This window comes from Actinomycetospora chibensis, assembly GCF_028737215.1.
Classification (GTDB): domain Bacteria; phylum Actinomycetota; class Actinomycetes; order Mycobacteriales; family Pseudonocardiaceae; genus Actinomycetospora; species Actinomycetospora chibensis.
The window spans coordinates 1-111594 of the sequence record NZ_JAQZAM010000016.1 but is presented as its reverse complement, the minus strand read 5'-3'; the positions used below and the strand labels follow the sequence as shown (position 1 = coordinate 111594).

General features: G+C 73.9%; 117 protein-coding genes and 1 pseudogene (1 of these 118 only partly in view). 62 read left to right on the top strand and 56 right to left on the bottom strand.

Going from position 1 to position 111594, the window contains the following annotated elements:
* Positions 1-1631 carry the 5' portion of an FAD-dependent monooxygenase gene (locus PH189_RS23225; RefSeq protein WP_274191210.1) on the bottom strand. Its footprint begins 49 nt before the window's first position, so the window shows 1631 of its 1680 coding nt (coding positions 1-1631); the start codon lies at positions 1629-1631; its stop codon lies beyond the left edge, outside the window.
* Positions 1632-1860: 229 nt separating this feature from the next.
* On the opposite strand from PH189_RS23225, the gene PH189_RS23220 reads away from it, so the two are divergent.
* The 4 genes and pseudogenes from PH189_RS23220 (at position 1861) to PH189_RS30555 (ending at position 5100) form a co-directional block, all read left to right on the top strand.
* Positions 1861-2952 carry an LLM class flavin-dependent oxidoreductase gene (locus tag PH189_RS23220; RefSeq protein ID WP_274191209.1) on the top strand — a complete coding sequence of 364 codons (1092 nt, stop codon included), beginning with the start codon at positions 1861-1863 and terminating at the stop codon, positions 2950-2952.
* On the top strand, positions 2952-3563 hold the full coding sequence (locus PH189_RS23215) for a CE1759 family FMN reductase (protein WP_274191208.1): 612 nt from the start codon (positions 2952-2954) through the stop codon (positions 3561-3563). The genes PH189_RS23220 and PH189_RS23215 overlap by 1 nt, the downstream gene beginning before the upstream one ends.
* 26 nt (positions 3564-3589) lie before the next feature.
* A complete protein-coding gene (locus tag PH189_RS23210) occupies positions 3590-4075 on the top strand; it encodes a VOC family protein (RefSeq protein ID WP_274191207.1) in 486 nt (161 codons plus the stop codon).
* A gap of 46 nt (positions 4076-4121) precedes the next feature.
* A pseudogene (locus tag PH189_RS30555) lies at positions 4122-5100 on the top strand (IS5 family transposase).
* 123 nt (positions 5101-5223) lie between these two features.
* Here PH189_RS30555 and PH189_RS23195 read toward each other — a convergent pair.
* Both PH189_RS23195 and PH189_RS23190 read right to left on the bottom strand, forming a co-directional pair.
* Positions 5224-5997, bottom strand: coding sequence for an alpha/beta fold hydrolase (locus tag PH189_RS23195; RefSeq protein WP_274191204.1), 774 nt, complete (start codon positions 5995-5997; stop codon positions 5224-5226).
* On the bottom strand, positions 5994-6368 hold the full coding sequence (locus PH189_RS23190; RefSeq protein WP_274191203.1) for a DUF1330 domain-containing protein: 375 nt from the start codon (positions 6366-6368) through the stop codon (positions 5994-5996). Before PH189_RS23190 ends, PH189_RS23195 begins: the two co-directional genes overlap by 4 nt.
* A gap of 73 nt (positions 6369-6441) precedes the next feature.
* Between PH189_RS23190 and PH189_RS23185 the strand changes: the two genes are divergently transcribed.
* The 4 genes from PH189_RS23185 (at position 6442) to PH189_RS23170 (ending at position 8041) form a co-directional block, all read left to right on the top strand.
* Positions 6442-7032: a TetR/AcrR family transcriptional regulator gene (locus PH189_RS23185; RefSeq protein WP_274191202.1), complete on the top strand. Its 591-nt coding sequence runs from the start codon at positions 6442-6444 to the stop codon at positions 7030-7032.
* Complete coding sequence (locus PH189_RS23180; RefSeq protein ID WP_274191201.1) at positions 7005-7289, top strand: hypothetical protein; 285 nt, start codon at positions 7005-7007, stop codon at positions 7287-7289. The genes PH189_RS23185 and PH189_RS23180 overlap by 28 nt, the downstream gene beginning before the upstream one ends.
* A gap of 193 nt (positions 7290-7482) precedes the next feature.
* A complete protein-coding gene (locus PH189_RS23175) occupies positions 7483-7701 on the top strand; it encodes a hypothetical protein (protein ID WP_274191200.1) in 219 nt (72 codons plus the stop codon).
* Positions 7691-8041, top strand: a complete 351-nt coding sequence (locus PH189_RS23170; RefSeq protein WP_274191199.1) for a hypothetical protein — start codon at positions 7691-7693, stop codon at positions 8039-8041. Before PH189_RS23175 ends, PH189_RS23170 begins: the two co-directional genes overlap by 11 nt.
* Positions 8042-8063: 22 nt before the next feature.
* Here PH189_RS23170 and PH189_RS23165 read toward each other — a convergent pair whose 3' ends face one another.
* Positions 8064-10199 (bottom strand): molybdopterin-containing oxidoreductase family protein, encoded by a 2136-nt coding sequence (locus tag PH189_RS23165; protein WP_274191198.1) that lies wholly within the window; start codon positions 10197-10199, stop codon positions 8064-8066.
* Positions 10200-10406: 207 nt separating this feature from the next.
* Here PH189_RS23165 and PH189_RS23160 point away from each other — a divergent pair, with 207 nt between their 5' ends.
* Positions 10407-11432: an AraC-like ligand-binding domain-containing protein gene (locus tag PH189_RS23160; RefSeq protein ID WP_274191197.1), complete on the top strand. Its 1026-nt coding sequence runs from the start codon at positions 10407-10409 to the stop codon at positions 11430-11432.
* Between the two features lie 117 nt (positions 11433-11549).
* Complete coding sequence (locus PH189_RS23155; RefSeq protein ID WP_274188525.1) at positions 11550-11873, top strand: hypothetical protein; 324 nt, start codon at positions 11550-11552, stop codon at positions 11871-11873.
* 25 nt (positions 11874-11898) lie between these two features.
* Here the strand turns inward: PH189_RS23155 and PH189_RS23150 are convergent, their stop codons facing one another.
* The 9 genes from PH189_RS23150 to PH189_RS23110 are packed head-to-tail and all read right to left on the bottom strand — an operon-like array spanning position 11899 to position 22396.
* Entirely contained in the window at positions 11899-13536 is a 1638-nt protein-coding gene (locus PH189_RS23150; protein ID WP_274191196.1) for a flavin-containing monooxygenase, read from the bottom strand.
* 31 nt (positions 13537-13567) lie between these two features.
* Positions 13568-14482, bottom strand: coding sequence for an alpha/beta hydrolase (locus PH189_RS23145; RefSeq protein WP_274191195.1), 915 nt, complete (start codon positions 14480-14482; stop codon positions 13568-13570).
* Between the two features lie 34 nt (positions 14483-14516).
* On the bottom strand, positions 14517-15365 hold the full coding sequence (locus PH189_RS23140; RefSeq protein ID WP_274191194.1) for a MaoC family dehydratase: 849 nt from the start codon (positions 15363-15365) through the stop codon (positions 14517-14519).
* The gene (locus PH189_RS23135) at positions 15362-16960 is read right to left on the bottom strand and encodes a class I adenylate-forming enzyme family protein (RefSeq protein WP_274191193.1); all 1599 of its coding nucleotides are present in this window, start codon (positions 16958-16960) and stop codon (positions 15362-15364) included. The genes PH189_RS23140 and PH189_RS23135 overlap by 4 nt, the downstream gene beginning before the upstream one ends.
* Positions 16957-18225: a cytochrome P450 gene (locus PH189_RS23130; RefSeq protein WP_274191192.1), complete on the bottom strand. Its 1269-nt coding sequence runs from the start codon at positions 18223-18225 to the stop codon at positions 16957-16959. The genes PH189_RS23135 and PH189_RS23130 overlap by 4 nt, the downstream gene beginning before the upstream one ends.
* Positions 18222-19190, bottom strand: a complete 969-nt coding sequence (locus PH189_RS23125) for an LLM class flavin-dependent oxidoreductase (protein WP_274191191.1) — start codon at positions 19188-19190, stop codon at positions 18222-18224. The genes PH189_RS23130 and PH189_RS23125 overlap by 4 nt, the downstream gene beginning before the upstream one ends.
* Positions 19187-19975 carry a nuclear transport factor 2 family protein gene (locus PH189_RS23120; RefSeq protein WP_274191190.1) on the bottom strand — a complete coding sequence of 263 codons (789 nt, stop codon included), beginning with the start codon at positions 19973-19975 and terminating at the stop codon, positions 19187-19189. The genes PH189_RS23125 and PH189_RS23120 overlap by 4 nt, the downstream gene beginning before the upstream one ends.
* 7 nt (positions 19976-19982) lie before the next feature.
* The gene (locus PH189_RS23115; protein ID WP_274191189.1) at positions 19983-20759 is read right to left on the bottom strand and encodes an enoyl-CoA hydratase/isomerase family protein; all 777 of its coding nucleotides are present in this window, start codon (positions 20757-20759) and stop codon (positions 19983-19985) included.
* Positions 20756-22396 carry an acyl-CoA carboxylase subunit beta gene (locus PH189_RS23110; protein ID WP_274191188.1) on the bottom strand — a complete coding sequence of 547 codons (1641 nt, stop codon included), beginning with the start codon at positions 22394-22396 and terminating at the stop codon, positions 20756-20758. The genes PH189_RS23115 and PH189_RS23110 overlap by 4 nt, the downstream gene beginning before the upstream one ends.
* Before the next feature lie 88 nt (positions 22397-22484).
* On the opposite strand from PH189_RS23110, the gene PH189_RS23105 reads away from it, so the two are divergent.
* Positions 22485-24248 (top strand): acetyl/propionyl/methylcrotonyl-CoA carboxylase subunit alpha, encoded by a 1764-nt coding sequence (locus PH189_RS23105; protein ID WP_274191187.1) that lies wholly within the window; start codon positions 22485-22487, stop codon positions 24246-24248.
* 156 nt (positions 24249-24404) lie between these two features.
* Here the strand turns inward: PH189_RS23105 and PH189_RS23100 are convergent, their stop codons facing one another.
* From PH189_RS23100 to PH189_RS23055, 10 genes are all read right to left on the bottom strand, one after another.
* Positions 24405-25076: a TetR/AcrR family transcriptional regulator gene (locus PH189_RS23100; RefSeq protein ID WP_274191186.1), complete on the bottom strand. Its 672-nt coding sequence runs from the start codon at positions 25074-25076 to the stop codon at positions 24405-24407.
* Positions 25077-25175: 99 nt separating this feature from the next.
* Positions 25176-26723, bottom strand: a complete 1548-nt coding sequence (locus tag PH189_RS23095; protein WP_274191185.1) for a class I adenylate-forming enzyme family protein — start codon at positions 26721-26723, stop codon at positions 25176-25178.
* A complete protein-coding gene (locus tag PH189_RS23090; RefSeq protein ID WP_274191184.1) occupies positions 26720-27145 on the bottom strand; it encodes a nuclear transport factor 2 family protein in 426 nt (141 codons plus the stop codon). The genes PH189_RS23095 and PH189_RS23090 overlap by 4 nt, the downstream gene beginning before the upstream one ends.
* An 11-nt stretch (positions 27146-27156) precedes the next feature.
* A complete protein-coding gene (locus PH189_RS23085; RefSeq protein WP_274191183.1) occupies positions 27157-28275 on the bottom strand; it encodes an NDMA-dependent alcohol dehydrogenase in 1119 nt (372 codons plus the stop codon).
* Between the two features lie 13 nt (positions 28276-28288).
* On the bottom strand, positions 28289-29128 hold the full coding sequence (locus PH189_RS23080; protein WP_274191182.1) for a mycofactocin-coupled SDR family oxidoreductase: 840 nt from the start codon (positions 29126-29128) through the stop codon (positions 28289-28291).
* Positions 29129-29142: 14 nt separating this feature from the next.
* Positions 29143-30714: an AMP-binding protein gene (locus tag PH189_RS23075; RefSeq protein WP_274191181.1), complete on the bottom strand. Its 1572-nt coding sequence runs from the start codon at positions 30712-30714 to the stop codon at positions 29143-29145.
* Between the two features lie 2 nt (positions 30715-30716).
* Complete coding sequence (locus tag PH189_RS23070; protein ID WP_274191180.1) at positions 30717-31127, bottom strand: nuclear transport factor 2 family protein; 411 nt, start codon at positions 31125-31127, stop codon at positions 30717-30719.
* Positions 31124-32362, bottom strand: coding sequence for a cytochrome P450 (locus tag PH189_RS23065; protein WP_274191179.1), 1239 nt, complete (start codon positions 32360-32362; stop codon positions 31124-31126). The genes PH189_RS23070 and PH189_RS23065 overlap by 4 nt, the downstream gene beginning before the upstream one ends.
* A 200-nt stretch (positions 32363-32562) precedes the next feature.
* Positions 32563-33444: an endonuclease domain-containing protein gene (locus tag PH189_RS23060; RefSeq protein WP_274191178.1), complete on the bottom strand. Its 882-nt coding sequence runs from the start codon at positions 33442-33444 to the stop codon at positions 32563-32565.
* 142 nt (positions 33445-33586) lie between these two features.
* Positions 33587-34465, bottom strand: coding sequence for an LLM class flavin-dependent oxidoreductase (locus PH189_RS23055; RefSeq protein WP_274191177.1), 879 nt, complete (start codon positions 34463-34465; stop codon positions 33587-33589).
* An 80-nt stretch (positions 34466-34545) separates the two neighbouring features.
* On the opposite strand from PH189_RS23055, the gene PH189_RS23050 reads away from it, so the two are divergent.
* From PH189_RS23050 to PH189_RS23030, 5 genes are read left to right on the top strand one after another with little or no spacing between them, the layout of a single operon-like run.
* Positions 34546-35937, top strand: a complete 1392-nt coding sequence (locus PH189_RS23050) for a phytoene desaturase family protein (protein ID WP_274191176.1) — start codon at positions 34546-34548, stop codon at positions 35935-35937.
* Complete coding sequence (locus tag PH189_RS23045) at positions 35937-37049, top strand: LLM class flavin-dependent oxidoreductase (protein WP_274191175.1); 1113 nt, start codon at positions 35937-35939, stop codon at positions 37047-37049. The genes PH189_RS23050 and PH189_RS23045 overlap by 1 nt, the downstream gene beginning before the upstream one ends.
* Positions 37046-37417 carry a nuclear transport factor 2 family protein gene (locus tag PH189_RS23040; RefSeq protein WP_274191174.1) on the top strand — a complete coding sequence of 124 codons (372 nt, stop codon included), beginning with the start codon at positions 37046-37048 and terminating at the stop codon, positions 37415-37417. The genes PH189_RS23045 and PH189_RS23040 overlap by 4 nt, the downstream gene beginning before the upstream one ends.
* A complete protein-coding gene (locus PH189_RS23035) occupies positions 37414-38424 on the top strand; it encodes an LLM class flavin-dependent oxidoreductase (RefSeq protein ID WP_274191173.1) in 1011 nt (336 codons plus the stop codon). The genes PH189_RS23040 and PH189_RS23035 overlap by 4 nt, the downstream gene beginning before the upstream one ends.
* Complete coding sequence (locus tag PH189_RS23030; RefSeq protein ID WP_274191172.1) at positions 38421-38969, top strand: VOC family protein; 549 nt, start codon at positions 38421-38423, stop codon at positions 38967-38969. The genes PH189_RS23035 and PH189_RS23030 overlap by 4 nt, the downstream gene beginning before the upstream one ends.
* Before the next feature lies 1 nt (position 38970).
* Here the strand turns inward: PH189_RS23030 and PH189_RS23025 are convergent, their stop codons facing one another.
* A complete protein-coding gene (locus PH189_RS23025) occupies positions 38971-39171 on the bottom strand; it encodes an Lsr2 family DNA-binding protein (RefSeq protein WP_274191171.1) in 201 nt (66 codons plus the stop codon).
* Between the two features lie 258 nt (positions 39172-39429).
* Between PH189_RS23025 and PH189_RS23020 the strand changes: the two genes are divergently transcribed.
* Positions 39430-40737, top strand: coding sequence for a hemolysin family protein (locus tag PH189_RS23020; RefSeq protein WP_274191170.1), 1308 nt, complete (start codon positions 39430-39432; stop codon positions 40735-40737).
* 101 nt (positions 40738-40838) lie between these two features.
* On the top strand, positions 40839-41942 hold the full coding sequence (locus PH189_RS23015) for an IS110 family RNA-guided transposase (protein WP_274191169.1): 1104 nt from the start codon (positions 40839-40841) through the stop codon (positions 41940-41942).
* Between the two features lie 315 nt (positions 41943-42257).
* Here PH189_RS23015 and PH189_RS23010 read toward each other — a convergent pair whose 3' ends face one another.
* Together PH189_RS23010 and PH189_RS23005 are read right to left on the bottom strand one after the other, a co-directional pair.
* Positions 42258-42968, bottom strand: coding sequence for an SDR family oxidoreductase (locus PH189_RS23010; RefSeq protein WP_274191168.1), 711 nt, complete (start codon positions 42966-42968; stop codon positions 42258-42260).
* Positions 42965-44176 (bottom strand): thiolase family protein, encoded by a 1212-nt coding sequence (locus PH189_RS23005; RefSeq protein WP_274191167.1) that lies wholly within the window; start codon positions 44174-44176, stop codon positions 42965-42967. Before PH189_RS23005 ends, PH189_RS23010 begins: the two co-directional genes overlap by 4 nt.
* A 187-nt stretch (positions 44177-44363) precedes the next feature.
* Between PH189_RS23005 and PH189_RS23000 the strand changes: the two genes are divergently transcribed.
* A complete protein-coding gene (locus PH189_RS23000; RefSeq protein WP_337994183.1) occupies positions 44364-44720 on the top strand; it encodes a GNAT family N-acetyltransferase in 357 nt (118 codons plus the stop codon).
* On the top strand, positions 44717-45073 hold the full coding sequence (locus tag PH189_RS22995; RefSeq protein WP_274191166.1) for a UBP-type zinc finger domain-containing protein: 357 nt from the start codon (positions 44717-44719) through the stop codon (positions 45071-45073). Before PH189_RS23000 ends, PH189_RS22995 begins: the two co-directional genes overlap by 4 nt.
* Before the next feature lie 9 nt (positions 45074-45082).
* Here PH189_RS22995 and PH189_RS22990 read toward each other — a convergent pair whose 3' ends face one another.
* Together PH189_RS22990 and PH189_RS22985 are read right to left on the bottom strand one after the other, a co-directional pair.
* A complete protein-coding gene (locus PH189_RS22990; RefSeq protein ID WP_274191165.1) occupies positions 45083-45841 on the bottom strand; it encodes an FAD-binding oxidoreductase in 759 nt (252 codons plus the stop codon).
* A complete protein-coding gene (locus PH189_RS22985) occupies positions 45816-46427 on the bottom strand; it encodes a sulfite oxidase-like oxidoreductase (protein WP_274191164.1) in 612 nt (203 codons plus the stop codon). Before PH189_RS22985 ends, PH189_RS22990 begins: the two co-directional genes overlap by 26 nt.
* 231 nt (positions 46428-46658) lie before the next feature.
* Between PH189_RS22985 and PH189_RS22980 the strand changes: the two genes are divergently transcribed.
* The 3 genes from PH189_RS22980 to PH189_RS22970 are packed head-to-tail and all read left to right on the top strand — an operon-like array spanning position 46659 to position 49879.
* Complete coding sequence (locus PH189_RS22980; protein WP_274191163.1) at positions 46659-47069, top strand: GlcG/HbpS family heme-binding protein; 411 nt, start codon at positions 46659-46661, stop codon at positions 47067-47069.
* A 59-nt stretch (positions 47070-47128) separates the two neighbouring features.
* The gene (locus tag PH189_RS22975) at positions 47129-48175 is read left to right on the top strand and encodes an LLM class flavin-dependent oxidoreductase (protein ID WP_274191162.1); all 1047 of its coding nucleotides are present in this window, start codon (positions 47129-47131) and stop codon (positions 48173-48175) included.
* Positions 48176-49879 carry a class I adenylate-forming enzyme family protein gene (locus PH189_RS22970; protein ID WP_274191161.1) on the top strand — a complete coding sequence of 568 codons (1704 nt, stop codon included), beginning with the start codon at positions 48176-48178 and terminating at the stop codon, positions 49877-49879. It abuts the gene before it with no gap.
* Here PH189_RS22970 and PH189_RS22965 read toward each other — a convergent pair.
* From PH189_RS22965 to PH189_RS22955, 3 genes are all read right to left on the bottom strand, one after another.
* On the bottom strand, positions 49867-51003 hold the full coding sequence (locus tag PH189_RS22965; protein WP_274191160.1) for an acyl-CoA dehydrogenase family protein: 1137 nt from the start codon (positions 51001-51003) through the stop codon (positions 49867-49869). The two genes, PH189_RS22970 and PH189_RS22965, sit on opposite strands and share 13 nt — an antisense overlap.
* Positions 51004-51031: 28 nt before the next feature.
* Positions 51032-51706, bottom strand: a complete 675-nt coding sequence (locus tag PH189_RS22960) for a GntR family transcriptional regulator (protein WP_274191159.1) — start codon at positions 51704-51706, stop codon at positions 51032-51034.
* Positions 51707-51845: 139 nt separating this feature from the next.
* Positions 51846-53060, bottom strand: coding sequence for a PucR family transcriptional regulator (locus PH189_RS22955; protein ID WP_274191158.1), 1215 nt, complete (start codon positions 53058-53060; stop codon positions 51846-51848).
* 157 nt (positions 53061-53217) lie between these two features.
* On the opposite strand from PH189_RS22955, the gene PH189_RS22950 reads away from it, so the two are divergent.
* On the top strand, positions 53218-55188 hold the full coding sequence (locus PH189_RS22950) for an acyl-CoA thioesterase/bile acid-CoA:amino acid N-acyltransferase family protein (protein WP_274191157.1): 1971 nt from the start codon (positions 53218-53220) through the stop codon (positions 55186-55188).
* 2 nt (positions 55189-55190) lie between these two features.
* Here PH189_RS22950 and PH189_RS22945 read toward each other — a convergent pair whose 3' ends face one another.
* From PH189_RS22945 to PH189_RS22915, 7 genes are all read right to left on the bottom strand, one after another.
* Complete coding sequence (locus tag PH189_RS22945) at positions 55191-55805, bottom strand: hypothetical protein (protein ID WP_274191156.1); 615 nt, start codon at positions 55803-55805, stop codon at positions 55191-55193.
* A 1-nt stretch (position 55806) separates the two neighbouring features.
* Positions 55807-56313: a hypothetical protein gene (locus PH189_RS22940; RefSeq protein ID WP_274191155.1), complete on the bottom strand. Its 507-nt coding sequence runs from the start codon at positions 56311-56313 to the stop codon at positions 55807-55809.
* A 98-nt stretch (positions 56314-56411) separates the two neighbouring features.
* A complete protein-coding gene (locus PH189_RS22935; RefSeq protein WP_274191154.1) occupies positions 56412-57446 on the bottom strand; it encodes a 5-methyltetrahydropteroyltriglutamate--homocysteine methyltransferase in 1035 nt (344 codons plus the stop codon).
* Between the two features lie 22 nt (positions 57447-57468).
* Complete coding sequence (locus PH189_RS22930; RefSeq protein WP_274191153.1) at positions 57469-58347, bottom strand: dioxygenase family protein; 879 nt, start codon at positions 58345-58347, stop codon at positions 57469-57471.
* A 17-nt stretch (positions 58348-58364) separates the two neighbouring features.
* The gene (locus PH189_RS22925; protein ID WP_274191152.1) at positions 58365-59177 is read right to left on the bottom strand and encodes a citryl-CoA lyase; all 813 of its coding nucleotides are present in this window, start codon (positions 59175-59177) and stop codon (positions 58365-58367) included.
* Positions 59174-60355, bottom strand: a complete 1182-nt coding sequence (locus tag PH189_RS22920) for a CaiB/BaiF CoA transferase family protein (protein ID WP_274191151.1) — start codon at positions 60353-60355, stop codon at positions 59174-59176. The genes PH189_RS22925 and PH189_RS22920 overlap by 4 nt, the downstream gene beginning before the upstream one ends.
* 71 nt (positions 60356-60426) lie before the next feature.
* Positions 60427-60708 carry a prolyl oligopeptidase family serine peptidase gene (locus PH189_RS22915; RefSeq protein ID WP_274191150.1) on the bottom strand — a complete coding sequence of 94 codons (282 nt, stop codon included), beginning with the start codon at positions 60706-60708 and terminating at the stop codon, positions 60427-60429.
* On the opposite strand from PH189_RS22915, the gene PH189_RS22910 reads away from it, so the two are divergent.
* Complete coding sequence (locus PH189_RS22910) at positions 60671-61618, top strand: acyl-CoA dehydrogenase family protein (RefSeq protein WP_274191149.1); 948 nt, start codon at positions 60671-60673, stop codon at positions 61616-61618. The two genes, PH189_RS22915 and PH189_RS22910, sit on opposite strands and share 38 nt — an antisense overlap.
* 9 nt (positions 61619-61627) lie before the next feature.
* On the opposite strand, the gene PH189_RS22905 is transcribed toward PH189_RS22910, so the two are convergent.
* Positions 61628-62434 carry an IclR family transcriptional regulator domain-containing protein gene (locus tag PH189_RS22905; RefSeq protein ID WP_274191148.1) on the bottom strand — a complete coding sequence of 269 codons (807 nt, stop codon included), beginning with the start codon at positions 62432-62434 and terminating at the stop codon, positions 61628-61630.
* Positions 62435-62626: 192 nt separating this feature from the next.
* Here PH189_RS22905 and PH189_RS22900 point away from each other — a divergent pair, with 192 nt between their 5' ends.
* A complete protein-coding gene (locus PH189_RS22900) occupies positions 62627-64057 on the top strand; it encodes an amidohydrolase family protein (RefSeq protein WP_274191147.1) in 1431 nt (476 codons plus the stop codon).
* Positions 64058-64133: 76 nt separating this feature from the next.
* Here PH189_RS22900 and PH189_RS22895 read toward each other — a convergent pair whose 3' ends face one another.
* Positions 64134-65306, bottom strand: a complete 1173-nt coding sequence (locus PH189_RS22895) for an FAD-dependent monooxygenase (protein WP_274191146.1) — start codon at positions 65304-65306, stop codon at positions 64134-64136.
* 99 nt (positions 65307-65405) lie between these two features.
* Here PH189_RS22895 and PH189_RS22890 point away from each other — a divergent pair, with 99 nt between their 5' ends.
* Positions 65406-66299: an isocitrate lyase/phosphoenolpyruvate mutase family protein gene (locus PH189_RS22890; protein WP_274191145.1), complete on the top strand. Its 894-nt coding sequence runs from the start codon at positions 65406-65408 to the stop codon at positions 66297-66299.
* A gap of 12 nt (positions 66300-66311) precedes the next feature.
* On the opposite strand, the gene PH189_RS22885 is transcribed toward PH189_RS22890, so the two are convergent.
* Together PH189_RS22885 and PH189_RS30550 are read right to left on the bottom strand one after the other, a co-directional pair.
* A complete protein-coding gene (locus PH189_RS22885; protein ID WP_274191144.1) occupies positions 66312-66908 on the bottom strand; it encodes an HNH endonuclease signature motif containing protein in 597 nt (198 codons plus the stop codon).
* A complete protein-coding gene (locus PH189_RS30550; RefSeq protein ID WP_378015055.1) occupies positions 66905-68044 on the bottom strand; it encodes a DUF222 domain-containing protein in 1140 nt (379 codons plus the stop codon). The genes PH189_RS22885 and PH189_RS30550 overlap by 4 nt, the downstream gene beginning before the upstream one ends.
* Positions 68045-68543: 499 nt before the next feature.
* Here PH189_RS30550 and PH189_RS22880 point away from each other — a divergent pair, with 499 nt between their 5' ends.
* A complete protein-coding gene (locus PH189_RS22880) occupies positions 68544-69899 on the top strand; it encodes an MSMEG_0569 family flavin-dependent oxidoreductase (protein ID WP_274191143.1) in 1356 nt (451 codons plus the stop codon).
* Position 69900: 1 nt separating this feature from the next.
* Here the strand turns inward: PH189_RS22880 and PH189_RS22875 are convergent, their stop codons facing one another.
* Together PH189_RS22875 and PH189_RS22870 are read right to left on the bottom strand one after the other, a co-directional pair.
* Positions 69901-71127, bottom strand: a complete 1227-nt coding sequence (locus PH189_RS22875) for a fatty acid desaturase family protein (protein WP_274191142.1) — start codon at positions 71125-71127, stop codon at positions 69901-69903.
* Between the two features lie 53 nt (positions 71128-71180).
* Complete coding sequence (locus PH189_RS22870; protein ID WP_274191141.1) at positions 71181-72302, bottom strand: ferredoxin reductase; 1122 nt, start codon at positions 72300-72302, stop codon at positions 71181-71183.
* A 169-nt stretch (positions 72303-72471) separates the two neighbouring features.
* Between PH189_RS22870 and PH189_RS22865 the strand changes: the two genes are divergently transcribed.
* Genes PH189_RS22865 through PH189_RS22855 form a run of 3 tightly spaced genes read left to right on the top strand, consistent with a single transcriptional unit; the run spans position 72472 to position 75133 of the window.
* On the top strand, positions 72472-73269 hold the full coding sequence (locus tag PH189_RS22865; protein ID WP_274191140.1) for a MerR family transcriptional regulator: 798 nt from the start codon (positions 72472-72474) through the stop codon (positions 73267-73269).
* Complete coding sequence (locus PH189_RS22860; protein WP_274191139.1) at positions 73266-74300, top strand: sigma-70 family RNA polymerase sigma factor; 1035 nt, start codon at positions 73266-73268, stop codon at positions 74298-74300. The genes PH189_RS22865 and PH189_RS22860 overlap by 4 nt, the downstream gene beginning before the upstream one ends.
* Entirely contained in the window at positions 74297-75133 is an 837-nt protein-coding gene (locus PH189_RS22855) for a class I SAM-dependent methyltransferase (protein ID WP_274191138.1), read from the top strand. The genes PH189_RS22860 and PH189_RS22855 overlap by 4 nt, the downstream gene beginning before the upstream one ends.
* A gap of 142 nt (positions 75134-75275) precedes the next feature.
* Here PH189_RS22855 and PH189_RS22850 read toward each other — a convergent pair whose 3' ends face one another.
* Positions 75276-75467 carry a hypothetical protein gene (locus PH189_RS22850; RefSeq protein ID WP_274191137.1) on the bottom strand — a complete coding sequence of 64 codons (192 nt, stop codon included), beginning with the start codon at positions 75465-75467 and terminating at the stop codon, positions 75276-75278.
* Between the two features lie 102 nt (positions 75468-75569).
* Positions 75570-76397 carry an SDR family NAD(P)-dependent oxidoreductase gene (locus PH189_RS22845; protein ID WP_274191136.1) on the bottom strand — a complete coding sequence of 276 codons (828 nt, stop codon included), beginning with the start codon at positions 76395-76397 and terminating at the stop codon, positions 75570-75572.
* Between the two features lie 141 nt (positions 76398-76538).
* Here PH189_RS22845 and PH189_RS22840 point away from each other — a divergent pair, with 141 nt between their 5' ends.
* The 5 genes from PH189_RS22840 to PH189_RS22820 are packed head-to-tail and all read left to right on the top strand — an operon-like array spanning position 76539 to position 79808.
* Positions 76539-77462 (top strand): VOC family protein, encoded by a 924-nt coding sequence (locus PH189_RS22840; protein ID WP_274191135.1) that lies wholly within the window; start codon positions 76539-76541, stop codon positions 77460-77462.
* Positions 77459-77923 carry an SRPBCC family protein gene (locus PH189_RS22835; protein WP_274191134.1) on the top strand — a complete coding sequence of 155 codons (465 nt, stop codon included), beginning with the start codon at positions 77459-77461 and terminating at the stop codon, positions 77921-77923. Before PH189_RS22840 ends, PH189_RS22835 begins: the two co-directional genes overlap by 4 nt.
* Before the next feature lie 24 nt (positions 77924-77947).
* Positions 77948-78349, top strand: coding sequence for a nuclear transport factor 2 family protein (locus PH189_RS22830; RefSeq protein WP_274191133.1), 402 nt, complete (start codon positions 77948-77950; stop codon positions 78347-78349).
* On the top strand, positions 78346-78996 hold the full coding sequence (locus PH189_RS22825) for a class II aldolase/adducin family protein (protein WP_274191132.1): 651 nt from the start codon (positions 78346-78348) through the stop codon (positions 78994-78996). Before PH189_RS22830 ends, PH189_RS22825 begins: the two co-directional genes overlap by 4 nt.
* A gap of 23 nt (positions 78997-79019) precedes the next feature.
* The gene (locus PH189_RS22820; protein WP_274191131.1) at positions 79020-79808 is read left to right on the top strand and encodes a GntR family transcriptional regulator; all 789 of its coding nucleotides are present in this window, start codon (positions 79020-79022) and stop codon (positions 79806-79808) included.
* On the opposite strand, the gene PH189_RS22815 is transcribed toward PH189_RS22820, so the two are convergent.
* The 4 genes from PH189_RS22815 to PH189_RS22800 form a co-directional block, all read right to left on the bottom strand.
* Entirely contained in the window at positions 79765-80655 is an 891-nt protein-coding gene (locus PH189_RS22815; RefSeq protein ID WP_274191130.1) for a VOC family protein, read from the bottom strand. The two genes, PH189_RS22820 and PH189_RS22815, sit on opposite strands and share 44 nt — an antisense overlap.
* Positions 80643-81569 carry a fumarylacetoacetate hydrolase family protein gene (locus PH189_RS22810; RefSeq protein ID WP_274191129.1) on the bottom strand — a complete coding sequence of 309 codons (927 nt, stop codon included), beginning with the start codon at positions 81567-81569 and terminating at the stop codon, positions 80643-80645. Before PH189_RS22810 ends, PH189_RS22815 begins: the two co-directional genes overlap by 13 nt.
* 41 nt (positions 81570-81610) lie before the next feature.
* Complete coding sequence (locus tag PH189_RS22805; protein ID WP_274191128.1) at positions 81611-82717, bottom strand: quinone oxidoreductase family protein; 1107 nt, start codon at positions 82715-82717, stop codon at positions 81611-81613.
* Between the two features lie 80 nt (positions 82718-82797).
* Positions 82798-83388 (bottom strand): dihydrofolate reductase family protein, encoded by a 591-nt coding sequence (locus PH189_RS22800; protein WP_274191127.1) that lies wholly within the window; start codon positions 83386-83388, stop codon positions 82798-82800.
* Positions 83389-83502: 114 nt separating this feature from the next.
* Between PH189_RS22800 and PH189_RS22795 the strand changes: the two genes are divergently transcribed.
* From PH189_RS22795 to PH189_RS22760, 8 genes are all read left to right on the top strand, one after another.
* Positions 83503-84714, top strand: a complete 1212-nt coding sequence (locus PH189_RS22795; RefSeq protein ID WP_274191126.1) for a pyridoxal phosphate-dependent aminotransferase — start codon at positions 83503-83505, stop codon at positions 84712-84714.
* Positions 84715-84788: 74 nt separating this feature from the next.
* Positions 84789-84968 (top strand): hypothetical protein, encoded by a 180-nt coding sequence (locus PH189_RS22790; protein WP_274191125.1) that lies wholly within the window; start codon positions 84789-84791, stop codon positions 84966-84968.
* A 133-nt stretch (positions 84969-85101) separates the two neighbouring features.
* Positions 85102-85767: an HAD family hydrolase gene (locus PH189_RS22785; protein ID WP_274191124.1), complete on the top strand. Its 666-nt coding sequence runs from the start codon at positions 85102-85104 to the stop codon at positions 85765-85767.
* A 110-nt stretch (positions 85768-85877) separates the two neighbouring features.
* Entirely contained in the window at positions 85878-87077 is a 1200-nt protein-coding gene (locus PH189_RS22780) for a sedoheptulose 7-phosphate cyclase (protein ID WP_274191123.1), read from the top strand.
* Entirely contained in the window at positions 87074-87898 is an 825-nt protein-coding gene (locus PH189_RS22775; protein ID WP_274191122.1) for an O-methyltransferase, read from the top strand. Before PH189_RS22780 ends, PH189_RS22775 begins: the two co-directional genes overlap by 4 nt.
* Positions 87899-87906: 8 nt before the next feature.
* Positions 87907-88461: a TauD/TfdA dioxygenase family protein gene (locus tag PH189_RS22770; protein ID WP_274191121.1), complete on the top strand. Its 555-nt coding sequence runs from the start codon at positions 87907-87909 to the stop codon at positions 88459-88461.
* On the top strand, positions 88458-89792 hold the full coding sequence (locus PH189_RS22765; protein ID WP_274191120.1) for an ATP-grasp domain-containing protein: 1335 nt from the start codon (positions 88458-88460) through the stop codon (positions 89790-89792). The genes PH189_RS22770 and PH189_RS22765 overlap by 4 nt, the downstream gene beginning before the upstream one ends.
* Positions 89793-89886: 94 nt before the next feature.
* Positions 89887-90900, top strand: coding sequence for a D-alanine--D-alanine ligase family protein (locus PH189_RS22760; RefSeq protein ID WP_274191119.1), 1014 nt, complete (start codon positions 89887-89889; stop codon positions 90898-90900).
* Here the strand turns inward: PH189_RS22760 and PH189_RS22755 are convergent.
* Positions 90860-91471, bottom strand: coding sequence for a TetR/AcrR family transcriptional regulator (locus PH189_RS22755; RefSeq protein ID WP_274191118.1), 612 nt, complete (start codon positions 91469-91471; stop codon positions 90860-90862). The genes PH189_RS22760 and PH189_RS22755 overlap by 41 nt on opposite strands.
* Before the next feature lie 50 nt (positions 91472-91521).
* On the opposite strand from PH189_RS22755, the gene PH189_RS22750 reads away from it, so the two are divergent.
* Entirely contained in the window at positions 91522-91911 is a 390-nt protein-coding gene (locus tag PH189_RS22750) for a VOC family protein (protein ID WP_274191117.1), read from the top strand.
* Between the two features lie 130 nt (positions 91912-92041).
* Here PH189_RS22750 and PH189_RS22745 read toward each other — a convergent pair whose 3' ends face one another.
* Positions 92042-93067 carry an acyl-CoA dehydrogenase family protein gene (locus tag PH189_RS22745; RefSeq protein WP_274191116.1) on the bottom strand — a complete coding sequence of 342 codons (1026 nt, stop codon included), beginning with the start codon at positions 93065-93067 and terminating at the stop codon, positions 92042-92044.
* Positions 93068-93177: 110 nt separating this feature from the next.
* Here PH189_RS22745 and PH189_RS22740 point away from each other — a divergent pair, with 110 nt between their 5' ends.
* The 4 genes from PH189_RS22740 to PH189_RS22725 all read left to right on the top strand — a co-directional run bounded on the left by PH189_RS22740 (position 93178) and on the right by PH189_RS22725 (position 96484).
* Positions 93178-93903 (top strand): metal-dependent transcriptional regulator, encoded by a 726-nt coding sequence (locus PH189_RS22740; protein WP_274191115.1) that lies wholly within the window; start codon positions 93178-93180, stop codon positions 93901-93903.
* A gap of 66 nt (positions 93904-93969) precedes the next feature.
* Positions 93970-94200 (top strand): FeoA family protein, encoded by a 231-nt coding sequence (locus PH189_RS22735; protein ID WP_274191114.1) that lies wholly within the window; start codon positions 93970-93972, stop codon positions 94198-94200.
* 2 nt (positions 94201-94202) lie between these two features.
* The gene (locus tag PH189_RS22730) at positions 94203-95078 is read left to right on the top strand and encodes a FeoB small GTPase domain-containing protein (RefSeq protein ID WP_274191113.1); all 876 of its coding nucleotides are present in this window, start codon (positions 94203-94205) and stop codon (positions 95076-95078) included.
* The gene (locus tag PH189_RS22725) at positions 95075-96484 is read left to right on the top strand and encodes a nucleoside recognition domain-containing protein (protein WP_274191112.1); all 1410 of its coding nucleotides are present in this window, start codon (positions 95075-95077) and stop codon (positions 96482-96484) included. The genes PH189_RS22730 and PH189_RS22725 overlap by 4 nt, the downstream gene beginning before the upstream one ends.
* Here PH189_RS22725 and PH189_RS22720 read toward each other — a convergent pair.
* Both PH189_RS22720 and PH189_RS22715 read right to left on the bottom strand, forming a co-directional pair.
* Complete coding sequence (locus PH189_RS22720) at positions 96481-97335, bottom strand: CbtA family protein (RefSeq protein WP_274191111.1); 855 nt, start codon at positions 97333-97335, stop codon at positions 96481-96483. The two genes, PH189_RS22725 and PH189_RS22720, sit on opposite strands and share 4 nt — an antisense overlap.
* A gap of 46 nt (positions 97336-97381) precedes the next feature.
* Positions 97382-97594: a CbtB domain-containing protein gene (locus tag PH189_RS22715; RefSeq protein WP_274191110.1), complete on the bottom strand. Its 213-nt coding sequence runs from the start codon at positions 97592-97594 to the stop codon at positions 97382-97384.
* A 262-nt stretch (positions 97595-97856) separates the two neighbouring features.
* Between PH189_RS22715 and PH189_RS22710 the strand changes: the two genes are divergently transcribed.
* Genes PH189_RS22710 through PH189_RS22680 form a run of 7 tightly spaced genes read left to right on the top strand, consistent with a single transcriptional unit; the run spans position 97857 to position 104864 of the window.
* Complete coding sequence (locus tag PH189_RS22710; RefSeq protein ID WP_274191109.1) at positions 97857-98645, top strand: ATP-binding cassette domain-containing protein; 789 nt, start codon at positions 97857-97859, stop codon at positions 98643-98645.
* Positions 98642-99421 (top strand): ABC transporter ATP-binding protein, encoded by a 780-nt coding sequence (locus PH189_RS22705; protein ID WP_274191108.1) that lies wholly within the window; start codon positions 98642-98644, stop codon positions 99419-99421. Before PH189_RS22710 ends, PH189_RS22705 begins: the two co-directional genes overlap by 4 nt.
* Positions 99418-100689: an MFS transporter gene (locus PH189_RS22700; protein WP_274191107.1), complete on the top strand. Its 1272-nt coding sequence runs from the start codon at positions 99418-99420 to the stop codon at positions 100687-100689. The genes PH189_RS22705 and PH189_RS22700 overlap by 4 nt, the downstream gene beginning before the upstream one ends.
* The gene (locus tag PH189_RS22695) at positions 100686-102182 is read left to right on the top strand and encodes an ABC transporter substrate-binding protein (protein ID WP_274191106.1); all 1497 of its coding nucleotides are present in this window, start codon (positions 100686-100688) and stop codon (positions 102180-102182) included. The genes PH189_RS22700 and PH189_RS22695 overlap by 4 nt, the downstream gene beginning before the upstream one ends.
* The gene (locus PH189_RS22690; protein ID WP_274191105.1) at positions 102179-103909 is read left to right on the top strand and encodes an ABC transporter permease subunit; all 1731 of its coding nucleotides are present in this window, start codon (positions 102179-102181) and stop codon (positions 103907-103909) included. Before PH189_RS22695 ends, PH189_RS22690 begins: the two co-directional genes overlap by 4 nt.
* Positions 103910-103919: 10 nt before the next feature.
* Positions 103920-104528, top strand: coding sequence for a histidine phosphatase family protein (locus PH189_RS22685; protein ID WP_274191104.1), 609 nt, complete (start codon positions 103920-103922; stop codon positions 104526-104528).
* A gap of 6 nt (positions 104529-104534) precedes the next feature.
* Positions 104535-104864, top strand: coding sequence for an ankyrin repeat domain-containing protein (locus PH189_RS22680; RefSeq protein WP_274191103.1), 330 nt, complete (start codon positions 104535-104537; stop codon positions 104862-104864).
* On the opposite strand, the gene cobF is transcribed toward PH189_RS22680, so the two are convergent.
* Complete coding sequence (gene cobF / locus PH189_RS22675) at positions 104843-105598, bottom strand: precorrin-6A synthase (deacetylating) (protein WP_274191102.1); 756 nt, start codon at positions 105596-105598, stop codon at positions 104843-104845. The two genes, PH189_RS22680 and cobF, sit on opposite strands and share 22 nt — an antisense overlap.
* A gap of 60 nt (positions 105599-105658) precedes the next feature.
* On the opposite strand from cobF, the gene PH189_RS22670 reads away from it, so the two are divergent.
* Positions 105659-106135, top strand: a complete 477-nt coding sequence (locus tag PH189_RS22670; protein ID WP_274191101.1) for an SRPBCC family protein — start codon at positions 105659-105661, stop codon at positions 106133-106135.
* Here PH189_RS22670 and PH189_RS22665 read toward each other — a convergent pair whose 3' ends face one another.
* Positions 106136-107599 (bottom strand): hypothetical protein, encoded by a 1464-nt coding sequence (locus tag PH189_RS22665; RefSeq protein ID WP_274191100.1) that lies wholly within the window; start codon positions 107597-107599, stop codon positions 106136-106138.
* 214 nt (positions 107600-107813) lie between these two features.
* Between PH189_RS22665 and PH189_RS22660 the strand changes: the two genes are divergently transcribed.
* The 5 genes from PH189_RS22660 (at position 107814) to PH189_RS22640 (ending at position 111539) form a co-directional block, all read left to right on the top strand.
* A complete protein-coding gene (locus PH189_RS22660; RefSeq protein ID WP_274191099.1) occupies positions 107814-108317 on the top strand; it encodes a hypothetical protein in 504 nt (167 codons plus the stop codon).
* Positions 108314-109444 (top strand): HTTM domain-containing protein, encoded by a 1131-nt coding sequence (locus tag PH189_RS22655; RefSeq protein ID WP_274191098.1) that lies wholly within the window; start codon positions 108314-108316, stop codon positions 109442-109444. The genes PH189_RS22660 and PH189_RS22655 overlap by 4 nt, the downstream gene beginning before the upstream one ends.
* A gap of 128 nt (positions 109445-109572) precedes the next feature.
* Positions 109573-110421: a hypothetical protein gene (locus PH189_RS22650; protein WP_274191097.1), complete on the top strand. Its 849-nt coding sequence runs from the start codon at positions 109573-109575 to the stop codon at positions 110419-110421.
* 8 nt (positions 110422-110429) lie between these two features.
* A complete protein-coding gene (locus PH189_RS22645) occupies positions 110430-111044 on the top strand; it encodes a class F sortase (RefSeq protein WP_274191096.1) in 615 nt (204 codons plus the stop codon).
* Between the two features lie 102 nt (positions 111045-111146).
* Complete coding sequence (locus PH189_RS22640; protein ID WP_274191095.1) at positions 111147-111539, top strand: ACT domain-containing protein; 393 nt, start codon at positions 111147-111149, stop codon at positions 111537-111539.
* Positions 111540-111594 lie beyond the last annotated feature (55 nt).

Genomic DNA, 111594 nt, shown 5'->3' with positions numbered 1-111594 from the left:
GGGGCCCGGGTGAGGGTGGCGAGGTGGAGGGCCAGCGCCTCGGCCGTGAGCGGGCGCGCGGTCCAGCCGATGTAGCCGTCGGGGCGGACGAGCACCGCGTCGCCGCCCCGCACGCCGTAGGCGGCCGCGAGGTCCCCGGCGCCGTCGAGCAGGTGGGGCTCGCCGGCGGCGTCCAGCGCCGGTCCGAGGTCCGGGGCGCCCACGGCGTGCACGCGCATCGGCAGGGCGCTCGCCGCCGCGACCGCCCGCGCGGCGCCGACCTCCGCGAGCTGGTCGAGGTCGTCGACGTAGGCGAGCAGCGCGAACTCGGTCGCCGCGAGCACGGCGTGCAGGCGCAGCGGGTCGGTGACCGTGGGCCGGCGCAGGCCGCGGGCGTCGGGCGCCCGCTCGCCGGGGAGCACCCCGAGGGCGGCGCCCGTGGCCCCGACGATCGGGCTGACCGGATAGCTCACCAGCAGCTGCGCCTCGCGCCGCATCATCGTCGCCGGGTCGTCGGCGTCGAAGCCCTGCCGCGCCTGGCGCACCGTGCGCCCGACGACCTCCTCGCCCACCGGGTGCCGCTCGAGGTGGTAGCTCTCGAGCAGCGCGGGCTCCGCCACGCCGTCGACGACGAGCGCGAGCTTCCACGCGAGGTTGAGGGCGTCCTGGATCCCGGTGTTCATGCCCTGCCCGCCGGTGGGCGGGTGGATGTGCGCGGCGTCGCCCGCGATGAACACGCGCCCGACGCCGTAGCGGTCGGCGAGCCGGTGGCTGATGCGGAACACCGACGACCAGCGCAGGTCGGAGACGGTCGTGGGCTCGGGAGCGAGGCGATCGACGACGGCCTGGAGGTGGTGCAGCTCCGGGGCGTGGCCGGACTCCAGGCCGTGGACGACGTCGTCGACGCGAGCGGTACCGGCCCGCGCTGCGGCCGGGTGGGTGCTGAGCTCGGGCGGGGCGAGCATGGAGATGCGGTAGCGCCCGTGCTCCGGGAGCGGGATGGCGACGAGGATGTCGTCCGGGCCGTCGGGGACCGTGCGTGTCACCCGGACGCCGAAGCCGGGCGGCTGCGACCAGTCGAGCACGACGTCGCCGAGCATGTACTCCTCGGCGAACGCGTCGCCCTCGAAGGCGAGCCCGAGTCCCTTGCGCACCACGCTGTGGGCGCCATCGGCCCCGACGAGGTAGGACACCCGAACGGTCTCCTCCCCCGCGGAGGTGCGGATCCGGGCGGTCACCCCGGCGGCGTCCTGGGAGAAGTCGACGAGCTCGGACCCGCGCTCGACGGTGCCGCCGTGGCGGCGCAGCTCCTCGGCGAGCAGGCGCTCGGTCGTGTACTGGGGCAGGGACGTGAAGCCGTAGGGCACGTCCGGTGGCAGGTGGAGCTCCATCCGTGCGACCTCGACGCCGTCGACGTGCACGATCTGCCCGCGCATCGTCTGCACCTCGTCGAGCGCCGCGGTCAGCATGCCGGTGCGCTCCCAGTGCTCCAGGGTCCGCGGCTGGAGCCCGACGGCCTTGGCGTAGTGCCGCGGCTGCTCGAGCGTGTCGATCACCCGGACCGCCACCCCGCGCCGTGCCAGCTCCACCGCCGCGGTCAGGCCGACCGGGCCGGCCCCCGCCACCAGGACGTCCTGCACCTCGTCCGCCATGCTCACTCCGTTCGTCACCATCCGTCACCGACAGCGGTCACCGAGTCCGGCCCACGCGGTCGAGGACTGCTCTGTACGTGGAAAAGTGAGATCCACCCGTCACATGGAGTACAACCGAGCCCCGTCCGGTCGTCAACGACCCCGACGCGACGTCCACCCGGAATAGCCGAGCCGCCCCCGCGGTTCTGCCGGGTACAAGTTGAATCGTCAACTAAAGGAGCACAGAGCCATGCAGTTCGGTGTCTTCTCGGTCAGCGACATCACCCCCGACCCGACGACGGGCTTCGCCCCCACCGAGGCCGAGCGTCTCCAGGCTGTCCTGCGCATCGCGGAGAAGACCGAGGAGGTCGGCCTCGACGTGTTCGCCCTCGGCGAGCACCACAACCCGCCGTTCTTCTCGTCGTCGCCCACGACGACGCTCGGCTACCTGGCCGGGCGCACGGAGCGCCTGCAGCTCTCCACGGCGACGACGCTGATCACCACGAACGACCCGGTGAAGATCGCCGAGGACTACGCGATGCTGCAGCACGTCTCCGGCGGCCGCGTCGACCTCACACTCGGGCGCGGCAACACCGGCCCCGTCTACCCCTGGTTCGGCCAGGACATCCGCCAGGGCATCCCGCTGGCGGTGGAGAACTACGCGCTGCTGCGCCGCCTCTGGGACGAGGATGTCGTCGACTGGGAGGGGAGGTTCCGCACGCCGCTGCAGGGCTTCACCTCGACCCCGCGCCCGCTCGACGGCGTCGCGCCGTTCGTGTGGCACGGCTCGATCCGCAGCCCCGAGATCGCGGAGCAGGCCGCCTTCTACGGCGACGGCTTCTTCGGAAATCACATCTTCTGGCCGGCCGACCACACCCGGCGCATGGTCGACTTCTACCGCCGGCGCTTCGAGCACCACGGGCACGGCGACGCCGACCGGGCGATCGTCGGCCTCGGCGGACAGGTGTTCATGCGGAAGAACTCGCAGGACGCGGTGCGGGAGTTCCGGCCGTACTTCGACAACGCGCCGGTCTACGGTCACGGACCCTCGCTGGAGGACTTCACCCGCGAGACGCCGCTGACCGTGGGCAGCCCGCAGGAGGTCATCGACCGAACGCTGGGCTTCCGCGAGTACGTCGGCGACTACCAGCGCCAGCTGTTCCTCATCGACCACGCGGGGCTGCCACTGAAGACCGTGCTCGAGCAGCTGGACATCCTCGGCGAGGAGGTCGTGCCGGTGCTGCGCAAGGAGTTCGCGGCCCGCAAGCCCGTGCACGTGCCCGACGCCCCCACCCACGAGTCGCTCGTGGCGGCTCGCCTCGCGCAGGAGGTGACGGTCTGATGACCACCCGCACCCTGGCCGTCGTCAGCGCCGGGCTCTCGTCGCCGTCGTCGACGCGCCTGCTGGCCGACCGGCTCGCGGACGCGACGACCGCGGCCCTGCACGACCGTGGGGTCGAGGTCCGCGTCGAGGTCGTCGAGCTGCGCGAGCACGCCCGCGACCTCGCCGACCACCTCGTCACCGGCTTCCCGAACGCCGCGCTGCGCCCGGTGCTCGACACCGTCGCCGGCGCCGACGGCCTGATCGCCGTGACGCCGATCTTCTCGGCGTCCTACAGCGGCCTGTTCAAGACGTTCGTCGACGTGCTGGACCGTGACGCCCTCGATGGCACCCCGGTGCTGCTCGGGGCCACGGCGGGCACCGCCCGCCACCAGCTGGCGCTCGACCACGCGATGCGCCCGCTGTTCTCCTACCTGCACGCCGCCGTCGCGCCCACCGCGGTGTTCGCCGCCGCGGAGGACTGGGGCGCCGGCGGTGTCGCCGGCGAGCTGGGCGCGCGCATCGACCGGGCGGCCGGGGAGCTGGCCGACCTGGTGGCCGCCCGCGCGCCGGCGGGTCCCGTGGACCCCTTCGCCGACGTCCCCGACTTCGCCGCCCTGCTGTCGCGCTGACCCACGATCCCCCGGAGAGATACGCCATGAGCACCGACATCGAGACCCGCCGCGCCGCCCTCCGCGAGCGCTACCTGCGACCCACCGGCGAGCGGCCGGCGTCCACCGCCCGGGGCCTGCACCACACGGCGCTGGTGTCGAGCGACGTCGAGCGGACCGTGGCGTTCTACCAGGACGTCCTCGGCTTCCCGCTCACCGAGCTGATCGACAACCGCGACTACCCCGGCTCGTCGCACTTCTTCCACGACATCGGCAACGGCAACCTGCTCGCGTTCTTCGACTTCCCCGGCCTCGACCTCGGGCCGTACGCCGAGGTCCTCGGCGGGCTGCACCACGTCGCCATCAGCGTCGACCCGGCCCGCTGGGACGAGCTCGTCGCGCGCCTGACCGATGCCGGGGTCGAGCACGAGGTCCACAGCGGCGTCTCGGTGTACTTCCGCGACCCCGACGGCGCGCGCATCGAGCTGATCTCCGACCCGCTCGGGGAGATGTACGGGCACCAGGTGCTCTAGGGCGTGTCTGATGAATCGTCGGGTAGGGCTCTGACAAGATCTTGGTGTGCGTACGCCGGTGATCTCTGACGAGTCGTGGGTGTGGCTCGAGCCGCTGCTGCCGGATCGGACGCCGCGTCGGGGCGGGCAGTGGCGCGACCATCGTGAAGTGCTCGAGGCGATCGCCTGGCGGTATCGCACGGGGTCGCCGTGGCGGGACCTGCCGGCGGAGTTCGGGCCCTGGCAGAGCGTCTATGACCGGCATGTGCGCTGGTCACGCGACGGGACCTATGACCGCATCTTCGCTGCGGTGCACACCGCTGCCGACGCGGCCGGGGACCTGGACTGGCTGGTCGCGGCGGACTCGAGCCTGATGCGGGTCCACCAGCACGGCGCGACCGCGCGGCGGCTGGGCGGCAACGCCGCGACCGTGTCCTCCGGACACGGTGCGGGGCAGTCGGAGGGCCCCGAGACCGTGGAGGCCCAGGTCGGCGACCCTGCGCATGACACAGGGGGCCCCGTCGGGATCTATTGACGATCCCTGCTGGGTCGAGCCCGACCACCACGCGATCGGACGTTCTCGGGGTGGGTTGACCACCAAGCTGCACATGCTCACCGACGGCCGGGGCCGGCCGTTGGTGCTGCTGCTGACCCCGGGCAACGTCAACGACTGCCCCACGTTCCCGCAGCTCATCGAGGGTCTGCGGGTCGCGAAGCCTGGCCCGGGGCGACCGCGGACCCGCCCGTACTACGTGCTGGGCGACAAGGGCTACAGCTCTCGGGCCAACCGGGAGCTGCTGCGCCGGCGCGGCATCCCGCACACCATCCCCGAACCTCGCGACCAGCAGGCCAACCGCGCCCGCCGCGGGAGCCGCGGCGGGCGACCGGTCGGGTTCGACAAGCAGCGCTACCAGCGTCGCAACGTCGTCGAACGCGGCTTCAACCAGCTCAAACAGTGGCGGGGCATCGCCAGCCGCACCGACAAGCACGCGATCAACTACCGGGGCGCGGTCACCTTCCGCGCCACCCTGGCCTGGCTCTCATGAACCACCAGACACGCGCTAGCGGGCCGGCACCGGCAACCGGTCGCCGAGCTCGACGTCTCCTGGTGAGGGGTGCGGGAGACACTTCGGTTTCCGAAGCATCCTCCGCGGGTCGGGGCCGTCCCCTCAGACCGACGACCAGAAGTCCACCAGCACGCGGGCGGCCTGGTCCGGGTCCTGCGCCAACCACCAGTGCCCCAGGCCGTCGAGCACCGCGACGCGCGCACCCGCGCGCTCGGCCATGGCGCGGCGCTGAGCCTCCGTGCCCACCACCTGGTCGCCGGTGGCGATCACGACGAGTCCGGGACGCCGTGCGGCCGCTGCCAGCCCCGCGCCGTCGGAGGCCATCCGCGGCGGCACGAGCGAGCGGTAGTGCGCGAGGATCGCGCGCCCCATCGCCTCGTCCTGCCCCCCGACCACGTCCGTCGCCACCGCCTCGGGCATCCCGCGACCGACGAGCAGCGCCACCACGGCCTCCACGTCGCGGTCGGGCCCGAAGCGCTCGGCCACGTCGGACTCGCCGACGCCGGGCGTCTGCCAGCGCCGGGCGAGCTCGTGCCAGACGTAGTCGGGCGCGAAGCTCCCGATGACGTCGCTGGCCCAGCTGCGCAGCAGGTCGGGCCGGGTCATGGCCACCCGCAGGGTGTGGGCGCCGCCGAGGTCGTGGCCGACGAGGTCGACCGGGCCGTGCTCCGCGACGATCGCCTCCAGCTCGCCGACGAGCCAGTCGCGGTAGGCCTCCGGCGTGGCCGCGAAGCCCTCGGACAGCGGCGCACCGAACCCGGGCGGCGACAGCCGCACCACCTGCTCGCGCGGGACGCCGCGCCCCTCCAGCGCCCGCAGCAGCGGTTCCCAGACCGCCGCGGTCTCGGGGTTGCCGTGCACCAGCACCGTCGTCACGCCGCCCCCGTCACCGGCACGGTCGGCTGGAGGACCGCCTCCACGAGCGCCTCGGCGCGCAGGTGCTCGATCCGCTGGTAGGCGGGGTCGCGGATCATCGCGACGAAATGCTCACGGCTCGGGTAGCGCACCAGGAGCACCATGTCCCAGGCCTGTCCCTCCTCGGCCGCCAGGGCGCGTCCGCCCTCCCCGAGGTAGGTGATCTGCACGCCGTGCCGCGCGCTCACCGCACCCACCGCGTCGACGTAGCGCTGATAGCTCTCCCGGCCACCGTCGGGCCGGAAGCGCAACAGGTTCAGCATCACCACCGGCCCGCCGGGGTCCTCCGCCAGCAGGGTGTCCAGGGCGCCGTCCTCGAACTCGATCACCATGACTCCTCTCGTCGAGAGCCACTCTCACATACTTGTCAGTCGACACGCAAGTTAGTGCGCTACGCTCCCCGCCATGCCCACCCAGCAGGAACGTCGGGAGCGCACCGAGGCCGCGCTCGTGGCCGCGGCCGCCGAGCTGGTCGTCGAGTCCGGGGTCCGTGCGCTCACGCTCGCGAAGGTCGGCGAGCGGGCCGGGTACAGCCGCGGGATCGTCACCCACCAGTTCGGCTCCAAGCAGGGCCTCGTCGACGCCCTCGCGCGGGCGATCCAGGGCGGCTTCGTCCCGGGCCTCACCGAGATGCCGCCGGGCCTCGAGCGGCTGCTCGCGCTCGTCGACGGGTACCTGCACGCGCTCACCGGCCTCGGGACCGCCAACCGCGCCTTCCTGCTGCTCTGGGCCGAGGCCGCCACGGCCTCCGAGCTCGCGGCGACCTTCCGCGAGCGCGACCGGGGCTTCCGCGCCGACCTCCGCCAGGACGTCGAGGCCGGCGTCGCCGCGGGCGAGGTCCGCGCCGACGCGGACCCGGACGCCGTCGCCGTCGCCGTCGTCGGCCAGCTGCGCGGCATCGGCATGCAGCGCCTGCTCGACCCCGAGGGCGTGGACACCGAGCGCCTGCGTGCGCAGGTGACCGCGCAGTGGCGCCGGGCCCTGCAGCCCGGCTGAGCCCCGGGACCTTCAGCTCCGCCCCAGGTGCGCACGGCGACGCCCAGATCGTCACCCTGTTCGAGCAGTACACCGGCCTGACCTACGGCGCCGACGCCGACTTCGTCGAGGCCTCGGCCACCCTCGGCGCGCAGTCGGCCATGTCGGTGTTCGTCTCGAGCACCGCGATCGTGCTCATCCTGCTGCTCGAACCCCAGCACCGGATCTTCACGGCGTGGGCGCCCGTGAGCACCCCGGAGGGTCCGGCCGCTCCCTGACCGGTCCAGCGCTGCCCCGATCCGGTGCTTTCTCGGTACAGGCCGCCCTCGCGTGGCGACATGGGCGTGATCTGGACCACCATCGCGGGTGCCGTGTTCAGTCCGTGAGCGACGGCCGTCCCTCCGTACTCGTCCGGTACACCCCGAGTGGTCCCGGGTACGGCCCCGGTGGTGGATCAGGAGGTCCCCGCCCATGTGGCACCTGCACTGGCGTGCTGACGCGCGCCACCCCCACGGCGTCGACACCGTCGACGGTGGGAGCACGACCGGCACCGACGGCCGGCCCGGTCGTCGTCGGCGCGCGAGCGGCTCGACGCCGGCGCGCGGCACGTTCCAGCACGTCCGGAGCGACACCCCCGACGCGGCCAAGGCCGCCGACGTCCCCGAGTCGGTGCGTGTCCGTGGCCGCTGACCTCGACGCCGAGACCGTCGCCTTCCCCCTCCCCGACCCCGGCGCCGAGACCTGCCGGGACGTCGCGCGCGCCCTCGCGCCCTACACGCGTCCCGACCGCGGGCTGGTCCTGTCCGGCTCGGCGGCCGCGGCGCTCGCCGAGGTCTTCCGGCGGCTCGCCCGCGACGGGGGCGAGGTGCCCGACGTCGCGGTCCGGGCCGCCCGGCGGCTCCTCACCGACCTCGCGGCGGCCGACTGCGCCGCGGCCGAGTGCGCGGACCGGGCCGGGACATCGACGCGCACGGCCCCCACCCCGCGGTCACCGAGCGACCGGGACCCGGAGGTCCTGGCCGCCCGGTGACGGGGCACTCACGCCGGGCCACTCACACCGGGGTGACCTCGACCCGCGTGTCCGAGAACGTCGGCGCGTTGCCGAGGTCGGCGAAGACGAACGGGTTCACCGCGTTCACCGTGCTGCCGTCCTTGGCGTTCTTCGCCCACGAGCCCATCGGGCACACGACGACGCCGAGGGAGACCTCGTCGGAGACGTCGGCGAGCGCGACGAACTTGCCGCGGTCGTTGGACACCTCGACGTAGCGTCCGTCGGTGATACCGCGCGCCTCGGCGTCGGCGGGGTGGATGGTCACCTTCTGCTCGCCCTGCACGCGCTTCTGCATCGCCTGGTCGCCCGCGCTGGAGTTGATGTAGGCGTGCGACTTCGGCGAGAGCAGGTTCAGCGGGTAGACCTCGCCGGTCTCGCGGGGCGCGATGTAGTGCGGCAGCGGGTCGACGGTGCCGCCGGGCTGGAACTCCTCGTAGAGCTGCCGGAACAGCGGGACGACGAAGTTGCCGGCCGCCTCGAGCGCCGACGACCGGAACTCGGTCTTGCCCGACGGCGTCGGGAAGTTCCCCTCGGCGTGCGGGGCGTACGCGTCGGGGCCCGGCAGGTTCAGCCGCGCCCACCCCGTCTCGCGCAGCGACTCGAGGGTGATGCCCTCCATCGCCGGCGCCGACCAGTCGTAGGCCTGGGCGAGCAGCTCCTCGTCGGTCAGGCGGAAGTACTCGTCGTCGAAGCCCATCCGCGCCGCGAGCCGCCGGAAGAGCTCGGTGTTGGGGATCGACTCCCCCTCCGGCTCGACGGCGGGAACGTTGAGGGTGACGTAGAAGTGGCCCCAGCTGAACATGAGGTCGTGCTGCTCGAGCTGGGTCGTCGCGGGCAGGACGATGTCGGCGTAGCGCGCGGTGTCGGTGAGGAAGTGGTCGCTGACCACCGTGAACAGGTCATCGCGGGCCAGCCCCCGCGCGATCTTCTCCTGCTCGGGGGCCACGACCATCGGGTTCGAGTTGTAGACCATGAGCGCGGTGATCGGCGGGTCGAGCGGGAGGTCCCCCGTCAGCGCCCGACCCAGCAGGAACTGGTTGACCACCCGGGTGCCCGGGGTGGCGAGCTCGGGGTGGATGAACGCCGGCCAGTTGACCGGGTGGGCCCAGAGCGGCAGCTGCAGCAGCCCGCCCCCGACGTGACGCCAGGCGCCGACGAGCGCGGGCAGGCAGGCGAGCGCCCGCACGGTCTGGCCGCCGCCGGCGTGACGCTCGATCGCGACGCCGATGCGGATGACGGCCGGGTCGGTGGTGGCGTACTCGCGGGCGAGCGTGCGGATGTCCTCGGCGGGGATGCCGGTCTCCTCGGAGGCCCACTCCGGGGTGGCCGTGGCCACGCGCTCGGCGAGCTCGTCGAACCCGACGGTGTGGTCGCGGACGTACGCCTCGTCGTGCAGCCCCTCGCTGATGATCACGTTCATCATCGCCAGGGCGAGGGCGCCGTCGGTGCCGGGCCGCAGCGGGATGTGCCAGTCGGCGCGCTGCGCGGTGCGGTGGCGCACGGGGTCGATGCAGACGACCTTCGCCCCGCGCTTCTGGGCCTCGGCGATCACCGGCCAGAGGTGCAGGTTGGTCGAGATGGTGTTCGACGCCCAGATGATGATGTAGCGCGCGTGGACGAGGCTCTCGGGGTCGACGCCCGCGGTCGCCCCGATGGTGGCCACGTGGGCGGTGCAGGAGCCCGAGTCGCAGTACGTGCGCTCGGTGATCGTCGCGCCGAGCTTGTGGAAGAAGGCGTCGCCGACCGACAGGCCGTTGAGGATGCCCTGGGTGCCGAGGTAGCTGACCGGCATGACGGTCTCGGGACCGTGCTCGGCGATCCTCGCCCGGAAGGTGTCGGCGATGGTGTCCAGCGCCTCGTCCCAGGAGATCTCCTCGAACCGGCCGCTGCCCTTGGCCCCGGTGCGTTGCAGGGGGTGCAGCACGCGGTCGGGGCTGTAGGTCTTCTCCTGGTAGTTGTTGACCTTCACGCACAGCCCGCCGCGGGTGAGCGGGTGCTCCGGGTCGCCCGCGACCTTGGTCGCGCGGCCGTCCTCGACGGTGACGAGCATGGCGCAGGTGTCGGGGCAGTCGTGCGGACACGCGGCACGCACGGTGGTCGTGGTGGGCGTGATCGGCAGGTCGTCCAGTGCGGTCACGGGCGCTCCCGGGGTCGGCGCGAGTGGTGGGGGCCTCGCAGTGGTGGTGGGTCCGGGCGGTCGGCGACGACCGTCACACCGGAGCCTGGCCGCGCCCGGGGGTCGGGCGCTTGTCGCTGCGCGACGGATCGGCCACGGAAGGTTTGACCACGACGTGGCGGGCTTCTAGCGTCGGACGACCCCGTCGATCTCCCCTGCGAGCCGCCCGTGGCGACCACCACACGCCCCGTGGGCCCGTTCCCGCGGCCCCGCGCGGTGGCGCACGTCCCGCACACCACCGACGTGAACGGGGACGTGCCCGGGGCCGTGCACGGGGCGACCGACCGCCTCGACGGCTGGCGCGACCTGATCCGCGAGCACTTCGTCGCCCTCGACGTGAACGCCCAGCGGGACACGCCGTTCGACGGCGCCGTCCGCAGCAGCCTCGTCGGCCACCTCGCGGTGGCGACGGTCGACTCGACCGACCAGGAGTGCGTCCGCACACCCGGGCTCGCGCGGCACGATCCTGACGACTACCTGCAGGTCGGCCTCATCGCCCGCGGTCACGCCGTGGTGCGCCAGGACGGCCGGGAGGCCCCGCTGGGCCCCGGGGCCTGGTCGGTCTACGAGACGGGACGGCCGTTCGCCTGGAGGTTCCACGGACCGTGGCGGATGCTGGTGTTCACCTGGCCCCGCGACCTGCTCGGCATCTCCCCCGACACCTCCCGCGCCGCCACGGCCCGGGCGCTCGGCGGTGAACGCCTCGGCGGGATCGTCGGCCGGACGCTCGCGGACGTCGTCGCCGCGCCACCGGAGCTCTCCCCCACCGCGGCCGAGCGCCTGGCGACCGAGCTCGGCGACCTCGTCGGCACCGTGGTGGGCGAGGCGCTGCGCCGCGACGAGGTCACCGGGCCCCGCGGGGCTGCCGACCTGCGCGCCCGCGTCGAGGCGTTCGTCGCCGAGCACCTCGAGGATCCCGACCTGAGCCCGGAGACGATCGCCCGCGCGCACTTCGTCTCGACCCGCCAGCTGCACCGCGCCTTCGCCGACGCCTCGACGACGGTGAGCCGCCTCGTACGCCGGCGCCGCCTCGAGCACGGGCGCCGCGAGCTCGCCGACCCCCGCCTGCGCGGCGTCTCGGTCACCGACGTCGCCCTGCGCTGCGGCTTCGGCGATCTCGCCTCGTTCAGCCGCGCGTTCAAGGAGACGTTCCACGAGCCGCCGAGCACCTTCCGGCGTCGTCACGGCGCGTGACCGCGTCCTCGCGGAGAAGATTGTCGCTCCGCCCGGAACATCCCCAGCTCCTCGGGTCGTCACAGTGCCGAGAGCCCACCAGCCGGGCACCGCGAACGAACCGAGAGCGAGCACACCATGAGCGCCGAGACCTACTCCTTCAGCAACGGCACCGTCTACCACGCCGACGGCACCGTGGCCGGCACCTACACCACCGACGCCGCCGGCAACATCGACTCCGTCTCCACCGACGAGGACGGCAACGGCGCCGTCGACACCGTCATCGCCGACACCGACCACAACGGCTCCTTCGAGTCCGCCGTCGTCGACACCAACGCCGACGGCTACGGCGAGGTCGTCCTGATCGACACCGACAACGACGGCGACTTCGACACCTCCGCGGTCGACACCAACGCCGACGGCACCTTCGAGACCACCGCCTACGACCCCAACGGCTTCTGACCCACGTGCGGCCGGGCCCGGATGCTCAGGGCGCCGAGAACGCGAACCCGGGATAGCCGTCGGCGGCCAGCTGGTCGCAGTGCTGCCGGTAGGCCCCCACGCCGCCGATGTACGCCATGAACACTCGCGGCTTGCCGGGCACGTTGGCGCCCATGTACCAGGAGTCCGCCTGCGGGTAGAGCGTGTAGTCGCCGACCTCGCGGACATGGTCGGTCCAGGCCCGCTCGGCCTCCTCGGTGGACTCGACGACGGTGTCCCCGCGCTGATGGGCGTGATGGACGGCGTCGGCGACGAAGTCCACGTGCTGCTCGATCGACACCATCATGTTCGAGAGCACCGACGGGCTGCCGGGCCCGGTGATCGTGTAGAGGTTCGGGAACCCGGCGACCTGCAGCCCGAGGTGGGAGACGGGGCCGCCGGCCCACTTGTCGGTCAGCGCCCGGCCCGCCCGCCCGCGGATGTCGATCGCGGCCAGCGACCCGGTCATGGCGTCGAACCCGGTGGCGAACACGAGGTCGTCGACCTCGTACTCCCGCTCGGTGGTGCGCACGCCGCGCTCGGTGACCTCGGTGAGCGGGGTCTTCTTCAGGTCGACGAGGTGCACGTGCCCGCGGTTGAACGTGGCGTAGTACCCGGAGTCGAGGCAGGGCCGCTTGGTGCCGAAGGGGTGGTCGCGGGGACACAGCGTCTCGGCGGTCTCCGGGTCGTCGACGATCTCGCGGATCTTGTCGCGGACGAAGTCGGCGGCGGTCTCGTTGGCAGCGGCGTCGACGATGCTGTCGGTGTACGAGGTGAGCAGCCCGACCAGGTTGCGTCCCCAGGTCGACTCGTACTGCGCGCGTCGCTCCTCCGGGTCGACCTCCAGCGCCGACCGCGTGGCCTCCGGAACGGGGACACCGAAGCCCGACTCCCGCGCCGCCCGGCGGTGCTCCCGGTAGTTCTGCTTGCGCTGCGCCTGGGCCTCGTCGGAGAGCGGGGCGTTGTTCGCCGGCATGCTGAAGTTCGCCGTGCGCTGGAAGACCGTGAGGTCGGCGGCCTCGTCGGCGATCAGCGGGATGGCCTGGATACCCGACGAGCCGGTGCCGATGACGGCGACGCGGCGGCCGGTGAAGTCGACGCCCTCGTGCGGCCAGTGCGCGGTGTGCAGGGTCCGTCCCCCGAAGCGGTCGATGCCCGGGATCTCCGGCAGCTTCGAGGTCGACAGGCAGCCGGTCGCCATCACCAGCTGCTCGGTGTCCCACCGCTCGCCCGACTCCGTCGTCACCGTCCAGCGGCCCTCGGCGTCGCGGAAGTGCGCCGACGCGACGCGGGTGTCGAGCCGGACGCCGTCGCGCAGGCCGAAGCGGTCGGCCACGTGGTGGACGTAGCGCAGGATCTCGGGCTGCGTCGGGTACTTCTCCGACCAGTCCCACTCCTGCTCGAGCTCGGGGGAGAACGAGTAGGAGTACTCCATGCTCTCGACGTCGCAGCGCGCGCCCGGGTAGCGGTTCCAGAACCAGGTGCCCCCGATGTCGCTGCCGGCCTCGAGCACGACGGCGTCGAGCCCGAGACCGCGGAAGCGGTGCAGCATGTAGAGACCGGACAGACCGGCGCCGACGACGAGGGCGTCGACGCGCCGGACGGCGGTGTCGGGACGGGTGGACTGCACGAGGGTGTCGGTCACTGCGGTCACCTCCGGGGCGAGCGGGGCCTGCTCAGGACGCCAGGTGCTTCGCGATCTGCTCCACGACGAAGTCCATCCCCACGGCGGCGCCGGGCAGGGTCAGCAGGGTGAAGAAGCCGTGCATCTGGCCGGGGACGAGCAGCGTCACGACGCTGTTCCCGGCCTCGGAGAGCCGGTCGGCGTAGGCCTGGCCCTCGTCGCGCAGCGGGTCGTGCTCGGCGAGCAGGACGCCCGCGGGAGGCAGCCCGCCGAGGTCCTCGGCGCGCAGCGGCGACGCGTCGGGCTCGCCCCGCTGCGCCGGGTCCGGGGCGTAGTGCCCCCAGAACCAGATCATGGCGGCGCGGCTGACGAGCAGCTGGTTGGCGGGATCGACGTACGACGGCCGGTCGACGTTCGCGTCCGTGACGGGGTAGACGAGCACCTGCCCGGCGAGAGAGGGACCGCCGGCGTCGCGGGCGCGGCGGGCCACGATGGCGGCGAGGTTCCCGCCCGCCGAGTCGCCGGCGACGACCACCGGGACGCGCGCGCCGGCCAGCGTCTCGACGTGCTCGTCGACCCAGCGCAGCGCCGACCACGCGTCGTCCACCGCGGTCGGGTACCGGTACTCGGGCGCGAGCCGGTAGTCCACGAGCACCACGACGCAACCGGTGCGCACGGCGAGGGTGCGCCCGAGCGTCTCGAACTCGTCGAGCGCCCCGATCACCCACCCGCCGCCGTGGTAGTAGACGACGACGCCGCGCGGCGTGCCCCCGGGCACGATCACCCGCACCGGGACCGGCGCATCGGCCAGCTCCACGACGTGCTCGACGTCCGGGCCCGGCCCGTAGAGCTCGGCCAGCGCCGGGCCGAGGTTGCGGGCCTGCTCCGGGGTCATGTCGCTGATCGGGGGGAGGCCGCTCTCCCCCAGCTCCGTCATCAGCGCCGTGCTCGCCTCGTCGAGAGCCATGCACCCATCCCTTCGCTACCAAACGGCCGTTAGTCTATTTCGGCGTGGTCCCGCTCACAACGGGTCGGCCCCACTGGGCGTGCGCGGTCACCGCCGCGCGACCGTCGGCGTGCCGCAGGGCGAAGGACCCGTCGTCGTACGCGACGGGCGTGACGACGTCGCCCGCGACCACCGTCGCGCGGAAGCGGGCGTCGAACCCGAGCAGCGCCGCGTCCGGGTGGCGGGCGGTGAGGAAGCCCAGCGCGTAGGCGAGGTTCGCCGGGCCCTGGTTGACGCACGCCCGCCCGAACCCGAGCGCGGCCGCGGCGTCGGGCTCGAGGTGGATGGGGTTGGGGTCGCGTAGCAGCAGGGCCATCAGCTTCATCTCGTCGGCGCGGACGGTGAGCGGCTCGCCGGTGTGCTCAGGACCGCCCGGCGCCGGCGCCGGCGCTTCCGTTCGCGGGCCCTCCGGGGGCGCCGGCACGTCGCGACGCGGCAGCACGAAGCCGTAGGTCGCGGTGAGCACCGGGGCACCGTCGCCCCGGACGAGGTCGAGCACCACCTCGATCTCGTCGACGACGCCGAGCAGGCGGGAGCGGCGCCGCCGGACCGTGGTGACGCCGCCCCGCACCTCGTGGTCGACGTCGAGCGCCAGTAGGCCCACGCACCGGGCGCCGAACGTGCTCAGCAGCGGCCCGGTGTCCAGCGGGCAGCCGAGGGTCTCGAACAGCGCCGCGAGGGTCAGGCCCAGACCCCGCTGCGGGGCGAGGAACGCCCAGATCGGGTGCGGCCGCGGCGATCGGGGCGACCGCACGGCGTCGTGCAGGAGCAGGCTCTCGTAGCCCTCGACCCGGCAGGTGCCCCCGGGAAGCCGGAGGCCGGCGAGATCCTCGGGCGCCGTCACACGCGGCTCCCCGGGCGCGGCGCCTCGGTGATCCCGGCCGCGGCCAGCTCCTCGGCGATCCGCGCCCGGAGCGCCACCTTGCGAATCTTCGTGCCGGACATCGGCCACTCCGCCACGAAGCGCACGTAGCGCGGCACGCGGAAGCTCGCGATGCGCCCGACGCAGTGCGCGATCAGCTCCTCGGCGGTGGCGGACGCCCCGGAGGCGAGCTGCACGAACGCCGCCGGCACCTCCACGTAGCGCGCGTCCGGGGCGGCGACCACGGCCACCACCCCGACCGCGGGGTGGGTGAGCAGGTGGTTCTCGATCTCGGCGGCCGACACGTTCTCGCCGCCGACCTTGAGCATGTCCTTGAGCCGGGTGCGGAACGTGACCCGCCCGTCGGCGTCGACGGTGACGACGTCGCCGGTGTGCACCCAGCCCTGCGCGTCGATCGTCGCGGCCGTCGCCTCGGGGTCGCGGAAGTAGCCGTCGAACGCCGTCGGGCCACGGAAGAGCAGCTCACCGAGGGTGTCGGGCGGCAGGTCGGCGCCGCTGTCCGGATCGACGACGCGCACGCTCATGCCCGGCATCGGGTGTCCGCCGGTGGTCAGGCGCGCTTCGAGCGGGTCGTCGAGGCGGCCGAGGGCGAGGAACGCGGACGACTCGGTCATCGCCACGCAGGAGACGTGCACGGCCTGCGGCACCCGCGCCGCCATCGAGCGCAGCCGCTCGGGGACACCGACGGCCATGACGAGCCGGATGCGGTGCAGGTCCCGCTCGGGCCAGTCCGGCCGGTCGAGCACCGGCAGCCAGATCGTCTCGAAGGCCGCGAGCGCCACCGTGATCCGCTCGGCCTCGAGCAGGGCGGGAGTGGACGCGGGGTCGAAGTGCCCGGGGTGGACGAACGCGGCGCGCGCGGTGAGCGCGGCGACCGCGAACGTGATGCCGCCGCCGTGGAAGAGCGGGATGGCGGTCCAGATCCGGTCCGCCGGGGTGAGCGCCATCCGCTCCGCGATGCCGGCCGCGAGCCGGACCAGCGCCTCGTGCGAGAGCAGTGCGCCCTTCGGCGCGGCGGTGGTGCCCGAGGTGTAGACGAGCACGGCGGGATCGCGGACGCAGGTGCCGGCCTCGGCCCTCCCGACATCGGCCACGTCCCCACCGACGAGGTCGGCGAGCGTCACCAGGGCGCGCAGCTCCGGCGTCGGGCCGCTCTCGACCGCACGGCGGGCGAGGTCGGCGAGGTCGGGGGCGCCCGGCGCCGGCCCGCCCCGGACAGGCGCAGCCGTCACCAGGAGCGCGGCGCCGGAGTGCACGACGACGTGGCGGACCTCGTCGGGCCGGTAGCGGGCGTTGACCGGCACGGCGATCGCCCCGACGCGCGTCACGGCGAGCAGCAGGGCGACGAGGTCGGCCGACGCAGGCAGCAGCAGGGCCACCCGGTCGCCCGCCGTCACGCCCAGCCCGAGCAGCGCGGCGGCGTGGCGCACCGAGCGCTCCGCGAGCGCGCCCGTGGTCAGTCGCTCGCCGTCGGCGAACACCAGCGCCTCGGCGTCCGGGTCGGCCGCCGCGGACTCGTCGACCAGCTCGAAGAGCGTGGTGACCCGCGGTCTCACGGACGGCTCGCCGGAACGCCGTCGTGCACCACCGGCAGCGACGTCTGTGCCCGCGAGGCGATCGTCGGCAGGTACTCCGGCTCGCCCTCGACGCGCAGGCCCGGCAGGCGGCGCAGCAGCGTGCCGACGGCGATCCGGGTCTCGATGCGGGCCAGCTGCGCGCCGATGCAGGCGTGGACGCCACGTCCGAAGGCGATGTGGGTGGCCCGGGAGCGCGCGAGGTCGACGGTGTCGGGGTCGGCGAACCGCTCGGGGTCCCGGTTGGCCCCGCAGAGCACGAGGTAGACGCGTTCGCCCGCCTGGATGGTGCGCCCGCGCAGCTCGTGGTCCTCGATCACCCAGCGGACCAGCACCTTGATCGGCCCCACGAGCCGCAGGGCCTCCTCGACCGCCGGGGCGACGAGGGCCGGGTCGTCGCGCACGCGGTCGCGCAGCTCCGGGTCGGCGGTGAGCAGGCGGACGGCGTTGGCGATGGCGTTGGTGGTGGTCTCGTGCCCGGCGAACAGCAGCAGCGCGCACATGCCGACGAGCTCGTCGTCGGAGAGACCCGAGCCGTCGGACGGATCGTCCCCCGAGATCATCGCCGAGAGCATGTCGCCGCCGGGCTCGCGGCGGCGGTGCGCGACGAGGGCGCGGAAGTACTCGGCCATCTCCTCCAGCCCGCGCAGCGCCCGCTCGTGACGGTCCGGGCGCGCGTCGCCGCCGGCGCCGAACGCGACGAGAGCGAGCTCGTCGGACCAGGAGCGGAAGCGGTCGCGGTCCTCGGGCGGCGCGCCGAGCATCTCGGCGATGACGATCGCCGGCAGCGGGTAGGCGACGCCCGCGACGAGATCCGTCGGGCGGGCGGGACTGCTGCTGGCGAGGAAGGTGTCGACGAGATCGTCGACCAGCGTCTGGATGCGCTCCTCCATCGCCGCGATCTGCTGCTGCTTGAACGCCGCCCCGGCCAGGCGCCGCAGCCGGGTGTGGGCGGGCGGGTCGGTGACGACCATCCACTCGCTGATCAGCCCGAGCATCTTCTGCGACGCGTCGCCCGACGGCTTGTCGCGCGCCGACATCAGCGGGCGGACCCGGTCCGACGACAGCGCCGGGTTCTTGAACGCCGCGACGACGTCGTCGAAGCGCGTGACGAGCCAGGCCCGGTGGGTCGGGCTCCAGTGGACGGGGTCGTGGGCGCGCAGGACCGCGGCGGCCCCGTCGGGATCGGCCACGGCCTCGGGGGTCAGCAGGTCGTCGGGGAGCTCGGCCGGCTCGAGACGGCTCACGGGGTACCTCCCACCGGGACGGGCGCCGCGGCACCGACATCGGCGAGGCCCGGGCGCAGCACGTCGGTCACCAGCTCGAGGTGGCGGTCGACGATCTCGGGGGGCAGCCCGCCGAGGTCGGCGAAGCAGAAGACGTCGGTGACCGGGAAGCCCTCGAGCGCGGCGAGCTGCTCGCGGACCGCGGCGACGGCGTCCTCGCCGGTGCGGACCCGCAGCTTCGGGAACGTGGTGTCGCCGGGCTCCGGGGCCGCGTCGTCGTTGCCCTCGTACGACTCCCGGTTGCGCCGGGCGGCGGCGCGGACCTCGGCCTTCGCGGCCTCCGGGTCGTCGGCGAGCAGGACGTTCACCAGGCCGCCGAGCCGGCCCTGCTCCCGCGGCCACCCGCCCGCGGCGAGCCCCTCGGCGTACGGGGCGACCAGGGCCGGGTCGAGCCAGAGCAGCCCGGCGCCGACCCGTCCGGCCAGTCGGGCCCCGCGGGGCCCTCGCGCGCCGACCCACGTCGGCAGCGGGCGCTGCACCGGCGCCGGCGTCACGGTCCCGTCGGCCCACAGCCCGGGCAGGCGGCGCAGATGGTCCTCGAGCGTCGCGTAGCGGGCGCGGTGGTCGGCGCCGACCCGCGCGAACTCCTCGGCCCGCCAGCCCGCCCCGACGCCGAGCTCGAGCCGGCCGCCGGAGACGAGGTCGACCACGGCCGCCTGCTCGGCGAGGGTCTCGACGGGGAGCATCGGCGCGATCACGACGCCGGTGCCGATCCGCAGGGTGTGCGTGCGCGCGGCGATCGCGGCGGCGGCGGTCAGCGGCGCGGGGAGGTAGCCGTCGGCGAACCCGTGGTGCTCGGTGACCCATGCGGCCTCGAGCCCGCGGCGCTCGGCGTCGGCGACGCGGTCGAGCGTGCGGCGGTAGACGTCGGCGCCCGTCGCACCCGCCGGGATGCGCAGGTCGAGGTAGAGCCCGAGGCGCGTCACCGCGTGGCCCCGGCGGGGGTGAGGGCGCGCAGGAGCCCGAGGCGGTCGCGGACGACGTGTCCTGCGACGACCCGTCCGTCGGCGACGGCGACCACGGCCGCGGCGTGGAGCGTGGCGGGCGCGCCGAGGTGCTCGTCGGCCCCGTCGAGGCCGCCGCGGAACGCCCCCGAGATCGTCACGTGGACCGCGGCCCGGTCGCCGGCGCTGAACAGGTCGTCGATCACCACGACGTCGGGCTCCACGAGCGTCGCGGGGTGCCTGCCGTCGTCCACGACGACGTCGCCGAGCGTCGGCATCCCCTGCTCCGCCCAGGCCCGCGCGGCGCGTTCGGTGCCGGCGTCGGGCTCACGGGCCACGGTGTCCCAGGGCGCCGGGGTGGGCGGGGGCACCGCGTCGGGCACGCCGTCGGCGAGCTGGCGGCGGCGGGCGAGGTAGTCCTGCTCGACACGGTTGGCGGTCAGCCGCCGCCCGTTCCAGGCGTACAGCCCGATCCCGCCCCACACCGCGACGGCCCCGCCGTGGCGCACCGAGGCGCCGTGCTCGGAGAAGCGCAGGGCGAGGCGCTCGCCGTTGCTCACGACCTCGTGGACCGTGAGCCCGAGCCCGGGGAACTGCTCGAGCTGCTTGCGCGTCGCCGGCTTGTAGGCCTCGTCGCGGCCGGCGACGATGTGCGGGCCCATGCGCAGGACGTAGTCCGGCTCCATGATGTTGTCGCAGACGGCGAGGTCGTGGGAGTTCGTGTAGTCGACGACGTAGCGGCGCATGAGGGCCACGAAGGGATCCATCGCCGGGTCACCGTCCCTCGAACCGCGGCGGGCGCTTCTCGGTGAACGCGGCGATGCCCTCGGCGGTGTCGGCGGTCTCCTGCAGCATCGTCACCGCCTCGAGCGAGTAGCCCGTCTCCCCGCGGTCGACCCCCCGGTTGATCATCTGTTTGCCGACGCGCACGGCCAGCGGTGCGTTCCGCGCGATGCGCTCGCCGAGCGCCACGGCCTCGTCGAGCAGGGTGTCGTGGGGCACCACCCGCTGTACCAGCCCGATGCGCTCGGCCTGCGCGGCGTCGACGCGCTCGCCGGCGAGCACCATCCACTTCGTCCAGTGCCGGCCCATCACCGCGGGCCCGCGCAGCACCCCGAAGCCGGGCACGAGCCCGATCGCGCTCTCGGGCATCGCGAAGCTCGCGCGGTCGGAGGCGAGCACGAGGTCGCAGGCCAGCGCGAGCTCGCAACCGCCGCCGAACGCGTAGCCGTTGACGGCGGCGACGACGGGCAGCGCGCACTCCTCGATGGCCGCGAAGGTCCGCAGGCAGTCGGCCTGGAACCCGCGCTTCGCCGCCGCCCCGTCGAGGTCGCCGAAGCCGGCGATGTCCCCGCCGGCGGAGAAGGCCTTGTCGCCGGCCCCGGTGAGCACCACCGCACGCGTCGTGCCGTCCGCCTCGAGGCGGGCGAGGGCCTCGCGCATCTGGGGCCAGAACGCCTCGGTGAGCGCGTTGTGCTTCTCCGGCCGGTCGAGGTGGATCACCGCGACCGGGCCGTCGGTCTTGACGGTGATCTCGGTGTCGCTGTTCATGACGCACCTCCCCGGTGGCCCACCCGGTGCGGCCGCTCCCCCCAGGCGATCTCGATGCTGGTGGCGATCACGTGCCGCGTCGCGGCCGGCGCGATCACGTCGTCCAGCGACAGGTGCGCCGCGGCCTCCCATGGCTCGGACTCGGCGACCCACTCGGCGGTGAGCTCGGCGGCCCGCGCGTCGCGGGCGTCCGGGCCCTCGTCGACGAGGAGCCGGTCGAGGGCGCGGCGGTGCACGGTGCGGATGCCGGTCTCGGGAGCCATGAAGCCCATCTCCGCCGTGGGCCAGGCGTAGAGGAAGTCGGGCCCGGTCGGGCGCCCGCCCATGGCGAAGTGCCCGCCGCCGTAGGCCTTGCGCAGCACGACGCCGACCCGCGGGACCGTGGCCCGCGCGATGCGCGAGACGGTGCGCTCGTAGGCGTGCAGGATCCCGGAGCGCTCGGCGTGGCTGCCGATCATCAGCCCCGGGACGTCGTGCAGGAACACCAGCGGCAGCCCGAACGTGTCGCACAGGTCGACGAAGTCGTGCTCCTTCGCCAGCGAGTCGGGGTCGAGCGCACCCGCGCGCACGAGCGGCTGGTTGGCGACGATCCCCACCGGCCGGCCCTCGATGCGGGCCAGCGCGCACAGCAGGCTCGGCCCCCACCCGTCGGCCCAGGGCAGCACGGACTCCGCGTCGGCCACGGCGGCGAGCACCTCGCGCATGTCGTAGCCCGCGCGGGCGCCGGTGGGGACGACGTCGGCGAGCTCGGCGGGATCGCGCGCCGGCGCCACGGGCTCCGACGCCGGCGCCGGGAGCGCGGCGTTCGAGGGCAGGTAGGACAGGAACGCGCCGAGGGCGTCGAGCGCGTCGGCCTCGGTGTCGACCACGAGGTGGGCGTTGCCGGCGGCCGTCGCGGCCTCGGGCCCGCCGAGCTCGTCGTCGGTGACGCGCTCGCCGATCGCGGGCTCGACCACCGACGGACCGGACAGTGCGACCGACGACCCGCGGGTCATGACGACGTAGTGGGCGGTGGCGGCGTGCAGCGCCGAGTCGCCGTAGGACGGGCCGAGGACCGCCGCCGCCCGCGGCACCGCGGGGCTGCCGTCGGTGGCGCCGAGGAAGCTGGTGAAGTCGAGCGGGAGACCGGAGAACCGCCAGCCCATGACGTCGGGCATCCGTCCGCCGTCGGCATCGCAGAGCAGCACGAGCGGGAAGCCGCCGTGCTGGGCGTGCTCGATGAGCCGGCCCTGCTTGCGCATACTGATCGGCGCCGTGGTGCCGGCGACGGCGGTGGCGTCGATCCCGATGACGCCGACCCGGCGGCCGTCGAGCGTGCCGAACCCGGTGACCACCGCGTCGCCGGGCACCGGCTTCTCGCGGCGGATCTCCGGCTCGGCGAGCGCGCCGATCTCGAACCAGGTGCCGGGGTCGACGAGCGCGGCGACCCGCTCGCGCACCGGCATCCGCCCCGAGGCCCGGTGCCGAGCGAGCGCCTGCTCGCCGCCCATCGCCTCGGCGGCCTCGCGTCGGCGGGCCAGCTCGTCCAGCGCCTCGGTCATGCCGGACCGTGCCGTCCCGGGTGCCATGGCGTCGGGGGCCTCGTGCGCGGGAGTCTGCCCGTGCGGCACCGGCCCCTGGCCGTTGGCGACTGGCACCGTTCCTCCCCGCATGGACGTGGCTCTCCCGGCGACCGTAATCTACCATCCGGTCGTTTGGTAGATGGCGAACGAGAGGAGGCCGCCGATGGAGCGTGCCCGGCCTGGCCCGGTCCTCGTCGCCAACCGTGGCGAGGTCGCCGTGCGCATCGTGCGGGCCTGCCGCGAGCTGGGCCTGCGCTCGATCGTGGTGCACACCGACGTCGACGCGGGCGCGCTGCCCACCCGGGTCGCGGACACCACCGTGTGCGTCCCGTCCTACCTCGATGTCGACGCCGTGGTCGGCGCGGCGCTCGCCCACGGGGCGCGGGCCGTGCATCCGGGCTACGGCCTGCTCGCCGAGGACGCGGGCTTCGCACGGGCGGTCACCGACGCCGGCCTGGTGTTCGTCGGCCCGCCCGCCGAGGTGGTGGCGGCGATGGGCGACAAGGTCCGCGCGCGGGCGCTCGCCCGGGAGAGCGCGGTGCCGGTGCTCGACGGCACGGAGGAGGCCGTCGACGCCGCCCCGGCCGGGGACGCCGCCGCGCGGATCGGCTTCCCGTTGCTGGTCAAGGCCGCGCACGGCGGCGGGGGCCGCGGGATGCGGGTCGTCGCAAGCGCGGACGAGCTGCCCGGCGCCCTCGCCGCCGCGGGGCGCGAGGCGGCCGCCGCCTTCGGGCGGGGCGAGGTGTTCCTCGAGCGTCACATCGCCCGCGCGCGCCACGTCGAGGTGCAGATCCTCGCCGACCACCACGGCGCCGTCGCCGTCCTCGGTGACCGCGACTGCACCGTGCAGCGCCGCCACCAGAAGCTGCTCGAGGAGGCGCCCGCCCCCGACCTGCCCGACGCCGTGCGCACCGAGCTGCACGAGGCGTCCCGGCGGCTCGCGACGGCCGTCGGCTACCGCGGCGCGGGCACCGTGGAGTTCCTCCTCGACCGCGACACCGGCGGCCCCGCCTTCCTCGAGATGAACACCCGGCTGCAGGTCGAGCACGGGGTCACCGAGATGGTCACGGGCGTCGACCTCGTCGTCGCCCAGCTCCGGATCGCGGCGGGGGAGCCGCTCGGCGAGGTCCTCGGGGGCTCGATACTCGATGGCCGGGTCGTGGTGCGGGGCCACGCGGTGCAGGCGCGGATCGCCGCCGAGGACCCGTGGGAGGGCTTCCGCCCGGCGCCGGGGCAGGTCACCGCGCTGACGCTGCCGTCCGGGCCCTGGGTGCGCTGCGACCTGGGCGTCGAGGCCGGGGACGCGGTGCCCGGCGCGTACGACTCGCTGCTCGGCAAGGTGCACGCCTGGGGCCCGGACCGCGCCACCGCGTGCGCACGCCTGTCCGCCGCGCTCGACGACCTCGTCCTCACCGGCGTGCCCACCACCGCGCCCTACCTGCGCGCGGTGCTCGACCGCCCCGACCACGCCGCGATGGAGCACGACACCGGCAGCGTCGAGCGGGACTGGGCGCCCGACGCCACGGCCCGGCCGACGCCGACCCGTCGGGAACCGGCCACCACCCGCGCCGTCCACCTCGCCACCGACCGCGGCCCGCTGGCGCTGCGCGTCCCCCGCCACCGCGCGGGCGCGACGGGGGCCGCCGCCGAGGCGCCCCGCCCGGAACGCCGCGGGCCGGCGACGGGGTCGACGCCCACGGGCGACCCGGTGGCGCCGATGGACGCGACGGTCGTCGAGGTCGTCGTCGCGCCGGGCGACGACGTCGACGCCGGCGCGGTGCTCGTCGTGCTCGAGGCGATGAAGATGGAGCTCCCGGTCCGGGCGTCCCGGGCGACCCGCGTCGACGCCGTGCACGTCGCGCCGGGCGACCGGGTCACGGCCGGCAGCGCGCTGGTCGCGGTGACCGCAGCGGTGCCCGAGCCGTGAGTGCCGACGTCCCGACGACCTCGTCCGAGATCGCGGGCACCTGATCCACGTCCGAGCTTCCGCACACGTGGACGACGCGCCCCTGATCTCCCACGGTGCGCCGCCCGGCCATGATCAACGGAAGAACCGCCCGTCCGCTGCGTCCGACGGCGCGCGTCAGGCCCCGACGGCGGCATCGCGCGCCACGAGGGCGGCGGCGGTGGCGACGCCGTGCACCGCCATGGCCGCGAGCTGGGCGGCGATCTCCTCGGGCGTCGAGGGCCCGTCCGCGCGGAACCAGCGGTAGACCCAGTTCGTCGAGCCGAGGATGGACAGCCCGGCGACCCGCGGGTCGACGTCCGGCCGGGCCAGGCCCTCGCTCTGCGCCTCGGCGACGAGATCGCGGAAGACGCCCTGGTAGGCGTGGCCACTGCCGAGGATCTCCTCGCGGCGCGCGGTCGGGAGCGCCTCGAGCTCGTGCAGGAACACCGCGGTCGGCACGAGGTTGCGGCAGGCGTGCTCGACGTGGGCGCGGATCGTGCGCTCGAGGCGGTCCAGGGGGTCGCCCTCGGAGGCGGCCGCGGTGCGCACCACGGCGTAGCCCTCCCGATGCACCTCGCTGATCACCTCGAAGAGCAGGTCCTCCTTGGACTGGATGTAGTAGTACAGGCTGCCCTTGAGCATGCCGAGGCGGTCGGCGATGTCCTGCAGCGAGGCGCCGTCGTAGCCCTTCTCGTAGAACACCTGGGTGGCCACCTCGAGCAGCTGGGCCCACCGTTGTTCGCGGGGCTTGCGCTCCCCGGCGGCGCGGCGCTCGCTGCGCCCGGCCGGGCGGCGGTCCTGTGCCATGGTCTGCTCCCTGGTCGAGACGCTCACGACGGCGCCCCGGTGCGCCCGACCACCATACGGTCGGTAGGTTGCCCGGAGCAGCTCACCCCGCCGTGCGGCTCACCCCGCCGTGAGGTGGCGACGCGACAGGCGCGGCGCCTCGGTGATCCCCCGGTCGGTCAGCTCGGCCGCGATCCTCTCGCGCAGCGCCCCCTTCTGAATCTTCGTGCCGGACATGGGCCAGGTCTCGACGAACTCGACGTAGCGCGGCGCCTTGTACGTCGCGAGCGCCTCCAGGCAGTGGTCGACGAGCTCGCGGGCGAGCACCTCACTGTCGGCGCCCCGGAACGCCGGCGCCAGCTCGACGAACGCGGCCGCGACCTCGCCCAGACGGGCGTCCGGGGCGGCGACCACGGCCACGACCCCGACCGCGGGGTGCTCCGCGAGGCGGCCCTCCACCTCGGCCGCCGCGACGTTCTCGCCGCCGACCTTGAGCATGTCCTTGAGCCGGCTGACGAACGTGAACCGGCCAACGGCGTCGCGGCGCACGAGGTCGCCGGTGTGGAACCAGCCCTCGGCGTCGATGCGCTCGGCCGTCGTCTCCGGATCCCCGTGGTAGTACGCCATCCGCGAGACGCCGCGGTGCAGGAACTCGCCGACCTCGTCCGGCGCGCACTCCCGGCCGGTCACGGGGTCGCGGACGGTCGCCTCCATCCCGGTCAGCGGCACACCGCTCGTGCCCGCCCGCGCCTCGGGCGGGTCGTCCACCGAGCCCACGCAGCAGAACCCGGCCGACTCCGTTCCGCCCAGGCACGAGATCTGCACCGCCGTCGGGAGCCTCGCCTGCATCGCGGCCATCCGCTCGGCCGGCCCGACGTTGATCACCGTGCGCAGCTCCGGCACCGCCGCCGGCCGGAACTCCGGGTGGTCGAGCACCGGCAGCCAGATCGTGTCGAACGCCGGGAAGGCGACCGTGGCGCGCTCGTCGACGAGCTGCCGCCAGGCGACGTCCGGCGCGAACGCGCCGACGTGGACGAGCGTGCAGGCCGCCGCGAGCGAGCCCATGAGCAGGTCGATCCCGCCGCAGTGGTGCAGCGGCAGCGGGGTCCAGAACCTGTCGTCGGGTGTCAGCCGCAGCCGGTCGACGAGGTTCTCCCCGAGCGCGGCGTAGGCGGCGTGCGTGTGGACGCAGCCACGCGGGCGCGACGTCGTCCCGGAGGTGTAGAGCAGGATCATCGGGTCGTCCGGGGCGACGTCCACCGCGGGCGCGTCGGCCGGGTCCCCGGCCAGCTCGGCGGGCGTCACGGCTCCCCCGCCGGCGAGCCCGAGGAGCTCGGGGGACGCCGCCACCACGGCGGGGTCCGCGTCGTCGCGCAGCCACGCCACCTCGTCGGGCGTGCCGCGGTGGTTGACGGGCGTGGGCACCGCCCCGAGCATCGCCGCCGCCACCGTGCCGACCACGGCGTCCAGCCCGCCGGGCAGCACGAGCAGTACCCGGTCGCCCCGGCGCACCCCGCGGGCGTGCAGCCCGGCCGCCCACGACCGGGCCGCCTCCCGCACCGCGGGCCAGGTCGCCCGCTCCGCGGGGAACACGACCTCCCGCGTCGGCGAGCGCTCCGCCGCGTCGTCGAGCAGCTCCGGCAGCGTGCGCGGCACGCGGGTGCTCACGCCTCGAACCCCTCCATCTGCGGGGCCGTCAACGGCGAGATCACGCGGCTGGCGATCTTCCAGCCCTCCGCCGTACGCCGGTAGGTGTCGACGTTGAGCGCGGCCGCCCTGATCGACGCCCCGCCCGTCGTGCGCCCCTCGGCCAGCACGTAGTTGGTGCCGTGCGCGTGGTCGTCGTCGTCGAACTCGACGACGTGGTTGGTCATGACGTGGAACTGTTCGGACATCGAGCCCGCGTCGCGCTCGAAGAACGCGAGGACCTCGTCACGGCCCTCGTAGCGCTCCAGCCCCACGCCCGTCGCGTCCCACACCGCGTCGTCGGTGTAGGCCGACAGCGCCTCCTTGGGGTCGAAGCGGTCCAGCCCGCGGGCGTAGAGATACGTCGCCTGGACGATCTCCGCGCGGTCGTCGGCGTTCGGCATCGGTGCCCCCGTCAGTCGTAGATGATCACGCCGCGCACGTTCTTGCCGTCGTGCATGTCGCGGAACGCCTGGTTGATGTCGTCGAGCGTGTAGGTGCGGGTGATCAGCTCGTCGAGCTTCAGCTCGCCGCGCAGATAGAGGTCGGCGAGCAGCGGCACGTCGGTGCGGCTCGTGGTCGTGCCGTAGAGGGAGCCCTGCAGCCGCTTGCCGGACATCGCGAACGTGAACAGGTCGAACGGCACGTCGCGCTGCAGCACGGGGGCGGCGCCGGTGAGCACCATCGTGCCGCCGCGCCGCGTCATCTCCTGCGCGGGGTTCATGAGGTCGCCGGTGACCACGCCGACGGTGATGATCACGCGGTCGGCGCCCTGACCGTTGGTCAGACCCTCGACGATCTGCCCGGCCTCCTCGTAGTCCTTCGCCACGTGGGTGGCGCCGAACTCGACGGCCTTCTCCCGCTTGAACGGCGCGGGGTCGACGGCGACGACGTGGCGCGCGCCCTTGTGGCGCGCGCCCTGCAGCGCGTTCATCCCGACGCCGCCGGTGCCGACCACCACGACGGTGTCACCGAGCTCGATCTCGGCGGCGTACACAGACGAGCCCCAGCCCGTCGGCACCCCGCACCCGATGAGCGCGGCCTTGTCCAGCGGCATCTCCTCGGGGATCGGGATCACCGCGTCGAGCGGGGCGACGACGTAGGGCGCGAACGTCCCGAGGTAGGACATGCACCCCACGCCCTGCCCCTGCGCGTGGACCCGGTGCGTGCCGTCGGGCGCCACGCCGGCGAGCACGCCCGCGCCGAGCTCGCACATGTTCGACTTCCCCTGGACGCACATGCGGCAGCGGCCGCACGAGGGCAGGAACGACAGGACGACGTGATCGCCGGGCTTCACCGCCGTGACGCCCGGGCCGATCTCCTCGACGATCCCGGCGCCCTCGTGCCCGCCGAGCACCGGCGACCACGGCAGCGGGATGTCGCCGGTGTCGAGGTGGTCGTCGGAGTGGCAGACGCCCGACGCCGCCAGCTTGATCAGCGCCTCGTGGGCCTTCGGCGGGTCGAGCTCGATGTCCTCGACGCTCCAGCCCGACCGGGTGCCGGGCTCCCAGAGCAGGGCTCCCCGTGTCTTCACGATCGCCTCCCCATCACTTGATCGCCGCGCCGGCGTCGACGGGCAGCGTCGCGCCGGTGATGTAGCGGGCCTCGTCGGACAGCAGGAAGAGCACGGCGTTCGCGACGTCGACCGAGTCGATCCACGGGATCTCGAGGGCGTTCAACGAGGTGAATCCGGCGATCGCCTTGTCCTGCGTCGGCTCCGGGTCGCCCGGCGCGAACATCCCCCAGGTCCCCGGGTTCTGGATCATGTGCGTGTCGACGTTCGTCGGGTGCACCGTGTTGACGCGGACGCGGTAGGGCGCGAGCTCGTTGGCGAGGTTGCGCATCAGGCCGACGATCCCGTGCTTGGCCGAGACGTAGTGGCCCACCTGCTGGATGCCCTTGAAGCCGCCGATCGAGCTGGTGAACACCATCGCTCCGCCGCGGTCACCCTCGATGAGCTGCGGGATCGCGGCCTTGGCGGTGTGCCAGACGCCGGTGAGGTTGACGTCGATCATGTCCTGCCACGTCGCCTCGTCGAGCTCCCACGCGCGCCCGTAGCTCGCGATACCCGCGTTGGCGACGACGCCGTCGAGCCTGCCGAGCTCCGCGACGCCCGCGGCGACCGCCTCGTCCAGCGCCGCCTGGTCGCGGACGTCGGCCACCCGGGCGACCACCCGCCGGTCGAGCTTCTCGACCTCGACGACGGTCTGGTCGAGGTCCTCGCGCGTCGCCGGCGGGTACTTGCCGACGACGGTGTCGATCCCCGCGCAGAGGTCGACGGCGATGATGTCGGCGCCCTCCTGCGCGAGCCGGACCGCGTGCGCGCGACCCTGCCCGCGCGCGGCCCCGGTGACGAGGACGACCTTGCCCTCCATGCGTCCGGTCATGTGGTGCTCCTGTGTCAGACCGAGCGCCCGCGCTCGCCCCAGTACGGGGCACGCAGGTCGCGCTTGAGGATCTTGCCGGTGGGCGCCTTGGGCAGCTCGGGGACGAACTCCACCGAGCGCGGCTTCTGGTACGACGCGAGGTGCGCCCGGGCGGTCTCGACGATGTCGGACTCCGTCGCGCTCGTGCCCGGCTTGAGCACGACGAACGCCTTGACGCTCTCGCCCCACTCCTCGTCCGGGACGCCGATGACCGCGCACTCCAGGACCGCGGGGTGGTGGTTGACGGCCTCCTCGACCTGCACCGAGTAGATGTTCTCGCCGCCCGAGATGATCATGTCCTTGGCGCGGTCGACGATGAACACGTAGCGGTCAAGATCCCAGGTGGCGAGGTCGCCGGTCCACATCCAGCCGTCGCGCAGGGTGTCGGCGGTGAGGTCGGGGCGGTTCCAGTAGCCCGCCATGTTGGCCTCGGAGCGCACGACGATCTGACCGACCGTGGCCCCGTCCGTCGGCACCGGGCGGCCGTCCACGTCGACGACCCGCACCGACGTCACGAAGCCCTCGCGCCCGCACGACTGCAGCCGCTCGGGATGGACCCCGTTGACCGCGGCGTGGTGGTCCTCCTGGGAGAGGAAGCACATCGTCGTGCCCTCGGTCTGCCCGTAGCCCTGGATCAGCGTGCACGGGAAGGCCTGCAGCGCGTTCTTGACCACCGCCGACGGCATCGGCCCGCCGCCGTACTGGATGTTGCGCAGGCTCGCGATGTCGTAGCCCGAGAAGCCGGGCACGGCCATCATCCAGTTGAGCATCGTGGTGATGCCGAGGAACGCCGAGACGCGCTCCGCCTCGATGATCTCCAGCGACCGTTTCGCCTCGAAGTTCATGAGCACCAGCGGGCAGCCGTGGCGCATGTAGTTCATCGAGAGCACCACGGGGATGTGGTACATCTGCCCGGTCAGCATGTAGACGTCTGTCGGGACGATGCGCTCGGCGACGGTCTGGTTGAGCATCCCGAACGACGCGCTGCGGTGGGTGTGCAGGGCGCCCTTCGAGGCCCCGGTGGTGCCGCCGGTGTAGAGGATGAAGAACGGGTCGTCGTCACCGACGCCCGCCGAGTCGGTCGGCTCGTCGTCCGACGACGCGGCCAGCAGGTTCTCGTACGACCCGTCGCCGCCCGGCCCGTACGACAGCCAGTGCTCGACGTCCACGTGGGTCGCGAGCTCGCGCCCGACGTCGGCCCACTCCCCCGCGACGACGATCGCGCGGGGCGCCCCGTCGGCGACGATGCGGGAGAGCTCGCCCACCCCGAGACGCCAGTTCAGCGGCTGGACGACGAGCCCCGCGCGCCCGACCGCGTAGTAGATCTCCTGGAACTCGGTCGAGTTCTTGGCGAGCACGGCCACGCGGTCGCCGCGCTGCAGCGCCAGGCCGTCGGGCCGGGGTCCGCGCAGCCCGTTGGCCAGGCGGCGGACACGCTCGTCGAGCTCGGCCCAGGTGGTGCGGCGCTCGGTGGTGGTGTCGACGACGGCGTCGCCGCGCGGGGTCAGCGCCGCCCACTTCTCGGGGATGCGGCCGATGTTGACCATGGTCAGTAGGGGAGGTCGAGGTAGACGTAGCGGTCGGCGATGAACCAGGCACCGTCCCGGTGGACGAGCTGGTCGCGGTACCAGCCGCTGGACAGCACGCGGATCGCGCCGTTCTCGATCGAGAGCAGCGTCAGGTTCGTGACCGCGATGGCCTCGTCGTCGGTGTCCTTCTCGAACCAGAGGTTCGACAGGTTGTGCCGGCGCTGATCGGTCTGCGCGGCCATCGAGTCGGCGTGCAGCGCGCGGATCGCCGCCCGGCCCTCGAACGGGCCGACCAGGTCGCCGTCGCGGCCGATGCGCAGGCTCATCCGGGCGTCCTCGGTGAAGCAGGACGCGATGAGGTCCGGGTCGGCCTCGTCGTAGCCCCAGGAGGCCTTGCCGAGGAGGTTCTCGATGTGGGGGCGTGCGGTCATGGTCGTTCCTCCGCTGCGGGCGTGAACTGGAGGTGCAGGCTGCTCGGGGCACGGGTGAACACCCCGGCTTCGGGCGGCGGGGCGCCGTCGGCGAAGCGGATGTCGGTCATCGCGTCGAGGAGGTCGTTGACCCCGACCTCGATCTCGAAGAGCGACAGCAGGGCCCCGACGCAGAAGTGCCGGCCGAGGCAGAAGGCGAGGTGGTCGGCCGCGGCGGAGAACGCGCGCGACCCGTCGAGATCCGCGCGCAGGACGTCGAACACCTCGGGCCGGTCGAAGCGGCGGTCGTCGCGGTTGGCCGCGCCCATGAGGCAGGTGACCGTCCGGCCCGCCTCGACGATCCCGCCCGAGAGCTCCACGTCCTCCGACGGCTGCCGCATGATCATGTGCACCGGCGGCGACCAGCGCAGCGTCTCGGCGAAGGCGGCGGGGATCAGGGAGCGGTCGTGGCGCACCGCCTCGAGCTGCGCGGGGTGGGCGACGAGGTTGGCCATCAGGCTCGTGACGGCCTTGTCGGTGGTCTCGCCGCCCGCGGTCAGCAGCAGGCTGCAGAACGCCTTGATCTCCTCGTCGGACATCGACTCGCCGTCGATCTCGGCCGCGCAGAGCGTGGAGAGCAGGTCGTCGCCCGGGTTCGCCCGCCGCTCCCGGATCGCCGGGATCATGTACTGCTCGAACTCGTCCTTCGTCCGCAGGCCCTCCGCGGCCACGGCCTCGTCGCCGGCGAGGTTCCCGAGGAACCCCATGATCGACGTGTACCAGGCGTGGAAGCGGGCGTGGTCGGAGCGCGGGAGCCCGAGCATGTCGACGATGACGTTGATCGGGAACCGGGTCGCGAAGGCGTCGACGAGGTCGACCTGCCCGTCGGCGCGGAACGCGTCCACGAGCTCGCGCGAGTTGCGGCGGATCGTCGGCCCGAACTGCTCCTGCAGCGCCTTCCCGCGGAACGCCGGCGCCACCAGCGCGCGGTGCATGGAGTGCTCACGGCCCTCCATCTGCAGGATCGTGCGCCCGTGCACCGGCTCGAGCTGCCAGGCGTAGTTCTCGCTCGTGAACACGGGCTCCTTGAACGCCCGCTGCACGTCGTCGTAGCGGCTGATCACGTACGTCTGCATCGCGTCGTGCCACACGAGCGGGAACTCGTCGCGCAGGAGCCGGTACGCCGCGTACGGGTCCCGGGCGAACTCCGCCGAGAGGATGTCCGGCGGTTCGAGCTGTTCGAGTCGAGCCGTCATAGGTCCCCCGACCTGCGCAGACGTCGATGTCGCGCTATCTACCGATCGTTTGGTACGCGTCGAGAGACTAGCATCACACCCCTCCGGGTCAAGAGCGATCGGGGCGGCCGGAGGGCGGTCGAGGGTGCTCCGCGGCAGCCGAGATCACGGGCACCTCATGCACGCAGGTCGGCGGTCGAGGGTGCACAGCGCGCCCGTGATCAGCGTGAGCGTGCCGCCAGCTCGCGGCGACGAGCGTCGACGGCGGCCCGGGTCCGTCGGACGAACTCGGCGGGCCGGCGGAAGACGTCGTCCGAGGTGATCGGGAGGATCGACCAGCCACAGGACGCGAAGTCGGCGGTGCGGGACGCGTCGCGGAGCCACTGATCGCGATCGGTGCGGTGGTGGTCGCCCTGGTACTCGCCGCCGAGCTTGCAGTCCTCCCACGCGAAGTCCAGGCGACCGACGAAGACGCCCCACGCGTCGTAGACGGGGAGCTGCGGAGTCGGGGTCAGCCCGGCGCGGCGCATGAGGAGCCGGGCGAGGGTCTCCGGCCGTGACTCGGCCCGGGCGTCGGCGTCCGCCACGACGGCGGCGAACCTCCGGCCGCCGCGCGGGTTCTCCCGGGCGGCCGGGTAGGCGAGCAGCAGCCCGGGATCGAGCCGGTACCGGTGCGCGAGCGCATCGACGGCGACGACGGCCTCGTCGTGGTCGAGCGTGCACGCCAGGTCGAACATGGTGCGTAGCGGCGAGGTCACCGTGACGCCCTCGTACGGCGTGACCTCCTCGTCGGTGAGGACGTCCTGCCGGAGGCGCACGCCGGCGCGGGGACGCACACGGCGACGTCCGACGACGAGCTCGACGATCGCGTTCCGCGGTGCGCAGTCCGCCCCGAGGATGTCGGCGGCCGCGTGACCGCCGACGACGGAGCCGGGCACGGCGAGCGCCGCCGCCGTCGCACGTCCCCGGAGGTCGAGCACGGTGGCGGCGGCGACGTACGTGTCGTAGCCCAGGCGGTCGAAGGTGGGTCCGTCGAGCCGCCGCCGGGTGGTCGCCCCGGCGCGGACGGCCGCGCTGCCGCGGAAGGGTGTCGAGAGGTCCATACCGGGTTGGAGGGCTGCGACGACCCAGCGGTTCCCTGTGCACGGCCTGCATCTCTCGAGCGAAGATCACGGGCGCGTCATCGACCTCGCGGGCTCAACGAGCGGCGATGAGGTGCTCGTGATCACGGGAAGGGGGCCGCGATCACCCCCGCAGCGGCGCGACCACCTGCTCGGCGAAGCGCAGCACGGGCTCGGTCGAGGCCGGGTTGCCGAAGTCCATGACGAAGTGGTCGACGCCGGCCTCGACCTTCGCCGCGAGCTCCTCGACGAGCCGCTCGGACTCCGCGTCGCTCTCGGGCAGGGTGCGCTCGAGCGTCACGGACACCTCGATCGCGTCCGGGTCGCGGCCGGCGCCCTCCGCCGCGCGCCGCACGATGTCGTAGCGGCGGACGAAGTCGTCGGACTCCCCCTTGAACGGGCCGTTCCACATGTCCGCGAGCCGCCCGGCCAGGGGCAGCCCGATCTGCTCGCCGGCGGTGCCGACGCAGACGCGCGGCGGCGGATCCGTCAGCGGTGGGGCCGCGGCGCCCTCGATGCGGTAGTGCCGGCCCTCGAAGGACGGATCGATCTCGGTCCACATCCGGCGGCAGATCGTGATCGCCTCCTCGAGCTGCGCGAAGCGCACCGCGGGCCGGGGGAAGTCGTAGCCGTAGGCCTCGTACTCGGGCTCGCGCCAGCCGGCGCCGATGCCCAGCACGAAGCGCCCGCCGCTGAGGTACTGCAGGGTCGCCGCCATCTTCGCCAGCAGCGGCGGGTGGCGGTAGCCGACGCCGAGCACGTGGTGGCAGAGCTCGACGTTCTCGTGGCGCGCCGCGAGCCACGTCAGCGTCGTCCACGCCTCGAGGAACGGGTCGGACTTCTGGTCGAAGCCCCAGAAGTGGTCGGCGATCCACAGCGAGTCGAAGTGCGGCAGCGCTGTCGGGAGGATCGCGGTGTCCTGGTCCGCAGCGATGGGTCGGTGGTCGCTCCACCTGTTCCCGATCACCGGGGAGAGCCAGCCGAACTTGGGAGTGGTCGCCACCGGGGCATCATGCCGCTTGACCCCGACCCCGCGCCCTTGCCACGCTCTCGAACGGTCGTTTGGTAGACGGGAGGCCCCTCGTGGCGAAGTACGACGTCGTGGTCATCGGAGCCGGTGCGGCGGGGCTGACGGCGGCGTCGTTGCTCGCGGTCGAGGGCAGGAGCGTGTGCCTGCTCGAGCGCTCGCCGTACCTGGGCGGACGGGGCATGGCGGTGCCCGACGAGGGGTTCACCGTCAACGTCGGCGGCCACCTCATCGAGGACCCGGGCTCCGGCCTGACGAAGGTCTTCGAGCACGTCGGCAAGACGCTGCAGCACGGCGAGGTCTCCGCCGAGATGCCCGTCTGGGACCACGAGAACAACCGCTGGGGCTCGATCCGGGACCGCTACTCGGGCAGCAAGGGCGAGCTCAAGAAGGTCATCAAGGCGCTGCTGAACACCGAGTGGGACGAGCTCGACCGGTGGGACGACCGCCCGCTGCGCCAGTGGCTGCACCAGCACACCGACGACCAGGGCGTCGTCGACCTCTTCGAGTTCATCACCGTCCTCGAGTGCATGACCGACAACTGGTGGGACCACTCCGCCAGCGACAACCTCTTCGTCCGCAAGATGCACTTCGCCGAGCGGGGCACCGCGGCCTACTCCTGCTGGCCCGGACAGGGCTGGGACGGCATGTGGGCCGACCTCGCCGACGCCTTCACCGCGGCCGGCGGCGACCTGCGCCTCGGCACCCCCGTCGAGCGCGTCGTCATCGAGAACCGTCAGGTCAAGGGCGTCGCGATCGCCCGGCAGCCGCGGGTGCTGCCCAACGAGTTCTTCGAGGAGGAGATCCTCGAGGCCGACCACGTGATCTGCACGCTGCCCGTGTGGCACGTGCTGAACGTCGTCGACGAAGGCGACCTCCCCGACTGGTACGCCGCGCAGATCAAGTTCCTGGCCCAGGACCAGTTCCGCATCTCGTGGCTCGGGCTCTACCTGGCCACCGAGGAGCCTGTCCACCAGTACGACCCGCGCGAGCTCTCGACGTGGCTGCGCACGCCGAACACCGCGCTCAGCGGCTTCATGTTCAACCAGACCGCGATGGACCCCTCGTGCTCGCCGGAGGGCACGCAACTGCACGTCATGGGCGGCATCTTCCCGGGCGAGAAGGGCCGCGACCACGCCTGGCTGCGGCAGCAGATGGAGCAGTTCGAGGCCGACGTCACCGAGATGTGGCCGGGCTTCGCGAAGTCCGTCTGGCGCCGCAGGCACCTCGTCTTCGAGCCGAGCTTCGGCGTGATCCAGAAGCCCGGGCTCGTGGGCATGTACCGGCCGCACTGGCGCCCGCCGGGCACCGAGGGCCTGTGGTTCGCCGGCGAGACGTTCCGCAGCCGGGGTATCGGCACCGACCGCGCGGCGCGGGCCGCCGTCACCGTCGTCGAGGAGTACCTCGGCCGGCGCCTGTCGACCTTCGGTGACGGGTGGCGCTACTGATGACGCGGCTGGAACTGGGCGTCCCCGGACAGATCATGCCGCCGGCCGAGGCGGCGGTGAAGTTCGCGAAGCGCAGCGAGGACGAGGGCTTCGACGCGGTCTGGTGGCCCGACCACCTCATGGGGTGGCACCCCGACACCATGTGGACGCCGGACCTCACGCCACTCGCGGACCTCCAGCCCAACCCGCACGTCTACTTCGACCCCGCGGTGATGATGGGCGTGGTCGGGGCGGCGACCGAGCGGATCAAGGTCGGCGTGTGCGTCACCGACCTCATCCGCCGCCACCCCGCGATGGCCGCCCAGACCGCGCTGACGCTCGACCACGTCACGAAGGGCCGCGCGATCATCGGGCTCGGCAGCGGCGAGCAACTCAACGCGACGCCCTACGGGATGCCGTTCGACAGGCCCGTCGCCCGCCTCGACGAGGGCATCGACGTCATGCGCCTGCTCATGGACGCCGACGGCCCGGTCGACTTCGAGGGCCGGTTCCATCGTCTCGACAGGGCCGTCCTCGGCCTGCGCCCCTACGGCGAGACGGCCCCGGAGATCTGGACCGCCGCCCACGGCCCGCGGATGCTGCGCCTCACCGGGCGCAAGGCGGACGGGTGGTTGCCCACCAAGCTCTCGCCGGACGAGTACGGCAGCGCCCTCCGCACGATCCGCACCTCCGCCGACGAGGCCGGGCGCGACGCCGACGCGATCACCCCGGGGATGCTCGGCTACGTCCTCATGGGCCCCGACGCCGAGACCGTGCAGCGGCTCACCGAGGCCCCGCTCGTCCGTGCGCTGTGCGTGCTGCTGCCCGCGCAGGTGTTCCGCGATCTGGGGGTCGAGGGGCCCTATCCGGACGGCAGTGGCTTCCACGACTTCATCCCCACGGCCATCGACCGGGCCGAGTCCCTGCGGATCATCGACGCGATCCCGCCGGCGGTGGTGCGCCACTACGCGTTCTGCGGCACGCCCGACGAGGTCGCCGAGCAGGTCGAGGAGTACGTCGAGAAGGGCCTGCGCCACCTCGTCATGTGGAACATCACCGCGTTCGGCGACCCGAGCCTGGCGCGCTGGTCGTTCGGCGCGATGTCCGAGCTGCGCAAGAGGCTCGCCCCGTGACGCCACCGGCGGTCGAGCGCTACTTCGCCGCGGTCAACGACGAGGACTGGGCGACGATCCGCGACGTCTTCGCCCCCGACGCGGAGCTGGTCAGCGTCGGCGCCCCGACCCGGCACGGGCGCGAGGAGATCGCCGACCACTTCCCGAAGGTCCTCGCCGCGCTCCCGGTCCACCACGACGAGCCGACCCGGGTGGTCGTTGCCGGCACCGTGGTCCTCGTCGAGATCCACTTCAGCGGCCGGACCACGGCGGGCGATCCCGTGGAGTTCGACGCCGTGGACGTCTTCGACCTCACCGACGACGGGACACGGATCGCGCGCCTGTCCACCTGGTACGACACGGCGGCGGTGGGAAAGATGATCCGATGACCGTCCTGCGAGGCCTCGGCGTCACCCTGCCGGTCGACGAGGGCCTCACCGCCGGCCAGTACCTCGACCTCGCGCGCCTCGCCGAGGAGCACGGCTACTCCGACGTGCTCGTCGGCGAGGTGGCCGGGCCCGAGGTGTTCGCCATGCTCGGGATGATCGCCGCGTCCACGTCCCGCATCCGGCTCGGCAGCGGGATCGTCGGCGTCTACCCCCGCACCGCCGTGCTCACCGCCATGGGCTTCACGACGCTCGCCTCGCTCGCCCCCGGGAGGGTGCTCGCCGGGCTGGGCGCCTCGAGCCCGATCATCGTCGAGCAGTGGCACGGCCTGGGCTTCGACGCCCCTCGCGCCCGGATCGAGGAGTACGTCGCCACGATGCGCGCGATCTTCCGCGGCGAGCGCACCGACGTCGACGGCGAGCACGTGCGCTCGCACGGGTTCCGCGCGGGGCTGGCTCCCGTCGACGTCCCGATCGTGCTCGCCGCCATGAACCCGCGGATGCTGCGCCTCGCCGGCGCGATCGCCGACGTCGCCTTCCTGACCTGGACCCCGCCCGACGAGTACGGCCCGAAGATCGCCCTGGTCCGCGAGGGCGCGCGCGAGGCCGGCCGCGACCCCGACGAGGTCGGCATCGCCGCGTCGTTCTGGGCCTACGCCGGCGACCGTGTCGACGAGGCGCGCGAGCGGATGCGCCGCTTCGTGCTGCAGTACGCGATGGTGCCCACGCACCGACCCTCGTTCCGCGCGAGCCTGGCCGGTCTCGACCGCGCCGCCGACGCCTGGGCCGCCGGCGACCGGGAGGCGGCCCTGCGGGCCGTCGACGACGACGCCGTGGCCGCGATGTGCGCGCTCGGCACCGGCGACGACGTCGCCGCGCGCGTCGCCGCCCTGCGCGAGGCAGGCGTCGACCTGCCGATCGCCCTGACCCCCGGCGCCGTGCCCGGGGACGCCGAGGGCCCGGCGCAGACGATCGCCCGCGTGGCCGACGCCGCGGCGGTGCGGTCGTGATCCCCGGGACATCAGCGTCACCGGCCCTCCCGCCCGACGCCGGCGTGCTGCGGATGGACCACGTCGCCGTGGCCGTCGCCGACCCGCGCGAGGGCGCCGCCCTGTTCGGCGACACCCTCGGCGGGCGCTTCCTGTTCGGTGGCGACAACGACCACCAGGGCATCCGCGTCGCGCAGTTCGTCCTGCCCGGCGGGATGAAGATCGAGCTGATCTCCCCGCTGCGCGACGACGCCCCGGTCGCCCGGTTCCTCAAGAAGCGGGGCCCGGGCGTCCACCACATCACCCTGATCGTCGCCGACGTCGAGGTGGCCGTGGCCCGACTCGAGGGCCACGGCTACGAGGTCGTCGACGTGGACGTCCGCAACCCCGCCTGGCGCGAGGCCTTCGTGCGGCCCCGCTCGGGCTGCGGCACCCTGCTCCAGCTCGCCGACACCACGCTGCGGTGGGACGAGCCCGCCGAGGGCATCACGCTCGAGGACGTGCTCGCCGGCCGCGTCGTCTTCACCGACGACGAACGGGCGGTGCTGCGGGAGGGCCCGGGCTGACCTACTCCCAGGTCTGGCGGCGCTTGTACTGCGCCATCACCTCGTGCGGGAGCGGCCCGTTCGTCGGCACCGGCAGGCCCTGCTGGCGGGCCCACAGCCGGGCTGCCTCGACCATGCCGTGCACGTTGCCCTGTCGTACGGGCTGGTCGTCGTCGTGCCGCTCGCGGGGAGCCGTGGGTTCGCGTCGCGCGTCGTCGGACATCGGTCCACCTCCGATGACATCGTCGTCACCGTCGTCGGGACATCACCGCCCCTGACGGGCGGCACCTCCGAGGTTACCCACGTCACACCAGCCGTCGACCCCTCCTCGCCGCGGAGGATGCGCTCGGACCCCTGCGGGCACGACGAGGAGGACGTGGCGCGACCCGACCGAGGACTCGGGCCGCGCCGGGGAGTCCCATCGCCCGTGAGCACACCGGTCCCGACCGGTCCGATACCTCCCGGCTGTCAGGATCACAGGGTGGACGTCGCGCTGAACCTCGCGCTGGTGCTGGTGTTCGTGCTCGTCGGCGGGTTCTTCGCCGCGGCCGAGATCGCGCTGGTGGCGCTGCGCCCGGGCCAGGTCACCGCGCTCGGCGAGCGGGGCGGGCGCGGCCGCGCCGTCGAGAAACTGCGCGGCGACTCCAACCGCTTCCTGTCCGCGGTCCAGATCGGCGTGACGTTCACCGGCTTCTTCGCCTCGAGCTACGGCGGCGCGACCATCGCGACGCGGCTCGAGCCGGTGCTCGAGGGCTGGGGCCTGCCGGTGGCGCTCGCGGCGACCGCCGCGCTGCTCGTCGTCACCGCCCTCGTGTCGTACCTGTCGCTCGTGGCGGGCGAGCTGGTGCCCAAGCGCCTGGCCCTCCAGCAGCCCGAGCGGGTGGCGCTGGTCGCGGCCCCGGTGCTCGACCGGCTGGCGACCCTGACCCGCCCGCTGATCTGGCTGCTCTCGCGCTCGACCAACGCGGTGGTCCGCGTGCTCGGGGTCGACCCGAAGGACCCCGGCGACGAGGTCAGCCAGGACGAGCTGCGCGACATGGTGCGCACCACGAGCACGCTCACCGACGCCGAGCGCCGTCTGCTCTCGGATGCCTTCGCGGTGACCGACCGCGTGATCAGCGAGGTCATGGTGCCGCGCACCGAGGTCGACTTCCTGTCCGCCGACGACACCGCCGCCGACGCCGTCGACCACATCAGCGACCGCCCGCACTCCCGCTACCCCGTCATCGGCGAGTCGGTGGACGACGTCGTCGGCTTCGTGCACGTCCGCGACCTGCTCACGGCCCGCCCGCGTCCGGACGGCCCACCGCCCCTGCTGCGCGACCTCGCCCGCCCGGTGACGGTGGTGCCCGGCAGCAAGCCGGTGCTCGACACCCTGACGCTGCTGCGCCGCGGGGGCGGGCACCTCGCGGTGGTGATCGACGAGTACGGCGGCACCGACGGGATCGTCACCGTGGAGGACCTCGTCGAGGAGATCGTCGGCGAGATCCAGGACGAGTACGACCCCGCCGTGCCGGTGCGCCCGCGCCACGAGGGCGCCTACGACGTCGACGGCCTGTTGCACCGCAGCGACGTCACCGAGCAGACCGGTCTCGAGCTGCCCGACGGGCCCTACGACACCCTCGGCGGGTTCGTCCTGCACCGGCTGGGACGCACGCCCGAGGTCGGCGACGTCGTCGAGGCCCTCGGCCACCGGTTCGAGGTGGTGGCCGTCGACCGCCACCGCGTGGAGCGGGTGCGGATCACCCCGCTGGTGAGGGACGCGCAGGAGTCGTCGACCGAGACCTGAGTCTGTGGGGCCCTAGACCGTATGGAGGCCGGCGCCTCCGCTCGTAAGTTGGCGCGGGTCACCGTCGCTGGTGGCGGTGCCGCATTTACGGGGAGGCGCCGGTGCCTGGTGAGGGTAGTTGGGTCGGGTTGGACGTTCACGCGCGTTCGGTGATCGGGTGCGCCATCGATGAGTCCGCAGGCGAGATTCGGAGTCAGCGGATCGGAGCGCGGAACGATCAGATCGTGGACTGGGTCAGGGCTCAGCCCGGTCCGGTAGTGGCCTGTTATGAGGCCGGCCCGACCGGGTTCGGGTTGGCCAGGGCGCTGCACGCGGCAGGAGTGCCGTGTGAGGTGGTGGCCCCGTCGAAGCTGGAGCGCCCGGCCGGGGACAAGGTCAAGACCGACCGTCGCGACGCGGAACGGCTCGCGCGGCTGCTGCGGATCGGGGAACTGCCCGGGGTGCGGGTGCCCACCGAGGCCGAGGAAGCCGCTCGGGACCTGGTGCGAGCTCGGGAGGACTGCCGCGGAGATCTGATGCGTGCCCGGCACCGGCTCTCCAAGCTGCTGTTGCGTCAAGGGCTGGTCTGGGAACACAGCGCCTGGACCGGCGCGCACGAGGACTGGTTGCGCAGTCACCGCTTCGACCGGCGCGGGGTGCAGCTCGCCTTCGACGAGGCCCTCGACACGGTGTTCACAGTCCACGCGCGCCGCGACCGCCTCGACGCTGCGATCGAAGAGATGGCCGCGACCGAGCCGTTGGCCGGCCCGGTCGGGCGGCTGCGCTGCCTGCGCGGGGTCTCGACATTGACCGCGACCGCATTATGCGTCGAGGTCGCCGACTGGCATCGCTTCACCGGCTCGACGATCGGGGCCTATCTCGGATTGGTGCCCTCGGAGTTCTCCTCCGGGGCCCGGCGGGTCCAGGGGCCGATCACCAAGACGGGCAACGGTCACGCCCGCCGGCTGCTGGTCGAAGCCGCCTGGCACCACCGCCGCCCACTGCGCGCCAGCCGTGAACGCGCTCGTCGCGCTGACGGGCAGCCCGCTGCGGTTCGAGACCGAGCCGAGGCCGGCAACCGGCGTCTGCACCAGCGATGGTGTCGTCTCGAGCAGCGCGGCAAGCGCCCAACCATCTCCGCGGTCGCCGTCGCTCGCGAGCTCGCCGGCTGGTGCTGGAGCCTCGCGATGCTCGACCAGGACCGCCACGATTCCCCGGCCGTCTGAGCCAGCAGCGAGTCCACAGACCCCGGCGGGCGCCGGAAGGGATGCCGGCAGCGCGAGGAGTGACCCGCGATAGATCTATGAGCAACTCACCGCGGCACCGCTGCGGCTGGGCGACGCTCGCCCCTAGAGCCGCGGAACGCTCCCGACGAACATCCGGTCATGCGGTAACCAACCCGCGCATATCAGTCTGACCGCGCGTCGAGCCGACACGCCTCCATCCCTTCCGGCCCCGCCGGCCCACAACGCCCTGAACAGCCACGATGCGAACCATCGAGGCCCGAAGCCCCTGCTCACTTGACAGAACTGCACTCCATATCAGATCTCCAGTCCCTTCGGCGGGCCGGCGAGGGCGTCCTTGAGCACGCGGGCCGGGCCGTCGGCGAGCACCTCCTCCTCGCCCGCGGCCACCGCGTCGAGGATGCGGTCGGCGACGTCGGCGGCGGCGACCTTCGGGACGTCGAGGTGGGCGACCATGTCGGTGTCCATGAAGCCGAGGTGCACGCCGACCACCAGCGTGCCCTGGTCGCGGAGCTCGGCGCGGGCGGTGTTGGTGAACGACCACGCCGCCGCCTTGCTCGCCGAGTAGGCGCCGGCGCCGGGCATCGCCGCCCACGACAGCGCGGACAGCACCGAGACGGCCGCGCCCCCGCCGCGCGCGGCGAGCACCGGGGCGAACGCCCGCAGCATCGTGACCGGGCCCCAGAAGTTGGTCTCCATCTCGGCGCGGGCGCGCTCGGGATCGGCCGTGAGCAGCGAGCCGGCCCCGCTCACCCCGGCGTTGTTGACCAGCAGGTCGACGTCGTCGGCGCGCTCGGCGACCGCCCGGATCGACGCGAGGTCGGTGACGTCGAGGCGCAGCGGGACGACGCGCGGGTCCTTGTGCGCTGCCACGTGTCCGACGGTGCGGGGATCGCGCGCGGCGGCGTAGACCGTGCCCGCGCCGCGCGCGAGCAGTCCCGCCACCAGCGCGGCGCCGAGCCCGCGGTTGGCCCCGGTGACCAGGGCGTTCGCTCCTGAGATGATCACCGGTCGATCCTCTCCACGATGGTGGCGTTCGCGGTGCCGCCCGCCTCGCACATGGTCTGCAGGCCGTAGCGCCCGCCGGTCTGCTCGAGCACCCCGAGCAGGGTGGTCGCGAGCCGTGCACCGCTCGCGCCCAGCGGGTGGCCGATGCTGATCGCGCCGCCGTGGACGTTGACCCTCCGCGGGTCGGCGCCGGTCTCGGCGAGCCAGGCGAGGACGACCGACGCGAACGCCTCGTTGACCTCGAAGGCGTCGATGTCGCCGATCGCGAGGCCGGCGCGGGCGAGCACCTTGGCCGTCGCCGGGATGATGCCGGTGAGCATGAGGATCGGGTCGTCGCCGGTGACCGTGGCGGTGTGCACCCGGGCGCGCGGCGTCCAGCCGTGCGCGGCGGCGATCTCGGAGGTCGTGACGAGCAGGGCCGCGGCGCCGTCGCTGTACGGGCTCGCGTTGCCGGCGGTGACCGTCCAGTCGATGTCCCCGAACCGCTCGGTCCACCGCGGGTCGGCGAACGGGGTGCGGAGCGTCGCCAACGCCTCGGCCGTCGTGCCCGGGCGGATCGTCTCGTCGATCTCGAGCTGGCCGACCGACCCGTCGGCGCGCGTCGTCTTCAGCGGCGCGACCTCGCCGCCGAAGCGCCCGTCGGACCAGGCGCTCGCGGCGCGCTGGTGGCTCGTGAGCGCGAACTCGTCGAGCTGCTGGCGCGACAGGCCCCACCGACGCGCGATGAGCTCGGCGCTCACGCCCTGCGGGATCAGGCCCGGCGCGTAGCGCGCACCGACCGACGGCCCGGCGACGTCCTGGCCGACCCCGTCCACCCGCGTCTGGCTGCCGATCGGGATGCGCGACATCGACTCCACGCCCGAGGCGATGGCGATGTCGTAGCCGCCCGCGACGACGCCCTGCGCCGCGAACGACAGCGCCTGCTGGCTTGACCCGCACTGGCGGTCGACCGTCACCCCCGGCACCGACTCCGGGAAGCCCGCGGCGAGCGCCGCGAACCGCGTCGTGTTGCCGCTCTGCTCGCCGACCTGCCCGACCGCGCCGCCCACGACGTCGTCCACCTCGGCGGGGTCCAGCCCCGTCCGCTCGACGAGCGACCGCAGCACGTGCGCGTGCAGGTCCACCGGGTGCACCCCGGCGTAGGCGCCGTCGGGCTTCCCCCGGCCCAGCGGGGTGCGCACGGCGTCGACGATGACCGCGTCCCTCATGGTTCCTCCTCGGTGTCGGACCGGCGCCGGACCGGAAGCGGACCAAGTGGTCCCGGACCGATCGGTCCCGATCCTGCGCCCGGGTGTGGCCGCCGTCAACGCCGGGTGCCGCGGGTCACGGGCGTCCCGCCGTCCGCAGGAGCAGGATGGAGGCGGGTCGGGGGCCGGACCGCACGGGAGGAGACCGATGGACGACGAGAGCGACGTCCGGGTGGACGAGGACCCCGACCGCGGGGCGTTCGTGCTGCGTGTCGACGGCGTCGAGGCGGGCCACGTCTCCGTGCGCCGCCGTCGGGGGCACGAGACGCCGGGAGCGATCGTGCTGATCCACACCGAGGTGGACGAGGCCTACGGCGGGCGTGGCCTGGCGGGTCGGCTCGTGCAGGCGGTGTTCGACGCCGCCCGCGCCGAGGGGGTCGCCGTCGTCCCCCGCTGTCCTTACGCGCGGCGCTGGCTGCGCACCCACCGCGAGTACCTCGCCGACGTGCCGCCGGACGACCGGCGCTCGCTCGGCCTGGACGCACCGACCGAGGAGGCGTCGTGAGCGACGGCGAGAACGGCCCCGAGATCGACCCGCACGCCCAGCCCTCCGGCACGGGCTGCGTGGAGTGCGACGCGACGGGCGGGTGGTGGTTCCACCTGCGCCGCTGCGCCGCCTGCGGGCACATCGGCTGCTGCGACTCCTCGCCCGGGCAGCACGCCACCCACCACGCCCGCGACGCCGGACACCCGATCCTGACGAGCTTCGAGCCCGGCGAGGACTGGTTCTTCGACGACCGCGACGGGACGGTGTCCCACGGCCCGGTGCTCGCCGGCCCGCGGCACCACCCCGCCGACCAGGGCACCCCGGGCCCGACCGACCGGGTGCCGCAGGACTGGCAGCGCCGGCTCCACTGACCCGGGTCACTACCCGGTGGGGCCGAAGCGCTCCACGCGGATGCTGCCCTCGGGCTGGCCGGCATCGACGAGCAGGGTCTCCATGGCGCCGGTGAAGCGCGCGGAGCCGCAGAGGTAGACCGTCTCGGCCGGGTCGACGAGCTCGGCGATCGCCGCCGCGTCCAGGCGCCCGGCGTGCTCGCCCGGTTCGCGGGTGAGCGCGATCCGGGCACCGGCGGCCTCGAGCTCGTCGGCGTAGGGCAGACGCGCGCGGGTGGTGGCGCTGACCGCGAGCCGCAGCCGCTCCGGGTGCCCGAGACCGGTGGCGTGCCGCAGCATTCCGACCAGCGGGGCGACGCCGCTGCCCCCGCCGATCGCGGCGGCCGGGGTACGCCCGTTCCAGACGAACCAGCGCCCGATGGGTCCGCGCACCTCGAGCTCGTCGCCGGGTTCGACGACGTCGGCGAGGTAGCCCGACACCTCGCCGTCCTCGATGCGCTCGACGAAGAGCTCGACGAGGTCGTCGGCCGGTGGTGAGGCCACCGAGTACGAGCGCTGCGCGGTGTAGCCGTCGGGCGCGCGCAGGCGCACCACGTAGTGCTGGCCGGGGTGGTGCTGCACCCGCTCGGGCACGGCCAGGCGCAGCACCACCGCGTCGACGGCCGGGTGCGCGACCTCGACGACACGTGCGTCGCGCCACTTGGCGGCCGCGCGCCGGTCGTTCGGGCCGCCCACGTGGTCCTCGGGCGCGCCGAACTGGTCCTCAGTCCCCGTCGAAGCGCTGCTCACGCCAGGGATCGCCTCGCTCGTGATAGCCGTTCACCTCCCAGAAACCGGGCTCGTCGTGGTCCAGCAACGTGATCTTCGAGATCCACTTCGCGGACTTCCAGAAGTACAGGTGCGGCACCAGCATCCGCACCGGCCCCCCGTGCTCGCGCGTCAACGGCTTGCCCTCGTGCTCCCACACCAGCCACGCCTTGCCGCCGGTGACGTCCTCGATCGGGAGGTTGGTGGTGTAGCCGGTCGTCGAGGTCTCGACGATGTACCTCGCCTCGGGCCGCACCCCCACCGCGTCGAACAGGGTGTCCACCGAGATCCCGGTGAAGTTGGTGTCGAGCTTCGACCACGTCGTCACACAGTGGATGTCGCCGGCGTACACCGACGGCGGCAACAGCCGCAGCTCCCTGAGCGTCCAGGTCGTCGGGGTGTCGACCAGGCCGTCGACGGTGACGCTCCACTTCTCGGCGTCCACTCGCGGCGTGGCCTCGGCGGTGAGCACCGGCCACCCGGCCCCGACGTCGTACTGCCCGGGCGGCAGGCGCGGGTCGCGCTCCTTCCGCCGCCCCAGGAAACCGCGGGTCGTCGCCACGCTCATCACTCCGTCTCACGTGCGTTCCGGCCAGGACGGGCCGCGTCGCCCGGCGTCGACACTAGCCAGTCCGGCCCCCTCGGAGGTGCCCGCGAACGGCGCAGCGCGGGGGCGACCCCGGCGACGCGCCGTACTGGACGCGTCCCTCCGGCAGGGACCACGATGAGTTCCGGCCCGGAGGCGAGGCGGCGTCGACCGATCGACGTGCCCGTCCGGGGACCGCCGGGAGGACCCGCCATGCGCTCGATCGAGACCGTGACCCTGGACGACGCCCGCCGCGTGATCGCGGCCGGCGAGGAGGAGGCGGCACGGCAGGGCCAGCCGGTGAACATCGCGGTGGTCGACGTGGGCGGCGTCCTCGTGGCCCACATCCGGCAGGACCAGGCCTGGATCGGCAGCGTCGACGTCGCGATCAACAAGGCGTTCAGCGCCCGGGCGTTCGACGTGTCGACCGGGGGCCTCGGTGAGAACGCCCAGCCCGGCGGCCAGTTCTACGGCATCCAGGACTCCAACCACGGCCGCATCATGATCTTCGCGGGCGGCGTCCCGCTCATGTCGGGCGACTCGGTCGTCGGCGCCGTGGGCGTCAGCGGCGGCACCGGCGAGCAGGACCAGGCCGTGGCCACCGCGGCGGCCGCGGCGCTGTAGGGGGAACATCCCGGGCCCCGGGGCGTTGATCCGGGTGCCGCGTCCCGGGAGGAATCGCCATGCCGACACCCGACGTCCCGCTCGAGAAGCTGGGCTTCCTCACCCTCGGCCTGTTCGACGGGGACGACCCCGGCCCCGGCATGGAGAGCACGCTCGAGGTCATCGAGCTCGGCGACCAGCTCGGGTTCGACAGCGCCTACCTGCGCCACCGCCACTTCCAGACCGGCATCTCCTCGCCGATCGCGATCATGGCCGCCGCGTCGCAGCGCACGTCACGGATCGCGATGGGCACCGCTGTCACGCCGCTGGGCTGGGAGAACCCGCTGCGGATGGCCGAGGACCTCGCGACCGTCGACATCCTGTCCGGCGGGCGTCTGGAGCCCGGCTTCAGCGTCGGGCCGCCGATCCACTGGGACGACGTCAAGGGCGCGCTCTACCCCGACACCGCTGACGTCGAGGACCTCTCCTACGAGCGCGTCGCGCGGCTGCTGCGAATGGTGCGCGGCGAGCCGGTGAGCACGTTCTCGGGCACGCAGGGCTTCGAGGAGTTCTCGGCGCGCGTCGAGCCGCACTCCCCCGGGCTCGGCGAGCGCATCTGGTACGGCGCGGGGAGCAAGCGCTCCACGCAGTGGGCCGCCGAGCAGGGCCTGAACCTGCTCACGAGCAACATCATCAAGCCCGAGGACAGCGACCTCGAGGCCGACGGGAAGTGGGACTTCGCGGCGATCCAGCAGCGCCAGATCGCGCTGTTCAAGGCACACCACCCCGCCGGCGACTCCGCGCGGGTGTCGCAGGGCCTGGTCGTGATCCCCACGGACTCGGCCACCGCGGAGCAGCGGGCGAAGTACGAGGCCTACGTCGAGAAGCGCACCCCGCGCACCGCGGCGCCGATGGGCCCGCCCGGGCCGGGGCTGCTCGCCGCACCCGACGTGCTCGGCACGTCCGAGGAGGTCGCCGAGAAGCTGTACGCCGACCCGGCGTTCCGCGAGGTGCGCGAGGTCGTCTTCGCGCTGCCGTTCACCTTCGAGCACGCCGACTACGTGCAGATCCTCACCGACATGGCCACCAAGCTCGGGCCGGCGCTGGGGTGGAAGGCCGCCGCGTAGATGACCGACCACGCCGAGCGCGTCGGCCTGGGCCCGGTGCTCGCGGAGCTGACCGCGCCGGGCGGCGAGTTCGCGATGGTCCCCACGACCGTCGACGGCGTCCCGATGCGCGTCCACCAGCGCGGCCCGCACACGCTGCGGGAGCTCTACCTGACGACGCCCGCACCGGACGACCGCGTGTTCACCGTCTACGGCGACGAGCGCCGCACCTACGGCGAGCACCGGCGCTCGGTGGCAGGGCTCGCCGCGTGGCTGGTCGACGAACAGGGGCTGCGCCCGGGCGACCGGGTGGCGATCGGGATGCGCAACGTGCCCGAGTGGACGGTGGCGTTCTGGGCGGCGATGGTCGCCGGCCTCGTCGCCGTGCCGCTCAACGCGTGGTGGACCGGTGACCAGCTCGCCGGCGCGCTCGGGCACGCCGGAGCGCGGGTGCTGGTCGCCGATCCGGAGCGGGTCACCGCGCTCGCGGGCCACCCGGACCTCCCGACGATCGTGCGGGTGCGGGGCGAGGACCCGACCCCGGCCGGCGTGGTGGCCTGGGAGGACGTCGTGCGTCGCTCGGACCAGGCGCCGCCCGCGGTGGACGTCGCGCCGGACGACACCGCGACGCTCATCTACACCTCCGGCACCACGGGCCGGCCGAAGGGCGTCGTCAGCAGCCACCGCAACCACATGACGAACGCGCTGAACGTCGCGTGCCTCGGCCGCGCCGTCGCGCTGGCCGCCGCGCGGCGGGGCGATGCCGCGGCCGCCCCCACGCGCCCCGGCACGCTGCTGGCCTACCCGATGTTCCACATCGCCGGGCTCAACGGCCTCTACGGCGCCGTGCTGTCCGGCGCGACGCTCGCGCTGCTGCACCACTGGGACCCCGACGAGGCGCTGCGCCTCATCGCCTCCGAGGCGCTGACCACCGCGTCCGGCGTGCCCGCGGTGCTGCGCGACGTCGTCGAGCTGGCCGTCGACCACCCGCGCGAGACCGCGTCGCTCACCCGCATCGCGATGGGCGGCGCCCCGATCCCCCCGCCCCTGGTGCAGCGGGTGGCCACAAAGCTGGCGGGACGGGCGTCGGCGGCCAACGGGTACGGCGCCACGGAGACCACGTCGGCGATCTGCGCCAACACCGGCGCCGACTACGCCGCGCACCCCGACAGCGTCGGCCGCCCGGTCCCCGGGGCGGAGCTACGGGTCGTCGACCCGGCCACGGGCACCGAGGTGCCCGACGGCGTCGTGGGCGAGCTGTGCTTCCGCGGCCCTCAGATCATGCGCGGCTACTGGCGCGACGCCGAGGCCACCGCCGCCGTGCTGCGCGACGGGTGGCTGTCCTCCGGTGACCTCGGGCTGCGGCGCGAGGGGTGGGTGTTCGTCGTGGACCGCGCGAAGGACGTCATCGTCCGCGGCGGGGAGAACGTCTACTGCGGCGAGGTCGAGGCCGCACTGCTCGCGCAGCCGGGCGTGCTCGAGGCCGCCGTCGTCGGGATCCCGCACCCGCGTCTCGGCGAGGACGTGGCCGCCGTGCTCGTCGCCGCCCCCGGCAGCGCGCCCGACACCGGCGCGCTGCAGGAGGCCCTCGGCCGGGCGCTGCCATCGTTCGCGGTGCCCGGCACGGTGATCTGGCGTGGGGGCCCGTTGCCCCGCACCGCGACCGGCAAGGTCCTCAAGGACACGCTGCGCGGCGAGCTGGCGGAGACCCCTCAGAGTCCGTAGGACTTACCGATGATGTCGCGCTGGATCTCGCTCGTGCCGCCGTACACGGTCGAGACGACGCTCTGGCGCAGCAGGCGCTCCATGCCGTACTCGGTGGCGTAGCCGTAGCCGCCGAGCATCTGCATGCCCTCGAGCGAGAGGTGCTTGGCCAGCTCGGTGGCCTTGAGCTTGGCCATCGACGCCTCGCGCGGGAACAGCGCGCCCGGGTTGGCGTCGATGGTGCGCGCGGTGTCGTGCACCAGCAGCTTCGTGGCCGCGAGCTCGGTGGCGTTGTCGGCGATGCGGTGGCGCATGGCCTGGAAGCTGCCGACCGGCCGGCCGAACTGGTGGCGCTCCTTGACGTAGGCGACGGTGTCGTCGAACGCGCGGCGCGCGAGCCCGAGCATCAGCCCGGCGAGGATCATGCGCTCGAGGTTCAGCCCGGCCATGAGCTGGCGCCAGCCCTGCCCCTCGGTGCCGACGACGGCGTCGGCGGGCAGGTGGCAGTCGGTGAAGTAGAGGTCGTTGACCTCCTTGCCGCCCATCGTCTCGATGCCGTGCATCTCGAGCCCGTCGGCGTCGGTCGGCACCATGAACATCGTCAGGCCGTCGTGCTTGCCGCCGTCGGTGGACGTGCGCGCCACCAGCAGGATGTGCTTCGAGATGTGGGCGTTGGAGCACCACGTCTTCTGGCCGTTGACCACCCAGCCGTTCTCGGTCTTCTCGGCCTTGCAGGTCAGGCCGCCGACGTCGGACCCGGCGCCGGGCTCGGACATCGAGATCGCCAGCAGCTCCCCGTTGATCACCTCGCCGAGCAGCTGCTGCTTCTGCTCCTCGGAGCCGCTGCGCTCCAGGGCCGCCGCGGTGATGATCGTCGTGCCGAAGCCGCCGATGGGAATCTGGTGGTACGAGGTCTCCTCGAGGAAGACGAGCAGGTCGGTCATCGACCCGCCGGAGCCGCCGTAGGCCTCGGGCAGCGCGATGCCGAGCCAGCCCTGGTCGGCCATCTTGCGATAGATCTCCATCGAGTGCGGACCCTCGGCGGTCAGCTCGTCGCGACGCGCCTTGTCGGGCACCTCGCGGCGGGCGAACTCGCCGATCGCGTTCGCGAAGTCCTGCTGTTCCTCGGTCAGGGTGACGGGCATCGTCGGCCTCCGGTGTTCTCTTCTGGTGTCAGGTCTCGTCCCAGAAGCCGACGGCCTCCAGGTGGGCGACGAGCAGGTCGCGGCCGTCGAGGACGTGGCCCTCCATCGCCGCGCGGGCGGTGTCGGGATCGCCCGCGGCGAGCGCGTCGAGCAGGGTGCGGTGGGCCGCCACGGTGGCGGTGCGCCAGGCGCGGCGGTCGGTGTAGAAGCGCGGGGGCAGGTAGTGCGCGGCGCGCCCGACGAGCCAGGCGAGCTTGCGGGCACCGGACGCGCGGTTGAGCGCGGTGTGGAAGCGGCGCTCGGCCTGGGCGAGGTCGCCGGGTTCGCCGGCCTCGATGAGCGCATCGACCTCCGCGGCGCGGACCCGGAGGCCCGCGAGGCCCTCGGCGTCGAGTGCACGGGCGGCGCGGGCCGCGAGCTCGCCGGTGATCCGGGCCTGGACGGCGAACAGGTCGATCACGTCGCCGCGCTCCAGCGGCGCGACCACGAACCCGCGGCGGGGCAGGGCGCGCACCATGTCGTCGGCGCGCAGCGCCTGCAGCGCCTCGCGCACCGGCGTGGGGCTGACGCCGAGCTCGACGGCCAGGCGGTCGGGGCGCAGGAAGGTACCGGGGCGCAGGTCGCCGGCGAGGATCCGCTCGCGGAGCTGCAGCTCCACGCGCTCGGGGAGCGCCGGGGCGTCGCCGAGCAGGCCGGTGTCCACGAGCGCGACCATATCCTATGGGATTTGTCGCGCCGAGAGGTTTGCCCGCCCCTCCCCTCACGATCACGGGCACCTCACGCACCTGGGAGAGCCACGCGAGGTGCGCCACGTGCCCGTGATCTCACGGAAGAGCCCCGGCTCAGCCCGGCTCGTCCGCCGCGACGAGGGCGAGGCCGAGGAGCAGGCGGTCGCGGGCGTCGGCGAGGCGGCGACCGGTGAGCGTCTCGATCCGCGCGAGCCGGTACATGACCGTGTTGCGGTGGCAGTACAGGGCGGACGCGGCGTGCGAGGGCGAGCCGTCGGCGTCGAGGACGGCGCGCAGGGTGGCGAGGAGAGTGGCGCGCTCGGGCCCGGGCAGGTCGAGCAGGTCGCCGAGGGCGGCGCGGCGCAGCCGGGGCACGAGGTCCGGCGCCTCGCCGAGCAGGGCCTCGGGCAGGCGCTCGTCGAGCCCGGCGACGGCGCCCGTACCGAGCGGGAGCGTTCGGGCCGCGAGCCGCGCCCACCGGTGGGCGACGTCGAGCTCGCCGAGCCCGCGCACCACCGGGGACACGCCCACCGGCCCCTGGGCGCGCCGGCGCAGCGCCGCGAGCACGGCCGGGACCGCGGCCGACGCGTCCTCGGGAGGCACGACCACGCCCACGACCTCGGCGGCGCGGGTGTGCCAGATCGAGGTCGCGACGCCGGCGAGGGCCTCGGCCGGTGCGGGCAGCGGGTCGTCGTCGGCCTCCCCGAAGGGCGCGACGACGCAGAGGACCTCGGCGTCCTCCCCCACGTCGAGCACCCGGGCCGCGTCCCGGGCCGCGCCGGGCTCGCGCCCACGCCCGGCGAGCAGGCCCTCGAGCACCGCCCAGCGCCGGCCCAGCTCGAGGCCGCGCAGCCGCGTCTCCTCGCGCCGGTAGGCGTCGACGAGACGGTCGGAGCTCGCGTCGAGGATGCGCCAGACGTCGTCGGCGACGACGAGCAGCGCCGCGTCGTGCGCCCCGGCGAAGCGCTCCTGCGACACTGCCCGCATCCGCTCCCAGACCAGCCGCCCGCACTGGCGGTAGGCGCGCAGCACGACCTCGAGCGGCACCCCCTGGCGCGCCCGGCGACGCCCGGTGTCGACGGTGAGGGCAGCCGCGTCGACGTCGTCGGGCAGGTCGCCCGCGAGCTGGGTGAGCAGGCGCTCGAGGCTCGCCCGGCACGTCGCGCGGAGGTCGTCGCGCACCGGCACGCCGAGCACCCCGTAGACGTCCTCCCGCTCGAGGATCCGCCGGGTGAGCCGGTCGGCGAGGCCGTCGACGTCCTCCAGCAGCGCCCGGCACAGCACGGTGCGCGTCTCCCGGGCGGCGTCCGGGCGGGCGGGAGCGGCCATCACGGCAGCATGCCGTGCCACGGGCTGTGCGGTCCACGTCACACGAAGCGCTCCGAGCCCATCCCGTCCGGGCCGGCGCCGGACGACGACTCGTCCGATCGGGCGACGGGGGCCACCGACTCTCTGCCCTGAGCCGCGCGGGCCCGATCATCCGGGCATGGCCTTCGTCGTCGGCTTCCTGCCCTGGATCGTCTACTGGGTCCTCGTCGGCAACGTCCCGTTCCAGCTCGCGGTGCTGGTCGCGGTGCCCGTCTCCGGGCTGGCGCTGCTGGTCGGGCGACTCCGGCACGCACCGGGCCGGACGCTCGACACCGGCACGCTCGTGGTCTTCGTCGTCCTGGCGGTCCTCGCGTTCGTGGTCCCGGACGACGTGCTCGAGCGCTGGCTGCAGCCGCTGGGCAACGCCGGGCTGCTGGCCGTCGTGCTCGCGGGGCTCGCCCTCGGGCGCCCGTTCGTCCTGGACTACGCGACGCCGACCGTCGACGCCGTCACGGCCCGCACCGACGGGTTCCGCGCGATCACCACGGCGATGACCTGGATGTGGGCCGGGCTGTTCGCACTGATGACGCTGCTCTCGGCGATCCCCCCGATCGTCGACGGGTCGGCCACCATGCTGGATTCGACCGACACCCTGTCGATCCTCTGCTACTGGGTGGCGCCGTTCGTCCTGCTCGGGCTGGGCGGCACGATCTCGGGGGCGTTCCCGCCGTGGTTCGCGTCGCGGTCGGCGGAGGTCGACGCCCGCTCCGCCGGTGACCCGGCGCCCGTGGCCCAGGGCACCCCGCCGCCCGACGCGGCCGACGGGCTGGAGATCGACCTCGCCGCCGACCGGCGCCACGACGAGCCGTTCGACCTCGTCGTGCGTGGCGCCGACGGGCCCGTCGAGCTCGAGGTCGAGGGCACCGACCTCGTGGGCCGCGCGTGGCGCTCGCGTGCGACGCTGCCCGCCGGCGCCGACGGCGTCGTCGACCCGGACCGGGCCACCCCCACCGGCGGCGACTGGGACGCCCCCGACGGCGACGCCCCGATCTGGGCGATGCGCTGCGTCGACGCGCCCGACGGCTTGTCGGGCGGCGGGGACCCGACGCCCTCGATGTTCGTCCCGCCGGCCGAGCCGTGGCAGGTCACGGTGCGTGCCCGCTCGGGCGGGCGGTCCGCGACGCGCACCGTCCGGCGGCACGCGGCCGGTCCCGGCGTGCGGATCGAGACCGTGCACCTCGGTGGCCGCGTCGCCCACCTCGCGCTCCCCGCCGACGCGGCCGCCGGTGACCGGCTGGCCGCGGTCGCGTGCTTCGGCGGCTCCGAGGGCGGGTCGGACTCCCAGATCGGGCTCGCGGCGGCGCTGGCCTCGCGGGGTCTGGTGGCGCTCGCGGCCTCGTGGATCACCGAGGAGGACGCCGCGACGGCGATCCGGGAGGTGCCGCTGGAACGGTTCGCGGAGGCGTTCGACCTCCTCGCGGGCCACGCCGCGGTCGACCCGGGGCGGGTGGGCGCGACGGCGATCTCGCGCGGCTCCGAGGGGGTCCTCGCCGCCGCGGCCGCGGGGCTCGTCCACCCGACCGCGCTCGTGCTCGTCAGCCCGAGCAGCGTCACGTGGCAGGCGGTCGGCGGCGGCGGCGAGGTGCCCGGCACCCCCTCCTGGACGCTGCGCGGCGCCCCGCTGCCGTGGCAGCCCCTCCCCAGCGGGGTGCTGATGGGGCAGCTCGTGCGCCATGCCCTGAGCGTCCGGCGCGACGTCGCGGCGCACCGGCCGACCCTCCTGCGACTGCGTCCGGCCTACGAGGCGGGCCTCGCGCGGGACACGATCGACGGGGCCGACGCGGCCATCGCGGCCGAGAACGTCGCCTGTCCCCTGCTCGTCCTCACCGGCGAGGACGACGCGCTCTGGCCCTCCGGCCCGATGGCGCGGACCCTGCTGGCGCGTCGCGCCCGCGTCGACGACCAGCACCACGCCTTCCCCGGCGCCGGGCACCTGATCCGGTGCGCGCTGCTGCCCACCGAGGCGCCGTGGAGCGGGGGCATCGCGTTCGGCGGGACACGGCCCGGGCTGGCGGCCGCACAGAAGGAGGCGACGGACCTGGTGGCCGCGTTCCTCGTCCAGTACACCGGCGCCACCGCGCGCGCCTGAGGTCAGCGCCGGCGACGCGCCTCGTCGGCGGCCTCCGCCAGCTCGAGGGCCTCGGCCTTGCGCTGCGCCGCCTCGCGCTCGGCGGCGACGGCCTCGGTCTCCTCGGCCACCCGCGTGCGGTGGGCCTCCTTCGCGTGCTCGTCGGCGCGCTCCTGCGCCTTCTGCTCGTCGCGCCGGGCCTGTTCCTTGCGCTGCTGCTCGCGCTCCTCGGCCTCCTGCGCGCGCTGCCGGCGCTCCTGCTCCAGCTGCTGCTTCTGCTCCTGCGCCTGGTTCCGCACCTGCTCGCGGGCCTGCTGGTCCTCCTCGCGCCGGCGCTGCAGCCGGTCGTCGGCGACCTCGCGCCGCGCGTCCGCCGCCCGGTCCCGCTCCGCGGCCTCGGTGCGCTGCTGCACCCGGGCCTCCTTCACGTGACCCTGCGCGGCCAGCTCCGGGTCGCCGAGCAGCGAGCCCAGCAGCCCGCGCACCGTCGCCTCGACGCTGTCGAGGGCGAGGGTCGGCCCCCATTCACGGTTGTTGCCGTTCCCGGTCACCTGCGCGAGCAGGTCGACCGGCACGCGCGCCGCGCCGAAGCCCAGCGACACGATCGTCCGCGGCACCGCGGCCACCGGATTGGTCATCTCAGGACTCCTCGACGTTCTCGAGCGCGGCCGCGTCGCGACGGGCCCGCTCGGCTCGGACTTCCTCGTCCTGCGCGCGCTCCTCGGCGGCGGCGCGCTCGTGCACCGCATCCACCTCGTCGCGACGCAGGTCCTGCTCGCGGGCCTGCGCGACCTGCTCGGTGGCCTGCCGGCGCACCGCGGTGTCGCGGGCCGCCTGCTGCTGCTCGGCCTGCCGGTCCTGCTCGGCGCGCTCCTCCCGCGCGGCGGCGGCGTCCTCGGCCGCCAGGCGCTCGCGCTCGACGCGGAGCTCCTCCTCGCGGGCGGTGGCCTCGGCCTCCTCGCGCTTCTGCGCGGCGAACTCGTCGGCGCGCCGTGCCTCCTTCGCCGCGTCCGCCTTCTCCTGCTGGAGCTCGCCCTCGGCGCGCAGGTCCTGGTTGTCGGTGATCGCTCCGGCCGCCTGCTTGGCGGCGCCGGCGATGCGCTGACCCGCGCGGGTCGCCTTCGTGGACTCGCTGGGGTCGGCCATGGGCTTCCTCCTGCTCGAACGACGCCAACGGCGCTGACGAGCGGTGGTACCCACTGGACCGAGAGGACGATCCTCCCGGTGCGCCCCTCGGTGAACTCCTACGTGAGTTCCGCGCGCAGCAGCGCCGCTCCGGCGGCGAGCGCGCGCATCTTGCCCTCGGCCGAGTCGCGCGGCAGGTACTTCAGCCCGCAGTCGGGGGCGAGGACGACCTGCTCCGGCGGGAGCAGCTCGAGGGCGCGACGAGCGCGGCCGGCGACGGTCTCGGCCGTCTCCACCGCCGGGTCGGACAGGTCGAGCACCCCGAGGATGATCGTCTTGTCGGTGAGGTCGCGCAGCACCCCGAGGTCGAGCCCGGACTGCGCGGTCTCGATCGAGATCTGCTGGACCGGGCTGCCCGCGAGCTCGGGCAGGAACGAGTACCCCTCGGGCCGCTCGTGGATGATCGCGGCGTAACCGAAGCAGATGTGCACCGCCGTGGTGCCGGTGACGCCGTCGAGCGCGGCGTTCAGCGCCGCCAGCCCGTAGGCCCGCGCGGCCTCGGGACGAGCCTGCATGTACGGCTCGTCGATCTGCACGACGTCCGCCCCGGCGGCGAAGAGGTCGCGGACCTCGGCGTTCACCACCGCGGCGTACGCCATCGCCGCGGCCTCCGGGTCGCCGTAGTGGTCGTCCTGGGCCTGCTGGGACATCGTGAACGGGCCGGGCACGGTCATCTTGATCGTGTGGTCGGTCGCCGCGCGCAGGAAGCGCAGGTCGTCGACCTGGATCGGCTTCGGCCGCTCGATCGGGCCGGTGATGCGCGGGACCGGGTTCGGGTGCCCGCTGCGGTCGAGCGCGCTGCCCGGATTGTCGACGTCGACGCCGTCGAGGGCCGTCGCGAAGTGGTTCGAGTAGCTCTCGCGACGGATCTCGCCGTCGGTGACGACGTCCAGGCCCGCGTCCTCCTGGGCCTTGATCGCCAGGAGCGTGGCGTCGTCCTGGGCCTGCGCGAGGAACTCCGGGGCGACCCGCCACAGCTCCTTGGCCCGCACCCGCGGCGGGAAGCGCCCCGCGAGCTTGGCGCGGTCGATGAGCCAGTCGGGCTGGGCGTAGCTGCCGACCAGCGACGTCGGCAGCAGGGGCAGGGTCGGCACGGGGGCTCCTCGGGGGTGTCGGTCAGGCGGCCGGCTGCAGCACGAAGTCGTACGCGGCCTCGCACCACGGGACGTCGCAGTGCCCGCCGTCGGGCGTGGGGCCCGGCTCGCGCTCGGTGAAGGTCACGACCAGCTCCCGCTTGACGCCGAAGACGACGTCGCTGTCGAGGTACTGCGCCCCCTCCCGGAAGAGGTGCGTGATCAGCGGCTCGAAGCCGGGCACGTTGAGCAGGAAGTGCACGTGGGCGGGCCGGTAGTGGCTGATGTCGGTCTTCGAGATGAGGGTGCCGACCGGGCCGTCCATGGGGATCGCGTACCCGAGCGGGGCGATCGTGCGGACGCAGTACGTGCCGTCCTCGCGGGCGGTGTACTTCCCGCGCAGACGCGCCTCGTCGACGTCGAGCTGCGACTCGTAGGCGCCGTCGGAGTCCGCCTGCCAGACGTCGAGCACCGCGCCGGGGATCGGCGTCCCGTCGAGCGCGCGCACCGTGCCGTGGACGTAGAGCGGGGTGCCCGGCAGGCCCTGGGACATGTCCGCGCCGTAGCCCAGCTCCGGTGAGCCCTCGATGTGGAACGGGCCGAGCACGGTGGCGGGCGTCGCGCCCTCGGCGAAGCGGTGGTTCTGCTGCACGACCAGCATCGACAGGCCGAGCACGTCGGAGGTGAGGATGAACTCCTCGCGCTTGTCGTCGCTGATCTGCCCGACGTCGGTGAGCCAGCGCACCGCCGCCATCCACTCCGCCTCGGTGAGCCGGGTCTCGCGCGCGAACGCGTGGAGGTGGCGGACGAGGGCGCTCATCAGCTCCGCGGTGCGCGGGTCGTGGGCCGTGCCCCAGCGGGCCGCGGCGAGATCGGTGATCGTGTCCTCGGTGACGACGACGGGGGTGACCGGGTGCGCCATCGCGCCCTCCTGGTGGCTTAGAGGTCGGCAGGCTTGTAGGGATCAGGATCCGTCGGGCGGTTGTTGCGGTCCACCGACAGGAAGATGTCGTTCGCGACGGGGTGGCGCAGTTCCTCGGCGAGCTGGCCGATGAGTCCCGCGGTGCGGGCCAGCAGCGCGAAGGCGCGCAGCAGCTCGAGCGGCAGGCCGAGGTCGGCGAGCGCCGCCCCGCACACCCCGGCGCCGTTGAGCGGCAGGGTCTTGCCGAGCACCTGGGGGTGCACCCGCCCGATCGCGGCGAACAGCGCCAGGTGCGGGCCGAACAGGCCCTCCTCGGTCGCGATCTCCATGAGCCGCGGCGTGCGCGGGTCGCCGTCCTTGTGGACGTGGTGGCCGAGGCCGGGGACGAACCTCCCGGCCGCCCGCTGCGCCGTCACGGTCTCCAGGGCGAGGGCGTCCCAGCCGGCGTCGTCGGTGGGGATCGTGTTCTCGACGAGCACCGCGTGCAGGAACCGCCCGCAGTCCTCGGTGACGCCGAGGAACCGCGAGCCTCCGGCCAGCAGACCCGCGGCCAGTGCGCCCTGCACGGAGTCGGGCGCGGACAGGAGGGCGAGCCTGCTGATGATCGCGGTGGGCGTGTAGCCGTGGTCGGCGAGCGCCGCGAGCACCGCCTCGAACACCCGCGTCTCCCCGGGCGTCGGGCGCCGCTGGGTCGCGAGCCAGAACGCGAGCTCGCCGAACGAGACCTCGCCCATGACGTCGCGGGCGAGGTCGTGCCCGAGCAGCGTGATCTCGTCCTTGGAGGCCGCACCCAGAGCAGTCGGATACAGGGCCGTCGGGTGTTCGGTCATGCCTGCCCCTCCGGTGTCGTCAACCAGCGACGCAGCTCCGCGCCGTGCTCGTCGAGCTCCGGCGGCGGAAGCTCGTAGACCGCCGGCGTGCCGGAGAAGCGGATCGGGTTGCGGGTGGTGGGCACCGCGCGCTCCCCCTCCCCGACGCTGACGATCGGGTCGAGACCGAAGCGCTCGGCGATGGCGAAGCCGCCGGCAACGGAGTTGATCGGCCCGCACGGCACCCCGGCGTCGACGAGGAGGTCGAACCACTCCTCCGCGCCCTTCGCCGAGAGCGCCTCGATCAGGATCGGGCGCAGCTCCTCGCGGTGCTCGGTGCGGTCGGCGTTGCGCAGGAACCGCGGGTCGTCGGCCAGCTCGGGCAGCCCGAGCACGACGACCAGCTTGCGGAACAGGCCGTCGTTGGCGGCGGCGACGATGAGGTCGTTGTCGGCGGTCGGCAGCGGCTCGTAGGGCACGACGCTGGGGTGGGCGTTGCCCATCCGCGTGGGGACGACGCCGCCCGCGGCGTAGGCCGAGCTCTGGTTGACCATCCCCGACATCGCCGAGCCGAGCAGGCTGACCTCGACGTGCTGGCCCTTCCCCGTCGCGTCGCGGTGGCGCAGCGCGGCCAGGATGCCGATGAGCGCGTCCTTGCCCGCCATCACGTCGAAGATCGAGATGCCCGCGCGGAAGGGCGGGCCGTCGGGGGCGCCGGTGAGGCTCATCAGGCCGGACACCGCCTGGACCATGAGGTCGTAGCCCGGCACGTGCCCGCCGCCTGTGGACCCGAAGCCCGAGATCGAGGCGTAGACGAGCCCCGGGTTGTCGGCCGCGACGGACTCGTAGTCCAGCCCGTACTTGGCCATGCCGCCCGGGCGCAGGTTCTCGATGAGGACATCGGCGCGGCGGGCGAGCTCCTTGCCCAGCGCGACGTCCTCGGCGTCGCGCAGATCGAGCGCGATCGAGCGCTTCCCGCGGTTGATCCCGAGGTAGTAGGTCGACGTCTCGTCGCGCTTCGGCGGCATCCAGGTGCGCGTCTCGTCGCCCTGCGGCGACTCGACCTTGATCACCTCGGCACCCAGGTCCGCCAGCAGCATCGTCGCGTAGGGCCCGGCCAGCACCCGCGAGAAGTCGGCCACCACCAGCCCGGCCAGCGGCCCGCCGCCGATCCCCTCGGAGTGGTCCTCCGACGCCATCCTCACGCCCTCCGTCCGCCAGCCGGACACCTGTCCGTCGAAGCGGAGCCTGCTCGCCGTGGGCGAGATCGTCAAGGCCGTGAGGCGAGAAGGACCAGCAGGGCCGCCGCCGCGTCCACCTCGTCGACGGCCACCTCGTGGTCCCGTCCGGGCTGGACCCGCAGCTCGGGCGCGGCCCCGCGCGCACGCAGCTCGGCGACCAGCTCCTCGGTGTGCGCGAGCGGCACCCATGGGTCCGCATCACCGTTGGTGACCAGCACCGGGAGCCCGCGCAGGGGCAGGCGGTCCGACGCCGACGGGGGCAGCGACCGGTCGGTGCCGGGCGGACCGAACGCGGCGCCGGTCCAGACCACCGCACCCGCCCAGCGACGGGGCCTGCGCAGCAGGTGGTCGGCGACGAGGCACTTCGCCGACCTCGTCGCCGCACACGGCGACCGCACCCTCGCGGCCGGCCAGGGCACGCGGCCGGGCCGGGCGCGCGCCGTCGACGGCGGGTACCTGCTGTCCGGCTCGGGGTCGTTCGCCTCGGGGCTGCACCACGCCACGCACATCCACACCGCGGCGATGGTCGACACCGGCGAGGTGCGGGTCTTCACCCTGCCCAAGGAGCAGGTCTCGATCGTCGACGACTGGGACGTCATGGGGCTGCGGGCCACCGGCAGCGTCGACTACCGCTGCGAGGACGTCTTCGTCCCGGCCGAGTACACCTACGTCGCGACCACCACCGAACCGCGGCTCGGCGGGGCGGTGTTCCGGCTGGGACTGGCGAACTTCGCCAGCCTCCAGCACGTCGGCTGGGCCCTCGGCGTCGGCCGGCGCCTGCTCGACGAGATGCAGGCGGTGGCGACGGCGAGGACCGGCACGCGCAACGCCGGCGTCGACACCGCCGAGTTCCACGCCGACTACGCCCGCGCGGAGGCGACGCTGCGCTCGGCCCGCGCCTGGAACATGGAGGTATGGGCCGACGTCGAGGCCACCCTCGACCGCGGTGAGCACCTCACCGCCGACCAGGAGACGCTCCTGCGGCTCGCCCTGCACACCGCGACGACCGCGGCCCAGGACGTCGGGCGGACCGTCTACCAGTGGGCGGGCACGACTGCGCTGCGCAGCGGGGACCTCAACCGCGTCTTCCGCGACCTGCACGGCGGGACCCAGCACGTCACGTCCGGACCGGCCGTCCGGCACGGGTGCGGGCGCCGCCTGGCGGGGCTGGCGCCCGGCGCGACGTGGGTGTTCCTGGACCTGGTGGATCCGGCCTCCTGAGCCGGGGGCTCACGACGCCGGGGCGGTGACCCGCGGCAGCCTCTCCCGGCTCGCGAAGTCGGCGGAGATGTCGCCCGCGGCCTGCAGCAGCAGGGGCAGGTGGTGCTCGACGAGGTGGGCCACCGAGGTCTCGGCGGCGTGGCAGTTGACGTTGACCCCGGCGATCACGCGGCCCTCGCCGTCGCGCAGGGGTGCGGCCACCGAGCGGATGCCCGGCGCCAGCTGCTCGTCTGTGAGCGCCCAGCCACGGGCGCGCACCTCGCGCAGCGCGGCGTCGCGCTCCTCGCGGTCGGGGCGCCAGCGCGCCGTCAGACCGGAGCGGGTGGGCTCGGCGAGGATGCGCTCGAGCTCGTCGGGCGCCAGGGCGGCGAGCTGCACCTTGCCCAGCGACGTCGGCAGCGCGGGGAAGCGCGTTCCGATCTGCACGGTCAGCGACACGATCTTCGGGACGGCCACGCGCGCGACGTAGACGATGTCGGAGCCGTCGAGCTGCGCGACCGAGCACGACTCGCCGGTGCGCTCCACCAGGCGTTCGAGGTGCGGGCGCGCGATGTCCCACAGGCCCAGCGCGTCGACGTAGGCCACGCCGAGGTCGAGTACCCGGGGCGTCAGGGTGAAGCCGCGCTCGCCGGCGCGGACGTACCCCAGCTCGGCGAGGGTGAGCAGGATGCGTCGCGCCGTGGGGCGCGCGAGCCCGGTCGTGGCGGCCACCTCGGCGAGCGTCATCACCGGGCGCCCGGCCTTGAACGCCGTGATCACGTCCAGGCCGCGCGCGAGGGCCTCGATGAAGTCCGGGCCCGCTCCGTCCCGTGGCACTCCCACCACCCTCCTCGAGGTCCGGGTGGCGGGAGCGTAACCGCATGTCCGCCTGGCGGACAGCACCCGCCGATCCCGGTCACCGGGTCGCGCGCGTCAGGTCGTTGACAGCTGGACCATCGCTGGACGACAGTGACCCACATCATCTGACCGTCTGCCGGACATCCGTCCGCGAGTGGCAGGAGCCCGTCCATGAGCCAGCCCGAGCGGCGCCCCGTCGTCCTGCGCGGCGGCACCGTGCTCACCGTCGACACCGGGCACACCGTGCTCGAGGGCCACGACGTGCTCGTCGTCGACGACCGCATCGCCGGCGTCGGGGTCGGCCTCGAGGTGCCGGCGGGCACCGAGGAGATCGACGCGCGCGGCGGCATCGTGATGCCGGGCATGGTCGACACCCACCGGCACATGTGGCAGACGGCCATGCGCGGCTACGGCGCCGACTGGACGCTCACGCAGTACTTCGTCTGGTACTACCTCGAGCACGGGCGCAAGTTCCGCCCGCAGGACGTGCACGCGGGCAACCTGGTCGCCGCCATCGAGGCGATCGACGCCGGCGTCACCACCTGCGTCGACTGGTCGCACGGGTTGCAGACCACCCAGCACGCCGACGCCGCCGTCGACGCCCTCGCCGCCGTGCCCGGCCGCTTCCTGCTCGCCTACGGCAACATCCAGGACGCCCCCGCGAACTGGACGGGGACCTCCGAGCTCCGCGACTTCCTCGACCGGCGCCGCAGCGACGTCGAGGGCTTCCAGCTCGCGTTCGACGTCACCGGCGATCCGTCGTTCCCGGAGAAGCCGGCGTTCGAGGTCGCCCGCGACCTCGGCCTCCCGGTGACCACCCACGCCGGCGTCTGGGGCGCGACCAACGACGACGGCATCCGCCTCATGTACGAGCACGGCTTCATGGCGCCGGAGACGATCTACGTCCACGCGGCGACGCTGTCCGCCGACTCGTACCACCGGATCGCGGCCACCGGCGGCTCGGTGTCGGTGTCCACCGAGAGCGAGCAGAGCGCCGGACAGGGCTACCCGCCCACCTGGGCCCTGCGCAGCCACGACATCCCGGTGTCCCTGTCGATGGACACCTCGGTGTGGTGGTCGGGCGACCTGTTCACCGCGATGCGCACCACCCTCGGCGCCGACCGCTCCCGCGAGCATCTCGAGGCCCACGCCCGCGGCGAGACCGTCACCCACGCCGCGCTGCGCGCCGAGCACGTGGTCGACATGGCCACCCGCGGCGGCGCGCGGGCCCTCGGGCGCGAGGCCGACCTCGGCAGCGTCGAGGTGGGCAAGAAGGCCGACCTCGTGCTGATCCGCAACGAGCACTCGCCGGTGAGCTTCCCGATCCTGCACCCGCACGGGCACGTCGCGTTCCAGGCCCAGCGCGGCGACGTCGAGGCCGTGCTCGTCGACGGCCGCGTCGTCAAGCGCGACCACCGTCTCGTCGGGGTCGACCTGGGCGCCGCACGGCGCGCGGTGGAGGAGACCGTCGACCACCTGCGCGGCGAGCTCGGCGAGGACGACTGGCGCCAGGGCATGAACCCCGACATCCCCGAGACGAAGATCCTCGACAACCCCTACCAGTACACGGACTACCGCTCCGCGGCGACGCACGGCGCCTGACCCCCGCAGAGCGCCGACGCGCGCGACTGCCTCCGTGCCGGGACCCGGGGCGGGGCCGCCGTGTCATTTCCGGGTCTCATTCCGGGTCGACGCCCGCGTAGGCGTGGGCGAACCAGCGCCGCAGCAGCGGGTCGTGCTGCAGCGTCGACACCCAGCCCTCGCGCAGGCCGAGCCCGAAGCCGTCGCGGTCGTCCCCGGCGCCGGGCGGGGCGGTGATGACGCGCAGGAACCAGTCGGAGAACGCCTCGGTCCGCCAGATCACCGGCAGGCGGGTGTCGCTGTAGCGCGCGGTGCGGGTGCCGTCGCGCTGCGGTCCGTACTGCTCGATCAGCCCATGGGCGAGCTCGACGGCGTCGCCGAGCGCGAGGTTCATGCCCTTGCCACCGGCGGGGGTGATCAGGTGCGCGGCGTCGCCGACGAGGAACACCCGCCCGTGCTGCATCGGCGTCGTCACCCGGACCCGCAGGTCGAGGACGTCGACCTCGGGTAGCTCGACGTCGCCGAGGTCCGCGCCGAGGCGCCGGCCCAGCTCCTCGCGCAGCCGCGGGGCGGGCCAGTCGGCGGCGGTGTCGCCGGCCGGCACCTCGAGGTAGAGCCGGGTGACGTCGGGCAGCCGGCGCATGTGCGCGGCGTAGCCCCGCGGGTGGGCGGCGTAGATGGTGTGGTCGACCAGGGGCGGCATCGCGGCGCTGATCACGAGGAAGCGCATGGGGTGGTGGCGGTCGTGGACGCTCAGGTGCCCCCGCAGGGAGCGCGCCACCGCGCTGCCCGCGCCGTCGCAGCCGACGACGGTGTCGGCGAGGATCTCCAGCGGGCCGTCCGGACCGGTCACCGACAGCCGCGCACCGTCGGCGTCCTGCTCGACGGCCGTGACCCGGTGCTCGAACAGGACCGAGCCGCCCTCGTCGAGGAAGGAGGCCGCCACCCGCGCGACCAGCTCGTGCTGCGGGAAGACGTAGTGCGGGCGGCCGCCGGTGATCTCGGCGTAGTCGACGACGACCGACTCGTCGGCCGTCCGGAACTCGCAGCGCCGGTTCTCGGCCGCGAACGGCAGGACCGTGTCGCCGAGGCCCTCCGCGGTGAGCATCTGCACCGTCCGGTACTCGACGATGCCGGCCTTCGGCAGGAGGCCGAGCTCGGTCTGCGGCTGGGACTCGACGACCGTCGTCGCCACCCCCGCCCGCTGCAGGAGCCAGGCGAGCACCAGCCCCGCGGGGCCGGCGCCGACGACGACCACGTCCGTACGCACAGGGACACCCTCGCTCCCACCGCCGCCCCGGCGCAGCGCGACTCCCGGGGAGCGGGAGGTTCGGCGATCACCGAAGCGACGCCGACCTAGCGTGTCGTCATGGCTTCCCCCCTCTCTGACGCGGCTCAGGCCCGCGCAGAGCGCTTCGCGGCGGCGCACGAGCAGCTCTTCCTGCTGCCCAACGCGTGGGACGCGGGGAGCGCCAGGGTCCTTGCCGCCCGCCCCGGCACGGTCGCCATCGCGACGTCGAGCGCGGCCGTCGCCGCCACGGCGGGTCTCGCCGACGGCGAGCGGATGGGACGGGACGCAGCGATCGCCGGCGCGGCTGCCGTCATCGAGGCGGTCGCCGCCGAGGACGTGCCCGTGACCGTCGACCTGGAAGCGGGCTTCGGCGCGACCCCGGAGGAGGTGCACGGGACCGTCTCGCGCACCGTCCTCGCCGGCGCGAGCGGGGTGAACATCGAGGACACCGACCCCGCGACCGGCCGGCTCCGCGACGTCGGCATGCAGGCGGAGATCGTCGCCGCGGCAGCGTCCGCGATCCGCGAGCTGTCGTCGGTGGCGGTGCTGAACGCGCGCACCGACGTCTTCTGGACCCCCGAGGGCCGGTCGGCCGAACGCCTCGGACTCGCCCTCGACCGCCTCGAGCGCTACCGCGCGGCCGGGGCCACATGCCTGTTCGTGCCGGGCATTCAGCGCACGGGGAACGAGCTGGGCTCGGTCGCGGACCTCGTCGGCGCGCTGGTCGGCGCCTGCGACGGCGTCCCCGTGAACCTGTTGGCCTCCCGCGACCTGGGGCTCGGGCTCGACGAGCTCGCGGCCCTCGGGGTGCGCCGGATCAGCTTCGGCTCCTCGCTCTACCGAGCCGCCCTCGCCCGCGCCCTCGCGATCGTCGCGGACACCACCGCCGGGCGCGGGTGGGGCGCGCTCGCGGGGGCCGACGAGCTCCCCTACGCCCGGCTGGTCGCGCTCATGACCGAGGGCGACGGGTGACCACGGCATTCGTCAGCCCGCGCGCGGCCAGGAGCCGACGGTCGGATCGGCCTCGCGCCGTCGCCACGAGTCGACCTCCCGGGGCCAGTCGTCCGTCGGGCGTTCCCACGAGGGCGGGTCGAGCTCGGGCGGCCGCACCCACCAGCGGTGCCCGGACGGCGAGGTCCAGATGATCACGGCCTCCCCTCCGCCCTCGGGATCCGGGCCGAGCTCGGCCGTCCAGTCGGACAACGTCTTGAGCCGGTGGTGCCGCCGGTACTCCGGCTTGAGCTTGTCGGCGCGCGTCGGCCCGGCACCGCCGCCCGGACGGCCGTGCTCGTACGGCACGACGTGGTCGAGGTCGCAGCGCGCGGCCGGCACTCGACAGCCGGGTGCCGCGCAGGTCATGTCCCGGGCGCGCACGAACTCCTGCATCGACACGGGTGGTCGGTAGCGCCGGGCGTCGAGGTGGGAGGCCGTTCCGGTGACCGGGTCGGTGAGGAGCCGCCGCCACCACGAGCCCGGGTCGCCCGCCAGCCGGCGACCCATCTCGGCCGGGATCGGGCCGTGGCCCTCGAGCTCCGCGGGCCGGTCCGAGAACCCGGCCAGGACGTCCCACCCGATGGTCACCCGGATCTCGGCCCGCACGGGCGACCGGGCACCGACCTGTACCCCCCGCACCGGGTCGCGCTGGTCCTCGATGGGCGAGGTCCGGGGGTCGGGGTTGGCCTCTGCGTCGGAAGGGCTGGCCGCCGGGTCGCCGTCGCAGGTCGTCGTCCCAGTCGTCCCGTAGGGCGCGGTGTCGGTCGGCCCATCGGGCGTCGTGTCCGTCGGCCCACGAGGCGCCGTGTCGGTCGACCCATCGGGCGCCTCATTCGTCGCGCCGCCGACGCCGTCTCCTCCCACCCCCTCGGCGGAGCCGCAGGAGCAGTCGCCCGCGCAACCATCGTCGCGGGCGGTGGCGCCGTCGAGGAGGAGGTCGCGGGTTGTGTCGGCGCGCTTCTGCGCGAGGTCGCGCTTCTCGCCGTCGGGACCGTCGCCGGCGCGACGGGCGAACCCGTCGATGACCGCGTAGACCCCGCGCGCCTCGTCGGCGGGCAGGCGCAGCTGCAGGACGCGGTGGCGCCGTGGTCGTCCGACCAGTACCGCAGATCGCGGTCCTTCCGCGCCTGCTCGGGCCGACGGCGCAGCAGGTCGGGATCGAGCCGGGTGACGATGCGGCGCACCAGAGCACGCAGTTGGGTCGGCGTCCGGTCACGGGCCGGGCGGGACCACAGCTCGGCGTCCACGGCACGGGCCGTCCCCGGATCGCACAGCTCGGTCTGCTCGATCACGACCCGCACGTGCGACATCGAGATCTGTCCGGCCTCGAGCGCGTCGAGGGTGCGGGGCAGCTGGTCGATCAGGGTCTCGGCCTGGTGGATGCGGATCTCCCCGGTGCGCGGCGCCACCCGGGCGAGCGTGGCGACCTCCATCGCCACGGCCTCGGACACCAGCTCCGCACGTCCGGCCCCACGGACGCGGCCCTGACGGGCGTGGAGGTACTCGCCGGTCTCGCGGTAGAGGTGGCCGGTCGCCCAGTTCGCGATCGCCTCCCAGCCGGCGAGACGTTCAGCGGCGTCGTGGCCCTCGTCGTCGACGAGATCGACGGCCTCCGATCCGGCCAGCGCCGCCGCGAGCTCGGGACCGGGAACCCAGGACGACCACAGCGGCACGGCGGACGGACGTGGCTCCTCCACCACCGTCGCGTAGCCCCTGTCGAACATGTGTTCGATGATACCAGTCACACATGCGCCACGGGGCAATCCCACCTCATCCCCTCGGGCGTCCTCGAACCGGGCAGATCTTCCCGTGGCATGGCCCTCCAGCGCCTGCTCTCGGCAGGCCGCCGCCGGGCCGGACCACCGTTCGCACATGGATGAGCGAGCCGACGTGGGACGCGCCCGCAGCGGCAGGGCCTGCCATCGCCCAGCGCTCACCTCGGGCCCGCGGGTGGCCGGCCGGGCCCCGCACCGTCGGGCCGCACCCCGTCGGGGGCGTACTCCGCCACCATCGGGAGCCCTGCCGCGCGCGTCAACCCGCGCCACGCTCGACCCTCGACGACGACGATCGCCGCGCCATCGCTCCCGGCGGCTCCTCCGCGCCGTTACACGCGGCAACGCCGCGGCAGTCCGGCGGCAACCACCCGGCAACAGGCCCTGCGCATCGTAGGGATCACCGGTCGACGTCGACCCGATCCCGCTCTCACGTGACGCAGGAGTGATCATGGCGCTGTCCACCGACACGGCTCCGGAGAACCGGTCCTCACGACGCCGCCCGACGGGCCCCGAGGACCTGGCCGGGGGCCACTGGCCGGTGGTGATCGTGGGCGGCGGACAGGCCGGGCTGTCGATGAGCCGGTGCCTGCAGCGGCAGGGGGTCGACCACGTCGTGCTGGAGCGCGCCGTGGTGGCGCACTCGTGGAAGACCTACCGGTGGGACACGTTCTGCCTGGTCACCCCCAACTGGCAGTGCCAGCTGCCCGACTTCCCCTACGCCGGGGAGGACCCGCACGGGTTCATGGTCCGCGACCAGATCGTCGACTACCTCGAGGCCTACCGCGCGTTCATCGAGCCGCCGGTGGTCGAGGGCGTCGAGGTCACGCGGCTCGCCCGCGACGACCGCGGCACGTACCGGGTGACGACGAACGCGGGCGAGCTCACCGCCGACCAGGTCGTCGTGGCCACCGGCGGGTACCACACGCCGATCACCCCGCCGATGTCCCAGCCGCTGCCGGCCGGGATCACCCAGGTGCAGTCGCAGGACTACAAGTCCGGGGCGCAGCTGCCGCCCGGCGAGGTCCTGGTGGTCGGCAGCGGTCAGTCCGGCGCGCAGATCGCGGAGGACCTGCACCTCGAGGGCCGCCGGGTGCACCTCGTCGTCGGCGACGCCCCGCGGGTCGCGCGCTTCTACCGCGGCCGCGACGTCACCGACTGGCTCGCGGAGATGGGCTACTACGACATGCCCGTCACCGAGCACCCGCGCCGTGAGGCCGTACGGGCCCAGGCCAACCACTACGTCACCGGTCGTGACGGCGGCCGCGACATCGACCTGCGGGCCCACGCGAGGGACGGCATGAGGCTCTACGGCCTCATGACCGACCACCGCGACGGGACGCTGCACTTCAACCCGGACCTCACCGAGCGGCTGGACCATGCCGACGAGGTCTCCGAGTCGATCAAGGACACGATCGACAAGTACATCGTGCAGGAGCAGCTCGACGTCCCGGCCGAGGAGCGCTACACGCCGGTGTGGCGCCCGGAGGCCGAGACGACCGAGCTGGCGCTGGCGGACACCGACATCACCTCGGTGGTCTGGTGCATCGGCTTCCGCCAGGACTTCCGGTGGGTCGACGTGCCGGTGTTCACCGGACGCGGCGCGCCGACCCACACCCGCGGCGTCACCAGCTCCCCCGGGCTCTACTTCCTGGGCCTGCCGTGGCAGTGGACCTGGGGCTCGGGACGGTTCTCGGGCGTCGGGCGCGACGCCGAGTACCTCGCCGAGCGCATCCGCTCCCAGCGCGGCCTGACGAGCACCGGGCCACGCGGGGACGTCTGCAACGTCCTCGCGCTGGGCTCGTGACTCAGGCCTGGTTCGGCCCCGGGTGCCCCGGGGTGTTCGCCGGGGCCGGCGGGGTCTGCGGCGTGTCCGGGCTGTCCGAGCCCGTGGCGTTGACCGCGCCCGCGCTGCGCGGCAGGCCGCGGGCCTGACGACGCTGCGAGGCCTCGCGCATCTTCTTCGCCGGCAGCGAGAGCCGCCAGATCGAGCGCGTGGCCTGCCAGAACTGCCGCGGGAACGCCCCGGTGGTGTAGGGCAGGTCGTACTTCTCGCACAGCGCGAGGACGCGCTCCTGGATCTCCGGGTACCGGTTGGACGGCAGGTCCGGGTACAGGTGGTGCTCGATCTGGTAGCCGAGGCTGCCCGACATCACGTGCATCAGCCGGTTGCCGGTGAAGTTCGCCGAGCCGAGCAGCTGGCGCAGGTACCACTCGCCCTGCGTCTCGTTCTCCAGCTCCTCCTCGGTGAACACCTCGGCCCCGTCGGGGAAGTGTCCGCAGAAGATGATCGCGTAGGACCAGATGTTGCGGATGATGTTCGCCGTGAAGTTCGCCGTCGCGGTGGGGACGAAGTTCTTGCCGGCCAGGGCCGGGAAGAGGACGTAGTCCTTGCCGATCTGGCGGGCCTGCTTCTGCGCGATGCCCTGCAGCTTGCGCTTGAACTCCTCCGGGTCCTCGAGCTCCATCTTCCGCAGGCCCTCGATGTCGAGGTCGTGCAGGGACACGCCGTACTCGAACGCCAGCATCAGCAGCGTGTTCACCACGGGCTGGGTCAGGTAGTACGGGTGCCACGGCTGGTCGGACCGGACGCGGAGGATCTCGTACCCGACGTCCTTGTCCTTGCCGATGACGTTCGTGTACGTGTGGTGCAGGTAGTTGTGGGAGTGCTTCCACTGGTCCGCGGGGCAGACGTTGTCCCACTCCCACGTGGCCGAGTGGACCTCCGGATCGTTCATCCAGTCCCACTGGCCGTGCATGACGTTGTGGCCGATCTCCATGTTCTCGAGGATCTTGGCCACGGAGAGCGTCAGCGCCCCGGCCCACCACAGCTCGCGGCGGTGGCTGCCGAAGAGCAGGGCGCGTCCGGCGACGTTGAGCCGGCGCTGGATCGTGATCAGTCGGCGGATGTAGGCGGCGTCCTCATCGCCGCGCTTCTCCTCGAAGTCGGCGCGGATCTGGTCGAACTCGCGGCCGAGGGCCTCCACGTCCGCCTCACTGAGGTGGGCGAACTCCTTGACGTCGGCAATGGCCATGGTCGGTTCCTCTCCGGCGGGGGACGTGGGACCTGGTCGGGCGGGAAACGAGGTCAGATGTCGAGGACGACGTCGCCGGCGGCGGCGCCGACGCAGGTCTGAATCTTGACGGCGTCCCAGTCGGCGCCACCCGTGCCGTCGGCACGGTGCTCGGTGCCGTCGCGCAGGTCGCGGACGACGCCCTGGCGCAGCGGGACGACGCAGGTGTGACAGATGCCCATGCGGCACCCGAACGGGAGCTGCAGGCCGGCCTGCTCGCCGGCCTCGAGCAACGTGGTGGCACCGTCGATCTCGATCTCGACGTCGGACTGCTTGAACGACACGGTGCCGCCCTCGGCCTCACCGCCCGCGAGGTCGACCGAGAAGCGCTCGAGGTGCAGCTGCTCGTCGAGGCCGGCGTCGGACCACACGCGCTCGGCGTCGTCGAGCAGCGCGTTCGGTCCGCACACCCAGGCCTGGCGTTCCTGCCAGTCGGGGCAGAGGTCGGACAGGTTGTCGAGGTCGAGGTGGCCGGCGGTGCGGGTGAACTGCTTGTGCACCCGCAGGTTCTCGTGCTTCTCCGACAGCCGGTCCAGCTCGTCGGAGAACAGCAGGCTCTCCTCGTCCGGCGCCGAGTGGGCGACGAGGACGTCGGGCATCGTGCCGCGGCGGTCGAGCGTGCGCAGCATCGCGATGATCGGGGTGACGCCGCTGCCGCCGGTGAGGAACAGGATCTTCTTCGGCGGCGGGTCGGGAAGCACGAACTCGCCGCGCGGCGGCGCGAGACGCACGATGGTGCCCGGCTCGAGCCCGCCGACGAGGTGCTGGGACATGAAGCCCTCGGGCATCGCCTTGACCGTCACCGACAGGTGACCCTGGTCCCGCTTGGGCGGTGACGTCAGCGAGTAGGACCGCCAGTGGAAGCGTCCGTCCACCTGGACCGCGATGCCCACGTACTGGCCGGGCTGGTGGTCGAACGACCAGCCCCAGCCGGGCTTGATGACGAGGGTGACCGCGTCCTCGGTCTCGGGCACGACCTTGACGACCTTGCCGCGCAGCTCGCGGGCCGACCAGAGCGGGTTGACCAGCGACGAGAGGTAGTCGTCGGGGAGCAGCGGCGTGGTGAACCGCGACGCCACCTTGCGGAGGCGCCGTACTCCGCGAGGGAGTCGGCCGGCGGTCTGTTCATCGCTCACGTCGCTCACCTCCGCCACGCTACATGGAACCGCCAGTACCGGGAACCGGGGGTTACACGTACAGGTTGTCGTCTGGCCACGGATGACCCTCCGAGGGCGACATGAAACACGATCACATGTCATATGTCGCCCCGAGATGTCACGCGGGGCCATCGTTAGCGTGGAGGCCGTGGACACGGGGCACGAGATGACGGTCGGCGTGCTCGCCCGTCGGGCGGGCATGACCGTGCGCAACGTCCGCGCGCACGCCGCCCGGGGGCTCCTGCCGCCTCCCCACCTGCAGGGACGCACCGGCTACTACGGGCCCGAGCACCTCGCGCGCCTCGACCTCATCGCCCAGCTCCAGGAGCAGGGGTTCGCGCTCGCCGCGATCGAGCGCCTCGTCACGGCGACACCGCGGCAGTCCGCGGAGGAGGCGCTCGCCCAGTACCTGCACATGCTCGCGCCGTGGGCCCCGGAGCCGCCGCTGGAGATGCCGCTCGCGGACCTCCCGGGCTGGCTCGGGGTCGCGGTGGACGAGGAGACCTGGGGCTCGCTGGTGGACGCGCACCTCGTGCAGACCCTCGACGACGGGCGCGTGCGCGTCCCCAACCCCGGGCTCGTGCGGGCCGGGGCCGAGGCCGTCCGCCTCGGGATGCCGCTGAGCGCCCTCGTCGACCTGCGCGAGGAGCTGACCACCCACGTCGGCGCGGTGACGGCGAGTTTCATCGACCTGTTCCGGCGCACGGTGTGGGCCGACCACGTCCGCGACGGCCTCCCCCACGAGCGCCACGGGCAGGTCCTCGACGTCGTCGGCGCCCTGCAGCCCGTGGCCGCGCAGGCCCTGCTCGCCGCCTTCCGCGAGGAGATGCCACGGGCCATCTCGGGCTTCCTCGACGAGGTCTCCGACGCGTTCGAGTCCGGCTCCGCGGGCCCGACCGGATCCGCCCCCGGGGGCAGCCCGCCTGCGGCAGAATCGGACGGGTGAGCGAGACCACGGTCAGTCCCGATCTCACGGACGACCTCGCCCGGGCCCGGGCCGGCGACGACGACGCCTTCGGCCGCCTGGTGTCGCCGCTGCGCCGCGAGCTGCACGCGCACTGCTACCGGATGCTCGGCTCGGCGCACGACGCCGATGACGCGCTGCAGGACGCGCTGGTGCGCGCCTGGCGCAAGCTCGGCTCGTTCGAGGGCCGGAGCTCGCTGCGCACCTGGCTGTACACGGTGGCGACCCGCACGTGCCTCGACCTCGTCGACGCGCGCGGCCGCCGCGCCCTGCCCGTCGACCTCGGACCGGCGAGCGAGCGCGTGGCCACGGGCGACGTCCCGGTCACCGACGTCGCCTGGTTGGGCCCCTACCCGGACGAGCCGGGCGCCCGCGCCGAGGAGCGCGAGTCGGTGGAGCTGGCGTTCGTCGCGGCCCTGCAGCACCTGCCGGGCAACCAGCGGGCGGCGCTCGTGCTGTTCGAGGTCCTCGGCTTCTCGGCCGCCGAGATCGCCACGACGATGGACACGTCGACGGCGTCGGTGAACTCGGCGCTGCAGCGGGCCCGCAAGCTCGTCGCCGAGAAGGTGCCGACGGCGAGCCAGCAGCGCACGTTGCGCGAGGTCGACGACGCCCGCCTGCGCGAGGTCGTCCGCGTCTACTCCTCGGCACTGGAGCGCGGCGACGCCGACGCGCTCGTCGCCCTGCTCACCGAGGACGTCACCTGGTCGATGCCGCCCATGACCCACTGGTACGCGGGGATCGGGCCGGTGACGGCGTTCGCGCGCGCCGTGCCGCTCGGCGGCGGCTGCGGCTCGTGGCGCCACCTCGAGGTCTCCGCCAACGGTCAGCTCGCCGTGGCCTCGTACCGGCGCGCGCCCGACGAACCCGCGGACGCCCCGCACACGCCCTGGTCGATCGACGTGCTGACCCTGCGCGGCGACCGCATCGCCGGGGTCACCTCGTTCATCGGCGCCGAGCACCACGCGCGCTTCGGGCTGCCCGGCTCCCTACCGCGATCGACCCTGCCGTGACCGACCCGGGCAACGCTGCGCAGGCCGAGGCGTGGGACGGCGGGACCGGCGCCTTCTGGGCGGAGCACGCCGACCGCTTCGACGCCGCCGTGGCCGCGCACCACCCGCCGTTCCTCGGGGCCGCGGCGATCACCACGGGCGAGACGGTGCTCGACGTCGGGTGCGGCGCAGGCCGGACGTCGCTCGACGCGGCCCGGGCGGCAGCGCCCGGGCACGTCACCGGCGTCGACCTCTCGACGCGCCTGCTCGCGATCGCCCGGCAGCGTGCCGCGGACGCCGGGCTCGACACGGTCACCTTCGAGCACGCCGACGCCCAGGTGCACCCCTTCCCCGCCGGCGGCACCGACGTCGTCGTCAGCCGCCACGGCGCGATGTTCTTCGCGGACCCCGTGGCGGCGTTCGCCAACCTCGCCCGGGCCCTGCGCCCGGGCGGCCGGATGGTGCTGCTCACCTGGCAGGGCCTCGAGCACCAGGAGTGGCTGCGCTCGTTCCTGACGATCCTCGCCGCGGGACGCGCGGTGGCGTTCCCGCCGGCGCAGGGTCCGAGCCCGCTGTCCCTGTCGGTGCCCGCCCGCGTGGACGCGGTGCTCCGGGACGCCGGGTTCACCGACGTCGAGTTCATGGCCCGTCGCGCGCCCATGGTGTTCGGCGCCGACCCCGACGACGCCCTGGGCTACGTGGCCGGCCAGCAGGCGGGACTGCTCGCCGACCTCGACCCGGCGACCCGCGACGACGCCCTCGCCGCCCTGCGCGCGGACCTCGTCGCCCACCACGACCCCGGAGGTGTCCGGTACGACGCGGCGACCTGGATCGTGCGGGCCCGGCGGACGTGATCATGGGGGCTCTCCTGACTCCGGACGTCGGCGTGGCCCCGGACTGAAGAAGTCGAGTCGATCGCTCATGGGGCCGGAGACCCGGGAGCGCGGACCGGCACAGGCGATCGCTGAGACGCTTCGGTTTCCGAAGCGTCTCCGGTCAGGGGGCGACGGGGCCGCCGGCGTCGCGGTAGAGCGTCCAGACCAGCCCGCCCGTGGTGTCGTAGTCGCCCATCGCGGGGATCGACGACGTCGGGACCGTCGGGAGGACGGTGCTCACCGACGGCGCCGCGACGAGGAGGACGAGGAGCACCAGGACCGCGCCGACGACGAGGTAGGTCGCGGTCGTCACCAGGGTCCGGACATCGAGCGAGCCGCTCCGGCGACCCGGCGCCATGAGGGTGAGGGATCGCGGCGGTGGGGCGAGCAGGCGCGCTTCGGCGGTCCGTGGCGATCAGCGGAAGCCGGCCGTGACCCCGCCGTCGATCGAGATGTTCTGCCCGGTGACCCACACCGACTCGTCGGAGGCCAGGTAGACCGCCAGGTGGGCGATGTCGAGCCCGGTACCGGGCCGCTGGATCAGGTGGAACCCCATCTGGAACGCCCGGAGCTCGTCGCCGACGAACTGGTCGGTGGCCGGGGACGTGACGAAGCCCGGCGAGATCGTGTTGACCCGGACGCCCCGCTCGGCGCCCTCGGCCGCGAGCGAGCGCGTCATCGCGATGACCCCGCCCTTGGCCGCCGAGTGCGCGACCTGCCCGAGCGGGGCGATGCCACGCAGCCCGGACATCGACGCCGTGTTGATCACCGAGGCGTTGCCGGTGGCCAGCAGGTGCGGCCAGGCGGGCCGGGTCGTGTGGAAGACGATGTCCAGCTCGACGTGGAGCACGTGGCGCCAGAGGTCGAGGGTCATCTGGTCGAACGGCGCGAACCCGGCGCCCGCGGCGTTGTTGTAGAGGACGTCGATGCCGCCGAGCCGCGCGGCGCTCTCCTCGATCCAGCGCTCCGCCGCCACCGGGTCCGCGAGGTCGACGGTGTGACCGGTGACGTCGTAGCCCTCGGCCACGAGCGGGCCCGCCGTGCGCTCGGCCGCGCCGGTCTGCACGTCGCACCCGACGACCCGCGCACCCTCGCGGAGGAACACCGCCTGGGCCGCCTCACCCTGCCCGCCGGCGGTGCCGGTGATCAGCACCCGCTTGCCGGCCAGGCGCCCGCCGGGCGGCGCGGAGGGGGCGGTCGCGGGGAAACGGGCGGGCGTGGCGTCCGTCGGCACTGTGCTCACGTCCCTAGAGTGTGCACACTTGGCACCACCGGTCAACCACGTCACAGCTCGACCATCGAGCGCCCGCCCACGCATTGACACCCGTCTCAACTGTATGCACCCTGAGTGGTCCCCATCACTGTCGAGGCGGGAGGCCCCGGTGTGATCGAGCTGGTCGACATCGCCTATGTCCGCTCCGGCGCCGCCGACCTCGCGGGCGCGGTGCGGTTCGCGACCGAGGTGGTCGGGCTCGAGCACGTCGACGGCCCCGCGGACGACACCGAGCCCGGCGTCGCCCATCTGCGCGCGGACTCCCGGCACCACTGCCTGGCGTTCGTCGAGGGGGTCTCGGGCGTCATCGCCTCGGCGTTCACCGTCGACGGCCCCGGCGCCCTCGCGCTGGCGGAGACGGAGCTCGAGAGCCGCGGGTTCACGGTGTGGCGCGGCGGGCCGGCCGACGCCCGCTCGCGGCGGGTCGGCGAGCTGATCGGGTTCGACGACCCGTTCGGCAACCGGATCGAGCTGGTCTGCGGGCAGCAGACCCTCGCCCGCCCGGTGCGGCCGGGCCGGGGGTCGGGCATCACCGAGTTCGGCCACCTCTGCCTCGACGCCCCCGATGTCGCCGAGGCCCACCGGTTCTGGTCGACGACGTTCAACGCGCGGGCCTCGGACTGGATCGGCGACGCGGCCTGCCTGATGCGCATCGACGAGGTCCACCACAAGCTCGCGGTGTTCCAGGGCGACCGGCCGGGCCTGTGCCACGTGAACTTCCAGGTCGCCGAGCTCGACGACGTGTTCCGCAACTGGCACCACCTGCAGGACCAGGGCGTGCCCATCGAGATGGGCCCGGGGCGCCACCCGCAGTCGGGCGCGGTGTTCCTGTACTTCCTCGGGCCCGAGGGCCTGACCTACGAGTACTCGTACGGCGTCCGCCGGATCACCGACGAGGCGGCCTGGCGGCCCCGCTACTTCGATCCCGCCGAGCGCGGCTCGATCGACATGTGGCTCGGTCCGACGCAGAAGCCGGTGACGACCCGACCCCAGATCACTCGACCCCAGGTGCTCCCGGAGGCGGTCCACCCATGATCTTCGTGACGCACGCGCTGCCCGTGAACGAGCCCGGCGAGCCGCTGATCACGCCCGACGCCCTGTGGGACGGGCTGGTGCGCAAGGCGGAGAACGCGCTGCCGTTCGTCCCGTCGATGACCGACTGCACCGTCACCGCCCGGTACAGCGACACCGTGTTCGACCGCGACATCGTGTACAAGGGCCAGGCGTTCTCCGAGCGGATCACGCTCGAGCGCCCGCACCGCGTCGTGTTCACCCGCATCGCCGGGCCGGTGCTGGGCACGATCGCGAACGAGATCGAGGGGGCCGGGTCCGATGACCTCACGCTGCGGTTCAGCTTCGCCCTGACCGTGGCCGGCGAGCCGGGCGGGTCGGCGGGCGAGAAGGCCCACGCCGACCAGATGACCGACAGCTACCGCGCCGCGGTGGCCGCCACGCTCGGCGCCGTCCGCAAGATCGCCGCCGGCGCAGCCGTCTAGTCCCACCTGTCTCCGGGAGCAGCCATGTCCGATTGGGTCACCGACTACTACGCCGACGTCGACGCGTTGCGTCTCGAGCCGTTCGTCGCGCGTCACGCCGAGGATGCCGAGGTGATCTTCGGCAACCAGCCGCCGACGGTCGGCATCGCCGCGATCCACGACGCCTTCGAGGGCTTCTGGTCGATGATCGGCGGGATGCGCCACGAGGTCCACCACCGCTGGGACGAGAACGACGGCGCGACCGTGATCCTCGAGGTCACCACCCACTACACGACCAAGGGCGGTGCCCACATCTCGATGCCGTGCGTGTCGATCCTCGACCGCAACCCGCAGGGCCTGGTTTCCTCGTTGCGCATCCACATCGATCTCGCGCCCCTGTTCGCCGCGATCGAGGCCGAATCCCAGGAGGCCGCGCCGGTCCCGTGACACTCGACGAGATTCGCGAGCAGGTCGCGCTCGCGGCGCGGACGCTGGCCCGCCACGGGCTGGTCACCGCGTTCGGGCACGTGTCCGCGCGCGTCGGGGATCTCGTGGTGATCACCCCGCCGATCGCACCGGGCGACGTCACCGCCGACGCGCTCGTGACGCTCGATGCGGCCGCCGGGGAACTGCCGACGGGCACCGCCCCGGAGACCTGGGCGCACCTCGCGATCTACCGGGCGCGCCCCGACGTCGGCGCCGTGGTGCGCGCCCAGCCCGAGTCGGCGTTCGCCGCGTCGGCGATCGCGACCGAACTGGTCCCGCTGCACGGCCAGGCATCGTGGCTGGGGCGCCGCATCCCGGTGCACGGTTCCGCGCGATTGCTGCGCGACCGGGACCGCGCCGAAGCCGCCGCCGACACCCTCGCCGACGCCGACGCCGTGCTCCTGCGCGGCAACGGCGCGCTCACCGTGGGCGAGACCCCGGGGGCGGCGGTAGCCCGCATGTGGCTGCTCGAGGCCGCGTGCCGGGTGCACCTCGCGACCGTCGGGCACGGGCCACGGGCCCTCACGTACGACGAGATCGACGCCTGGCGCGCGGCCGCCCCGCCCCTGATGGAGCGGTTGTGGCGTCACCTCGCAGGGCTGCCGTGAGCACGTCTGCATACACTCCGGCGGTGTCGATCGGCGAGCTCCTGGGGGGCCGGGCGGGGCTGCGCATCAACGACCCGCGCCAGACGAGCGTCAGCGTGCACGCGTACCTGCGCGACCTGATCATCAGCGGCACGCTCCCACCCGGCACCCAGCTCAAGCAGGCCGAGCTGGCCCGCGTCCTCGCGGTGTCACGCACCCCGCTGCGCGAGGCGTTCCGGATGCTCCAGGAGGAGGGGCTGATCTCCTCCGAGCCCAATCAGCGCAGCCGCGTCCTCGGGCTCGACGCCGAGGAGCTGGACTCGCTCTACGCCGCCCGGATCACGCTCGAGTCGCTCGGCGCACGTCTGACCGCCGGCCGGCTGAGCCGCGAGGAGATCCGGGGCGCGACGTCGGCGTTCAAGGAGATGGAACGCACGTACCGGGCCGGCGACATGGCCAGCTGGACCGTTGCCCACCGCGGCTTCCACCGCCTGCTGGTCGGGCGCTGCGGCGCCACCGTGCTGCGCACGATCAACTCCTACGCCGAGCAGAGCGAGCGCTACGTGCGCATCGACCAGGCCCAGCACCGCACCGACTTCGGGGCGCGCCAGCGCGAGCACCAGGCGATCTTCGACGCGGTGCGCGACGCCGACCCCGACGCCGCGGTCGCCGAGATGGCGCGCCACCTCGCGGGCACGGCCCGGCGCGTGGTCGACGGCCACGCCCCGGGCCACGGCACCCCGTGCGTCGACGGGGCGCTGGCGCTGCTGCTGGGCGGTCGGGCGTCGGTCAGTGATCCAGACTCGGCGGGTCGATCGGCCCCCACTGGTTGACCGTGGCGAGGTCGACCTCCCAGGTCCTCGGGTACATCGGGAACTCCTCGTGCCACGGGCGCGGCTCCCAGTGGCCCTTGGCCTCGTCGACCACGACGTCGATCTGGGTGAACAGCTCGACGACGTTGCCGTCGGGGTCGCGGTGGTAGGTGAACAGGTTGTGGCCCGGCCCGTGGCGCCCCGGCCCCCAGTGCAGCCGGTAGTCGTGCTTGGCGAGGTGGTCGAGCATCGAGATCAGGTGGTCGGGGCTGCGCATCTCGTAGGCGACGTGGTGCATGCCGGAGTACTTCTGGCTGGCCATGAAGTTGGCCGCGTGGTGGTCGGCGTTGCAGCGCATGAAGACGAAGAAGTCGCCCACGGTGTCCGACCACCGGAAGCCGAGGAGGTCCTGGTAGAAGGACTGCATGGTCGCCAGCTCGGGGGTGTAGGCCGCGACGTGGCCGAGCTTGGTGGGGCGCAGGGGCGTGAAGCCCTGGACGCCGCTGGGGTCCTGCGAGGTCGCCAGGTGCAGGGCGACCCCGGTCATCGGCTCCTCCAGCACCAGCACGTCGGGCGTGCCCGGCCCGATGTCGCTGCGCCGCTCGGTGACGTACCCGGCGTTCTTGAGCCGCTGCTCGGCGCTGTCGAGGTCCTCCCAGAGCTCGTAACCGACCACCTGACGGGCCTTGGCGTCGCCCCGGGTGACGACCACGCAGTGGTGGTCGGAGCCGGTGGTGAGGAACGCCCCGCGGTCGTCGCCCTCGACGAGCACGAAGTCCAGGACCGTCGTGTAGTACTCGACGAGCCGCTCGACGTCCGGGGTCTCGAAGCCCACGTAGCCGAGCTTCGAGACGTTCACCGTGCCCATGAGGAGTCCTCTCGTGTCGTGCGCTCCGCGACGGGGTTGTGCAGCGCGCCGATGCCGTCGACCTCGGCGACGGTCTCGTCGCCGGGCGCCAGGAACTCACCGCGGGGGAAGCCGACACCGGCCGGCGTACCGGTGGCGAGGACGTCGCCGGGCTCGAGGGTCACGGCCCGGCTCGCGGCGGCGATCAGCTGGTCGATCGGGGTGACCATGTCGGTGGTGCTGGAGTCCTGCTTCACCACGCCGTTGACCGACAGCCGCAGCGCCACCCGCTGCGGGTCGTCGACCATCCACGACGGCACGATCCCCGGCCCCGTGGGGCAGAACGTATCGCCCGCCTTGGCGCCGACCCAGTCGTGCCCGAACGGCGGCGCGATCGCCCCGGCGCGGTCGAGCAGGTCGCGCGACGAGACGTCGTTGACGACCGTCCAGCCGGCGACGACGTCGAGCGCGTGCTCCACCGGCACGTCGACGCACCGGCGGCCGATCACCGCGGCGAGCTCGACCTCCCAGTCGATCTTCCGGCCGGCGCGCGGAGGCAGCACGATCGGCTCGCCCGGCCCGACCACCGACGTCGTCGGCGGCTTGAAGAAGAAGTACGGCTCGACGGGGCCCGGGGGGCGGTCCACGCCCATCTCGGCGAGGTGGGCGTAGTAGTTCGCCCCCGCGCAGAGCACCTTCGGCGGGTAGAGCAGCGGCGCGAGCAGCACCGCGCCCTCCACCGGCGCGAGCCGGTCGGGGTCGAGGCCGCGCAGCACCGGGGCCAGGGTGTCCCATTCCCCCAGCACCTCGAGCATCGTCCGGCCGGCGAGCTCGTCGGGCGCCCGGCGGATCACCCCACCGGCCCGGATGCCGACCTCCGACTTCGCCGCGTCCCCCTGGTGGTGGGTGACGAGCATCCACGGCGCCTCGCGCACGCGTCCTCCCCTGCTCTGTTCGGACTCAGGTCTGTTCGGACTCAGGCCTGGCCCGTGATCAGCACGATCCGGCCCATGTTGTCGTCGGCCTCCAGGAACCGGTGCGCCTCGGCCGCCTCCGCCAGCGGGAACGCGCGGTCGACGACGGGCCGGAACCCGCGCGCGACCTCCGCCCACAGCGCCAGGGCGCTCGCGTCGTTGCCGGTGCGGACACCGAGGATCCGCTGGTTGAGCGTGTAGAGCCGGGCCAGGTTCAGCGGCACCGTCCCGCCGAGGAACGCCCCGGACGAGACCAGCACGCCCTGCGGGGCGAGGACGTCGGTGAGGCGGGCGAAGATGTCCGGGTCGCCCAGGTCGTCGACGGCCACGGCGACGCCGGCTCCGCCGGTCAGCGCGCGGACCTCGTCGACGAAGCCCTCGGCGGTGGGGTCGAGCGCCGCCTCGAGGCCCATCGCGAGGAGCCGCTCGCGCTTCCAGGCCGCGCGGGACGTGCCGATGACGCGCGCCCCGAGGTGCCGGGCGAGCTCGGCGGTGGTGGCCCCGAGGGCCGAGGCCGCTCCCGCCACCAGCACCCAGTCGTGCCGGCGCAGGCCCGCCTGGCGCAGCTGGTTCATCGCGACCGGCCCGGCGAGGGCGACGCCCGCGGCGGTGGCCGGGTCCAGGTCGTCGGGCAGCGACCAGACCGCGTCCGCGCCGACCGCGGTGTACTCGGCGTAGGCGCCGTGGGAGTGCACGCCGTCGATCCGCAGCGTCGGGCAGGCCTCCTTGCTGCCGTCGATGCACGCCTCGCAGTTGCCGCAGCCGAGCACCGGCCAGACGGCGACGTGCTGGCCGACGTCGATCTCGCTCACGTCGGCACCGACCGCGACGACCGTGCCCGCGTGCTCCACGCCGAGGACGTGCGGAAGCACCGGCTTGACCGGGTGTCGGCCCGCGCGCAGGGAGACGTCGAGGAAGCGCCCGACGCACACCGCCGCGACCCGCACGAGGACCTCGCCCGCACCCACCTCCGGGACGTCGACCGTGTCGACGCGCAGCACGTCGGGCGGGCCGAAGGCGTCGAACACGACCGCGGACATGGTGCTCGGGATCGTGCGCGGGACCGAGGGCCACGTGGCGGGGATGGTTCTCGCGGAGAGGGTCGTCATCGACAGGCTCCTTCCCTGGGCGGCTCATAGTGCACACACTTTGAGGGCCCGCGCAATGCGCTCCGGGAGCCTGTGCCGGGCTACCGGGACACGCGGTAGCGCAGGTGCGTGACCCGGCGGCCGGGCACCGCCATGTAGGGGTCCTCGAGCACGGTCTCGGGGGCGTCCTCACCGAAGAAGCGCTTCCCGCGCCCGAGCACCACGGGCACCAGGGAGATCTCGACCTCGTCGACGAGGCCGGCCGCGAGCGCCTGCCCGCCCACGTTCCCGGCCGTCACCGTGACGTCGGCGTCGCCGGCGAGCTCCTTCGCGGTCGCCACCGCGGCCTCGACGCCCTCGGTGACGAAGGTGAACGGGGCGGTGTCGAGGTACGGCCAGTCCGTGGGCACCGCGTGCGTCAGCACGACGACGTGGTCGCCGGCCGGGGGGCGTCCCTCCCAACCGTTGGTGTGGTCGAAGAGGTGCCGCCCGCAGACACCGGCGCGGACCTTCCCCCACTGCTCGCGGATCCACGTGGCGCTCGCCTCGGTGGTGCGGAAGACGCGGTCGGAGTCCGCGGCGGTCACCTCCTCGGTGCCGGCGCCGAACCAGTCGAACAGCGGACCCACCGAGTCGTCGGGACGGGCGATGAACCCGTCGAGCGACATCGTCGCCACCAGCAGCACGGTCATGGCACTTATTCAACCATAGAGTTGAACAACCGGAGACCCCCGTCACACGTCCTCGTTTGGTAGACCGGCACGCGGCACGGAGTCGTGCCGGCGTCGTGTGCGAGGGGTAGTGCCGTGGAGTTCCGACAGTCGAACAAGTTGCGCGACGTCTGTTACGAGATCCGCGGGCCGGTGGTGGAGCAGGCGAACCTGCTGGAGGAGGCGGGGCACAGCGTCCTGCGCCTCAACACCGGCAACCCGGCGCTCTTCGACTTCGAGGCGCCCGAGGAGATCGTCCAGGACATGATCCGGATGCTCCCGCAGGCGCACGGCTACACCGACTCGCGCGGCGTGCTGCCCGCGCGGCGCGCGGTGGCCGGGCGCTACCAGGCGCGCGGGCTCGACGTCGACGTCGACGACGTCTTCCTCGGCAACGGCGTCTCCGAGCTCATCTCGATGGCCGTGCAGGCCCTGGTGGAGGACGGCGACGAGGTCCTGGTGCCCGCGCCGGACTACCCGCTGTGGACCGCGGTGGCCACGCTCGCCGGCGGGCGCGCCGTGCACTACCGCTGCGACGAGTCGGCCGACTGGTTCCCCGACCTCGACGACGTCGCCGCGAAGATCACCGACCGCACCAAGGCGCTGGTGATCATCAACCCGAACAACCCGACCGGCGCGGTCTACTCGAAGGAGGTCCTGGAGGGCCTGCTCGACCTCGCGCGCCGACACGGGCTGATGGTGATGGCCGACGAGATCTACGACCAGGTGCTCTACGACGACGCGATGCACCACGACGTCGCCTCGCTCGCGCCGGACCTCGTCGTGCTCACGTTCTCGGGGCTCTCGAAGACCCACCGCGTCGCCGGCTTCCGGTCGGGCTGGCTGGTGGTCACCGGGCCGCGCCAGCACGCCCGCGACTACCTCGAGGGCCTGGCGATGCTGGCCTCGATGCGCCTGTGCGCGAACACCCCGGCGCAGTACGCGATCCAGGCCGCGCTGGGCGGGCGGCAGACGATCGGCGACCTCACCGCCCCCGGTGGGCGCCTCTACGAGCAGCGCGAGCGGGCATGGGAGGGCCTCAACGCCATCGCCGGCGTCTCGTGCGTCAAGCCCCGCGGCGCGCTCTACGCGTTCCCGAGGCTCGACCCCGAGCGCTACCCGATCAAGGACGACGAGCAGTTCGTGCTCGACCTGCTGCGCGAGGAGAAGATCCAGGTGGTGCAGGGCACGGGCTTCAACTGGCCGACGCCCGACCACTTCCGGATCCTCACCCTCCCCCACGCCGAGACCCTCGACGACGCCATCACGCGGATCGGCGGGTTCCTGGAGACCTACCGCCAGGACTGAGCGCGGCGACGTCGAACACACGGGACTCTCGGTATCAGGTACTGTCGGTACCTCCTACTGAAGGAGGACGACCCATGCTGGGCGACATCGCCGGTACCGCGCCCCTGCGCGAGGCCCTGGAGACCACGAACACCCTGCTCGAGCAGGTCCTCGAGGAGCTGCGGCGCGTGAACGCCGACGGCCTCGTCACCGTCGCGCAGGAGCTGCGCGCAATTCAGGACGCGCTGCCGACCGGGAGGACGTCCGCCGCCTGAGCGGGTACGCGCGACGGGTCCCGCCCCGAGCGGGCCCGTCGCCCCCGGCCGACTGGCACGTTTCGGTCCTCCTCCCGTGGTCACCCCCCTCGCGGCGCCACCTCGTGCGCCCCGATCGAAAGGGACCACACCGGTGACCGCACTCCTCTTCGGCTCGATCAGCAGCGTCGCCGACTCCTCCGAACTGCAGCGCGCGGCCTTCAACGAGGCCTTCGCCGAGCACGGTCTGGACTGGAACTGGGACCGCGACGACTACCGCTCCCGTCTCGGGAAGGCGGGCGGCGAGACCCGCATCGCCGACGAGGCGAAGGCCCGTGGCGAGGACGTCGACGCCGCCGCGGTGCACGCCACGAAGTCGCGCCTCTTCCAGGAGAAGCTGCGCACGCAGGCCCCCGCGCCCCGGCCCGGTGTGCTGGACGCGCTGCGCGCGGCCAAGAGCCAGGGCTGGAAGACCGGGTTCGTCACGACGACGTCCCGCGACAACGTCCTCGCCCTGCTCGACGGGCTCCAGGCGACGATCCGTCCCGAGCACTTCGACGTCGTCGTCGCCTCCGACCAGGTCGACAACCCCAAGCCCGACCCCGCCGCCTACGCCCTCGCGCTGACGACCCTCGGTGAGGACGCCGGCGCGGCCGTGGCCATCGAGGACAACGCCGACGGCGTCCGCGCCGCCGCCGCGGCCGGGGTCACCTGTGTCGCCTTCCCGAACGAGAACACCGCGAGCGGCGAGTTCCCCGAGGCGGCGCGTCGCCTCGACCGCCTGACCGTCGACGACCTCACCTCCCTGACCGCGGCCTAGCAGCCCGCCCCCCCCGTACCCGCTGTACCACCCGTCGACCGCCGGCCACCCGGCGGTCCGATGACGCACGCCCACATCACCCCGTGCACCCAGATCGGGAGACCGCGCCCATGACCGCCCAGCCGACCCTCACGGCCACCGACACCGCCTTCCACGTCGAGGGCTACCAGAAGATCGACTACTCGCTCACCCTCGTCGACGGCGTCTTCGCGCCGGAGAACACCGGGCTGGCGGACGCCTACCGTCCCTACGGCCGCTGCCTCGCCGTCGTGGACGCGACCGTGGCCGAGCTCCACGGCGACGCGATGCAGGCCTACTTCGACCACCACGGCATCGACCTCACGATCTTCGCGATCGCGATCGACGAGGCGGACAAGACGATGCGCACCGCGGAGCGCATCGTGGACGCGTTCGGCGACTTCGGGCTGGTCCGCACCGAGCCCGTGCTCGTCGTCGGCGGTGGCCTCACCACCGACGTCGCCGGCTTCGCGTGCTCGATCTTCCGGCGGTCCACCGACTACATCCGCATCCCGACCACGCTCATCGGGCTCGTCGACGCCAGCGTCGCGATCAAGGTCGCGGTGAACCACGGCAAGGCGAAGAACCGCCTCGGGGCCTTCCACGCGTCCCGCCAGGTTCTGCTCGACTTCTCGTTCCTCGCGACCCTGCCCGTCGAGCAGGTGCGCAACGGCATGGCCGAGCTCATCAAGATCGCCGTGGTGGGCAACGAGAGCATCTTCGAGCTGCTCGAGAAGTACGGCGAGGACCTGCTCGCCACCGGCTTCGGGCACCGGGACGGCTCGCCGGAGCTCCGCGAGGTCACCCACCGGCTGACCTACGACGCGATCGAGACGATGCTGCGGCTCGAGGTGCCGAACCTCCAGGAGCTCGACCTCGACCGCGTCATCGCCTTCGGCCACACCTGGAGCCCGACGCTCGAGCTCTCCGGCGACGAGCCCTTCTTCCACGGGCACGCGATCAGCGTCGACATGGCGCTCTCGACCACCCTCGCGCAGCGCCGCGGCTACATCACCGAGGCCGCCCGCGACCGGATCCTCGGCCTGATGAGCCGCCTCGGGCTCTCCCTCGACAGCCCACTGCTCACCCCGGAGGTGCTGGCCAAGGGCACCGACTCGATCCTGCAGACCCGCGACGGCAAGCTGCGCGCCGCGGTCCCGCGGCCGATCGGGACGACGCACTTCATCAACGACCTGGGCGCCGACGAGCTCGAGGAGACGCTCGCCGCGCACCGCGCGCTGGTGGCCGACTACCCCCGCGCGGGCGCGGGTGTGGACACGTTCCGCCGATGAGTGCCCCGGCTCGCGCGTCCGGACCCCGGCCGGTGACCCCGGTCGGCATCCTCGCCGCCACGCTCGACCGGATCGCCGACGGACTCGACGGCGTGGCGGACGTGCCCGACGACGTCCGCGCCGACCTGCGGCGGGCGCAGGAGCTCGCCGGCGGGCTCGACCCGTACCTCGAGCGCTGCACCACGCCGGAGTCGTCCGCGCTCGCCCGCCTCGCCGCGCTGACTCGCGAGCACGACTGGGCGGGGCGCGACCCCGGGGCGGTGTTCCTCGAGCAGGAGATGCTCTCGGGGCACGTCGAGGGTCAGGCGCTGAAGATGCTGGTCGGCGCCACCCGGGCCCGGCGGGTGCTGGAGATCGGCCTGTTCACCGGGTACTCGGCGCTCGCCATGGCCGAGGCCCTGCCCGTCGACGGGCGGCTCGTGGCGTGCGAGCTCGACGCCGAGGTGGCCGACCTGGCCCGCCGGGCGTTCTCGGAGTCCCCGGCCGGCGGGCGCATCACCGTCGAGGTCGGGCCGGCCGCCGACACGCTCGCCGCGCTGGCCGCGGCCGGCGAGGAGTTCGACCTCGTGTTCATCGACGCCGACAAGGCGGGCTACGCGGACTATCTCGCGGCGCTGGTCAACACCGGTCTGCTCGCCCCGCACGGCCTGGTCGCCGTCGACAACACGCTCATGCAGGGCGCGCCGTGGGTCGCCGGCGAGCGCACGGCCAACGGGGACGCGATCGCCGCGTTCAACGACACCGTCGCCGCCGACCCGCGCGTCGAGCAGGTGCTCCTGCCGTTGCGCGACGGCCTGACCCTGATCCGCCGGAGCGGGTGAGGAGAAACGTGGCGACCACCGCACTGGAGCCGATCGGCGTCGAGGTCACCGGCCTCGACCTCGCGACGGCCGACGACGCCCGGATCGATGAGCTGCGCAGCCTGCTCGCCGAGCACGGCGTCGTCGTCGTGCCCGCCCAGGAGGGCCTCGACGAGGACGATCTCGCGGCGCTCCGGCGCCGTGTCGGAGACGTCCGACTCGCCCCCGCGCCCGAGCGCGGGGGCGAGTCGCTCTTCGGCGACCGGTACCGCGCCTACGAGACCCTGTCGTCGGACATCCGCATGCACCTCGCGGGGCGCACGGTCACCGACGGGGCCGGCGCCGAGCAGCCGCTGTTCCGCCGGCACCCGGACACCGGGCGCACCGCACTGCACCTCGCCGCGCCCGAGCGCGGCGCGGAGATCAGCGGGATGGACGGCGGCGCGTCGCGGACGACGATCGGCTTCCTCTACGAGCACGCGACGGGCGCGGACACCGCCTACCGGCACACCTGGGCTCCGGGCGACGTGGTCCTCTGGGACCACGACCGCATCCTGCACCGCGAGACGGTGGTGGCCCGGTGACCCTGCGTGCCGTCCTCGCCCACGCCCCGAAGACCCTCGGGGCGCTGGCCCTGCTGACCGTCCCGCTGCCGATGACGCTCGCGGTCACGGGGGCGGCGCTGGTGCGCTCGCTGCTGGTCCCGCCGCGGCGCACGGTGGCCGACGACCCGCGCACCGTGCTCATCAGCGGCGGCAAGATGACCAAGGCCCTGGCGCTGGCGCGCGCGTTCCACGCCGCGGGCCACCGGGTGGTGCTGGTCGAGTCGGCGCGCTACCGGCTCACCGGGCACCGCTTCTCGCGGGCGGTCGACGCCTTCCACCTGGTGCCGGAACCCGGCACGCCCGGCTACGTCGACGCGCTGCGCGACGTCGTCGTCGCCGAGGGCGTCGACGTCTGGGTCCCGGTCTGCAGCCCGGCGGCAAGCCGGTACGACTCGCTGGCGAAGCCGGTGCTCGCCGAGTTCTGCGAGGTGCTGCACCCCGATCCCGAGGTGCTGCGCATCCTCGACGACAAGGACCGGTTCGCCGAGGCCGCCGACACGCTCGGGCTGCCCGTCCCCGCGACCCACCGGGTGACCGCGGCGAAGCAGGTCGAGGACTTCGACTTCGACGCGGAACCCGGGCCCTGGATCCTCAAGAGCGTCCCCTACGACCCGGTCGCACGCCTCGACCTCACGACCCTGCCGCGCCCCACGGCGGCCGAGACCGAGGAGTTCGCGCGGTCGAAGCCGATGTCCGCGGACACGCCCTGGATCCTCCAGGAGTTCACCCCGGGGCGGGAGTACTGCACGCACAGCACCGTGCGGGACGGCCGCGTGCAGGTCTGGGCGTGCTGCGAGTCGTCGGCGTTCCAGCTCAACTACGCGATGGTCGACAAGCCGGAGATCGAGGAGTGGGTGCGCCGCTTCGTCGGCGCGCTGCGGGTCAGCGGGCAGCTGTCGTTCGACTTCATCGAGACCCCCGGGGGCGGCCTCGTCGCCCTCGAGTGCAACCCGCGGACGCACTCGGCGATCACGATGTTCCACCGCGACTCCGAGGCCCTCGCCCGTGCCTACCTCGACGACCTGGACCCCGGCGAGGGTCCGCTGACACCGCGCCCGGACAGCCGCCCGACCTACTGGCTCTACCACGAGGTGTGGCGGATGATCTCGCGTCCGTCCACGGCCCTCGAGCGCCTCGACGTGATCCGGCGCGGGACCGACGCCGTCTTCGACCGCGACGACCCGCTGCCGTTCCTGCTGCTCCACCACCTGCAGATCCCGTCGCTGCTGCTGCGCAACCTCGTCACCGGCCGGCCGTGGATCCGCGTGGACGTCAACATCGGCAAGCTCGTCGAGCCGGCGGGGGACTGACGTGACCGCCTCTCCGGGTCGAGCTCCCCTATCGGCGTGCTCCCCCGGATGCTCCGTCTCCCGCCTGCGCGTGCTGCACCTCGCCGGGTCCGCCGTGAGCGACTTCCACGCCGACCTCTCGCTGACCTACGCCCGCGGCTGCCTCGCGGCCACCGCGGACCCGGAGCGCTACGAGGCCCATCCGGCCGTCGTCTCCCCCGACGGCCGGTGGCGGTTCCCGGCGTCCTTCGACGCCGACGTGATCGCCGCCGCGACACCCTTCGACCCGGCCGACGCCCTCGCACACCTGGGCGTGCTCGGGATCGACGTGGTGCTCCCCCAGATGTTCTGCCTGCCCGGCATGACGTCCTACCGCTCGCTGTTCGAGGTGCTGGGCGTGCCCGTCGTCGGCAACACCGGCGAGGTCATGGCGATCGGGGCGCGCAAGGCCGCCGCGAAGGCGATGGTCGCCGCCGCCGGCGTCGACGTCCCGGACGGCGAAGTGCTACGGCGCGGGGACCGGCCGACGGTCGCGCCGCCCGCGGTGGTCAAGCCCGCGGACGCCGACAACTCGCTCGGGGTGACGCTGGTGCGCTCCGCCGACGGCTTCCCCGAGGCCCTCGACGACGCGTTCGCGCACTCCGCGGAGGTCCTGGTCGAGGAGTTCGTCCCGCTCGGGCGGGAGGTGCGGTGCGGGCTGGTCGAGCGGGACGGCGAGCTCGTGGGCCTCCCGCTGGAGGAGTACCTCCTCGACGAGGCGACCCGGCCCGTCCGCTCCTACGACGACAAGCTCGCCCCCGACGACGCCGGTGGGCTGCGCCTGGTGGCGAAGGACAACCCCGAGGTGCTGATCGTCGACCCCGGCGACCCGGTGACCGCCCGGGTGTGGGAGGCCGCGCGCCGCTGCCACGTCGCGCTCGGGTGCCGGGACTACTCGCTGTTCGACTTCCGCGTCGACCCCACGGGGCGCCCCGTGTTCCTCGAGGCGAGCCTCTACTGCTCGTTCGCGCCCTCCAGCGTGCTCGCCGTCATGGCCGCGGCCGGCGGGAATCCGCTGGACGAGCTGCTGGCGACGGCCGTCGAGAGCGCTATGCGTCGGAGAGCAATGCCGTCCGCAGCGTCCGGGTGATCCATCGCTGCCAGCGCTCGGGCGTCCAACCCCGCCGCGCCAGCAGCAGGTAGACCTCGATGCTCATCACGGCGACGACGATGTCGGTGGCCTCGTCGGCCGACAGGCCCGACCGCAGCGCGTCCCGGGCGTCGAGCAGGTCGACGAACGTCCGGAACGCCGTCGCCCGCTGCTCCTCGTTGACCGCCCACTGCTCGGCCATCTCGGGATCGACCACGGCGGCGTCGCGGACGACGCCCATGATGCCTCCGACCCGCTCGACGATCTCGCGGCTCGCGGCGACCCAGCCGTCGACGACGGCGCCCGGATCGGTCTCGGCGCGCAACCGGTCCATCCACGGCCGATCCAGCAGCGGCACCGGCTCGTCGTCGCCGACCGATGCGACGTCGACGGCCTCCTTGAGCACCGTGCGCTTGTTACCGAAGTGGAAGTAGATGGTCTGCACGGCCACGTCCGCCCGCGCCGCGATCTGCTCCAGTGTGGTCGCCCCGTAGCCCTCCGCGACGAACAGCGCCGTCGCGGCGTCGACGATCCGGCGCCGGGTCGCGCGCTTCTTGACACCCTCGGCCACGGCGTTGGACTCTAGCTCTAGAGTTCAACTACAGAAAACGTGAGGTCCCCATGACGGCGACGATCACCGGCTTCCACCATGTCAAGCTGCCCGTCTCCGACGTGGCCCGCAGCCGCGCCTGGTACGAGCGCGTCCTGGGCCTCGAGGTGATCATCGAGTTCGAGGAGGACGGCGTCGTCCGCGGCCTCGCCCTGCGCCTGCCCGACGGCGGGCTCGCCGGGATCGCGTTGCGCGAGGACCCCGTGCGCGCCGCCGGGCTCCGAGGCTTCGACCCGGTCGCCCTGCTCGTGCCCGAGCGCGTACAGGTCGAACAGTGGCGCGCCCGGCTCGACGATCTCGGCGAGCCCCACGACGGGATCATCACCGGCCACGGCGGCGGGGCGGTCCTCATCGGCCTGCGCGACCCCGACGGCCTGGAGATCAGGCTGTACGCCGAGTAGGGGCACCCCGGGCCGCAGCCCGGACGGTTGTTGGAGTTGCACCGACAAGCGTCCGCCGCGCGGCGCGCGACGACCCCTCGAGTGCCTGCGGCATGTGAGCACTTCGAGGTGCCAGAGCACGCCGAAGTGCTCACATGCGCGGTAGCGCACCCAGCAGCTCGGCGCGGATCTCGGGACGGCCTGCGGCGACGAGCGTGAATGCCGCCTCGCGGGCCAGCCGCCGGGCCGGGTGGCGCCCGACGATCGCGCGGCTGCCCACCGCGACGGTCAGCGTCGCGGCCGCCCGCACCGCCAGCTCCGAGGCGGCGGCGCGCGCGGCCGGCATGCGGGCGGCGTCGGCGAGCCCGGCGTCGAGGTCGTTGCGCGCCGCGCCGAGCGCCTTGCGCAGCGCCTCCGCGGTCCCCGGCTCGCCCGCCTCCTCGACGAGGGCGGCGCAGCGCCCGGCCACCCCGAGGGCGAGGCAGCCGTTCACCCGCGCACTGGCGTGCTGGCCGGCGAGGAACTCAGTGCGCGAGGGGGTCGCCACCACCGCGTCGTCGCCCACCGACCAGCCGTCGACGTCGAGGCGGACGGTGCGGCTCCCGTTCGCCGCGGCGAGGTCGAGGGGGTGCACGGTGACGCCCGGGGCGGCCCGCGCGGGGACGAGGACCGACACCACGCGGGCCCGGTCGTCGTCGGCGTCGGCCGTCGCCGCATCCCGGGCGGAGACCAGCAGGAGGTCGACGAGGCCCCAGCCCGTGACCAGCGGCGCCACGCCGTCGAGCCGCCACCCGCCCTCGACCCGCGTCGCCCACAGCTTCGGCGGCTGCGGGATCGCGCCGGCGAAGGCGACTCCGCAGCGGGTCGCGCCCCGGACGGCGTCGGCGAGGTGGCGCTCGCGCAGGGCGGCGTTGGTGGTGCCGGCCAGCCCGCGCACCACCCCGTGGTGCTGCATCCACGTGAAGGTCGTGGTGAGGCAGGCACCGGCGAGGGTCTCGACGACGCCCAGGAAGTCCTCGAACGGGACGTCGTCCGAGGCCGCGAGGCCGTAGAGCCCGGCGTCGGCCAGCGCGCGGACGTGGCCCTCCGGGATGGTCGCGGTCGCGTCGACCTCGTCGGCCGACGGGAGCAGCACGTCGGCGGCCACGTCCCGAGCCCGGTCCAGCACGTCACCCATGACCCCTGAGGGTAGCTTTCGACGTCGCGCGAGTAAGGCGAGCCTCACTCGCGTGTGACCGCGCTGTGAGCGACCCTCGGAACCACCCCCTCCCCGGTTACGCTCACGGCATGACCGGACCCGCCGCGCAGCGCACGGTGGCGGTCGACGACTACATCAAGGCCATCTACGCCTGCGACGAGCGCGGCGAGGGACCGGCGACGACGACGGGTCTCGCCCGGCGTCTCGGGGTCGGCGCGTCCTCCGTGTCGGGCATGCTGCGCAAGCTGGCCGAGCAGGGGTTCATCGAGCACCGGCCCTACGGTGGGGTGCGGCTCACCTCCGACGGCACGAGCGCCGCGCTGGACGTCCTGCGCCGACACCGGCTGCTCGAGACCTACCTCGTCCGCGAGCTGGGGTACGGCTGGGACGAGGTGCACGACGAGGCCGAGGTGCTCGAGCACCACGTGTCGCCGACGCTGCTCGACCGTATGGACGCCCGGCTGGGCCACCCGCGCTTCGACCCGCACGGCGACCCCATCCCGGCCGCCGACGGCACCGTGGCCACGTTCTCGGGCCGCCGGTTCGCCACGCTCGAGCCCGGCGACCACGGGCGGCTCGTCCGCGTCGACGACACCGAGCCCGCGATGCTCACCTGGCTGCGCGAGCAGTCGATCGCGCTCGACGTGCGCCTGGAGCTCGTCTCCCGCCGCCCGTTCGGCGGGCCGTTCCTGGTGCGGATCTCCGACGGGACGGCGGACGCCGGGCGCGAGATCGACCTCGGCCCGGAGCTCGCCGACTCGTTGTGGGTCGACGATGTCGTCGAAGGGGTGTTCCACCGGTCGCCGACGACGTAGAGTTCGGCTGGCCGAACTTTCAGTCTCCTAGGCGGCGAAGTCGCCGCCGACCCCGAGGTGGTGGGCATGACGCTCGACGAGATGCCTCGAGACCGGCGAGGTGTGGTGACCGCCCTGGACACCCGGGGCGCCGAGCGCCGGCGGCTCATGGACCTCGGCCTGCTGCCCGGGGTCTCGATCAGCGCCGAGCTCCGCAGCCCGCTGGGCGACCCCACGGCCTACGAGGTGCGCGGCACCCTCGTGGTGCTCCGCGGCCACCAGGCCCGCACGGTGCACGTCGAGCTCGAGGACCGCTGACCGTGCGCGGCCCGGGAGGGGGCACCGAGGACCTCCCGACGCCGCGGCCGGGGCCGTCGCAGGACACGCACGACTCCCACGACGCCGCCCCCGGCTGCGCCTCCTGCGCGCTGTCCACCGGCGGGGCCCGGCTCGCCCGGCTCGGACTCGCCCCGGGGCGCCACGACCACGTCGTCGCCCTGGCGGGCAACCCGAACACCGGCAAGAGCACCGTCTTCAACGCGCTCACCGGGCTGCGCCAGCACGTCGGCAACTGGTCGGGCAAGACGGTGGCGCGTGCCGAGGGCGGCTTCACCTACGGCGGCGCCCGCTACCGGCTCGTCGACCTCCCCGGCACCTACTCGCTGCTGTCCACCAGCGCCGACGAGGACGTCGCCCGCGACGCGCTGCTCTTCGGGCAGCCCGACGTCGTCGTGGTCGTCGTGGACGCGACGCGCCTGGAGCGCAACCTGCCGCTGGTGCTGCAGATCCGCCAGATCACCGGCCGGGTCGTCGTCGCCCTCAACCTCGTCGACGAGGCCCGGCGGCACGGCCTCACGGTCGACGCCCGGCACCTGACCCGCGAGCTCGGCGTCCCCGTCGTCCCGATGGCCGCTCGCCGCAACGAGGGCATCCCGGACCTGCTCGCGGCGATCGCGCAGGTCGCGGGCACCGAGGACGCGCCGGCACCCCTGCGTCTCGTGCACAAGGACCCGGCGCTGGAGGAGGCGGTGACCGAGCTCGCCGGCCGTGTCGCCGGGCGGTTCCCCGGTGTGCCCAACGCCCGCTGGGTGGCCCTGCGCCTGCTCGAGGGCGACCCAGGGATCGAGGCCGCGGTCCGCGACGGGACGCTCGGCGAGCTGGCGACCCCGGCGACCCCCGTGGAGCGCGCGGGATGAGCAGCGACCTCCTCGACGACGCCGCCCGGCTGCGCCGCGCGCTGCCCGACGACGTCGGCGACCGCGTCGTCGAGTCCCTCTACACCGACGCCGCCCGGCTCGCGTCCACCAGCGTCGACCGCGACGACGCCCGTGCGCGCCTCACCCTCGACCGGGCGCTCGACCGCATCCTCACCCACCGCGTGTGGGGCTTCGTCGCGATGGGCGTGCTGTTCTTCGGCGTCTTCTGGTTCACCATCGCCGGCGCGGCCGTGCCCTCGGACCTGCTCTACGTCCTGCTCGTCGAGAACGGTCACGCCTGGCTGCGCGACGTGTTCGTCGCCGCGGGGGCGCCGTCCTTCGTCACCGGGCTGCTCGTCGACGGCGTCTACCTCGCGACGGCGTGGGTGGTCGCGGTGATGCTGCCGCCGATGGCGATCTTCTTCCCGCTGTTCACCCTGCTCGAGGACTTCGGCTACCTGCCGCGCGTGGCGTTCAACCTCGACCGGCTCTTCGCGCGGTCCGGGGCGCACGGCAAGCAGGCGCTCACGATGATGATGGGCTACGGCTGCAACGCCGCCGGCGTCACCGCGACGCGGATCATCGACAGCCGCCGCGAGCGGCTGATCGCGATCATCACCAACAACTTCAGCATCTGCAACGGGCGCTGGCCGACCCTGATCCTGATGGGGACGATCTTCGTCGGGGCCGTGGTGCCGCCGGGACTCGCGGGGGTGGTCGCTGCCGGCAGCGTCGTCGCGGTCGTCATCCTCGGCATCGGCGTCACGCTCGCGGTGTCCTGGACGCTGTCGCGCACGGTGCTGCGCGGCGAGAGCTCGGTGTACTCCCTCGAGCTGCCGCCCTACCGGCCGCCGCAGCTCTGGCGCACGCTCTGGACCAGCATCGTCGACCGCACGCTCAAGGTCCTGAAGCGCGCGCTCATGATGGCGGCGCCGGCCGGCGCGGTGATCTGGCTGATCGGCAACGTCCACCTCGGCGACGCGAGCCTCGCCGCGCACCTCGTGAACGCCCTCGAGCCGCTGGGCTGGGTGCTGGGCCTCAACGGCGTGATCCTGCTGGCCTACCTCGTCGCCGTGCCCGCCAACGAGATCATCATCCCGACGATCATCATGCTGACGCTGACCCTCGGCGCGAACACCGTCGGCGCGGCGCCCGGCGTGATGCTCGAGCTGGGCGACGACGCCGCCGTCGGCTCGGTGCTCGTGACCGCCGGCGGCTGGACGCTGCTCACCGCCGTGAACCTCATGCTCTTCACGCTGCTGCACAACCCGTGCAGCACGACCGTGCTGACGATCTGGAAGGAGACCCGCAGCGCGCGCTGGACCGCGGTGGCGACACTCCTGCCGATCGCGCTGGGGTTCCTCGTCTGCGCGTCGGTCGCGGGTGTGGTGCGCGCCTTCGGCTAGAACGCGGAGGCCTCCGTGGCCCGGTCGGCGGTCTCCCTGGCGATCCGGCGCTCGACCAGGCCGCCGAACACGAGACCGAGCACGCCCCACAGCAGGGCCTGCGCGGTGAAGGACGCGACGCGGAAGGAGTAGAGGACGTCGGCGTCGAAGCCCGGGTAGAGGATCGCCCCCGAGGCGTCCCGCAGCGGCAGCGGCGTCTCGGAGACGCGCGGGCCGCTCTCGACGACGTTGATCGTCAGCTCGCCGAGACCCGGCAGCACCGACATGAGGATCGCCGCGAGGGCGACGTACACGACGCCGCCGACCAGGACGGCGTTCCACGTCCCGAGACGCTCCCGCAACAGCCGCGTCACGGCGACGGCGGCGGCGAGGAACACCAGCGAGCCGATCACCATCACCAGGTACAGCGCGGTGCGGTCGCCGATGGTCTCGTCGCTGCCCACCGCGGGCGGGCTGGCCGGGTACTTGACGAACGGCGTCGCGTAGATCGTCAGGAAGCCGGCGCCGGCGACCAGGAGCGCGAGCACCCGCGGCCGCAGCGCCACCCGGCCGTGCAGCAGCGTGTAGGCAACGGCGAACAGCAGGCCCACCGCGATCCCGATGCCGACCATCCCGATGCCGACCCCGAGGGTGGCCTGGACGCCGCGGCTGACGATCTCCTCCTCGGCTCCCCCTGCCGGGGCCGCGCCGCCCGCGACGGCCAGGGCCTGCTCGGCCTCGCCGCGACCCTCCTCGTAGGCGATCGCGGCCTCGATCTGGGGCTCGGCGAAGACGAGCGCGAACAGCCAGGCGACGAGCCCGGCGACACCGCCGGCGACCACACCACGGAGCACGAACGAGCGTGCCTCCATCAGGACCCTCTCTTCCCTGAGGACGTCGGTGCCGACCGAGCCGGGCTCAGTGGCAGGGGAAGCCGAGGAAGTGGCGGGCGTCGTGGGCGAGCTCGTGGACGTAGCTCGTGTCGCCGAAGACGGAGACAGCACCCTGGTCGATGCCGATGAAGAAGTAGAGCGCCAGTCCGACGAGGACGGCACTGATCAGCCAGGGCAGGGTCTCCGACGCGGGGACGGCGGTGGCCTTGGCGCGGGCGACGGCACCGGCAGTGGTCACGGGGTTCTCCTCGGGGCGCACGACGACGTCACCGTCCACACCGGGCGGCGACGGTTGCGAACGTAGGTGGCTCGCGCAACGATCGTCAACACCTCAGCAGGTGATGAGGTATGTGTCCTGAGCAGCGCGTGTCACATCGGAGTCAGACGCCCCCCCGCCACTCTGCTGCCGCCAACTGGCAACAGATGCAGACATGCTGCTGCATCAGTGCGTTGTAACGCACAGCTCGCACCTCCACAGAGCTGGCATAGGGTCTCGGCCGATGTCGACCGCCGCGATCGCCGAGACCCGTGATCTCCGGGTGCTCGTCGGCGGGACGCCCGGGGTCGACGGTCTCGCCCTCCGGATCGGGGACGGCGAGCGGTGGGGCGTCGTCGGGCCGTCGGGCGCGGGCAAGTCCCTGACCGCCGCCGCCGTCGCCGGACTCCTGCCGCCCGGGGCGACGGCCACCGGCAGCGTGCGCGTCGCGGGCACCGAGCTGGTCGGCGCGTCCGAGACCGGCCTCGCCGACGTCCGCGGGCGCGACGTCGCGCTCGTCGCCCAGGACTCCGCCGTGGCCCTGCACCCGCTGCTGCCGGTCGGCCGCCAGCTCGCGATGCCGCTGCGTCGTCACCAGGGGCTCGACCGCGCCGGAGCCCGAGCGCGGGTCGCCGAGCTCCTCGCCGAGGTCGACCTGCCCGCCGAGCTGGCGCGCGCCCGCCCGGCGCAGCTCTCCGGTGGGCAGCGTCAGCGGGTCGCCCTCGCCGCCGCGCTGGCCTGCCGGTCCCGTCTGCTCGTGGCCGACGAGCCGACCGCCGCGCTCGACCCGCCCGTGGCCCGCGCCCTGCTCGACCGGCTCGACCGCTCCCTGACCGCCACGGGAACCGCGCTGCTCCTCGTCACCCACGACCTCGGGGTGCTCGCCGCGGTGTGCGGGCACGTGGTGGTCCTCGCCGGCGGGCGCGTCGTCGAGTCCGGCCCCGTGCCCGAGGTCCTCGCCGCGCCGGGGCACGAGGTCACGCGAGAGCTGGTCGAGGCCGCGCGGCTGTCGGTGCCGGAGGTGCGGGCGTGACCGCCACCTTCGCCCTCGAGGGCGTCACCCGCCGCTACTCGGTACCGGGTGACCGGCCGTGGCGCCGGGTGACGCGCACGGCGATCAACAGGATCGACCTCGAGGTGCCCGCCGGCCGCGACCTCGCGATCGTCGGTGCGTCCGGCTCGGGCAAGTCGACGCTGCTGCGGCTGCTGCTCGCCCTCGAGGCGCCGGACGCGGGCACGGTCCGGTTCCGCGGGGAGGCGGTGTCACCCCGGTCGCCGGGAGCCCTGCGGCGCTCGGTCGGCGTCGTCCCCCAGGACCCCGGCAGCTCGCTCGACCCGCGGCTGCCCGTCGGCGCGAGCGTCCGCGAACCCCTCGAGTGCCTCGGCGTCGGAGGCGACCACGGCGCCCGGGTCGCCCAGCTCCTCGACGCCGTCGGCCTCGACCCGGCCGTCGCGAAGCGCCGGCCCGCGGCGTTCTCCGGCGGCGAGCGCCAGCGCATCGCCCTGGCCCGAGCACTCGCGCCGCGTCCGGACGTCCTGATCGCCGACGAGCCGTTCAGCGCCGTGGACCCCACGACGCGGCGCCGCCTGGTGGCGCTCGTCGGCGACCTCGTTCGGGCCTCGGGCACGCAGCTGCTGCTCGTGAGCCACGACCTCGGCATCGCGTCGCGGCTCTGCGCCGATGTCGCGGTGCTGGACGCGGGCCGCGTCGTCGAGACGGGTCCGATCGCCGCGGTGTTCGCGCATCCCTCCGCCGAGGCCACCCGAGCCCTGCTCGACGCCGTGCTGCCGGTGGAGGTCATGGGGTGACGACGCTCCTGCGCCGCTGGTCGGTCCTGGGACGGCTCTCCGAGCTGCCCGGCCCGATCCGGCTGATCGTGCTCGGCCAGCTCGCGTTCAACACCGGCTTCTACCTGGTGCTGCCGTTCTTCGCGCTGCACCTCACCCGCGACCTCGGGTTCGGCGGCGCGCTCGTCGGGCTCCTGCTCGGCCTGCGCACCTTCAGCCAGCAGGGGCTGTTCTTCGTCGGCGGCGCGCTCGCCGACCGCTTCGGCACCCGCCCGGTCGCGCTGACCGGGTTCGGCGTGCGGATCCTCGGATTCCTGCTGCTGGCGCTGGCCGACGGCGCGGTCCTGCTCGTCGCCGGGACGGTGGCGACGGGCTTCGCCGCCGCCCTGTTCTCGCCGGCCGTCGAAGCCGAGCTGGCCCGGCGCGCCGGGGAGCTGGAGCGCGACGACGGGCCGACCCGCAGCGAGGCGTTCGCGATGTTCGGCGTCGCCGGCGAGGTCGGCGTCGTCCTCGGCCCCGTGATCGGGTCGCTGCTGCTCACCGTCGACTTCGCGGCCACCACGCTCGCCGCGGCCGGGGTGTTCGTCGTCGTCCTCGTCGCCTTCGCCCGCGGGATGCCACGACGACCCGCGGCGCACGCCGGCGAGCCCGTGCTCGCGGGGTGGGGCGAGGTGCTGAGCAACCCCGCGTTCCTGGCGTTCACCGCCGCCTACTCGACCTGGCTGCTCAGCTACAACCAGCTCTACCTCGCGCTGCCGGTCGAGCTGGAGCGCGGCGGGGCGGCCGGGATGCTCGGCGTGCTCTTCGTCCTGTCCGCGGTGCTCGTGGTGCTCGGGCAGGTCCCGCTGGCCGAGCTGGTGCGCCGCCGTCTCGGGGCCCGCGCGCTGCCCGTGGGGTTCGGCGTGCTCGCTCTCGCCTTCGCGGCGACCGCCGTGCTCATCGGGTTCGGGACTGCGGGCCCGGTGCCCGCGGTCGTCTTCGTCGTGCTCCTGACGCTCGGACAGATGACCGTCGTGCCGGTGGCGCAGGACGCCGTCGGGCGCCTCGCCGGCGAGCGGCGTCTCGGCGCGTACTTCGGCGTGCTCGCGTCCGGCGGCGGCCTCGCCGTGCTCGGCGGGAGCGCCCTGCTCGGCTCCCTGCTCGAGGCCCAGGGACCGCCCGCCCTGCCCTGGGCCGTCACGGCGGCCCTGCCCCTGGCCAGCGCCGTCGTCATGGGCGTCCTCGTGCGCCGTGTCCCCGCCCTGCAGCCCGACCACTCCCTGACCTCCGCCGAGAGGAACTCCCCATGACCCGCCGGCTGGCCGTCGTCCTGGCCGTCCTCGGTCTCGCCCTCACCGGCTGCTTCAGCGGCTCCGGAGGCGGCGACCCCGCGGACGGCCGGCTGCGGGTGGGACTGTCGTTCCCGCCCACGTCGGGCCTCTCGCCGTACGGCAACGAGGCGACGCTCGCGACGCGGCTCGGCGTCACCGAGCCGCTGGTGGTCCTCGAGGGCGGCACGCCGACGCCGGCGCTCGCGACCGCCTGGGCGCAGGTCGCGCCCACGCAGTGGCGCTTCACCGTGCGTCCCGGCGTCACCTTCCACGACGGCACGCCACTGACCCCGGACGCCGTCGTCGGCAGCCTCACCCGCGCGGCCGCGGCCACCCCGACGCCCCGCGCGCTGGCCTCGCTCGCCGGGACGGGGCCCGCCCTCACCGCGCGGGTCGACGGGCCCGACGGCGTCGTGGTGACGACGCCCGCGCCCGACCCGGTGCTCCCCCAGCGCCTGGCGTCGCCGGAGCTCGTGATCCTCGCGCCGGGCGCCTACGCCGACCCCACCCGCCCGAGCCCCGTCCGCGCCGGCACCGGCCCGTTCGTGCTCACGCGCGTCGACGGCTCCACCGGGGCCGCCCTCGACGCCAACCCGACCTCGTGGCGCGGCCCGGTGGCCGCGCCCGGCATCGACGCGCGGTTCCTCGCCGACGGCGTCGCCCGCGCCAACGGTCTGCGGGCCGGGGAGCTGGACGTCGCCGAGGCGATCCCGGTCTCCCAGGTGGCCGCGATCGCGCCGCCGCAGCAGGTGGTCGGCGTCCCGCTGCCGCGCAGCGTCGCGGTGTACCTCGACCAGCGCTCGCCGGTGTTCGCCGACCCCGGTGTACGTGCCGCGGCCCGCACCGCGATCGGCACCGTCGACGTCGCCGGCACGATCTACGAGGGGCGCGCGGACGCCGCCGCCGGCCTGTTCGGTCCGGCCACCCCGTGGGCTGGTGCTCCCGGCGCCCGTCCCCCGCATCCCGTCACACCTCCGACTCCGCCGGCCGGACAACGGATCCGCCTCGCGACCTACTCCGACCGTGCCGAGCTCCCCGAGATCGCCGCGGCCGACGCCGACGCCCTGCGCCGCGCCGGGTTCACCGTCGATGTCACGGTGCTCGAGAGCTCGGCGTTCGAGGCCCGGCTCGGCACCGGCGCCTTCGACGCGGTGATCATCAGCCGCTCGCAGCAGCTCGACACCGGCGACCCGGTGGGATACCTGGCCAGCGACTTCTCGTGCGCCGGCAGCTACAACCAGGCCCGCTACTGCGACCCCGCCACCGACGCGCGCCTCGCCACGGGAGCGGCGACCAGCGACGTCGAGGCCCGCCGCCGCGCCGCGCTCGAGGTGGAGAGCCGGGTGCTCGGCGCCGACGCGGTCGTCCCGCACGTCACCGAACGCGCGCGGGTCGGCGTGGGCGCCGGCGTCACCGGCGTGGCCGAGGACCCGAACGAGCAGTTCCTGATCACGGGCTCGACCCGGCGATGACCGCCGCGCGGCGGCTCCTGCCCTGGGTCTCGACCGGGCTGGCGGTCGTCCTGCTCACCGTCGTGATCGCCGCGCTGCCCTGGCTGTGGGACACCGACCCCGCTGCGACCGTCCTGCGCACCCGCTACCCCGAGCGCGGGGTCGACCCGGCGACGCTCGACGCCCTGCGCGCCGAGCTGGACCTGCCGACGAACCCGGTCGGCGGAGCACTCGGCTGGCTCGGCGGGGTGGTCACCGGCGATCTCGGCACCTCGTGGGTCTCGCGGGGCCCGGTCGCCCCGGGGGTGCTCGCCGCGATCGGGGTCTCGCTGACGCTGGCCGTCGCGGCCGCGGTCGTCGCCGCCGTCGCGGCGCTCGGTCTGCTCGCGCCGGGCGCGGCGCGGGCGGCCCGCCGCGGGACCGGCGACGCGGGTCGCGGGAGCGCGCTGGTCGCCTCGGTCCTGGGTGCGGTGCCCGAGATCGCGCTGGGGGCCGTGCTCGTCGCCGTCGTCGCCGTCGCGTGGGGGCTGCTGCCCAGTACCGGGTTCTCCGGTCCGGTGCACCTCGTGCTCCCGGCGCTCGCGCTCGGCCTGCCCGCCGGCGGCCTGCTCGCGCGGATGCTGTCGTCGGCGACGGAGTCGGCGCTGGCCGAGCCGTGGGTACGCACGTGGCGGTCGTGGGGCACGCGGCCGGCGACGATCGCGCTCGGCGTCGCCCGGCGTGCGGTGGCCACGGCGGTGCCCCAGATCGCGCTGCTGGTCGTCGGCCTGCTCGGCAGCGCCGTCGCCGTCGAGGAGCTCTTCGGCGTGCCGGGCGTCGGTTCGACGGCGCTGGACGCCGTGCTCGCCCAGGACCTGCCGGTCGCCCAGGCCGCGGTGATGCTGCTGGTGCTGCTCGGGCTGGGCCTCGGCGGCGTCGGCGTGCTCGTGCACCGGGCGCTGCTCGGTCCCGCCCGCTCGGGCGGCGAGCTCCCCGCGGGCGTGCCGCTCCCCGGTGGCGGGGCCCGCTCGTGGGCCCCGTGGGTCGCCGCCGGGGTGCTCGCGGCCGTCGTGGTGGCCGGGCTGCCCCGCGACCCGTCGGCCGTGGTCGAGGGCCGCCGGCTCGCCCCGCCGTCGTGGTCGGTGCCGCTGGGTGCCGACGCCCTCGGCCGCGACCTGTGGGCCCGGGTCGCGCACGGTGCCCTGCTCACGGTGGGCACCGCGGTCGCGGTGACGGCGACGTGCCTGGTCGTCGGCCTGCTCGTCGGCGTCGGGGCACGCTCGACCCGCGCCGGTGCGGCCGACGTCCTCAACGCGCTGCCGCCCGTCGTCGTCGGGCTCGTCGTCGCCGCGATCGCCGGGCCGGGACTGCTGGGCGCGGCGATCGCGGTCGCGGCGGTCGGCTGGGTGCCCCTCGCCGTGCACGCGCGGACACTCGCCGCCGAGGCCCGCGCCTCGGGCTACGTCCGCGCCGCGGTCCTGGCCGGCGCGTCGCCCGCCCGCATCGCCCGGCGCCACGTCCTGCCCGCGGTCGTCGGCCCGGTGACGCGCCACGGTCTGGCGCGGGTGCCGCACGCCGCGCTCGGGATCGCCGCGCTGAGCTTCCTCGGCCTGGGTGCCGCACCCGACTCGCCGGAGTGGGGCGCAGTGCTCGCGGACTCCCTCGCCTACGTCGAGCGGGCACCGTGGACGATCATCGCCCCGGCCACCGGTCTCGTGCTGCTCGCCGTCGTGGTGGCCCTCGTGCGCGAGACCCGGACCAGCAGCTAGGAAGGCACGCGTGCGACTGCACCTGCTCGCCCACGCCGCCACCGAGGCGTCCCGGGCCGCCCGCTTCCCGCGCGACGAGCCGCTCGACGCCGGGGGCCGGCGTACGGCGGGGGAGCTCGCGGGACGACTCCGGGAGCCGGACCTCCTGTGGTGCGCGCCGTCGGCCCGGTGCCGGGCTACGACGGCGCTCGCGCTGCCGGGCCGGGAACCCGACGGCGACGCCCCGGCCGGGCCCGACCCCGGGGCCTGGGCCGGGCGGTCCCCCGCCGAGCTGGCCGCCGAGGACCCCGCCGCGCTGCAGGCCTGGATGACCGACGCCGAGGCCGGGCCGCCCGGCGGTGAATCGTTGTGGGCCCTCGTCGACCGCGTCGCCGGGTGGATGGACGGCCTGCCGGGCGACGAACGCTCCGTCGGCCTCGCCGTCGTCGACCCGCCCGTCGTGCGGGCCGCCGTCGCCCACACGCTCGGGGCCGGGCCGGCGGGGGCGTGGCGTGTGGACGTCGCCCCGCTGACCCTCGCCGTGCTCACCGGACGCAGCGGGCGGTGGAACCTGCGCTCGCTCGGGGCGGCCGGTTGTGTGCCGTCGATTCGCGAGCCCGGTCCGGATCGCCCACACTGACGTAGTGTGAAGCCAGTCACCCTCGTCGACGCCGCGGCGACGGGTCTCGACGACACCGTCACCGCGCTCCTGCACCTCTCCCCCACGCCCGGCTGGGACGAGATCGACGTCGCTTTCTGGAGTGCCTGCCGCCACGGGCACCGGGGGTGCGCGGAGATCCTCCTGCGGCACGGGGCGGAGCTGAACCGCTGTCAGCCCGCGGACGACGGGACGCCCCTGGACGCCGCCGTCGAGGGCGGAGCAGACGACATCGCCCGGTGGCTGCGCACCCTGGGCGGGGCGCCCGCGCGGAGCCTGCGGCCCCCGGAACCGTCCTACGCGCGGCGCACCAGGTAGGTGTCCATCAGCCAGCCCTTGCGCTCCCGGTGCTCGACGCGGGCCGCGAGGATCTCCTCGCGCACGTCACCGACGCGCCCCGAGATCAGCACCTCGTCGCCGGTGCCCACGTAGGCGCCCCAGTAGACGGTCGCGTCGTCGGGCAGGTGCTCGAGCCCGTGGGCCTTCGACCCGTCGAGCATGACGACGAGGTCGGCCTCGCCGGAGTCCACGCTGTCGTCGAGGACGCGGCGCGCCGGCGTGATCGTGGCGGCGCGCGCGGTGCGGGTCAGCGTCGTCCGGTGCGCCGCGGCGAGCACCGACGGCGCCCCGAGGCCGGGCACCACCCGCCAGTCGAGGGCCACCCGGCCCCGGGCGTCGAGGCGGTGGAGCATCTCGACGGTGCCGTCGTAGATCGCCGGGTCGCCCCACACGAGCAGGCCGCAGGAGCCGCCGTCGGGCACCTCGTCGAGCAGGGTCTGCTCGTAGAGGGCCGCGCGCTCGTCGCGCCAGCGCTCGGTGGCGCCCTCGTAGTCGGCGGAGGCGCGGTCGCGCACGGCGTCGTCGCGCTCGACCACCCGCGCCTGCGGCGCGAACCGCTCGACGATCGCCGACCGGATCGCGGTCAGCTCGTCGGCGGGTCCGGGCTTGTGCAGGAGCACCACCACGTCGACCCCGCCGAGCGCCTCCACCGCGTCCAGGGTCAGCTGACCCGGGTCGCCCAGCCCGATCCCGACCACCTGCACCCTCCGCACGGCACGCACGCTCTCACGCCGGGTCACCCCCGCCGAGACGGCGGGCGTCACATCCTGAAGATGGGCGGGGTGTGGACCTTCGTGCAGTCCTCGCTCGTGCCTGCGGACACCGACACCGTGTGGCGGCGCGTAGTCACCCCGGAGGGCATCAACGACGAGATGCGGCCGTGGATGGCGATGTCGCTCCCGCCCGACGCGGACGTCCACAGCATCGACGCCGTCCGGGTGGGCGAGCCCCTCGGACGCGCCCGGTTGCGGCTGTTCGGGCTCATCCCGTTCGACCACGACGACCTCGTGATCACCGAACTGGAGCCGGGACGACGCTTCCTCGAGGAGTCGACGATGGCCTCGATGCGGCGCTGGATCCACGAGCGGACCGTGCTGCCCGGTCCCGGCGGCGCCACGACGATCACCGACCGCGTGGCCTTCGAGCCGCGGGCGTTCCTGACGTGGGCGGGGCCGGTGCTGCGGCCGGTCGTCGCGGCCTTCTTCGACCACCGCCAGCGTCGCCTCGTCCGCCACTTCGCCGGGCGGTGATCACGGCGTCGGCGCCGACCCGGCCGCGACGTCGACCGTCACCGGCACGGTCAGGACCTGCCAGTCGCGCTGCACCTGGACCCACAGCGCGTAGCGACCGGCGCGGGGGAAGGTGTAGTCGAAGCCGACCTGCGGGCCGTACGTGCCGGCGGGGCCCGCCGCGCTCATGTCGTGGACGTGGCCGAATGCCGACGACGGGTCGGACGGGGTCGGCGTCCCGGCGTTCCCCGGGCCGAGCAGCATCAGGTGGCCGCCCATGCCCAGCCAGCCCTGGAGGTCGGTCACCGGAACGCCTCCGTCCCGGGTGAAAGCGACGGACACGCGGGTGGGGCGGCCGGCCACGGCCGCCGGGGCGGTCACCTCGGCGTCCATGCCGGCGACCTGGCGGATCCCCCCGCCCGGGGCGGCCGGGGTCGCCGGAGCCGCGGGTCCCGCCACGTCGAACGCGGTGCGGGCGACCTGGTGGCCGCCGTCCCCGGCCCGCTCCATCTCGGCGAAGACGCCGTAACGCCCGCCCGTCGCCGGCTGCACGCGGACCACGTAGCGACCGGGTGCGACGCGGACCGGGTGGACGTGGGCGAGCGAGCCGTCGGGCCCCATCACCGCGAGGTGGATCGGGGCGTCGTCGTGGATCGTGAGGTCGTCGACCACGGCGCCGGTGGAGCCGTCGGTGAGGTCGAGCACGAGGTCGGTCGGGGCGCCGACCTGCGCGCCCGGGCCGGTCCGCGCCGTGACGACGACGGCGCCGGGACCCGTCGCCGGCATGTCCGCCGCCGCCATCCCTGGCATGTCGGGCATGGCGCCGCCGCCGTGACCCGCGTGGCCCCCGGCGGGGGGCGCCGCTTCGTCGACCGGCGTCGCGGAGGGCGCCGGCGACGTCGTCGGCGCGGTCGACGCGGCCGTCACGGCGACCGTGACACCGACGAGTGCGACGGCGCCGAGGGCGAGGGCCAGGCGGGGACGCTGTCGCACGCTCGGGGCCAGCGCCGCGATCAGCGCGATGACGCCGAGCGCGGCGCCGATCCGCACCGCCCACACCCAGCCGGGCGTCGGGCCGGGAGCGGCAACGGTGATCGGGACCCGGGCGACGGTCGACCCGTCGGCGACCGTGATCTCCCAGGCGCCGATCCCGTCGGCCGACAGGACCACCTCGTGCGGTTGCCCGACGGGCGCCGCGGGCACGACGACCGGCGCCGCTGCCGGGTCCCCGCCCGGGCGGACGGCCGCGAGCGTGACGTCGCCCGGGGGCGCGTCGCCGCGAGGGAGCACCACCACCGGCATGCGCCCGCCGCCCTCGGGCGGCGCGGTGATCGTGAGGGCGAGCGTGCGTGCGCCGAGGGAGAGCTCGACGCGCTGGACGCCGACCGGGGTGGACTCGTGCGCGGACGCCACGGGGGCGAGGACAGCGAGGAGTGCGGCCAGCAGGACGAGCAGAGCGCAGGTCCGGCCTCGCTGCGCGATCACGCAGCACAGCGTAGGTGACACCTCAGCGGTTGATGAGATGAGCGAGGCGACGACTGCGCCGTAACGCTCAGCGCGTTCCGCCGATTCCTCTTCCGACGACACGCGGGTGTGGAGAGGTCGGGGGAACATGGTCACGACGACCCAGGAGCCGGATGCCCCGGGTGCGGCGTCCCCCTCCGGAGGCGAAGACGGGGCTGGAGACACCGCACCCTCGATGAGCCGGGGCAGACGCCTCGGCCTCTCGGCACTGATCGTGCTCGTCCTCCTGGGGATGCTCGCGAGCGTCGCGCCGAGGTCCGAGCTCCGTGAGGAGCTGCGCGACGTGACGCGACCCTTCCTGCTCGCGTCCGGCGTCGACCAGGGGTGGGGCGTGTTCTCCCCCAGCCCGCCGACCACCACCAACGAGGTCGTTGCTCGGGTCGACCGCACGGACGGCACCGTCGGCGTCTACCCGATGGAGGGCGGCAGTGGGATCACCGAGTACTGGGACTACCGCTGGCGCAAGTACGCCGAGCAGCTCTGGAGGAAGCGCACGGCCGAGCGCGAGCGCGTGGCGTTCGCGGGCTGGATCGCCGACCAGGACCGCGCGGCAGGGCACGAGCCGCTCCGCGTGACGCTGGTCCGTCAGAACCGCCAGAACCTGCCGCCCGGCCCAGGCCCTGACGAGGGGACCTGGCGGGAGATCCCGTTCTTCACGACCCCGGTGGGTCGGCGATGACCGCGCGATGGACGCGGGCGCGCGACGGCTGGGACCGCTTCTGGTTCGCGCCGCAGTCGACCGCGCCGGTCGAGGTCCTCCGCATCGTCTTCGGCGTCGTCGCGACCGCGTGGATGCTGTCACTCGTCCCGATCCTCGACCCGTTCTTCGGTGCGGACGGTGTCATCACGGCCCGCCAGCTGCCGGCCGGCGGGTGGACGCTCTTCAGCCTCACTCTCGGTACGCCGATGGTCTGGGTGATGTGGCTCGCCGGCCTGCTCGCCGCCGTCGCCCTCACCGTCGGGTTCCGCACGCGTGTGGCCGCCCTGGTCGTGTTCGTCGTGATGATGTCGGTGACCCGCTCGGCGCCGCTCGCCTTCAACGCGGGCGACGCGCTGCTGCGGATCGTCGCCTTCTACGTGCTCCTCATGCCGGCCGGCTCCGCGGTGTCGGCGGACCGGTGGTGGGCCGACCGCGAGAACATGTGGAGCTTCCCCCGGCGGGCACCGTGGGCCCTGCGCCTGGCGCAGATCCAGCTGAGCGTCATCTACGTCTCCACCGTCTGGGAGAAGGCGGGCGGTGAGCGCTGGCGCGACGGCACGGCGGTGTCCTACGCGGTCCGGATCGGCGAGGTCAGCCGTGTCCCGGTCCCGTCGTTCGTCACCGACTCCCTGATGCTCACCCAGCTGGCCACCTACGGCACCCTCGCCGGGGAGCTGGCCGTGGGCATCCTGGTGTGGAACAGGACGGCACGGCCCTACGTGCTCGCGATCGGCGTGCTCCTCCACCTGTCGATCGAGCTCACCCTGGCCGTCGGCTTCTTCAGCATGACCATCGTGACCCTCTACCTGGCCTTCCTCCCTCCCGAGCGCGCGGAGCAGCTCCTGGCGTGGGTCCGCGACCGCGTCGCGCACGTGCGCCGACGTCGCCGGAACGCCGTCCCGAGGTCCCCGGCACCACCGGCGGAACCGACACTGGAACAACCACCGGAACCGACACGGCAGCCCGTCGGGGTGGCGGTGCCCGACGCCCGGACGCCCGAACACCGGCCGGTAGCCGAGGCGTCGCCGATGCCCGAGGAGCTGGCAGCTCCCGCAGAGAGCGGAGTGGCACACGGACAACAGCCGAGGGTGCTGTCCGACACGTGAGCTAACGCTTTGGTCACGACGCAACTCAGACGTAACACCGAATGGGTGATCGGCGACGTGGTCAACGTCGACGGGGCGACAGTCAGTACGCGGAACGGGCCGGCGAGGGCCGGGGACGGAGAGAGGACATGATCAGTCAGGAGAGGCAGCGCCGGTTCCTGGTGCTCGGGGCCGGGGTGCTGCTCATCGGCTCGCTGGGCGTCGGGTCGGCGTCCGCGACCGACTACTACTCGGGCGACGCCTGTGTCGAGGTGTCGAGCCACGGCCACCCGAACCGGGACGGAAACGGCGACGGCAACACCGACAACTCGACGGACGGCACCGACAGCACCGACACCGACAGCAACCCGATCGACCCCGTCCTCGACCCCGTCCTCGATCCCGTCACAGACCCGGGCACGGACCCGGTCACGGACCCGGTCACCGACCCGGCCGCCGACACGCCCCTCGACGACGCCCTCGACCCCGCCACCGACCCGGCCGCCGACACGCCCCTCGACGACGCCCTCGACCCGGCCACGGGCCCGATCACCGGCGGTGGCGGGACCTCATCCGGTGGCGGGACCTCGTCCGGCGGCGGGACCTCGTCCGGCGGTGGCGGTTCGAGCAGTGGTGGCGGAACCTCCTCCATCCCGTCGGTGACCTCCGGTGGAGGGCTCCCGTCCGTGAGCTCGAGCGGCCTGTCCGGCACCCAGGGCCTCCGGTCGGCGGAGCCGACCGACTCCGGCTCCGGCGGCGACGCGGCCACCGACGCCGACCTCGACGAGAGCGGCGCCACCCTCACCACGACCGACGAGGGCGACAACTACGACTCTGGCTACAGCCACGGCTCCGGCTACCACCACGGCTACGCCCGCACCGTCTGCTACTTCAACAGCTCGGTGAACCACTACTGGTACGACTACCGCCCCGTCGGTGAGGTGTACGCGACGCAGGTCAAGCGCGTGCCCTCCGGCGGCGTCGACACGGGGAACTGAGCGAGCGGATGAGCATCACCGACAAGGGCCCGGAGCAGAAGTCCGGGATCTCGATGACGAACATCTCGATCGGTCTGATCGTCGTCCTGGTGGGCCTGGCCCTGGTCGTCGGGATGAACTCGTCCGGTCCGGCGGGCTTCAACTCGCCCGCCCCGCTGGCCGCCTCGGCCCCGACCCGGGTCACCGTGCCGTCGATCTCCGCGGAGTCGTCGCTCGTCCCGACGGGGCTCCAGGAGAACGGCAGCCTCGAGGTGCCGCCGGTGTCCCAGCCGATGCAGGCGTCGTGGTTCGACCAGAGTCCGACGCCGGGTGAGATCGGGCCGAGCATCGTCCTGGGACACGTCAACGGCGGCGGCCAGCCGGGCATCTTCGTGAACCTCAAGGACGTGGTCGCCGGCGCGCAGGTCTTCATCGACCGTGCCGACGGCCAGCGCGCCGTGTTCGAGGTGTCGCGGGTGGACACGATCCCGAAGGACTCGTTCCCGACGGACGCGGTCTACAACGACACCGCCAACCCCCAGCTGCGGCTCATCACCTGCGGCGGGGACTACGACCGGAGCGCCCGGTCGTACCTCTCCAACGTGATCGTCTACGCCGACTTCGTCGAGGTGCAGAACATCTGACCGTCAGGTCCGACCAACGGCCGAGGGCCCGGGGCGAGCAGGACCGCCCCGGGCCCTCGGTCGTTTCCACCGACGCCACGCGGGAGCGGGAGGATGCCCCGGATGCCCGGCGACACCGATCCCGTCCGACTGCTCGCCGGAATGGACCCGGTGCTGCACCTCGACCGCTACGTGTTCGTCTCCGTGCCCGAGCTCCCCGAAGGGCTCGCACCGCTCGTCACGGTGCGCGAGGACGAGGGGCTCTCGGCGGTGGTGACCGCCGATGACGCAGACGCCCACGGCCTGCCCGGCGCGTTCCCCTGCGCCGGAATCACCCTGCGCGTGGCGTCGGCGCTCGAGGCCGTCGGCTTCCTCGCCGTGATCACCCGCGCGCTCGCCGACGCCGGGATCGGCACCAACCCCGTCGCCGGCTTCCACCACGACCACCTGTTCGTGCCGTGGGAGCGCCGCGACGAGGCGATGGCGGTGCTCCGGGACCTCGCTGGGATGTCGTGACCGCTGATATGGAGAGCACTTCTGTCAAGTGGGCAGGGGTGGTAGGCCCTCGATG

Bases quoted from the DNA above. Each gene is read 5' to 3' on its own strand.
- PH189_RS23220 (WP_274191209.1), top strand. From the start codon at position 1,861: ATGCAGTTCGGTGTCTTCTCGGTCAGCGACATCACCCCCGACCCGACG.
- PH189_RS23215 (WP_274191208.1), top strand. From the start codon at position 2,952: ATGACCACCCGCACCCTGGCCGTCGTCAGCGCCGGGCTCTCGTCGCCG.
- PH189_RS23210 (WP_274191207.1), top strand. From the start codon at position 3,590: ATGAGCACCGACATCGAGACCCGCCGCGCCGCCCTCCGCGAGCGCTAC.
- PH189_RS23190 (WP_274191203.1), bottom strand. From the start codon at position 6,368: ATGGTGATCGAGTTCGAGGACGGCGCCCTGGACACCCTGCTGGCGGAG.
- PH189_RS23185 (WP_274191202.1), top strand. From the start codon at position 6,442: ATGCCCACCCAGCAGGAACGTCGGGAGCGCACCGAGGCCGCGCTCGTG.
- PH189_RS23175 (WP_274191200.1), top strand. From the start codon at position 7,483: ATGTGGCACCTGCACTGGCGTGCTGACGCGCGCCACCCCCACGGCGTC.
- PH189_RS23155 (WP_274188525.1), top strand. From the start codon at position 11,550: ATGAGCGCCGAGACCTACTCCTTCAGCAACGGCACCGTCTACCACGCC.
- PH189_RS23145 (WP_274191195.1), bottom strand. From the start codon at position 14,482: ATGGCTCTCGACGAGGCGAGCACGGCGCTGATGACGGAGCTGGGGGAG.
- PH189_RS23120 (WP_274191190.1), bottom strand. From the start codon at position 19,975: ATGGATCCCTTCGTGGCCCTCATGCGCCGCTACGTCGTCGACTACACG.
- PH189_RS23115 (WP_274191189.1), bottom strand. From the start codon at position 20,759: ATGAACAGCGACACCGAGATCACCGTCAAGACCGACGGCCCGGTCGCG.
- PH189_RS23105 (WP_274191187.1), top strand. From the start codon at position 22,485: ATGGAGCGTGCCCGGCCTGGCCCGGTCCTCGTCGCCAACCGTGGCGAG.
- PH189_RS23100 (WP_274191186.1), bottom strand. From the start codon at position 25,076: ATGGCACAGGACCGCCGCCCGGCCGGGCGCAGCGAGCGCCGCGCCGCC.
- PH189_RS23090 (WP_274191184.1), bottom strand. From the start codon at position 27,145: ATGCCGAACGCCGACGACCGCGCGGAGATCGTCCAGGCGACGTATCTC.
- PH189_RS23080 (WP_274191182.1), bottom strand. From the start codon at position 29,128: ATGACCGGACGCATGGAGGGCAAGGTCGTCCTCGTCACCGGGGCCGCG.
- PH189_RS23075 (WP_274191181.1), bottom strand. From the start codon at position 30,714: ATGGTCAACATCGGCCGCATCCCCGAGAAGTGGGCGGCGCTGACCCCG.
- PH189_RS23070 (WP_274191180.1), bottom strand. From the start codon at position 31,127: ATGACCGCACGCCCCCACATCGAGAACCTCCTCGGCAAGGCCTCCTGG.
- PH189_RS23065 (WP_274191179.1), bottom strand. From the start codon at position 32,362: ATGACGGCTCGACTCGAACAGCTCGAACCGCCGGACATCCTCTCGGCG.
- PH189_RS23060 (WP_274191178.1), bottom strand. From the start codon at position 33,444: ATGGACCTCTCGACACCCTTCCGCGGCAGCGCGGCCGTCCGCGCCGGG.
- PH189_RS23045 (WP_274191175.1), top strand. From the start codon at position 35,937: ATGACGCGGCTGGAACTGGGCGTCCCCGGACAGATCATGCCGCCGGCC.
- PH189_RS23035 (WP_274191173.1), top strand. From the start codon at position 37,414: ATGACCGTCCTGCGAGGCCTCGGCGTCACCCTGCCGGTCGACGAGGGC.
- PH189_RS23025 (WP_274191171.1), bottom strand. From the start codon at position 39,171: ATGTCCGACGACGCGCGACGCGAACCCACGGCTCCCCGCGAGCGGCAC.
- PH189_RS23005 (WP_274191167.1), bottom strand. From the start codon at position 44,176: ATGAGGGACGCGGTCATCGTCGACGCCGTGCGCACCCCGCTGGGCCGG.
- PH189_RS23000 (WP_337994183.1), top strand. From the start codon at position 44,364: ATGGACGACGAGAGCGACGTCCGGGTGGACGAGGACCCCGACCGCGGG.
- PH189_RS22985 (WP_274191164.1), bottom strand. From the start codon at position 46,427: ATGAGCGTGGCGACGACCCGCGGTTTCCTGGGGCGGCGGAAGGAGCGC.
- PH189_RS22980 (WP_274191163.1), top strand. From the start codon at position 46,659: ATGCGCTCGATCGAGACCGTGACCCTGGACGACGCCCGCCGCGTGATC.
- PH189_RS22975 (WP_274191162.1), top strand. From the start codon at position 47,129: ATGCCGACACCCGACGTCCCGCTCGAGAAGCTGGGCTTCCTCACCCTC.
- PH189_RS22970 (WP_274191161.1), top strand. From the start codon at position 48,176: ATGACCGACCACGCCGAGCGCGTCGGCCTGGGCCCGGTGCTCGCGGAG.
- PH189_RS22965 (WP_274191160.1), bottom strand. From the start codon at position 51,003: ATGCCCGTCACCCTGACCGAGGAACAGCAGGACTTCGCGAACGCGATC.
- PH189_RS22955 (WP_274191158.1), bottom strand. From the start codon at position 53,060: ATGGCCGCTCCCGCCCGCCCGGACGCCGCCCGGGAGACGCGCACCGTG.
- PH189_RS22950 (WP_274191157.1), top strand. From the start codon at position 53,218: ATGGCCTTCGTCGTCGGCTTCCTGCCCTGGATCGTCTACTGGGTCCTC.
- PH189_RS22945 (WP_274191156.1), bottom strand. From the start codon at position 55,805: ATGACCAATCCGGTGGCCGCGGTGCCGCGGACGATCGTGTCGCTGGGC.
- PH189_RS22940 (WP_274191155.1), bottom strand. From the start codon at position 56,313: ATGGCCGACCCCAGCGAGTCCACGAAGGCGACCCGCGCGGGTCAGCGC.
- PH189_RS22930 (WP_274191153.1), bottom strand. From the start codon at position 58,347: ATGGCGCACCCGGTCACCCCCGTCGTCGTCACCGAGGACACGATCACC.
- PH189_RS22925 (WP_274191152.1), bottom strand. From the start codon at position 59,177: ATGACCGAACACCCGACGGCCCTGTATCCGACTGCTCTGGGTGCGGCC.
- PH189_RS22920 (WP_274191151.1), bottom strand. From the start codon at position 60,355: ATGGCGTCGGAGGACCACTCCGAGGGGATCGGCGGCGGGCCGCTGGCC.
- PH189_RS22900 (WP_274191147.1), top strand. From the start codon at position 62,627: ATGAGCCAGCCCGAGCGGCGCCCCGTCGTCCTGCGCGGCGGCACCGTG.
- PH189_RS22890 (WP_274191145.1), top strand. From the start codon at position 65,406: ATGGCTTCCCCCCTCTCTGACGCGGCTCAGGCCCGCGCAGAGCGCTTC.
- PH189_RS30550 (WP_378015055.1), bottom strand. From the start codon at position 68,044: ATGTTCGACAGGGGCTACGCGACGGTGGTGGAGGAGCCACGTCCGTCC.
- PH189_RS22880 (WP_274191143.1), top strand. From the start codon at position 68,544: ATGGCGCTGTCCACCGACACGGCTCCGGAGAACCGGTCCTCACGACGC.
- PH189_RS22875 (WP_274191142.1), bottom strand. From the start codon at position 71,127: ATGGCCATTGCCGACGTCAAGGAGTTCGCCCACCTCAGTGAGGCGGAC.
- PH189_RS22835 (WP_274191134.1), top strand. From the start codon at position 77,459: ATGATCTTCGTGACGCACGCGCTGCCCGTGAACGAGCCCGGCGAGCCG.
- PH189_RS22830 (WP_274191133.1), top strand. From the start codon at position 77,948: ATGTCCGATTGGGTCACCGACTACTACGCCGACGTCGACGCGTTGCGT.
- PH189_RS22815 (WP_274191130.1), bottom strand. From the start codon at position 80,655: ATGGGCACGGTGAACGTCTCGAAGCTCGGCTACGTGGGCTTCGAGACC.
- PH189_RS22805 (WP_274191128.1), bottom strand. From the start codon at position 82,717: ATGACGACCCTCTCCGCGAGAACCATCCCCGCCACGTGGCCCTCGGTC.
- PH189_RS22800 (WP_274191127.1), bottom strand. From the start codon at position 83,388: ATGACCGTGCTGCTGGTGGCGACGATGTCGCTCGACGGGTTCATCGCC.
- PH189_RS22790 (WP_274191125.1), top strand. From the start codon at position 84,789: ATGCTGGGCGACATCGCCGGTACCGCGCCCCTGCGCGAGGCCCTGGAG.
- PH189_RS22780 (WP_274191123.1), top strand. From the start codon at position 85,878: ATGACCGCCCAGCCGACCCTCACGGCCACCGACACCGCCTTCCACGTC.
- PH189_RS22775 (WP_274191122.1), top strand. From the start codon at position 87,074: ATGAGTGCCCCGGCTCGCGCGTCCGGACCCCGGCCGGTGACCCCGGTC.
- PH189_RS22750 (WP_274191117.1), top strand. From the start codon at position 91,522: ATGACGGCGACGATCACCGGCTTCCACCATGTCAAGCTGCCCGTCTCC.
- PH189_RS22745 (WP_274191116.1), bottom strand. From the start codon at position 93,067: ATGGGTGACGTGCTGGACCGGGCTCGGGACGTGGCCGCCGACGTGCTG.
- PH189_RS22740 (WP_274191115.1), top strand. From the start codon at position 93,178: ATGACCGGACCCGCCGCGCAGCGCACGGTGGCGGTCGACGACTACATC.
- PH189_RS22735 (WP_274191114.1), top strand. From the start codon at position 93,970: ATGACGCTCGACGAGATGCCTCGAGACCGGCGAGGTGTGGTGACCGCC.
- PH189_RS22725 (WP_274191112.1), top strand. From the start codon at position 95,075: ATGAGCAGCGACCTCCTCGACGACGCCGCCCGGCTGCGCCGCGCGCTG.
- PH189_RS22720 (WP_274191111.1), bottom strand. From the start codon at position 97,335: ATGGAGGCACGCTCGTTCGTGCTCCGTGGTGTGGTCGCCGGCGGTGTC.
- PH189_RS22710 (WP_274191109.1), top strand. From the start codon at position 97,857: ATGTCGACCGCCGCGATCGCCGAGACCCGTGATCTCCGGGTGCTCGTC.
- PH189_RS22695 (WP_274191106.1), top strand. From the start codon at position 100,686: ATGACCCGCCGGCTGGCCGTCGTCCTGGCCGTCCTCGGTCTCGCCCTC.
- PH189_RS22690 (WP_274191105.1), top strand. From the start codon at position 102,179: ATGACCGCCGCGCGGCGGCTCCTGCCCTGGGTCTCGACCGGGCTGGCG.
- PH189_RS22670 (WP_274191101.1), top strand. From the start codon at position 105,659: ATGGGCGGGGTGTGGACCTTCGTGCAGTCCTCGCTCGTGCCTGCGGAC.
- PH189_RS22660 (WP_274191099.1), top strand. From the start codon at position 107,814: ATGAGCCGGGGCAGACGCCTCGGCCTCTCGGCACTGATCGTGCTCGTC.
- PH189_RS22655 (WP_274191098.1), top strand. From the start codon at position 108,314: ATGACCGCGCGATGGACGCGGGCGCGCGACGGCTGGGACCGCTTCTGG.
- PH189_RS22650 (WP_274191097.1), top strand. From the start codon at position 109,573: ATGATCAGTCAGGAGAGGCAGCGCCGGTTCCTGGTGCTCGGGGCCGGG.
- PH189_RS22645 (WP_274191096.1), top strand. From the start codon at position 110,430: ATGAGCATCACCGACAAGGGCCCGGAGCAGAAGTCCGGGATCTCGATG.
- PH189_RS22640 (WP_274191095.1), top strand. From the start codon at position 111,147: ATGCCCGGCGACACCGATCCCGTCCGACTGCTCGCCGGAATGGACCCG.